The sequence below is a fragment of the Lentibacillus halophilus genome, from assembly GCF_039522485.1.
Taxonomy (GTDB): domain Bacteria; phylum Bacillota; class Bacilli; order Bacillales; family Amphibacillaceae; genus Lentibacillus; species Lentibacillus halophilus.
In genome coordinates, this window is the sequence record NZ_BAAADM010000054.1 from 1 (window position 1) to 115343 (window position 115343).

The following is a 115343-nucleotide window of genomic DNA, read 5'->3' on the forward strand; positions in this document are numbered from 1 at the left end:
TATAGACTATATTCGACATAAAGCAATGAAATTCCTAGTACAATTTGACTTTTTCACCGGACTTCTAAATATCCCCATCCTAATTTATCAAAGGCATAGACGATATCGGAAACAGACTGAAATACGAATTTTCTAGCTATGTTTTTTCCCATAAAGTAGAGCAATGTATTTGCTTGATGACCGAATACATCGGGCAGTCCGATATAGCGGACGATATCATAACCAGCCCCAACTGTATGAAATTCCTCGAGCGTTGTAATCGGCAGTGGAGTTTCATGATTTTTTGACATGGGTGTCATCCTTTCCAAAGTGAGCATGAATCTTTGTCGTATGTTTTCATCATTATTATCAATGGAAATCAACGTGCGTGCAACTGCTTTTTTCTCGGAAGGATATATTTATCACATCGTTTTCTTGACGGGTCTCATAGATAGAAGTACAATAAATATGTCATAAATGATACATTTTTTGGGCAATGACTAATAGAAGGCTTTGTCGAAAGGGTGTACCGTATCCAATTAACATATCATTTTTGAGGGGGGTAACGCATGGTCGAGCACCGCGAGTTTTTTTACCGCAGGCTCCATTCTTTGTTGGGAGTTATTCCAATTGGAATCTTTCTCATTCAGCATTTGGTTGTGAACCATTTTGCTGTTTATGGTGAAGAAAGCTTTAACAAAGCGGCATCATTTATGCACGATTTGCCGTTTAGGTTGGCATTGGAAATAATTGTTATCTTTTTGCCGATTTTATTTCATGCCATTCTCGGGGTTTACATTGTCTTTGTGACTAAAAGTAACACAAAACGTTATGGTTATTTCCGTAATTGGATGTTTGTACTTCAACGGATAACCGGTATCATCACCTTCGTATTTATTGCATGGCATATTTGGGAAACACGTGTGCAGATCGGCTTAGGAACGGAGGACCTGAATTATAATCTGATGGAAGATATTCTATCCAACACATTTATGTTCTGGTTTTATATTGTCGGTGTTATTTCAACAACGTTCCACTTTGCGAATGGACTTTGGAGCTTCATGGTAACATGGGGCATTACACAGTCACCGAAGTCGCAAAAAGTTGCTACATACGCCACACTGATTGTTTTCTTGGCCCTTAGCTATATCGGTGTACGGGCACTAATACAATTTGCTTACGGAGTTTAATATAACAATAAGGAGTGAGCATTTCATATGAGTAATCGAAAAATCATTGTTGTCGGCGGCGGGTTAGCCGGTTTGATGGCAACAATAAAGGCTGCAGAAGCAGGCGTGGAAGTTGACCTGTTTTCCATTGTACCGGTAAAACGTTCTCACTCTGTTTGCGCTCAAGGTGGTATTAATGGTGCGGTCGATACTAAGGGCGAAGGAGACTCACCATGGATTCATTTTGACGACACGATTTATGGCGGAGATTTTCTTGCCAACCAGCCACCGGTAAAGGCTATGTGTGAGGCTGCGCCAAAGATTATTCATCTATTGGACCGGATGGGAGTCATGTTCAACCGGACACCGGAAGGACTGCTCGATTTCCGACGTTTTGGCGGGACACAGCATCACCGTACAGCATATGCTGGCTCCACAACAGGCCAACAAATGCTGTATGCACTGGATGAGCAAGTTCGTCGCCATGAAGTCGAGGGTCTTGTTAATAAATATGAGAATTGGGAATTTATTGGTGCTATTACCGATGAGGATCAGGTTGGACGCGGGATTGTCGCTCAGGATATTCGGTCCCATGATATTAAATCTTTCCCGGCCGATGCTGTTATCCTGGCTACCGGCGGACCGGGAATTATTTTTGGAAAATCAACCAATTCGATGATTAACACCGGCTCAGCATCAAGTATTCTCTATAATCAAGGTGCTAAGTATGCGAATGGCGAATTTATTCAAATTCATCCCACAGCAATACCGGGCGATGACAAACTACGCTTGATGAGTGAGTCCGCGCGTGGCGAAGGCGGTCGTGTTTGGACTTATAAAGATGGTGAACCATGGTATTTTCTTGAAGAAAAATATCCGGCATACGGAAATTTGGTGCCGCGTGATGTGGCAACACGCGAAATTTTTGATGTTTGTGTTAATCAAAAACTCGGTATCGATGGAAAAAACCAGGTTTATCTTGATTTGTCCCATAAAGATCCAAAAGAACTTAACGTTAAACTGGGCGGCATTATGGAAATTTATGAAAAGTTCGTTGGTGATGATCCACGCAAAGTACCAATGAAGATTTTCCCTGCTGTTCACTATTCAATGGGTGGCATCTGGGTTGATTATGATCAGATGACAAGCATCCCGGGAATCTTTGCTGCCGGCGAATGCGACTATACACAACACGGTGCAAACCGCCTTGGGGCCAATTCACTGCTTTCATCGATTTATGGTGGATCCGTTGCCGGACCAAGTGCTATCAATTATATTGAAGGATTGGACAAACATGTGGATGACATGCCGTCCAAATTATTTGATGACCGCGAGAAAGAAGAGCAGGAACGTTTTGAAAACCTGATGAAAATGGATGGAGACGAAAACGCCTATCAAATTCATAAAGAATTAGGCGAATGGATGACTGATAACGTAACCGTTGTACGTCACAACGATAAGTTGAAACAAACAGATGAAAAAATTAAAGAATTGATGGAGCGATGGAATAATATTAATATCAATGACACGTCCCGGTGGAATAATCAAGGTGTCATGTTCACACGTCAGTTGGAAAGTATGCTTCATCTGGCACGGGTTATAACGAATGGCGCCCTTAATCGAAATGAAACGCGCGGTGCTCATTACAAGCCCGAATTTCCGGAACGTGATGACGAGAATTTCTTAAAAACAACCATTGCTCAACTGGATAAATCGAATGAACCGCATATTACGTATGACGATGTGGATGTTTCTCACATTCAGCCACGCAAACGTGATTACAGCAAAAACAAGTGAAGGGAGTAAGTGATGATGGCTGAACAAAGCACTGTTACATTTATTATCACCCGTCAGGACAGTCCGGAATCTTCTCCTTATCAAGAGACATTTAACATTCCGTATAAAAGAAATATGAACGTTATTTCCGGATTGATGGAAATACGTCAAAACCCTGTCAATGCAAATGGAGAAAAGACCTCACCCGTCCAGTGGGATATGAACTGTTTGGAGGAAGTTTGCGGAGCCTGTTCCATGGTCATCAATGGAACAGCGCGGCAATCTTGTGCGGCGCTTATTGATGAACTTGAGCAACCCGTTCGACTTAAGCCAATGAATACATTCCCGGTTGTCCGGGACTTATTCGTTGACCGTGAGCAAATGTTTGATTCGTTGAAGCAAATTAAGGCCTGGATTCCGATTGATGGAACGTATGATCTTGGTGAAGGACCACGGATGCCAGAGAAAAAACGGCAATGGGCATATGAATTGTCAAAATGCATGTCATGCGGTGTTTGTCTGGAAGCTTGTCCAAACGTCAATGACAAGTCAGACTTTATTGGACCGGCCGCTTTGTCACAGGCCCGTCTGTTTAATGCTCATCCCACAGGTGAAATGAATAAGAGTGAACGATTGGAAGGACTCATGGAAGATGGAGGAATCTCCGGCTGCGGTAATGCACAAAACTGCGTACAAGTTTGTCCTAAGGGTATCCCGTTGACGACATCTATTGCTGCTATGAATCGTGCAACTAACATTCAATCATTTAAGAATTTCTTTGGTAGTGATCATGCGCATTAAACTAGCAATCTATGAAAGAAAGGCCCTTGCCCCATGGTAAGGGTCTTTCTTATTTTGGGTGTCAATGGTGATAATAAATTATGCTTGACGGGTGGGGGACTAATGGTGAATCTGGATGCGGATTTCGGAAAACCTGTGCCATTATCGGAACAGGCAAAAAACAATCTTCTTTACTATTAAACGTAAATAAATAGTGTGGGAAGACTCCCACACTATTTGGAAGCTGTACCTCACCTAGAGTTGTAACTCCCCCATGCGAAGCAATTCCACTACAGCTTGTGAGCGCCCCTTAACACCTAACTTCTGCATTGAGTTGGAAATATGGTTTCGAACAGTTTTTTCAGATATAAACAGTTCCTGGGCAATTTCTTTTGTTGTTTTATCTTGTACTAGAAGATCAAATACTTCTTTTTCACGTTTTGTGAGCAGTTGCTTTGGTTTGTAGTTGCTGTCCTTCAAATGATAACCCCTCCTTGCTATCAAAGAGCTGCATATGAAGGGTGAATTATTTAGTCACTATAGTTTATGACATCACATGTAAACGGTGAGCACATTTTTCGATCATTATTAATAATATAACAATGCCACCAATTACGTGTTTAGGATCTGAAATTTATGTATACCTCTACAAACCAATAGTTATTAAATTATGATAAAGTGTTACTGTACAGAAAAAATGGGTCGAGCGTCCATAAAAATGATGATGCGACAAAGATCAAGAACAAACAGCGGGGAAGAGGCGATAGATTTGAACAAAGCAATTGGGGTTATTGATTCTGGTGTTGGCGGTCTTACAGTGGCTTATGAACTGATGCGGCAGCTTCCAAAGGAACAATTGATTTACTTGGGGGATACCGCACGATGCCCGTATGGACCAAGGGTCAATGATGAAGTGAGAACATTCACCTGGGAAATGGTTGACTTTTTAATGAAAAAAGATATAAAAATGCTTATCGTTGCGTGTAATACAGCTACGGCTTTTACATTAAATGAACTGAAGTCGAATATGTCTATTCCGGTGATCGGCGTTATTAAGCCGGGGGCACGTGCAGCGATCAACGAGACAAAAACGAATCATATAGGTGTTATTGGGACAGAAGGAACCATCAGGAGTAATGCTTATACAAAAGCATTGAACGACATTCATGCCGGCCTCCAAGTTCAATCCCTTGCTTGTCCATCATTTGTTCCTATGGTCGAGCAGGGAATGCTCAATGGTGAGCAAGCGGAAGCAATGGTTACACGCTCGCTTTATTCATTGACACAGCAGGAGGAATTGGACACGTTGATTCTCGGATGCACCCACTATCCTCTTATCAAACATACGATTCAGCACGTTATGGGAAGAGACGTTGCCATTATATCATCAAGTGAGGAGACTGCCCGAGAGGCAAGTACTATTCTGGAATTTCGCAATCTCTTATATAAAGGCCATAACACCCCATTTCATCAATTTTACTCGACGGGTCAGATGGAGGTATTTGCGACGATTACAGAAGAGATTTTCAAAGAATTTATTGATCATTTTCACTCGGTAACCATTGAAAAAGCTATTCTCTAATTGAAATCGAATCAGATTGCAATTTTTTTAGAAAGGTTGGTCTAAATCTTTGCTGCGCTCGTATATATAATAGTACAAACCATCGTAGGAGGGAAAATCATGCGAAAGCGCAGTCTATTGATTATTAGCCTGGCAATAACGCTTGCTGTTATGTTAACCGGGTGTTTTCAGGGCGGACAATCCCTGAATAATGAAGAAGAAATTGATCCGCCGAAAGATGCTGAAGCGGTCCACCATAACGATTCTACCGGTGAACAAAATAGTGACGAGGGTGAAGAAAAAGCAGATATATCCTCCGATACAGTGGAAAGACAATTGTATTTAATGGATGCGGATGGCATGATAGCACCACAAACATTGGAATTGCCACAACCGGAATCAAAAGAGGTGGCTTCCCAGGCATTGGAGTATCTTGTTAAGGATGGTCCGGTCACGTCGCTTTTGCCGAATGGGTTCCAGGCGGTGCTGCCTGTCGGGACAGAAATACTTGGTTTGAACCCAACGGATAATGGGCAAATGGTTGTCAATGTGTCTGACGAGTTTACAAATTATCAGAAAGAAAATGAATTAAAAATATTGCAGGCGATGACACACACGTTGACACAATTTAAACAGGTGGACGGCATGAAGCTGCAAATTGATGGACAACCTCAGGATACGATGCCTGTCAATGGCACACCAATTGGAAAAGGTGTTTCGCGGACAGATGGTATTAACCTTTTACAGCCGGACAGTGTGGATTTGATGAAGAGTGAACCGGTTACTTTGTATTATCCTTCTGTCCAGGGCGATAACCAGTACTTTGTTCCGGTTACGCAATACGTAGATGTAAGCGATCAAAATATTTATGGTTCGATGATTAACGCTTTATTGGATGGCCCCGATTTCAAAACCAATCTACAGCATGTCTTCAATAGCCAGACTAAGCTGGCGAACAATCCTAGCCTGCGAGATGGTGTTCTGGAAGTGATGTTCAGCCAGGATGTGCTTCAAGACAGTAAAAAACAGGATGGAAATAAACCTGTTATTTCCGACAAAGTGATGGAATCAGTTGTCCGGACATTAACACAGGACGAAGCAGTGGAAGCTGTAGAAGTGAAAGTGGAAAATATTGAAACACTTTTTAATGAGAATGGAAAACCATACAACGAACCGGTGACAAAGCAGAAATTCATGGAAACAGAGAAGCTTTAGATAAAAGAACAAATTGATTTAAATATGAGAACACGTTTGTTTTACTAAAATATCGGTATTATGTTAAATGGTGAATGCTGCCAGAACTGCTGTATTCTCGTACGAGACTGTTCCATACAGTCTTTTTTGTGTCAGATGATAAAACATGTGTCACTGGTTAAAATATGTTAAGATGAGCTTGGATGTATTGTGGGCTGTCATACCTTCCCGACTGTGCATGATGATAAGGGGGTGAACAGCCCTTTATTTCTTAATTTATTTCACTAAGTGGGAGGAAGCCCCTTCATTAAATAATGCTCACCTTATCATAAGGAGGTTTAAAGTCATTGCGAAAGGACAATCGAAAAACGAACGAATTACGGTCCATTTTAATGACATTGGATTACATAAAATACCCTGAGGGTTCGGTACTGATTGAATTTGGGGATACAAAGGTGATATGCAATGCCAGTATTGAAGATCGTGTTCCGCCATTTATGCGGGGACAGGGAAAAGGCTGGATAGCAGCTGAGTATGCAATGCTTCCACGGGCGACAGAAAAACGGAATATACGCGAGTCCTCCAAAGGTAAAGTGGGCGGCCGAACAATGGAAATACAGCGGTTAATCGGGCGAGCACTGCGCTCTGTGGTTGATTTGAACCGAATCGGAGAACGGACCGTTTGGGTCGACTGTGACGTTCTTCAGGCGGATGGCGGGACACGAACGGCTTCCATAACAGGGGCATTTGTAGCCGTCGTGCTGGCATTTGATCAATTAATAAAAGCAGGAAAGATAAAAAAGATGCCTGTCACCGATTTTTTGGCAGCGATTTCGGTTGGTATTTCCTCAAATGGCACCGAACTACTTGATTTAAACTATGGCGAAGACTCTGAGGCCTATGTTGATATGAATATTGTTATGACAGGTGAAGGTGAATTCGTTGAAATACAGGGAACAGGGGAAGAAGCAACATTTACCACCAATCAGCTGCAGGCTATGCTTGGACTCGCTTCTGACGGGCTGAAACGAATTAATGATATACAAAAAGATGCTCTTGGTCAGGCTGCCGGTAGCATCGGTGAGACGAAAAAAACAAAGGAAGACACACCATGAAAGAAATGATTATTGCTACGAAAAATGCCGGCAAAGCCAATGAATTTAAGACGTTTTTAGCTGACTATCAAATAGGCGCGATATCACTACTTGATTTGGATAGAGACGTGGATGATATCGACGAAACAGGGATTACCTTTGAAGAAAATGCGGCTATAAAAGTTGAACACATAGCAAACATGATGCAACGGCCGGTTTTGGCGGATGACTCCGGGATCGAGATTGATGCATTGCACGGCAGACCCGGTGTTTTTTCGGCACGCTATGCTGGTGAACCGAAAGATGATCAGGCGAACGTAGAAAAGGTATTACAGGAATTGGAAGGGTTGGAAGCATCGGAACGAACAGCACGGTTTGTCTGTGTATTAGCGGTGGCTATTCCAGGCGAAGAGACCATATTTAAGCGAGGCACTTGCGAAGGAGTTATTGCTTTTTTACAAGCAGGTGCGAATGGATTTGGTTACGACCCTATTTTTGTGCCAAGCGGTTACGACAGAACTATGGCCCAGCTTTCGTCGGATGAAAAAAATGGAATCAGTCACCGAAAAGATGCGATCATTCAGTTGGGTGAATGGTTGAAAAATTGGAAACAAATGGGGGGGGCGTATGCCGGAAGTACTGATTATAAGTGACAGTCATGGTTCGACGAAAGAGCTTAACGCGATTAAAGAGCGTCATTCACCGGAATTGATGATTCACTGCGGTGATTCCGAATTAGATATGGATGCTCCGGAATTGGACGGATTTATTAAAGTGGCAGGCAATTGTGATATGGATACAAGATTCCCTGAAGAACAAACAAGCACTGTCAACAGTCTCAATTTTTTTATTGCGCACGGTCATTTGCATCAAGTTAAAACCAATCCGATGGTGATTGCATACCGGGCAGAAGAGGTGGGAGCTAACGTCGTATGCTTTGGGCATACTCACACAGCAGGGGCCGAAAAATTGGGTCAACAATTATTGATTAACCCCGGCAGTGTCCTTCTGCCGCGCGGTCGCACTGAAAAAACATATGCCATTATGACATGGGATACGTTAGATGCCATTTGTGTCAACTTTTTCACTGTTGATGGTAATCACATAGAGAAATTGTCACGGCAAATATCTTTATCGTAAAATGAGTAGGCAGGGAAATCGGAATCACAGCCGATTTCCTGATCCCTTAGAAAAATATCTAAAGGTTGACAAATGATGATAAAGTAGATATAATTATTTTTGTCCGTCTATTAACATAGAAAAATGCGGGTGTAGTTTAGTGGTAAAACCTCAGCCTTCCAAGCTGATGTCGTGGGTTCGATTCCCATCACCCGCTCCATACATACCTATGTCCCAGTAGCTCAGTAGGATAGAGCAACAGCCTTCTAAGCTGTAGGTCGCAGGTTCGAATCCTGCCTGGGACACTCAGTTGAGAAACCTGTTTGACAGTAAATAGGTTTCTTTTTTCTTATTAAATGTAAAACGGAAGGGAAAAACGGGTTATATTCCCCTTGTCCCGGGAATTATGATAAGTAAACTGACGTTCAACTATAAAATGTAGTTTTTATCCTCGCCTTCATGTTGATGCCTGCGGTGGGGGTATGATAGCTCATTAATGTGTTTAAAAGGAGTGAGCAAATGGCCGAGAATTCCGAAAACGTCATTCTCTTTCCAAAGTGGCGGGCAACGCTAGAGGAAGAAAGTCTTCAAGCATTAAAAGAAACGCGATTCGACGAAGCACTTGTAAAACTGAATCAATTGCTTGATTACGGTGTACGCGATCATGAAATTATGATAGGCCGGCTCATATGCCTTATGGAACTGAATCGGTATCATGAAGCCCAGGATTTTTGTGAAGAGTTGCTTCTCGCTCCCGACGAGCATTATTATCAATATGTACATATGTATTTAACGGTTTTATTTCATACCAGTCAGTATCAACTGTTGATGGAACAAATTGAAAAGGAACTCGCCTCACATACGATTCCAAAAGAGATGGAAGACCCATTCACGCAGCTTTATGATATGAGTCGGAATCTACAAAAACAATTACGAGTGGAAAAGTCATCCGAATACATCGATGAATTGTTAAGATCTGTAAATGAACAGGATCACCGGAAACAGTACAGGTTGATTGAATACATGCGTACTATAAAAACCAATCCAACCCAGGATCTGCTTTCGCTATTACGTGACGACCAGGTTCATCCAGTGGTTAAAACGGCGCTATTGATATGGTATGAGGAACAGGAAATAAATGATAAAATGATGATCCATAAGTTAGGGGTGCAAATGGAGGTGAATCCATCAGAGCTGACACCGCTTGATTCGCATCCGGTGCTCAAACAGACCCGTCTTATCATTGGTGATCTGGAACAGGAAAACCCATCGTTGCACACATTAATCGATGAACTTATGTATCACTACTTTTATGTGAGGTATCCGATCATTCCGGGGGTTGCGCATGTTGAACACATAGCCCAGGCATTGATTAATATCGGTGAGGATTGTTTGAATATACATATGCGAAAGACAACAGAAGGTAATCAGTTAATAACAACTTATATGGAAGACATCAACATGTGCAAGGCATTATACGCAACCATAATGGATGCATAACCATAAGACGGGAGTGCCCGAAATGCTTGAAAGGCACAGTATATATGTTATAATGAGTTGGTTGCAAATTTGATCTTTATATGTATAAATTATTGTAGAAATTTCAAAACGAATTATAGATTTTGGAGGGTGTTTTATGTCTGCACAATGGGAAAAACAAGAGGGCAACCAAGGGATTCTGACAATACAAGTTGATGCTGAAGAATTTGATCGTGCTTTGGACCAAGCTTTTAAAAAAGTTGTAAAGGATGTTCAGATTCCAGGATTCCGCAAAGGGAAAGTTCCGCGTAAAATCTTTGAAAACCGTTTCGGTGTGGAGTCACTGTATCAGGATGCTGTTGATATCGTGCTGCCGGATGCTTATTCCAAGGCTGTCCAGGAAACAGGGATAGAGCCGATTGAACAGCCGGACGTTGACATTGAGGAGATTGAGAAAGGAAAAGATCTCATTTTTAAAGCAACCGTCAATGTTAAGCCTGAGGTTGACCTTGGTGATTACAAAGGTTTGGAAGTGGAAGAGCAGTCCGTTGAGGTAACGAATGAAGATGTTGACCAAGAACTTGAAAATCTGCGCGAACAGCATGCGGAATTGGTTGTAAAAGAAAGTGGTACAGTCGAAGAAGGCGACACCATTGTATTGGACTTTGAAGGATTTATTAACGGAGAAGCATTTGAAGGCGGTAAAGCGGAAGATCATTCGCTTGAAATTGGATCCGGCCAGTTTATCCCGGGTTTTGAAGAAAAATTGATCGGCATGTCAGCAGGAGAAGAAGCTGAAATTGAAATCACGTTCCCTGAAGATTATCATGCAGAGCATTTATCCGGACAACAGGCTGTTTTTGAAGTGACAATTCATGATATTAAAACAAAAGAAATGCCTGAATGGGACGATGAATTTGCCAAAGACGCTGATGAAGAAGTCGAAACCCTTCAGGAATTAAAAGAAAAGAAAAAAGATGAATTGCAAAAGCAACAGGAACAGGATGCGGAAAATCAAAAGCGGGAAACATTGATTGAAAAAGCATCGGAAAATGCAGAGGTTACGATTCCGGATGCCATGGTAGAGAGTGAACTTGATCGTATGCTGCAAGAATTCGAACAGCAACTGCAAATGCAGGGAATGACCTTGGATATGTATTATCAATTCTCCGGTCAGGACAAGGATGCGCTAAAGGATCAAATGCGGCAGGATGCAGAAAAACGCGTTAAAACGAACTTGACGCTGGAGGCCATTTATTATGCTGAGAATCTGGAAGTGACAGATGAAGATGTGGATCATGAACTCAGCAATATGGCGTCCATGTATGGTGTGGATGTCGATCAACTGAAACAAATGCTCGGCGGGAACACCGATGCCTTGAAAGAAGAGCTGAAAACGCGTAAGTCCATTGAATTTCTGGAGGAACACAGCACAGCTGTTGAATCCGAATCTGCATAACCGAACCATTGTCAACGGGAATGGTTTTAACCATGAAGAAACGAACGTCAAACAAGGTGCCAAATTAGCACCTTGTTTTGCATTATCCCATCCTTTACTTTAATACCACACCCTGTGCCCATCATTAATTTTAAGTTATGTATCCAGTTCAACTGTCATAAACTGATTGAAGAAACATCTGTCTGCTATTACATGATACATAACGTTAAGAAGCTGTTGCGTTAAAAGCAGCCACAATAAATCAAATGGATAACAAGAGTTATTGTTTTGTTTTCTCGATTTGATTTGATATGATGACGTTAAGTTGAAAAGTGTAGGGGAACTACTGGCAAGCAGATTTGACCTTTTAGGAGTGAATATCATGTTTAAATTTAGTGAGGAAAAGGGACAGCTGAAATGCTCATTTTGCGGCAAAAGTCAGGATCAAGTCCGCAAATTGGTTGCCGGGCCGGGCGTATATATATGTGATGAATGTATCGAACTTTGTACAGAAATCGTGGAAGAAGAGCTTGGTACGGAAGAGGAAACAGAATTCACAGAACTTCCGAAACCGAAAGAAATCAATGAAACGTTGAATGATTATGTCATTGGCCAAGATACAGCCAAGAAGAATCTTTCAGTAGCCGTTTATAATCATTATAAACGCATAAATGCACCGAAGAAAAATTCCGACGATGTTGAATTGGCTAAAAGTAACATTGCCATGCTTGGACCAACAGGATCCGGTAAAACGCTTCTTGCTCAAACACTGGCCAGAATACTGAATGTTCCATTTACCATGGCGGATGCAACGTCATTGACCGAAGCCGGTTATGTCGGCGAAGATGTGGAAAACATTTTGTTGAAACTGATTCAAGCCGCTGATTATGATGTGGAAAAAGCGGAAAAGGGTATTATTTACATTGATGAAATCGATAAAGTTGCCCGTAAGTCAGAAAATACGTCAATCACTCGCGATGTGTCAGGTGAAGGTGTACAACAGGCATTATTGAAAATCCTTGAGGGAACTGTTGCGAGTGTGCCTCCACAGGGAGGACGCAAACATCCGCACCAGGAATTCATTCAAATTGATACAACAAACGTATTGTTTATTGTCGGCGGCGCATTCGATGGTATCGATCAGATTGTGAAGCGCCGGTTGGGCAAAAAAGTTATTGGATTTGGTTCCGAGGACAAACAAGAGGATTTGGATGAAAGCGACTTGCTTGAAAAAGTGCTTCCCGAAGATCTTCTTCGCTATGGGCTGATTCCTGAATTCATTGGAAGGATCCCGGTCATTGGCAGTTTGACACCGCTGGATGAGGATGCACTTGTTGATATCTTAACTCGACCGAAAAACGCATTGGTGAAACAGTATGAAAAACTGTTTGACATTGATGAGGTCGAACTCGAATTTGAGGAAGGAGCACTTCGGGCAATTGCTCATGAAGCCATTGAACGAAAAACCGGAGCGCGCGGTCTGCGGTCCATTATTGAAAGTACCATGTTAGATGTCATGTTTGATCTTCCTTCCCGCGAGGACATTGATAAGTGCATTATTACCAATGAGACAGTCGAAAATGAAAATGGAAAGCCGAAACTGGTGTTCCAGGACGGCACTGTTCAGGATGAAAATGAAAAAATACCCAAAGAAAGTGCTTAACGAATTAGATTGAAATAAGTGTTCCGGGACTGACATTACATTTGACTCCTTATTTACCGTGAACGTAGATGGAGCTGTCCAAATGTTGATGTCAGTCTCTTTCTGTATTATCTGCAAAATCAGTCAGCAAACCTTCACAGAATACGTTTTACTTTATCTTCTGTGAGTAGTATTGTTATATGAGGCAATACTAAAAAAGCTATTGATATTTACAAGCATATCTTTTTTCTATAAACTTTACAGAATGAACACCTGCTGTACAGAAATTCCAGTAACAATGGAGGTACATATCGTTATGGCAACAGAATCTACCCAATTTCCTCTCCTTCCATTGCGCGGATTACTTGTTTTTCCATCGATGGTTCTGCATTTAGATGTGGGCCGGGATAAATCCGTAGCTGCCTTGGAAAAAGCCATGATGGATGAAGAGACCATATTCCTTGTCTCTCAAAAAGAAGTGAGCATGGAAAACCCTGAACCCTCAGACATTTACAGGGTGGGAACCGTGGCCAATGTCAAACAGATGCTCAATCTTCCGAATGGCACCATGCGTGTTTTGGTTGAAGGACTTTATCGGGGAGAAATCACCGAATTTATTGATGAAAACGAAGCATTTACAGTTGAAATTAAGCAGCTGGAAGAGGAACACGCTGAACAGGATGAAGAAGAAGCACTAATGCGTTCATTGCTCAAACAATTTGAACAGTACATAAATGTCTCAAGTAAAATTAATCAGGAGACACTATCAACCGTTTCTGATATTGAAGAACCAAGTAGGTTTGCGGATATCGTTGCATCCCACTTGTCCCTTAAAATTAAGGATAAGCAAGACCTATTGGAAATTGCCAATGTCAAAGACCGTCTGCAACATTTGCTCCATCTCATGTCCAATGAGAAAAAAGTGTTAGATTTGGAGCAAAAGATTGGTCAACGTGTCAAAAATTCCATGGAAAAAACACAAAAAGAATATTATCTACGGGAGCAATTGAAAGCTATCCAGAAAGAATTGGGAGAAAAAGACGGAACATCCGGTGAAGCGCAGCAACTGCGTCAAAAAGTACAGGCCTCCACTATGCCCGAGAATGTCGCTGAGACGGCTAAAAAGGAACTGGATCGGTTTGAGAAAGTGCCGCAAAGTTCTGCTGAGAGTTCCGTCATCCGCAATTACATTGAGTGGCTTCTCGCACTTCCATGGACTGAAGAAACACAGGACAGAATAGAAATTAACAAAGCCGAAGACATTTTGGAAGAAGACCATTATGGCCTTGAAAAAGTAAAGGAACGTATCATTGAGTATTTAGCGGTTCAAAAACTAACCGAATCCATTAAAGGCCCCATTCTTTGTCTTGTCGGGCCGCCTGGTGTTGGAAAGACGTCATTGGCAAAGTCTATTGCCCGTTCTGTTAATCGTCATTTTGTCCGTATCTCTCTTGGTGGTGTTCGTGACGAAGCTGAAATTCGTGGTCATCGTCGCACATATATCGGAGCTATGCCTGGTCGAATTATACAGGGAATGAAAAAAGCAGAAACAGTCAATCCGGTGTTTCTTCTGGATGAAGTGGATAAAATGGCCAGCGATCTCCGCGGTGATCCATCAGCAGCTATGTTGGAAGTGCTGGATCCTGAACAGAACAGTCAATTCAGTGATCACTACATTGAAGAGACATACGACCTGTCGAACGTGCTGTTCATTGCCACAGCTAATTACGTTCAAAACATCCCCGGACCATTGCTTGACCGTATGGAACTTTTAACAATTGCAGGTTATACCGAAGTAGAAAAGCAGCATATTGCTAAAGAACATTTAATCCCAAAGCAATTGAGGGAGAATGGTTTGAAAAAAGCCAATCTGCAAATTCGTGACGATGCCTTAATGAAACTGATCCGAACGTATACACGGGAAGCTGGCGTGCGCAATTTGGAACGACAATTGGCAACGTTGTGCAGGAAAGCAGCTAAGAAGATTATTTCCGGTGAGAAAAAACGGGTCATTGTAACAGAAAAAAGCTTGGAAGAACTGCTCGGAAAGCCGCTTTACCGTTACGGGCAAATGGAAGATGAAAATCAGGTTGGTGCTGCAACCGGTCTTGCTTACACAGCTGCCGGAGGCGATACATTGTCAATAGAGGTTTCTCATTATCCGGGTAAAGGAAAACTGACGCTTACTGGCAAACTCGGTGATGTCATGCAGGAATCGGCTCAGGCTGCCTTCAGCTATATTCGCTCAAGGGCAGAGGAGTTAAAGGTGAATCCAGACTTCCATGAAACCTATGATATTCATATTCATATCCCGGAAGGCGCTACACCGAAGGATGGCCCTTCAGCAGGCATAACAATGGCGACGGCTCTTGTTTCCGCATTAACCGGAAGAGCAGTTCGAAACGATGTCGGCATGACCGGCGAAATGACACTGCGGGGCCGTGTGCTTCCTATCGGCGGACTGAAAGAAAAATCGCTCAGTGCGCACCGGGCAGGAATTACAACGATTATTATACCGCAAGAAAATGAAAAAGATATAGAAGATATTCCAGAAAGTGTTCGGGACGGTTTGACGTTTATAAAAGTGACTCATTTGGATCAAGTGCTCGAACACGCATTAACGGAGGAGAAACATGAAAGTAACGGAAGCTGAACTGGTTATAAGTGCCGTCGGTCAAGATCAATATCCGAATGACGATTTGCCGGAGATCGCGCTTGCCGGTCGTTCCAATGTTGGAAAATCATCTTTTATTAATCAGCTTATCCAACGGAAGAGTCTGGCCAGAACATCATCCAAGCCAGGAAAGACACAGACAATCAATTTTTATAAAATAAATAACATGTTTTATTTTGTTGATGTACCAGGCTATGGGTATGCTCAAGTGTCCAAAACGGAACGGGAAAAATGGGGTGTCATGATGGAAGAATACTTTGACACACGACAATCCTTGAAAGCATGCGCGATGATTACCGACCTACGTCATCCACCAACAAAAGACGATGTTCAGATGTATGCCTTTTTGAAACATTATGAACTTCCGGTCGTTGTGATAGGGACGAAAATGGATAAAATCGCCAAGGGCAAGCGGGCCAGCCATTTGCAGCAAACCATCCGGACGCTGCAAGTGGGGACGGATGATACGGTTATTCCTTTTTCCGCTGAAACCGGAGAAGGAAAAAAAGAAGCCTGGCGGATGCTTAGCCAATATATGAACCATTAATAATATCCCCTTCCCGTCGTAGGGAGGGGTATTTATTGATATACTATAACTATGTATAAAACATACATTGCAATAATAACAAGGACATTTTCTGACTGAAACAACGATAAAGGGCAATCTGATTCCGCAGTCAAAAAGAAATACTGGTGCCAATCCGATTCACGAGGCTGGATGATTGAACTCAGTCTGAGGCATGTGATACGTTGCCAACAGTTTAAATGCGATCGTTACGAAGATCATTATCCGGACAGATGTTAAATGATGTTCACAAATCGATGCAAATCTGTTGGCAATCTGTGTTACACTAGAGGCAATTGACGTTTCATAGCGTTTTGGGGGTAATAACTGTGCATATTCTTAAAGTTGGCTTTCATTATCAGTCAGCCCCTTTGGAATTGAGGGAACAATTTACTTTTTCCGAAAATACGGCCGATCAGGCAATGGTGACATTGAAAGAGCAAAAGAGCGTTCTTGAAAATGTTATTGTATCGACGTGCAATCGTACAGAAGTTTATGCTGTTGTCGATCAGCTTCACACAGGACGACATTATATCAAACAATTTCTTGCTGATTGGTTTCAAGTGGATAAAGGGGCCTTCTCACCATATTTGCAAATCAGTGAAGGGGATAGTGCCGTTGAACATTTGCTGCGTGTATCCGCCGGAATTGATTCCATGATTCTTGGAGAGACACAAATACTCGGCCAGGTGAAACAAGCGTTTACGACAGCGCAGGAAAAGGAGACAACCGGCACAATTTTTAACGAATTGTTTAAACAGGCGATTACGTTTGCAAAGAAATCACATAAAGAAACATCCATTGGTGAGCATGCCGTATCGGTCAGTTATGCAGCTGTACAACTTGCTGAAAAAATCTTTGGGCAATTGCGGAGTAAAAAAGTGCTTGTTCTAGGTGCCGGAAAAATGGGCGAGTTGGCAGCGCAAAATATTGTGGACGCAGGTGCTTCTGATATAACGGTGATGAATCGTACATTGGAGAAAGCACAGACAATGGCTGAAAAATTTTATGCACGGGCCGAGTCCATTAGCCAATTGAATGCTCAGCTTCAGGACGCGGATATTTTGTTCAGCTCAACCGGTTCGCAGACAGCTGTATTAACAAAAGAAGATGTTGCGTCCATACAGAAGAAACGAAAAGGCAGACCGATTTTCCTGGTTGACATCGCTGTTCCCAGGGACTTGGACGCATCCATTGGCGATTTGGATAATGTGTTCTTATATGATATTGATGATTTGCAGCATATTGTTGATGAAAATTTAGCTGCTCGAAAAACAGCAGCAGAAAAGATCGAAATAATGATTGAGTCAGAAATTGTCGCTTTTGACGAATGGGTACAGACATTGGGTGTTGTTCCGGTTATATCTGCGTTACGCAAGAAGGCACTTGGCATACAATCGGAAACCATGAAAAGCATTGAGCGGAAAATGCCTGATTTAACCGCCCGTGAAAAGAAAGTGCTCAATAAACACACCAAAAGTATTGTTAATCAACTTCTCAAAGAGCCTATAACTCAAGCTAAAGAACTTGCTGCCCTTGATCGTAAAGAAGAAGCGTTGGAATTGTTTGTTGATATTTTCGGAATTGAAGATGAGGTACGTGAGGAATTGAGTAAACAGGTGAAACAAAATAATGAAACAGGAAAAACAGATGAAACGTTATCTTTTCCCTTTGTGAATAATAATCCATCCACCACTCAATAAGAAGAAAGGGTCACCACTATGGATGAAGCAAAATGGTTTTATGAATTGATTCTTATTACGTATGGGCTGAGTCTGGTGGGGTATTTCCTTGATTTTATACAACATAACCGGAGGGCAAACCGAGTCGCCTTCTGGTTACTTTGTATGGTTTGGCTTATGCAAACCACTTTTTTATTAAAACAGTGGCTCATTACCGAGAGCTTTCCTGTTATAACATTGTATGACGGCCTGTCATTTTATGCTTGGGTGCTCATGACGTTTTCGTTAATCCTCAGTAAATGGTTCCGAATACAATCTATGTTATTTTTTATGAACTTATTGGGATTTTTTATTTTATTACTTTATATTTCAGGCAAAGCCAAAGAAGACATGCACATACAGGGTGTGGAGTTCGTTCATGAAATGCTGATCGCACACATATCACTGGCTTTGATATCATATGGTTTTTTCACTGTTTCTTTCCTTCTTTCCCTTATGTATCTCGTACAATATAAGTTTCTAAAGGAAAAAAAGGGATTCCACTGGATATGGAGGCTCGGGGATTTAAACCTCCTGGATGCGATTTCATTCAGGGCTGTCACACTTGGTGTCCCTTTATTGACCATGTCTATTATACTGGGGGTAGTTTGGGCGTATGTGGCCAACGCCGAATTTTACTGGTTTGATTTGAAAACAATCGGCTCGATCCTTATGCTGATTGTCTATATCATTTACTTACTGCTTCGTTTAGGAAAAGGATATCTCGGAAAATCCATCTCCATTTATAATTCAGCGGCGTTTTTATTGTTGCTGATTAATTTCTTTTTGTTCAGCATGCTATCCAATTTTCATTTACAATAGAATTATTGAGGAGGACGCTTGAATGCGCAAAATTGTTGTTGGTTCCAGAAGGAGCAACCTTGCTCTGACACAGACCGATTGGGTGATTGACCGATTAAAGAAGGCTGGGGCAAGCAATGAATTTGAAGTAAAAAAAATTGTTACAACAGGGGATCAAATTCTGAACGTAACCTTGTCCAAAGTTGGCGGAAAACGATTGTTTGTTAAAGAAATTGAAAAGGCCATGTATGAAAAAGAAATTGATCTTGCTGTACACAGCATGAAGGATATGCCTTCAGAAATGCCGGAAGGTCTTGCCATTACGACTATTCCTGTCAGGGAAGATCATCGGGATGCCTATATCGCGAAAAATAATATTCTATTGAAGGATTTGCCCGCCGGAGCTGTTGTTGGCACAAGCAGTCTTAGGCGTAAGTCGCAAATTTTGGCGACGCGGCCCGACCTTGAGATACAATGGATTCGTGGAAATATTGAATCACGCATCCGAAAACTGCATGAAGAGAATTATGATGCCATTATTTTGGCTGTATCTGGTTTGAAACGTGTTGGCTTAAGTGAAGAGCTTATTACCGAGTACTTGGAATCTGATGTGTGTGTACCATCGGCCGGACAGGGTGCTCTAGCCATTGAGTGCCGTGACGATGATAATGACTTGCACGCATTGTTGCAACAGATTAATGATCCCGATACAGAAAAAACGGTGACGGCTGAACGGACGTTTCTTCAACTTCTGGAAGGAAGTTGTTCGGTACCCATCGGTGCGTATGCGCATCTCGAACATAACGCTATTATCATTACTGCCTTTGTTGGAACACCTGATGGTCAAACCATCCTAAAGGAAACTGTCAGAGGAACTGATCCAGAGGCCGTTGGGTCGGAAGTAGCTGAAAAGCTGATCAGCCAGGGTGCCAAAGACATTATTGAAAACGTGAAACAGGAGCTTGATCTTTGATGCCTCCCAAGCTGTATGGAAGAAACATTCTCATTACCCGGGAAAAACAACAGGCGCAGATCTTTTCCGATAAGGTGCTCGAGCGTGGTGGTAACCCCAGCGTTGTACCTCTGTTAACCATTTCATGCAAAAACCATCAGGACGTTATGAAACCTCTTCAGGAGAATACGTATTTTAGCTGGCTGTTTTTCACAAGTGTCAATGGTGTTCACTGTTTTTTTCAGCTTCTAAATTTTTACAACATAGATAAAGCGGTGCTAGCAGAAAGCAAGCTTGCTGCTGTTGGCCAAAAAACGGCCAAAGCATTGGATGAATACGGTTATCAGGTTGATTTTATCCCGTCTGTTTACAATGCGGAAACAATGCGAAATGAATTCAACTATTCGAATACACACACTGATGAACACATTCTTCTTATTAAAGGCAACCGGTCGCGTCGTGTTCTGCCGGATTGGTTCAAAGAGCAAGGGATTCCATTCGAACAAATGGAAGTGTACGAAACAGCCCGCAATGACGCCTCGAAAGACGAACTGAACAGACAATTGCGGTACAATCATCCGGATATTATTACATTTACCAGCCCATCATCAGTTGACGCATTTATGACCTTGAAAGAGACGGCGATATCGGTGAATGCCACTATTGCCTGTATCGGGACAACAACAGGGGAACGGGCACTTGATTTCGGTTTTCGTTGTCCCGTGGTCCCCAATGAATTTACGATTGATGGAATGCTGGACCAAATAGGCCAATATATTGAACAGAAAGGATGGATGGATGATGAGTGAATCATTTAAACGGCATCGCCGACTTCGTTCGTCAGCAGCCATGCGTTCGATTGTACGTGAGAATGAATTAAAGATGGACGATTTTATTTATCCGCTTTTCGTCATGGAAGGAAACGATATAAAAAATGAAGTGCCATCTATGCCAGGCGTTTATCAACTGTCACTTGACAACCTAAAAGAAGAGGCGGATGAATTGCTGTCACTTGGCATCAAAGCTATCATGCTGTTTGGAATTCCCAGTGAAAAAGATGAACAAGGGACAGGCGCTTTCAAGGAAAACGGCATTGTACAACAAGCAACCCGTCTTATGAAAAAAGAGGCTCCGGAATTGCTTATTGTTGCTGACACGTGTTTGTGTGAATACACATCACACGGCCATTGCGGTGTCATTCACCATGAAGATGTGGACAATGATGAATCGCTGAAACTGTTGGCAAAAACAGCTGTGTCACAAGCTGAAGCCGGTGCGGATATCATTGCGCCGTCAAACATGATGGACGGATTTGTTGCTGTCATTCGCGAGGCACTGGATGAAGCAGGATATAACAATATTCCCATTATGTCCTATGCCGTTAAATATGCATCAGCTTTTTACGGCCCATTTCGTGATGCGGCTGACAGCTCACCACAGTTTGGTGACCGCAAGACGTATCAGATGGATCCATCCAATCGACTGGAGGCACTGCGGGAAACAGAATCCGATATTGAGGAAGGTGCGGACTTCCTGATCGTTAAACCGGCCATGTCATTTTTGGATATTGTCCGAGATGTGCGGAATCATTCGAACACCCCGGTCGTTGCGTATAATGTAAGCGGTGAATATTCGATGGTGAAAGCCGCTGCGTTGAATGGATGGATTGACGAGAAAGAACTAGTGCTTGAAAAGTTGACGGCTATGAAACGGGCTGGTGCGGATTTAATTATTTCCTATTTTGCTAAAGATGTTGCAAAGTGGTTATAACCGATTAACACATTTTTCATTGAGGTGATAAACGATGGGAAACATTGATAAGTCCAAACAGGAATATGAAAAAGCAGTCGATCTGATGCCCGGTGGTGTCAATTCCCCTGTACGCGCGTTTAAATCGGTCGGTATGTCCCCGATTTTTATGGATCACGGGAAAGGCTCAAAGATTACGGATATTGATGGCAACGAGTACATTGATTATGTGATGAGCTGGGGGCCGTTAATCCTTGGTCACGCCGATGAACGAGTCGTTTCCAAACTGAAAGAAGCAGCTGAAGGCGGGACCAGCCTTGGTACATCCACTGTTCAGGAAAATAAAGTGGCACAAATGATCATTGACCGTGTTCCGTCCATTGAAATGGTCCGCATGGTCAACTCCGGCACAGAAGCAGGCATGAGTGCATTGCGTGTTGCCCGCGGCTATACCGGACGAAACAAGATCCTGAAGTTTGAAGGTAATTTTCATGGTCATAGTGATTCACTGCTTATCAAAGCCGGTTCCGGTGTTGCAACTCTTGGCTTACCTGATAGCCCGGGTGTTCCGTCGTCCATTGTGGAAAACACCATAACCGTTCCGTATAATGATTCGGAAAGTGTTCGGTATGCCTTTGAAGAATATGGTGATGACATCGCTGCAGTCATTGTTGAACCTGTATCCGGGAATATGGGAGTCGTTCCATCCACAGAAGATTTTCTGCAGGAATTGCGGAGGGTAACGAATGATTATGGCTCCCTTTTGATATTTGACGAAGTGATGACAGGATTTCGAGTCGGTTATAACTGTGCGCAAGGCTATTTTGGTGTCACCCCTGATATAACTTGTCTTGGAAAAGTCATTGGAGGTGGCCTGCCGGTCGGAGCGTATGGTGGTAAACGGGAGATCATTGAACAGGTTGCACCGACGGGTCCTGTTTATCAAGCCGGTACGTTATCCGGCAATCCATTGGCTATGACGGCCGGATACGAAACATTGAATGCTTTGGATGAATCAACCTATGAGGAATTAATCCGGAAAGTGGATCGATTAGTGGAAGGGTATAAACAAGCTTCCATAGATTATGACATTCCGTTGCAGATTAATCGGGCAGGAGCCATGTTTGGTTTCTTTTTCACCAATGAGCCCGTCTTTAATTTTGAAACAGCTCAAAATGCAGATCTCGACTACTTTGCTCAGTATTATCGAGCCATGATTGACGAAGGCATTTTTCTGGCGCCATCACAATTTGAAGCTGTATTCATGTCAACAGCTCATACGGATGAGGATATTGACAAAACCATTCAAGCCGTACGTACGGCCTTTTCCAAAATCGAAACAAAATAGGTTTTCAGTAAAAAAGCTGTTCTGCAAAAGCCAGGGCAGCTTTTTTATAGCTTCGCCGAGAAAAATAGCAGCATGTTTTGTTTCCGTAGGCATATACCATAGGCACCAGACATATAGTTGCAATGAGACATATAAGCATAAGGATTATCGATTGAGGGGAGGAAGACCGTTGGAAAATGATCGTAATGTTTTTCGTTTTGAATTAAACGAATCCCTCTTTTTTGCCAGAGGACAGGAAGTCAGTGACATGATGGGGGTCTCATTGGACCCGGAAATTTCCATAGATTCATTTAGTGATTACATTTCCATCCGGGGTGTGATCGAGCTCAACGGTACGTATCAAAAAGAAACGATAGATGTTGACGAAACAGAAGATCCTTATGATGTAGATGATGATCACGCCCGTAAATACATGGAAAGAGTGAATGATATTGATGATAACCAGGCTGAATTCACACACCGTTTTCCAGTCGAAATTTCGGTGCCTGCCAACCGTGTAACAGATTTGGACGACGTAACCGTTGGTATTGAATCGTTGGATTATGAAATACCGGATGAACAGCAGCTAAAGTTAAATGCAGTTATCGGGATACATGGTATTGCTGATGAGGTCGACGTTACAGATGGAGCATCTTCAGAGGTGGATTCATCGTCACCTCCGAGGGATGATGAAACATTTGCATTTGATATAAAAATGGAAAACGAAGAGGAGAACACCTCAGAAACGCTTCATGATTCGGAAACGGCGCCGATATGGCCTGAGGGATCTGTTGAAGAAAGTAATCAGGAATCAGTCGTGGAAGATATCGGAAACGATGTTCAGGGTACCGCAGATGACGTTCAGGATAACGAGGACAACGCCCAAGATACCGGAGACGACACAGTTAAGAAAGACGATGACACACCAAATGAGAAAGATCGTTGGAAAGGGAAAAAAACACAAACACTGGCTGAATTTTTTGGAACAGAAAACAAGAAAACGTCCGGAGATGACAGTGTGGAAGCTGATGAAACGGATGGACAGGATGATAATCAGGAAAATGTGGATGAATCACCATCCTTAGCAACGATTTCCGAGACAGCTGATGTGGACGAACAAGGCGAAAGCACGGATGCAATCGTGTCTGATGCAGAAGATGTTCGCTATTTGGCGGATATGTTCCGACGTGACGAGGAAGAATCATTCGCTAAAATGCGGCTGTGCATCGTTCAGGAAACCGATACCGTCGAATCGATTGCCGAACGTTACGGTATATCCGCCCTGCAACTGCTGAGACAAAATCATCTGGGAGAGGAAAGTTTGGAAGAAGGACAATTATTATATATCCCGTCGTAAACAGAAACATAAGGCAAAACGTCAAACAGTGGATGTTTTAATCGTTCGCAAATTGGTTGTGGAAATTGACCACTGTTTATTTCCCGCCCACACATGGATTGCTCCACGTTTAGAGTAGGTATAACGTCCTTTTATGCATGAAAGAAACCTTTCTCTGCTCATTCACTGGAGCCATCCGTTATGTGTCTAACTGCGTGGGCATCGTTCTATCTGATCGGCAAGGTGGTGACCTTACTGGTGACAATGATTGAAAAAGTAGCCAACATGTATGGTATCTATCCCCGTTATATGGAGCAAATATCACCTCGTTTATTCAAGGTGAACGACGGGCGCTATGATTACGCATTGAAAAAAAGCAAGCTGACCGAGGAAACGATTCCATTGTGGGAGCATGTATTCCATCAAGCGTATAAGTTGTCATTGAGAGGTGTTTTGCCTGTTTATTTAACGAAGGAATCCAATCTGTATGCATCGGTCGATGGCGTTTGTTATTATATGATGCCGTGGATGCAGCGCTCCGATTTGAATCATGAGCAGCATCTACGCGAATCTTTTAATATGATTGGGGAAATTCATGCTGAAACGAGACAGGCACAGTCACCGAATGCCACCTTGGTCGATGAGAGATTTCGAGATTATCGCAGCCAATGTCAAAACCAGCAGCAAACATTGCTTGACTTTGTACAGCAATTTGAGCAGAACCGATTCATGTCTCCGTTTGAATTGCAAGTGTGCACGGATTATCATGTACTAACCCATGCACTGACAGAGTTGGATAGGCAGATCGACCGTTTCCTGGATGCCTGGGAAGAGGATCATCATTGGAATGTCAATTTGTGTCACGGGCATTTGCAATCTGACCATATTCTTGGTCGGGAGCGTCTCTGCATCGTCAATTGGGAAGATGCTCACTATGATCATGCTGTTACTGATTTAGTCCCATTGTTACAGGAACAGGTTCGTTACTACGATCAGTCGACCGAGAAATTAGCGCAATTATTTTCTTCGTATGAGCAGAAAAACCCATTAACAACTAAGGAATGGCATTTTTTGATGATTCATTTGCTGGATGTTTCCCGATACATACAGCTTGTTACAGACTATCGTTCCGCGCAGTCCAGACACTCTATGATTATGCAGCAACAAAAGCTTTTGCACACCCGACGTCAATTGCAACTTGGTTTGGATTGGTCTCTTTCTGCAAATAACGATAGTGCGGATGATCAAGAATATCCCGATGAATCTTAAATCCATTCGAAATAAAAAGCAAAGAAAAGACCGGCGAAAAACCCTGTCAAAAATACATCCAGTGATGTTGGGAATAATAATGTACGAATCAATTGAAAAACCAATATGGGCAGAGTTATTTTTTCAATAACAATGATGCAGCGTCTTGCCCACGGTGGTAGTCGGTAGCGGTAAAAACGTGCCATATTTTCTTCACCTCTTCCATTTTGTATCATTGTATGCATAACTGGATGGCTTTTGTGCTTATGTGCAATGAGTGACATAACAGTTGATTTTACCGATTATAAACGGTAAAATGTAATAACATAAACGACATAGCACAAATGCAGCAATAAGGAATAGTAGGCAATGACTGCCCAGAAGAGAGGGAATGCTGGTGGGATTTTCCCGGGAATGGTCATTTCTGAAGTCGCCCTTTAAGCAGCTTCTCTGAAAGAAAGTAGGAGAATGCCGGTATCACCGTTAACGATCAACGAGTGCATAAATAATGATTGTTTATGAACAAAGGTGGAACCACGGAAAGCAAATCCTTTTCGTCCTTATAACAGGACGGAGAGGATTTTTTATTGGTGAAACAGTTTAATGGAGGAGGCATATGCCATGGAAGAAGAGAACAAAACCGTTATGTCATCCAAATATGACTCAGCTAAGGTGGAACGGGACCGTTACCGATTTTGGGTGGACGGGAATTTTTTTGAAGCGGATTGCGATAAAGAAAAAGAACCATTTACCATTGTGATTCCCCCGCCTAATGTCACCGGCAAGCTGCACTTGGGTCATGCGTGGGATACGACGATGCAGGACACCATTGCCAGAATGAAACGCATGCAGGGGTATGATGTGCTGTGGCTGCCGGGTATGGACCATGCGGGCATTGCTACACAAGCGAAAATCGAGGCGAGGCTGAAAGAACAGGGGCAAAGCCGACATGAACTTGGACGTGAAAAGTTTCTCGAAGCTGCCTGGGACTGGAAAGAGGAATATGCTGATTTCATACGATCCCAGTGGGAAAAACTCGGTCTTGGCTTGGATTATTCCCGGGAACGCTTCACTATGGATGACGGATTATCAGCGGCGGTCCGGGAAGTTTTCGTCACAATGTATGAGAAAGGGCTGATTTACCGCGGACAATATATCATCAACTGGGATCCTGTGACACAGACAGCTCTTTCTGATATTGAAGTTGAGTACGAGGAAGTCGAAGGTAAATTTTACCATATGCGCTACCCCATAAAAGGCAGCAATGAGACGATTGATATTGCCACAACGCGTCCGGAAACGATGCTTGGTGATACAGCGGTGGCTGTTCATCCTGACGATGTTCGGTATAAACATTTGATTGGTCAAACGGTTATTTTGCCGCTTGTCGGTCGGGAACTCACGATTGTTGCGGATTGGTATGTCGATATGGAAATGGGATCAGGGGCTGTGAAAATAACGCCCGCTCATGATCCGAATGACTTTGAAATCGGCAATCGACACAATCTTGAGCGAATCCTTGTCATGCATGAAGACGGGAGTATGAATGAAAACGCGCTGGATTATCAAGGGCTTGACCGGTTTGATTGCCGAAAACAACTTGTGCAGGACCTTCAGGAACAAGGATTTTTGTTAAAAATTGAAGATCACGTGCATCAGGTTGGGCATTCGGAACGCAGTGGCGCGGTGGTGGAACCCTATTTGTCCACGCAATGGTTTGTCTATATGAAGCCACTTGCAGATGATGCCATTGCCTTGCAGCAGCAGGATGACGAAAAGGTTCATTTTGTTCCGGACCGATTTGAGCGCACGTATCTGCACTGGATGGAAAATATTAGAGACTGGTGCGTTTCTCGCCAGCTTTGGTGGGGACACCGTATTCCGGCATGGTATCACAAAAAAACAGGTGACATGTATGTAGGAAGAGAAGCTCCCGATGACCTTGAAAACTGGGAACAGGATGACGATGTGCTGGATACCTGGTTTTCATCGGCATTATGGCCATTTTCAACGATGGGTTGGCCTGATGACGATGCAGAAGACTTGAACCGTTATTTCCCGACTGACGTCCTTGTCACCGGCTATGATATTATCTTCTTTTGGGTAGCACGGATGATATTCCAGTCGAAACAGTTCACCGGCAAACGGCCCTTTAGAGATGTCCTGATACATGGGCTGATCAGAGATGCGGAAGGACAGAAAATGAGCAAATCACTCGGCAATGGCGTTGATCCGATGGATGTTATTGATCAGTATGGTGCCGATTCATTGCGTTACTTTCTCCTGACAGGGTCAACCCCTGGACAAGATTTACGTTTTCATTGGGAAAAAGTGGAGGCTACTTGGAATTTCGCCAATAAGGTTTGGAACGCATCCCGATTTTCTTTAATGAATATGGACAACTTTAGATATGAAGACATTGATTTGAGTGGGGACAAATCACTGGCGGATAAATGGATATTGACACGACTGAATGAAACAATTGAACATGTCACCAGGAATACGGATAAATATGAATTTGGTGAAGCAGGACGCCATTTATACAATTTCATATGGGATGAGTTGTGTGATTGGTATATTGAAATGGCCAAGTTGCCGTTATATGGAGATGATGAACACGCCAAAAAGACAACCCGATCGGTACTGGCGTATGTGCTTGACCGAACAATGCGCATGCTGCATCCTTATATGCCGTTCATTACCGAGGAGATTTGGCAACAGCTTCCGCACAAAGGAGACTCCATAACGGTTGCTAAATGGCCGGAGCCCATAGCGTCTTTCCATGATGAGGCAGCGGCAGATGAAATGAAGCGGCTTGTCGCTATCATCAAATCGGTGCGCAATAGTCGCGCAGAAGTGGACACGCCTATTTCCAAACCGGTTCAATTATATATTAAGGCTGAATCCGAAGCTATCGTTCAGGAGCTTGAATATAACCGCGGCTATTTGGAACGCTTCTGCAATCCAAGTGAATTAGTCATAGATACCGACTTAAAAGCACCGGAAAAAGCCATGTCTGCGGTTGTCACAGGAGCAGAATTGTTTCTGCCGCTGGAAGGGCTGATTGACGTCGATAAAGAAATCAACCGGCTGGAAAAAGAATTGGCTAAATGGACAGATGAAGTGGATCGTGTCCAGAAAAAGCTGGCTAATGAAGGGTTCACCAGCAAAGCACCGCAGAAAGTTGTTGATGAGGAACGGCAAAAAGAAGCCGATTATCTGGAAAAGCAAGCCAAAGTGAAAGCACGACTGGACGAACTCCAATCATCCTAAACAGCCATCCGATGAGCGGAAACACCTATCAATAGGCGTTTCCGCTTTTAATATAGGCCAGGAAGTCTCGGACGATATTCTTATCCGATACGGCGCTAAGTGTACGGGAACCGACGACGTCCTCGATTTCGTTGAACAGCAAACCGCCTTCTGTATCGAGAAGAAAATCGATTCCAGCCATGCCAAACCGGAAATAGTCAGTCATTTGATTGATCCGTTTTTTATCTTTCTCCCGCAGCACATACCAGGAAGCCGAGCCTCCAAGCTTATAATTAGCTCGGAAGTCTGTTTCGTTTTCCCGAAGCACGGCACCAATAATGTGTTTCCCTATGACAAACACTCGTACATCTTTTCCAAGTTGTACGTTTTTGGCGGACTGAAAAATAAAGTCACTTCCGGTCGGCCATTGCTCCTGTAATTGGTTCCATGATGAACTATCTTTCACCAATTTGACCTGCTTTCCACCCCGTCCGCCAGTATCTTTTATAACGAAGGGGAATGTCAGAGGGGGCTCATCCGGCAAACTGTCTGTATTGGCTGCAAAAATGGTATCCGCTGTCGGTATCCCTAATTTGCTCACATGAAAATGGGTTTGTGCTTTGTTATTGCAAATTGCCGCTGTTTCAGACGGGTTATAAACGGTAACACCCAGGGACTCTAGTTGCATACTTAGCATCGGATCAATCGTTCGTACAACAGCAAAATCAGGCCATTCAGCCGGTTTATTCTGAAAAAGAATCGTTCGTTTGTTCTTGAAAACACCTACTGTCATGTCTTCTCTGCGAATGAAATGCAGGTTGATACGCTGCAACCGTGCTTCTTTCAAAAACCATTCGATAAATGATTTGTTCTGTTTTGCATCAGCGTCATTGTAGATTAGCCACCCTTGCAAAGCAGCACCTCATTTCATTTTTTTGCGGATGTCATCAATCATGAAATCAGCAATATTAATTCCCGTACAGTCGTACATACTCCGAATATGAGCGTTGGAATTGACTTCGCAAATAATCGGCCGGTCTTGCTCGCCAAACAACAAATCCACCCCGGCAAAATCGGCACCTATCGCTTTCGTTGCTGCAATGGCGAGCTGTTGTTCGTTTTCGGATGGATGATATGGCTGCATCGTCCCCCCGGCGGTGACGTTTGCTCGGAAGTGATTGAATGCCTGTCGTTTCATGGCTGCAGCAACATGATCACCGACAACATGCAACCGCATATCCTTGCCATAACTGGACGCGACAAATTCCTGCAGCATAAACGGTTTTCCCTGCATGTCATGTATTTTGGCAAAAAGTTCTGCTTCGGTGGATACCATATGAACTTGTTCCCCGAATGATCCGAATGCTTCCTTTACAATCATAGGTAGTCCCAGCTGTTCAATTGCCGCCTTATAGTCCGTTGCGCTTATATCTGTTGTACGATGAAACGCCTTTGGTGCAGCAATCGTTTTAGGAATGGATAATCCGTTGACAGCAAACCTTTGGTACGAGGCGATTTTATCGTCGCTGCGGGCGATCGCCTCTGCACTGTTAAAAAGCCGGACTCCCAACCACTCGAGCTGCCTTGCCAAATAAATATCTTTATCCGCAAACACTGCGAAATGCGGTAATTCAGCTTGTTTGATGTGGAGCAATCCTATGGAATCGGTCTCCATAACGCTAAGCAATTCATCATTGCGGTATATGTCTATGGAAATGTGTTGTTCAGCGGCAGCCTGCTGTATTGTTTCAGCAAAATCTAGAAACTTATTTCCTTCCAGGTACCCGTTATAAATGACCCAGCCATGCAGATTCAATTGCTTTCGTCCTTTCTTTAATTTAATCATTGCTGCTATAATAAACACATTGCCAACACAATTGCGGCTAGTAAGGTAATACATCAATTTAGAAAAAGCGGTGTCAATATGTTCAGTTATTATTATCAAGTGGAGACCTTTTTCCATGATCGTAAACAACTTGGAATGAAACCCGGCCTGGACCGAACTCAGCAATTGCTTCAATATCTCGGCAACCCGCAAAAGCAGGTCGAAGCGGTTCACGTTGCAGGAACAAATGGCAAAGGGTCAACGGTACAGTATATCAAAAGCGGATTAATGGCAAACAACGTCCGTGTTGGGGTGTTTCAGTCGCCAAGCATGGATGGGATCAAAGGTCATATTTCGTTGGGTCATCATTATATTCCGGAAGAAACCATCATATCATTAATGAATCAGTTATATCCATGTATTAAGCAGATGGATCAGAAGCACCATGCACCAACGATGTTTGAAATTATAACCGCAATCGCTTTTGTTTATTTTAAAGATCATGCCGATATTGCGATCATCGAGGCTGGCATGGGCGGCCGCTATGATACAACGAATTGTTTTCAACCACTTATAGCCATTATAACAAATGTTGAAAAAGATCATACGGCATTTTTAGGAGATACGATAGAAAAGATAGCGTGGCATAAGGCAGGAATCATCCAGGAAAACAAACCGATTATTACCGGGGAAATAACGGAAGAAGCATATAACAGCATCGTTGCAGAGGCGCAACAGAAGAATGCCCCTATGCTGTCGGCCGGACAAGCATTTCAGACGGAAACAATATATGCTGATAAGCATAACTGGACCTTTCGGTGGAAGGCCGCGCATGAAGGTGTGCTGAATGTCTCTATTAAAGCAAGCGGCAGTCATCAGATCAATAATGCATCTCTTGCCATGATGACACTGTCCATTATGAGACGACGTGGTTTTCAGCTTAATTGGGGTAAAACGTTGCAAGGGTTGGCCACCGCTGTCATCCCAGGGCGGTTTGAATATGTTTGTCAAGACCCCGTTGTTATTGTCGACAGTGCTCATAATCCGGCAGGCGCTCAAGCATTAACAAACACCCTCGCCGTTCAATGTGCCGGTATGAATTGCCACCTTATTTTTGCTGCGTTCAGAGATAAAGACATAAAAGAAATGCTTCGCAGACTGGAGAATCAGTTTGCCACGGTTACACTGACAACCTTTGTTCATCCCCGTGCCGCAAGCACCACAGAGCTGTGTCAATACAGTCAGCGCTCGGACGTTCGACTGATAGATGATTGGAAACAAGCTGTCGACAATGTATATCAATTACAACAAAACAGTTGCTATGTTATAACCGGATCGCTACATTTTATTGCCAGTGTAAGGAAATATTTTGAAGGATGAGCTGATAGGAGATTAATGTAGTTTAAAAGGAATGGTTGTGTGATTTCCGCTTATCATCCAGGATAGCCGGTATTTTTCGTGAATGGAAATAGCACTGTTATATTATGTTGAAAGATTTTTTGAGAGTTTGACAATAATCGCCTTACTTTTTGTTTTGCCTGTGCTAGGCTTGACCAAACTGATGCATAGGAGGAAATCGGTTTGGTCAAAAAGAACCTATTTGTTTGGATGGATGGTCAAAAAGCTAGACTGAAGAACAAACATGCCAGTCCGGATAAAAAATATACCATTAAAGAATTTAACAGGGAACAAGCAGCATCGATTGACGACTCCGATATCCCCGAGTTGGTAAAACGAAAAGGTGTTGATGGGAACGATAGTTATTATTCTAGCCGCAAATCCAAGCTGAAGCCATTCAAGCCTCTATTGCTTGCGTCCATATCAGCTATTATCATCGGGTCATTCCTCGGTATTGTTATGCTGCAATTGTTCGTGGACATTGATAAAAGAATGAGTCAGCAAAACGCCTCCATACCAATGGCTGATGATAATGATAAGAAAAATGAAACAGAACAGATGGAAACAGCAACAATAGAATCGCAAACCGCATTTGTATTGCAGGCAGGGAAATTCACTGAAAAACCAAATGCGGATAAAATGGCAAAAGCGTTTCAGCAGGCAGGATTTGCAGCTATGATCTGGAAAAAAAACGACTCCTTTTTTGTGCTCTCAGGCATCGCTGAAACGGAAGAGCATGCTTCTCATCTGGCTGATACGATGACCGATAAAGGTTTGAAAGTATATGTGAAACCATGGAAGACATCCGAAAAAGAAACGCGCCTGCAGCAAGCTGAAAAGAAATGGTTGCAGACGTATCGCACGCAATGGAACAAGGCGCTGGAAACCGTCAGCAAAGGAAATAATGTAGCCGCTGAAGGATGGAAAGGCGTCGTTGGAGCCATCCCCGAAAAACAGGAACATATTAAAGATCTCACATCTTCAGTAAAAAAAGCATATGAAAACATGAAAAAGACGGATAAATGGAAGGATCATGCGCAGGTGCTGCGATTATGGAAACAGTTTCATCAAACCGTTACAAACTAATTATACGGAAGGCGGAAAAACAAACATTAAGGTATTTTTCAAAATAGATGGTTGCTTAAAATGCATTATCAGCTGGGTGAAAAATAACTTTTTGTTTGTTTCAATTGGTCAAAACGATTTTTTTGCCATTTGTTCCCCCGAAGCGAAATGGGTACGATGGACGTATCATAGCTAAGGGAGGACCGTGTATGGAACCTACGTCTATTATGATCAAAGATGTTCCAAAAGAAGATAGGCCGCGTGAACGATTGGTGTCAGTTGGCCCTGGTCATTTATCTAATCAAGAACTTCTGGCAATACTAATTGCAAGTGGTACGAAAGATGAGTCAGTTATGGTGTTGGCTAACCGGGTATTAATGCATTTTGAAGGAATTAATTTGCTTAAAGATGCAACCATTGAAGAATTGACAGCGATCAAAGGCATAGGCGGAGCAAAAGCTGTTTTGCTTCTTGCTGCCATGGAATTGGGACGCCGTATGAATCGATTGCAACCGAATGAACGATATGTTGTTCATTCCCCGGAAGATGGGGCGGATTATATCATGGAGGAAATGCGCGGATTGAATCAGGAACATTTTGTTGTACTGTTTCTCAATACAAAAAATCAAATTATCCATAGACAGACAATGTTTATTGGAAGTCTGAATGCTTCAATCGTACATCCACGTGAGATATTCCGGGAGGCTGTTAAACGATCGGCTGCTTCCATCATTTGTGCGCATAACCATCCTTCAGGCGACCCCGCTCCTTCCCAGGAAGATGTTCATGTGACAAGACGGCTGGTTGAGTCCGGGAAAATGATCGGCATTGATCTTTTAGACCATTTGGTTATTGGAGATAGAAAATTTGTCTCATTGAAAGAAAAGGGGTATCTATAACACTATCTATGGATGCGATAACTCTTAATAAGATAAAAACATCAAAATATGATACTTCAATCACTATCCAATTTTGGATTTTTACCGTATAATTAAATAGACATTGTCCATAAGCGCCAGTTTTCAGCCTGTGATTGAAATTGGCGCTTTCTACTTTGGTATACATACCATTATTTACTTTGCTGTGGAAGATGGTAAAATAGCTGACGACATAGAGACTGCTTCAGCGAATGGTGGAAAGCCATTGCCATAAATGAATTGCTGCTTGGAAAGGAAGATTGTTTTGGGAAAAATCAGCTTGTCGCAAGATTTAGGAATCGATTTAGGAACCGCAAACACCCTTGTTTTTGTTAATGGTAAGGGAGTCGTTGTGCGGGAGCCGACAGTTGTGGCGAAAAATATCCAAACAGATGACGTGGAGGCTGTGGGCAGTTCAGCACATAATATGATCGGACGAACACCGGGGAATATTTCCGTGGTGCGTCCATTAAAAGATGGCGTTATTGCCGATTACGACACCACCGCCATTATGATGAAATATTTTATTAAAAAAGCCATGCGCATCAGGTCCTTTTTAGCCAGAAAACCGAATGTGATGATTTGCGTCCCATCCGGAATTACTATGGTAGAAGAACGGGCAGTTGTGGATGCGACGAAACAAGCTGGCGCGAAAGAAGCCTTTCCAATTGCGGAACCGTTCTCAGCGGCTATCGGTGCCGGACTTCCAGTATGGGAACCAACAGGCAGTATGATTGTTGATATTGGCGGGGGAACAACAGAGGTGGCAGTTATTTCCCTGGGCGGCGTTGTGACAAGCAAATCGGTTCGTACAGCCGGTGATGAAATGGATGACTCCATTACAAATTATATTCGAAGACACTATAATCTGATGATTGGTGAACGTTCCGCGGAATCCATTAAAATGGATATCGGTGTTGCTGGCGAAGTTGTGGAAAATGTCGAAATAGATATTAGAGGTCGTGATTTGTTGACAGGACTGCCGAAAACCATCACCATTACATCCGGAGAGATTGCAGTTTCATTGCGAGATACGGTTGAATCGATTGTTGAAGCTGTCAAAGACACTTTGGAAAAAACACCACCGGAGTTGGCTGCTGACATCATGGATCGCGGAATTGTCTTATCCGGCGGAGGGGCCTTGTTGCAAAATTTGGACAAGGTCATTAGTGAGGAAACAGAAATGCCCGTATTTGTAACGGATGATCCACTCGAAAGTGTTGCAAACGGAACAGGTAAATCATTGGAATATATCCAACATTTTCGGTCCCATCCGAATGTTTCCTCCCAGTCGATGTTCGAATAAGTAGGTGTACCTATGCCATTTTTTCATAAAAAAAGATTGTTTATATTTTTAATAGGATTTATTATTCTCGTTGCCTTGATTGGATTTTCTCTGCGTGATAGAGAAAATCCGACTAGTGTCGAACAATTTGTAAAAGACGCTGTTGGATGGACTCAAGGTCTTGTGCATGCCCCGATTGATTATGTTACAACTGTTTTTGACAATATAGACGATCTTCAGGACACTTTTCACGAAAACCAGGTGCTGAGAGAAAAGATAGCGGAATACAAAGGATTGTTTTATGACGTGCAGAAGCTGGAAGAGGAAAATGCTGAACTTCGTGACTTATTGGAAAAAGCCAATTCCATTCGATCTTACATACCAATTCAAGCCTCGGTTATTTCCAGATCACCGGAGCAGTGGATGGAAAAAGTAACGATTAATAAAGGAAATCAGGATGGTATTAAAAAAAACATGGCTGTTATTACAGCGAAGGGTATGATTGGTAAAATAGAAACACGTTCGAAATTCACGTCGACAGTGAAGTTACTGACGGGATTTGATCAATTCAATAGAATTTCTGCAACAATCGCCCGCGAAGATGACAGTGATATACACGGCATGATTGAAGGGTATAATCAAACATCAGAAAAACTTGTGTTTAAAATTATAGAGTCATCTGATTCAGACTTGAAAAAAGGTGAATTGGTGTCTTCCTCCGGTATGGGCGGATTATTTCCTTCAGGGCTGCCCATAGGAAAAGTGACAGACGTGAAACCGGATCAGTATGGACTGACACGAACCGCGTTTGTGGAGCCTGTAGCGGATATGTACGAAATTGATCATGTCATTGTTGTAGACCGTGAGCATGATACAGGTAACCAAAGCGGCTCCGGAAAGGATGTAACATCATGAGAAGAATCGTGATTCCAATCTTGCTTTTCCTCTTACTTGTATTGGAAGGCGTGGCACTTGATCTTCTCCCCGCATCGCTTGTCCGTCACGAATGGCAGCTTGTTCCACATTGGGTGTTGATTTTTTTAACCCTGAAAATCATGTTGTTCGACAAGGAAGACACCAATATATCTGTCATCCACGGGCTTATCTTCGGTCTTCTAATTGATGTCGTTTATACGGGGATACTGGGTGTTTATATGTTCAGCTACGGGATCGTTGTTTATTTGCTTTACGGACTGTCACGACTATTGCATGCCAACGTTTATACAACCATTCTGCTCAGTGTCATCGGAGTGGCTGTTGCTGATATGGTGATTAATATTCTATTTTCAGCTTCAGGGATAACGGATTTAATCTGGGGCCAATATTTGCTGTACCGTATGCTACCGACAGTTTTAGCCAACGTATTCTTTTTGTTAGTGTTGTACCCATTATTAGCCAAATGGCTGGAAAAATGGAAAGCGGAACGTTTCTCCAAAAGTTCCGCCTATTTTTAATGGTAATGTCAATGGAATGATTGGGGGAAACATCGTGCTTGATTCGAAACAGATGATTACAATTAAAGGAACAAAGGAAGGATTGACATTATTTATTGATGATCACAGTTCATTTGAGGATGTACTGAGCGAACTCAGTGATAAACTCTCGGAATACAGGCCCAAAAAAGATGAGCCTGTTGTTCCCGTTACCGTTAAACTGGGCGATCGCTATTTGAGTGATGATCAAAAAAGACAAATAAGTGAACAGTTAAGTTCCAAAAACAGCTTTGTTATCCAATCATTTGATTCTAATGTTGTCCACCGCGACGAAGCCTTAACATGGAAAAAGGAAAGTGATATCAAAGTTGTCAATCGAATTGTGCGTTCCGGTCAAGTGTTTGAATATGTCGGTGATTTATTATTGGTGGGCGATATTAATCCTGGGGGCAAGGTTATTGCAACAGGAAATGTTTTTATTATGGGGAGTTTGCATGGTATTGCCCACGCCGGATCGAACGGTGATCGTGATGCGGTGATTGCTGCATCATTTATGAAACCGAATCAACTCCGAATTGCCGACTATATCAGCCGCGCTCCGGACTATGATGCAGAAGGCATTTATATGGAATGCGGACTTATTGACGAAAAAGAGGATAAAATCGTGATTGACCGGTTGCAAGTTCTTTCACATAAACGGAAGGATATAAACGGGTTCGAAAGGAGAATGCTTAATGGGTGAAGCCATTGTGATCACTTCTGGTAAAGGAGGCGTAGGCAAAACGACGACAACTGCAAATATTGGTACTGCTCTCGCCTTGATGGAGAAAAAGGTTTGCCTGATCGATACAGATATAGGCCTCCGAAATCTTGATGTCATTATGGGGCTTGAAAATCGGATTATTTACGATATCGTCGACGTTATGGAACAACGTTGCAAACTCAAACAAGCATTGATCAAGGATAAACGATTTGATGACTTGGCGCTTCTGCCCGCTGCACAGACGAGTGAAAAGACGTCTATCACTATGGATGGAATGATGGCCATCATCAGTGAATTGAAACAAGACTATGACTATATTATTATTGATTGTCCCGCCGGTATCGAACAAGGGTTCCAAAATGCTGTGGCAGGGGCCGACAAAGCGATGGTTATAACAACACCGGAAAAGTCGAGTGTCCGGGATGCCGATCGTATTGTCGGATTATTGGAAAATGAATCGATTGACCCGCCAAAACTGGTTATCAACCGGATCCGGAATCATATGATGAAAAATGGGGACATGATGGATATAGATGATATTATTCAAATTCTCTCCATTGATCTTATTGGCATTGTCATGGATGACGATGAAGTGATCAAGGCTTCGAACAATGGTGAACCTATTGCACTTGAAGGAAATTTAAAAGTATCTATTGCCTATAGAAACATAGCCCGGCGAATATTGGGGGAGACAGTACCATTACAATCCTTGGAAGAAGACAAAGGAATGTTGAAAAAGGTTAAGCATTTTCTGGGCATACGGTCTTGAGCGACAAGTAAAAAGTACAGCAGAGTTCGGTTGAATGCTAATGAATCATTCGCTCGTCCATCATAGTTCGCAAACTTATCTCATATACTCGTACAAACGTGTGATAAGGGTTGTGAGATAAATGAGTAAAGGGATCAACAAAGTCAGAAAATCTATTAACCGCCGTAAAAGATTGCGGGGACCAACGTCTGATGAACGGGCGGATAAACAGTTATTATCGACGTCCTTTCCACAAGAAGAGGAAAAACACGGTTATTTTCCTGTGTTCACAGATCGTTCATCATTATCTCCGAAAAACAAAGACCGCAATATTTCCGGCATTGTCCTGAAAGGCATGCTGTCGGTGATGCTTTTCTTTGCTGCGGCTTTATTATTCGGAACAGACCATCCTATGCTGTCTAAACCGAAACAATGGACGGAAAATGCATTGACGGAAGAATTTCCATTTGCACGCGTGAATCAATGGTACCAGGAAACATTCGGTGCACCGTTGGCATTAACACCTGACGGTAACCAGACAAAGGATCAAGAACAAGCACTCGCATTTCCGGTTAACGGAAGTGTTTCTGAAACGTTCCAGGCGAATGGCACAGGCGTTATGCTGTCACCTGAGACGACATCTAAAGTTTCCGCATTACAGGGCGGTGTCGTTATATTCGCTGGAAATGATAAACAAAAAGGGAAAAAAGTTATCGTTCAGCATGCTGACAACAGTCAAACAGTTTACGGTCATTTAAATGCTATCGATGTTCATTTGTACCAATTTATTAAGGACGGACAAGCCCTGGGGACTTTTAATCCCAATAACGGCAGCAAAAATGTTTATTTTGCCATTGAAAAAGAAGACGCATATGTGGATCCTGTTCAGGTGATTAAAGTTGACGACGCTTCGTAAACTGCTGCCGTCCATTCATATACATCCTGTGCTGCTCGTGTTTATTATCATTTCTTTTTTAACAGGAACATTTGTGGAATTAATGACAATATTAAGCATTGTTGTTGTTCATGAATTCGGTCATTTTATCATGGCAAGCATCTTTCGCTGGCGGATACGAGGTATTATTTTGTGGATATTCGGTGGAGTGATGGATACAGACGAACATGGAACAAGACCGCTTCATGAGGAAGTGTTGGTTACCATTGCAGGCCCAATGCAGCACGTATGGATTTATATCATTCTGTTTCTGCTCTCCGGTAATCAGTTCGTTCCTGCTGGAATGATAGATATCGCTTTCTTTTACAATACGGTTATATTGCTGTTTAATTTGTTACCAATATGGCCACTCGATGGAGGGAAACTGGTCTTTCTGATTATGTCGGCGTTTTTCCCTTATCGCCAGGCGTATTATTCCATTATTTTATTTTCGTTGTGTTTGAATGTTTTGCTTATCGTTTTGCTATTGTCGGCTGTTCCGTTTACATTGAGTGCATTTTTGTTGTTTTCCTTTCTGACCATGGATAACCGAAAAAACTGGAAGGAACGATCGTATGTGTTTATGCGATTCCTTCTGCGCAGGTATCAAGGTGACATAAATGTAACACACACCGGTTTTATAGAAGTCTCTTGCTACGGCTTATTGATGGATGTGTTCCATAAGTTTTACCGGGATAAACAGCATACGATTCATGTCATATTTCCTGGGGGTATCCGTCAATCCATTAATGAAATGGATTGTTTACACAACTATTTCTATAAACGTCAGTACGATAAGCCAATGGGGGAAATCATGCGCCATATATCATGATGATTTATGTGCCGTTTATTGACACAGCCACCCGATCATGATATTATCTACACGTTATTTATCGTAGCACCAATGCTACAACCGCTCAGCAACAGGCTCATAAATCCTTGTCTGTACGGGGATGCCTGTGATGGCGAGTCTTGGTCATTAGGGAGGTGCAAGTATGTACGCAATCATTGAAACAGGCGGTAAACAAGTAAAGGTTACCGAGGGACAAGAAGTTTATATCGAAAAAATGAACGCAGACGCTGACGAATCTGTTACATTTGATAACGTCCTTCTTATCGGTGGGGACGATGTGAAAGTCGGTTCTCCATATGTTGATGGCGCTTCGGTTACAGCGAAAGTGGAAAAACATGGACGTCAAAAGAAGATTAATGTATTCAAGTACAAGCCGAAGAAAAACTATCAGCGTAAACAAGGACATCGCCAGCCGTATACCAAAGTAGTCATTGATCAAATCAATGGATAAGCAGGTATCGGTATGATTTATGTCGATATATATCGTCAACATAGTCAAATAAAACAGTTTACAGTAACCGGTCATGCCAAAAGCGGACCATATGGCTATGATTTAGTCTGTGCTGGAGTTTCAGCCGTAACATTTGGTTCTGTGAACGCGATAATGGAGTTGGGTGAAATGGACTTGCCAATCGAGCAGGGTGGTGAAGGTGGCTTTCTTCGCGTTACCGTTCCACAGAAAGTAACCGTTGATGCGATGAAAAAAGCCCAAACTTTGTTGGAAGGAATGGTTATTTCACTCAAGACAATTGAAAAAGAATACGGCGAGAATATTTATATTCACGACTAAAAAGGAGGTGCAATAGGATGCTACGTCTCGATTTGCAGTTTTTTGCTCAGAAAAAAGGTACTGGAAGCACGAAAAACGGCCGTGACTCAGAATCAAAACGCTTGGGTGCCAAGCTTGCAGATGGTCAGTTTGCAACTGGTGGATCGATTATTTTTCGTCAACGCGGTACGAAAATATATCCAGGAATGAACGTGGGTCGCGGAGGCGATGATACGTTATTCTCCAAAATTGACGGAGTTGTTAAATTCGAACGCATGGGCCGCCATCGTAAAAAAGTAAGTGTTTATCCGGTTGCTAAAGAAGCATAAGCTTAATAAGCGGAAAGAACAGACTCCAGTCATGTTTGGCTGGGGTTTTTGTATGATATTGGGACGGTTTTGGTATCATTTTTTCGTTGGTGGTTTTGTTTGCAAACAACTGGACCCATGAGTATGAGTCATGAGTCGAAGGGGGAAACCATGGAGGAACAGGATGTCATACAGTTGCTGCGACGGTATCGGCATGATGTATTGAATCAGCTCCAGGTTGTGGATGGCTATTTGAGTATGGAGAAATTGGAAAAAGCGAGAGCGAAACTAAAGGATTACACCCAACAATTACAGGAAGAAAGCAAACTGGTAAACTTGAATGCTCCTTTTTTTGCCTTATATGTTTTTCAATGGGATACATTTCATCCCAACTTTCGTTTAACCTATTCGATACATACGAAAAACAGGGATTTACAGTATATGGATTCGTTGCTGGTGAAATGGTGTAACGCTATCATGCACTCGGCAGAAAGCAAGGCTGATGTTTCGAAACTGTATGACATACATGTGCTTATTGATGACAACGATGAAGATATGCTGCAATTGAGATGGCTGATAACCGGCACATTTGCGGATTTACCGGCATTAAAGGATATGTTAAATAATATCGGACAAACGGTAAAAGCCATTGAACACGACAATGGCTTATTATGCACCGCAGACATTCCGTGTAAATGAGGTGACAAAATGTTTGTAGATCAGGTTAGTGTTTACGTAAAAGCGGGAGATGGCGGTGACGGACTTGCCGCTTACAGACGGGAGATATATGTTCCTAAGGGTGGTCCGGCCGGTGGAGATGGTGGTCATGGCGGTGATGTTATTTTTAAAGTTGATGAAGGCTTGAATACGCTGATGGATTTTCGTTATAACCGTCATTTCAAAGCCAAGCGTGGAGAAAATGGCATGAGCAAAAATAAGCATGGAAAAAATTCAGATCCACTTGTCGTCGCCGTTCCCCCTGGTACGACTGTAATGGATTCTGAAACAGATGACGTGCTGGCTGATCTGACGACGCATCAGCAAGAAGCGGTCATTGCCAAAGGCGGTCGGGGCGGACGTGGGAATACACGGTTCGCAACACCCAGAAATCCTGCTCCAGAATTGTCTGAAAACGGAGAGCCCGGTCAAGAACGGACAATTAAAGTGGAATTGAAAGTAATAGCAGATGTTGGCTTGGTTGGTTTTCCAAGTGTCGGCAAGTCCACCCTTTTATCCACTATAAGTGCAGCAAAACCTAAAATCGCTGATTACCATTTTACAACGTTGGCGCCCAATCTCGGGGTCATTGATACACAAGATCAGCGAAGTTTTGTTATTGCTGATTTACCCGGCTTGATGGAAGGTGCGCATGAAGGCGTCGGTCTTGGTTATCAATTTTTGCGTCATATTGAACGGACAAGAGTTATTTTGCATGTTGTGGACATGGCCGGTACTGAAGAACGTGACCCGTATGCTGATTGGGTGAAAATAAATCAGGAACTGGAAGCATATGATCCTAAGCTGATGGAACGGCCGCAAATTATCGCTGCCAATAAAATGGATATGCCCGGTGCTGAGGAGAACCTTCAAAAATTTAAGGCGACATTACGAAACAATGATTCGGTATATCCGATCTCTGCCGTGACAAAACAAGGACTGCAGGACATGCTGTATGCCATTGCTGATACGCTTGATGATATGCCGGCGCATGCATCCGAACCGGAGGAAGATGCAGATAAGGAGGTTGTCTACCGTTATCATAAGGAGGAAACTCCGTTCACGGTTACAAAGGATCCGGATGGTGCATTTGTTTTATCAGGTCCGCGAGTCGAGAAATTATATAAAATGACCGATTTTACACAGGATGAAGCTGTACAGCGTTTTGCACGACAACTGCGGAAGATAGGTGTGGATGATGAGCTGCGCCAGCGTGGTGCCCAGGACGGGGATATTATACGATTGCTCGAGACAGAGTTTGAATTTATGGATTAACCACAACAGGATTGATCGCAGAGGAGGACGAATTGATGGTGAAAATTGGCTACTTAGGTCCGCGTGGGACATTTACCAAATTGGCCGTTGATACAGCTTTTAATGGGGAAAATAAACAGAGCTTCGGAGCGATTCCGGAGTGCATTGACGCCGTAAATGACCGTCAAATCGATATTGGTGTGGTACCGCTTGAGAATGCCATTGAGGGAACGGTGCAATTAACTGTGGACTATCTGGTTCACCAGGTACGGCTTCCGATTGTTGCCGAGATTGTTGTCCCCATCGAGCAACATCTGCTTGTTACATCCGGTTTCAATGGGGACTTGTCATCTGTTGGTCATGTTTATTCCCATAGCCATGCTATTGCACAATGTCATCAATTTTTGCATGCACACATGCCGGATGCGGAGCTGCATTTCACATCTTCAACCGGGAAAGCAGCCGAAATGGTCAGTCACAGCGATGGTGGTATTGCTGCCATTGGCAACAAACTTGCTGCCAGTGAATACGGGTTGACTATCTATCAGGAAAACATTCATGATTACACAAATAACCATACTAGGTTTGCCGTACTAGCCAGTGATCAAGAAAAGGTTTTCATTGACCATGAGGTGCAGACAGAGAAGACAAGCCTACTGATCACACTTCCGAGTGACTATGCAGGAGCATTATATCAGGTGTTGGCTGCTTTTGCATGGCGAAATATGAATCTTTCCAAAATTGAATCGCGCCCCATGAAAACAGGCCTCGGCAATTATTTTTTCATTGTTGATGTCAATGAATCCTATGACGATGTATTGTTTCCGGGTGTGATCGCTGAGTTGGAAGCACTTGGATGTAATGTCACCATACTTGGTACATATCCGGTTTATCATATGGACATTTAGGCATTTCGTAAATGAAGCATCCATATTAACGGGTGCTTCTTTTTTATGTTTTATTACAGTTCAACTTTTGCCGCTTTGCTGCATATGCTGATAACGTGTGATTAGCCCAAATAGAAATGACAGGGAAAGGAGCCGGAATGGATTTGAAAATTCACATTGTCCAAAAAGGTGACACGTTATGGGAAATAGCGAAGGAGTATGATGTAGATTTTGAACAGGTGAAGAATATGAACCCGCAGCTTTCAAGTCCAGATATGATTATGCCGGGCATGAAGATTAAAATACCCGGTTCATCAAAGCCGGTTAAGACGCATGATACGGACCAGAAACACAAACAAAAACCAACGGAGAAACCATATAAAGATACATCTCCAAAGCCAACGCCTATCATGAAGGAAGATGATGATAAAAAACCAAGCTCCGTCCAACCTCAAGTGCCGAAGCAACAGACAGTGCAAGTGCCTATCATGGAACAAAGCACGGAGCAAGAACAAGACATGGATCAGGAAATAAATCATTACACAACCATTAATCTTCCACAGGTGCCAGCTTATAAAACACCGGAGAAAGCACCGGGGTCACCATCTAAAAAACAAGAAACCATGCCGTATCATCACCCATCACAGCCAGTGCCACAAATGCCGCCACAGCCACAACCGTTTCATGGTCAACCGTTTCCAGGTCCCCCCGCAACCGGAATGGGACCATATACTGGCCAACCCGACTGTGGATGCGGCGGCGCCAAACCAATGTATCACCACCCAGTGTATAAACCGATGCAGCAACCAATGCCGCATAAACCCGTCCATCAGCCTCAACCGAATTATCCCGGTATGCATCATCCCCAACCATATCAACCGATGATGGCCCCGTCAGCAAGCATGGGAATGCCGGCAAAACCAATGCATCATCCGATGACGGCCTATCAAACACATCAACCGCCATGTCCGCCAGCGCAACCAGGTATGAATTTTGGTATTCATGAACCCAAGCCACAGCTCACTTATCCATGTGCGCCGGATACGCATTATCAGCAACCGATGCCGCCAGGTTATAGAGACCCCCAATATGCTGCCTATGGCGATGATGGTGAATCACAGGGGCATGCGTAACTAAAACACAAAGGTACCATTAGTCGGCTTATAATGATTTAATCATCCGGAAAAAATATACGTCTTCAGTGTGAAAAAGCGGGTAAGACGTCACCATTCTTTTTAAATAATACAGTAAACATGATATGATTAACACAGAAACGAACCAAACAAGGGTGATGATTGTGGAAAAAATGATTGATGATATCGTGCAATGGCTGCGATCGGCTGTATATGATGCCGGTGTCAACGGTTTGGTGATCGGTGTGAGCGGCGGACTCGACTCAGCTGTTATTGCTCATCTTATCCAACGGGCTTTTCCGGATGATTCATTAGCTATTATAATGCCGCTTAACAATCATTCCGAGGATGTACAACATGCGGAAAGAGTGATCGAAACAAGTGGCATCAACCATTTGACTGTTGATCTGACGGAGACACACCAGATAATGTATGGTCACATACAGGAAAAATTGCAACAAAAAGAGGCTTTCCGATCTGAGCGTGACCAGATGTCCGATGCGAATTTGCGTGCGCGCCTGCGGATGAGCACCCTTTATACGGTTGCCTCCCATTACGGATATTTGGTTACAGGTACTGACAACGCTGCGGAATGGTATACAGGTTATTTCACCAAATATGGGGATGGCGGTGTGGATATATTGCCCCTTGTTGAATTTTTGAAGCGTGAAGTAAAAGAAATGGGGCAGTATTTGGGCGTGCCGCAGGAAATTCTGGCAAAACAGCCGAGCGCTGACCTTTGGGAAGGGCAAACGGATGAAAAGGAAATGGGGACAACGTATGCAACCATTGATGCTTATCTGAACGGGGAAGCCATCCCGGATAAGGATAAGCACATCATCGAGCGCATGCATCGCCGGACAGCGCATAAACGGAATCCGGCGAAACAGTTCCATCGTACGTTCTAAATTCCTTTAATTAACGGTTGTAAAAATATCTCCTTTATCCAAGCTAAGGATAAGGGAGGAATTCCATGCGAGGAATGAATTGGGTGGTAATACCACTAATGTCGTTCGTTTTGATTGGCTGCGGTACGGACGATGATCGTCAACAAACTCAGGATAACAATGATACACAGCCAATCAATTATGAAACAGAACAGGAACGAAAAGATCGGCAGGGCGTGGAAGATGAAAATATCGGTGAACGTGGCGGATATCCTCAGACGGAACAAAAGAGGCTGAATGATGGCGATGAAAATGCACAAAGCGATTCGTTCACCAATGAAATGTCCATGTCGATTGCTGATCAATTAAAACAAAAGCGTAAAGTGAAACAAGCGCAAGTGGCTGTCGCTGATGACCGTATCGTTGTCGGCGTTATGATCAATGCCTCTGCTCCACCGGATATGCGAGAACGTTTGGAAAAAGAAGTACAGAATATGGTCCCTGAGAAAGAGGTTTATGTCTATACGGATGATATCTTTTGGGATCGTATGCGCAATAAAGATTCCAAGCCGGATCAGTTGAATGGCGATATGGAAGAATTTATGCGAGAGTTTTTCAATCGGGACAGGAAAGAAGAAGATTTTTAACAACCGGAAAAATACCCATATGATTAAAGTGTCATGCGTATGGCACTTTTTTTGTACTGTCCTTTGCAGGAATTTCTTTATCCACAAGGCTATATTTGATATAGTGAAAAAGGAAATTCCGGAGAGAGGAGATTGTCCAATGGCTGGTCATTCCAAATGGAACAATATAAAAAAGCGCAAAAATGCACAGGATGCAAAAAAAGGGAAAATTTTTATGCGTCATGCCAAAGAAATCTATACGGCAGCCAAAGAAGGCGATGGGAATCCTGATACCAATGCATCACTGAGACTTGCTGTCGATAAAGCTCGTGCAGATAATATGCCGAATGACAATATTGATCGTGCCATTAAGAAAGCAACCGGTGGCTTGGACGGTGTTCATTATGAGGAAATTACCTATGAAGGATACGGCCCCGGCGGTGTTGCCATTATCGTCCATGTGTTGACCGACAGTAAAAATCGCACTGCGGGGGAAATCCGGCATGCTTTCAAGAAAAATGGCGGCAACCTTGGGGAAAATGGCAGTGTGTCATTTATGTTTGATCGGAAGGGCTACATCGTTGTTGAAGATACGAATGGCACAATTAATGAGGAAGAGATGACGCTTGAAGCCATTGAAGCAGGCGCAGAAGATATCGCTCTGGTGGAAGAGGCTTATGAAATTTATACAGCTCCTGAAGATTTTCAAGATGTGCGCGATTATTTGCGGGAGCATCAATATGAGCTTGCTGAGGCTGAAGTGACCATGTTTCCGCAAACATACGCAAATCCTAATGAAGAAGATATGGAAAAAATGATTCATCTGATTGATATGCTTGAGGACAACGAAGATACACAGGATATCCATCATAACATGGCAACGACAGAGTGACGCTATATACAACGGTTAAAGCATGTGAAACTTCTATTTCCGGCTGAAACAGGAAATGGAAGTTTCTTTCTTTCGTCGAACGGCAATTGTGTTAAAATAGGTAAAAGGGGAAGGTCGAATGATAGCGTATATTCATGGGATGCTTATCAGCGTTCAAACGGAAACGGTGATTGTGGATGTTCAAGGGATAGGTTACGAAATTGTCTGCACGAATCCATTCGCTTTTCAGGCTCACATTAACCAGCCGGTAACGATCAGTACATATCATTATGTTCGCGAAGATACACAAATTCTCTATGGTTTTCAAAACAATGAAGAAAAACAGTTATTCACAAAGCTGATAACCGTCTCGGGTATTGGTCCAAAGGGGGCATTGGCCATCCTTGGAAGCACAGATGCCGGTGGACTTGTGAATGCCATTGAGCGGGAAGATGACTCTTTTTTGGTACGCTTGCCCGGTGTTGGCAAAAAATCAGCCAGGCAAATCATCCTTGACTTGAAAGGGAAAATGCCTGTCATTACAGCGAGTGCCGACAATCATTCGAAGGCAGCGGAAGATGAACATGCTGCGCCGGAGACACTTCAGGAAACGGAAGAAGTCCTGCAATCGCTTGGTTATACGGACAGGGAGATCAGAGCGGTTGCGCCTAGGTTGCGTGAAGAAAACATCACCAATACGGATGAACTGGTGCGCAAAGCATTGGCATTACTAATGGAATAGTGATAAGGTGGGATAATGATGGAAGAACGGATGGTGACAGGGGAGCTGCAGCATGACGAAGACTCGGATGAACGGAGTCTCCGTCCCGCCAATTTGAGCCAGTATATTGGTCAACAAAAGGTGAAAGAAAATCTGAGCATCTTCATTCAAGCGGCCAGAATGCGAGAAGAGGCGCTGGACCATGTGCTCTTATACGGACCTCCGGGACTGGGAAAGACCACCTTGGCATCGATCATTGCCAATGAAATGGGTGTACAGTTCCGTTCGACGTCAGGTCCGGCCATTGAACGCTCCGGTGATCTGGCTGCGATTTTGTCCTCATTGGAACCTGGTGATGTTCTTTTTATTGATGAAATTCATCGGCTACCGAGGTCTGTTGAAGAAATTTTGTATCCGGCCATGGAGGATTTCTTTTTGGATATAGTCATTGGAACCGGTCCGAGTGCACGTTCCGTCCGGATTGATCTGCCGCCGTTCACGCTTGTTGGAGCAACAACAAGAGCCGGTTTGCTATCAGCGCCGCTAAGAGATCGTTTTGGGGTTATGAGCCGCTTGGACTTCTATGATCCGGATGCTTTGTGTGAAATTGTGGGACGCACTGCTGCTATTTTTGAAACAGCCATTACGAATGACGCCTCCGCTGAAATCGCTCGGCGCTCACGTGGGACCCCCCGTATTGCCAACAGGCTTCTGAAACGGGTTCGCGATATTTCCCAAGTAAAAGGTGAGCATCAAGTCAGCCTGTCGACGACAACGCATGCACTGGGAATGCTCCAGGTTGATGAGCAAGGTTTGGATCATATCGATCACATGCTGTTAACAGGCATCATTGATGGTTTTCAAGGAGGCCCGGTTGGGTTGGATACGATTGCTGCAACCATCGGGGAAGAGTCACAGACAATCGAGGACGTTTACGAACCCTATTTGCTGCAGATTGGCTTTATTCAGCGCACACCCAGAGGACGACTGGCAACATCGAAAGCGTACCAGCATCTTGGGTTAAAAAAGGATGACGGCTGAAATGGGAAAAATGTTTATCGTTATTGGCGTTATTTTCATCGCCATTGGCTTGATTTGGTCCCTCGTCGGGAAGCTTCCGGGAGATATTGTTATAAAAAAAGAAAATGTCTCCTTTCATTTTCCTATCATGACATCGATTGTTGTCAGCATTATTTTGTCCCTTATCTTTTATATTGTGGGGAAATTTCGTTAAAATAGTTAGGAGAACATCATGAACACAGAAGACTTCGATTTTGATTTGCCAGAAGAACTGATTGCCCAAACACCGCTGAAAAACCGGGATGCTTCCCGTCTGCTCGTGCTTGATCGAAATAAAAACGAACTGGAGCATAAACCATTTACTGCTATCACAGACTATTTGCAAAAGGGCGACTGTCTTGTTTTAAATGACACCCGTGTGCTTCCTGCCAGACTTTTAGGCATAAAGGATGATACCGGTGCGAACGTGGAAATGCTTCTGCTTCACCAGCAGGAAGCGGATCAATGGGAAGTGTTGGTTAAACCGGCGAAAAAAATAAAAATCGGGACTGTTTTATCGTTCGGCGATGGACAACTCCGTGCCAGGTGCACAGGCATGAAGGACCATGGCGGCCGTGTGATGCAGTTAGAGTATGAGGGGATACTTTATGAAATATTGGATGAGCTTGGTGAAATGCCGCTTCCTCCGTATATAAAAGAGCAATTATCAGAAAGAGAACGTTATCAGACGGTGTATGCCAAAGAAGAAGGGTCGGCGGCAGCACCGACCGCTGGATTGCATTTTACCACTGGGCTGCTTGATGAGATCCGGGCAAAGGGCGTCACCATTGCATTCATTACTCTCCATGTTGGTCTTGGTACGTTCAGACCGGTGAGTGTGGAGTCCGTTGATGATCATACCATGCACGCTGAATTTTATCACATGTCGAGGGAAACAGCAGCGATCCTATCCAATACAAGAGCAGCCAATGGTCGGATTATTGCCGTTGGGACAACGTCAACCAGAACACTGGAAACAATTGTCCGGGATAATGATGGCGAGTTCAAAGAGTCCAGTGGCTGGACAGATATATTCATTTATCCGCCATATCAGTTTCGTGCCATTGATGGATTGATCACTAATTTTCATTTGCCTAAATCGACGCTTATTATGATGGTGAGTGCGTTTGCGGGAAGAGAGCGGATTTTAAGCGCCTATCGGGAAGCAGTTGACAAACGTTACCGGTTTTTTAGCTTTGGAGATGCCATGCTGCTTCTGTAAGATATGACGAGCGGTCACCGAATATGGGACAGCCAGCAAGATTTAAAGACATCGTCAGCAAATGGGTTTGGTGGGTGTCTTAATAGATAGTGAAGGATCGGGTGACTATGACAGCTATTACGTACGAACATATAAAAACATGCAACCAGACAGGAGCCAGACTGGGACGGGTTCATACCCCGCATGGTTCGTTTGACACACCGGCATTTATGCCTGTTGGGACATTGGCCACTGTTAAAACAATGAGTCCGGAAGAGTTAGACGAGATGAACGCAGGTATTATCCTATCCAACACCTACCATTTATGGCTTCGACCGGGTGAAGATATCATCCGGGAAGCCGGTGGTCTGCACCGGTTTATGAACTGGGATAGTGCCATATTGACGGATTCAGGCGGATTCCAGGTTTTCAGCCTGAGTGATCGGCGTGATATCAAAGAGGAAGGTGTTCATTTCCGCAATCATCTGAACGGAGAGAAACTGTTCTTGTCACCGGAAAAAGCCATGACTATTCAAAATGCGCTTGGATCCGACGTCATGATGGCATTTGATGAATGTCCACCATACCCAGCTTCGCATGCGTATATGAAGGCTTCTGTGGAACGGACATCACGATGGGCGGAACGTTGTTTACAAGCGCATAAACATCCGGATGACCAAGGACTGTTTGGCATCATCCAAGGTGGTGAGCATGAAGACTTAAGAAAACAGAGCGCCCGGGACTTGGTTTCCCTTGATTTTCCGGGTTATGCCATTGGCGGTTTATCCGTTGGGGAACCGAAAAATGTCATGAACCGGATGCTAGAATTTACAACACCGCTAATGCCCTTCCATAAACCGCGCTATTTAATGGGAGTCGGGTCGCCGGATTCTTTAATTGACGGAGCTATACGCGGCATAGATATGTTTGACTGTGTGCTGCCGACGCGGATTGCCCGCAACGGTACCTGCATGACATCCTTCGGCAGACTGGTTGTCCGCAATGCTAAGTACGCCCGTGATTTTGGTCCGCTGGATGACCATTGTGATTGTTATGTATGCCGGAATTATTCAAGAGCTTACATTCGCCATTTAGTCAAATGCAATGAAACATTCGGATTTAGACTTACTACTTACCATAATCTTTATTTTCTGTTAGAATTAATGAAACAAGTGCGAACTGCGATAAGCGGGGATCGACTTGAAGATTTTAAGGAAGCATTCTTTGAACAATACGGTTTTCATGAAAAGGATGCAAAGAATTTCTAATAAAGGAGGGAATGGAAAATGGAGTCGTCATTATTAACGTTCTTGCCGCTCATTTTGATATTTGTGATCTTTTATTTCCTGCTCATTCGTCCGCAGCAAAAACGGCAAAAGCAGGTCAAACAGATGCAGGCGGATTTACAAAAAGGAGATAAAGTGGTAACTATTGGCGGGTTGCATGGATCGATTCATGCGCTTGATGAAAATACGGTTGTGTTGCAGGAAGAAAATGGTCCGAAGCTGACATTTGACCGTTCTGCCATTCGTGAAGTTAAAAACAGTGATCAATAATACTTTATGCATGTGTACATAAAGCCAATAAAAAAGCCGTCCCATCTGGATCGGCTTTTTTATTTGGTATTAGGATTGTTCGCCTTTGACCATATTGACACCGATAACGCCTCCAACAAGAGCAGCCAGGATAAATCCGGCATGGTTGATCGACTGTGCAGTGGAAAACGTCTGCTGATAGCCAAGAAATTGGATTAGAAATATGAACAATGTAAATCCAAGGCCCGTTGCGGCACCAATCGCCCAGCCTTTTTCTTTTCCTTTGACACCTGCTGTTATTCCTCCAATAAATAAAATAATCAATCCGGCGGTGAGTGTCACCCACGACAGCACATTTTGATCCATGGCTGTCAACTGAAAAAGCAAAGCAATAACGATGCTCGTTACGAACATTAATCCTAGGACTGCAATCCACCCGTACAGCAACGCGGTGAATGATTGTTTATGCATGCCATCCGTTCCCCCTTCTTCCTGATCATTTGTAGTACTACCATCCTATTCAGACAACCTCTGAAATAGACGGAAAATAATTATTGTTTTTGCATCATATAGTGTTACAAGGACGATTTTTAACAAAGGAAGAGGATGACGTATGGATGTCTTGTTGGCAGCAGTCATTTTCGTTGTCAGTTATCTGTTTATTATGATGGAAAAAATAAACCGTGCCATTGTCGCCCTTGCTGGTGGAATGCTTCTGCTATTGACGGGTGTGTATGATGTGAATGACGTGTTTTTTCAATATATTGACTGGAACACCATCGCATTATTATTTTCAATGATGGTACTTATTTCCATTACAGAGAGGACGGGCTTATTTTCATTTATTGCGGTTCGCTTAGCCCAGCAGGTCGGAGGGTCCCCCATTCCGTTAATGGCAGGTGTGTGTGGGTTGACTGCGCTGGGATCGGCATTACTGGATAATGTCACAACGGTTCTTATACTGGTACCGATTGTGCTGAAAATTACCAAGCAACTCCAACTTCCTGTATTCCCGTATTTGCTGGCTGTCATTTTCAGTTCCAATATTGGCGGTACTGCTACTCTTATCGGAGACCCGCCCAATATTATGATCGGACAAGCTGTAGAGCATTTTACATTTTTATCATTTGTTATTCATTTGGCTCCCGTTGCGGTCATTATGTTTATGATTATGATCCTTATGCTCGTGCCGATGTTTCGAAAAAAATTGCAGACGAAGGAAGCAAATAAGAAGCAACTGATGGAGATGGATGCATCACTCTATCTCGTTCATAGTCCGATGCTGTACCAGTCCATTACCGTCCTTTTGATGACATTGACAGGTTTTGTCCTTCATGCATTTCTTCACATTGATTTGACGGTTGTGGCACTCTGTGGAGCTATTCTTTTGCTATTACTGACCGAAAAAGAAATACCGACGGAACAAGTCTTTTCGCGTGTGGAATGGGTGACCCTGTTTTTCTTTGTCGGCTTGTTCGCATTGGTTGGCGGTTTGCAGGAAGCAGGCATTATTGATGAGCTGGCCAGAGGAATCGTACGATGGACGGACGGGGATTACGTCGGTACAGCCATTCTCATTTTATGGATGTCCGGATTGTTTTCCGGTATTGTGGACAACATTCCGTTTGTTGCGGCAATGATCCCCATTATTGAAGAATTTGAAAGCTATGGGATGGTCTATCTCGATCCGATATGGTGGGCACTGGCACTTGGTGCTTGTTTGGGAGGAAATGCAACCTTAATCGGTGCTTCAGCCAATGTCGTCGTTGCCGGTTTAGCAGAAGGAAATGGTGAAAAACTATCGTTTCTGCGATTCATGCTCTACGGTGTTCCCTTTGTTTTGCTGTCTCTTGGTGTCGCTACCCTTTATTTGTATGTCCGTTATTTAATTCCATATATGGGATAGAGATAAGTTTTCAATAAAAAACATAACGCCGAATCATGGCGTTATGTTTTTTAATGTATCCATTTTTGTAAAAACGGTATTTGTCTTAATTCTTCTTTGGTTATGAACCGTAATGCCAGCAACAATACAACATAGATGCAGGATAGAAAAAAGATGATAAGAATGAGAGCAAACAAATTTGATTCAAAACCTGTAAAGATATTTTTTAAATAGTGACCACATAACCATGTTGCGATCACTAGTACCATCATTTTTAAGAGATCATTCCATGGTATAAAGAACTTAATTTCCTTGTAAAGGCTTGCCAAGTGAAGTAAGGTGACGAGAATGACTCCGGCGGACATAGCGATGGCAACCCCATTGATTCCGAACGCCGGATTGGATGCAAGCAGGAAAAGCACTGATAGTTTCATAGCTGCCCCAATCAGGCTGTTCCACATGGCAGGCCGGGCTAAGTCCATTGCTTGCAGGGCCGCCTGCAGCGGAGACTGGATGTATAAAAGAAGAAAAAACGGCGCCATTAACACTAAAAAATGGCTTGCATCAGCGGTTCCATACATGAATGTCAAGATAGGGCTAGCAAACAATGTAAGAACAACCGTTGCTAATCCACCGGAGGCAAAGGAAATACGAATGGCCTGGCGAATACGATAATGGATAGTGTGTGTATGTTTATGGGCATCTGCTTCGGAAATGGTTGGAACAAGAGCAATTGATAATGAATTGGTAATAAACGTAGGCAAAAACAGCAATGGCAAAACATATCCGGTCAATTCCCCGTATTGTTTTGTTGCCATCGAACTGGAAATGCCTGCAAGTGCCAGACTTTGTGCTACAAGAATGGGTTCGAGAAAATGCGATATGTTTCCAATTAATCGGCTTCCCGTACTTGGCAGGGCAATCGAAAAAAGCTCCTTTATCGTTTGTTTGCTAGACGTGATATATTGGAAAAAACGATGTCTGATTCGTACGATTTTTTTTCGTTTAAACAACCAGATCAGAAACATCAGTGACGCAAACTCACCGAGGATTACACTAAACATAGCTCCTGCCGCCGCAAATTCCACCCCATAAGGAAGAAGTAAATGAATAAAAAACGCCACAAACGTAATTCGAACAGCTTGTTCAATAACGAGTGAATAACTCTGTGGTGTCATGTTTCGCCGACCCTGAAAATACCCCTTCAGAATCGATGATAGGGCAATAATAGGAACAATGGGACTAATGGCAATTAACGGATAGACTGTTCGTTCATCGGTGAGAAGGGTTGTCGCAATCAATGGTGCAGCGAGGATCATACCTGCCGTAAAAATAACACTCGCTATACTAGTCAAAACAAGGGATATGACTAGTATCTGCTTCACTTTGGCATGATTGTATCTAGCTTCCGCCTCGGCCACCCGTTTGGATATGGCGACAGGGAGTCCCAGCTGTGTCAAGGTAATGACAAGGAATAATGTTGGCAGTGCCATCATATAAAGGCCAACGCCTTCTTCTCCCATAACCCTGGCCACAACAAGTCGATTAATAAAGCCAAGTAATCTGGTTATCATACCTGCGATAATCAGGATTAATGTTCCCTGCAGAAATGTTTGTTTGGTCAATGTGGTCGACCTACCTTCTCAAAAAATAAAATTTCAGATACAATAATGTATATGCATTTGAGTGGGCCAAGCATGACAAGCATTCCAAAAGCGGATAAGGTCATAAAAAGGGAGAGAATTTTTGTGGGAACAATTAAAACGGTTCACGAATGGAAAACGGACGTAATGCCCGCACTGGAAAGCAAAGCAAATGAACTGCGGCTTTTGGGGTATCATCACGTAACGTCGGGCGATGTGTGGGAATGTTTAAACGAAAAGGTTTGGAAAAATAATCCAACTAAACGACTGTATGAAATTGTACAGGATATTTTTCAGTTGTCATCCAATACGTATATGAGTTACTTGACAATAAATGCCCATCAGGATGATAATTTAATGGCTTCCATTGCTGCACTGACCGAAAGCAATGCACATGAAACAGAATGATTATACATAATTGAATTGACGCAATTAAGGGAGGCTACCATTGGATGAAAAACAGAGGCAGAATTGTTGCCTTTTTTCTGATTGTATTACTGCTTGCAGGCACGATCGGAACAACGGTGACAGGAATTACAAAGAATGTTAACTTAGGGCTTAGTTTGCAGGGCGGCTTTGAGATTTTATATAAAGTGGAACCTGTGGAAAATAGTGGGGAAATTGACAGAGAATCACTTGAATCAACGGTCCGGATACTGAACGAACGCGTGAACCGTCTGGGAATCAGTGAATCGAATATTAACATAGAAGGGGACGACCGGATTCGCGTTCAGCTTGCCGGTATCGATAACCCGGAAGAAGCGCGGGAAATTTTATCGACGTCGGCACGAGTCTCGTTCCGAAATGTCAACGATAAAAAACTGATGGATGGAAGCAATTTGGTTAAGAATGGAGCGCAGCAGGACTTCAATTCTAAAACGAATCAGCCGATTGTTACATTAACGTTGAAAGACGCTTCGAAGTTCCGGGATATTACCAGTAAGCTGGCGAAGAAATATAAACCTGGTATCCCATTCCCGCAGCGCAAGGATCTCCTCGTCATTTGGATGGATTATCAAAAAGGCGATTCCTTCCAGGAAGAAGTGAAGAAAGAAGATCCAAAATATGTTTCCGCAGCCGGTGTTGATGAACCGTTGAATACAACGGATGTCATGATTACAGGCGATTTCACCGTTGAATCGGCACAGCGGTTGGCTGACATCATAAATGCCGGTTCACTGCCGGTTAATATGGAAGAGTTATATTCCAATACCGTAGGAGCACAGTTCGGCGAACAAGCACTCGATAAAACAGTGTTTGCAGGAATCATTGGTATCAGCCTCATCTTTTTATTCATTATGGCGGTGTATCGTTTTCCAGGTGTTATTGCTGCCATCAACTTAAGTGTATACATCTACTTGATTTTACTGGTCTTTAATCTGATGAATGGTGTGCTGACACTCCAGGGGATAGCCGCACTGATTCTTGGTGTTGGTATGGCTGTTGACGCCAACGTTATCACCTTTGAGCGGATCAAAGAGGAGCTTCGGGAAGGCAAATCCATTTTTGCATCGTTTAAGGCTGGTTCGAAAAACTCCTTAAGAGCCATTGTTGATGCCAACATTACGACGTTGTTGGCTGCTGTGGTATTGTTTACCTTTGGTACCAGCTCTGTTAAAGGATTTGCAACAATGCTTATTCTAAGTATTGTTATCAGTTTCGTGACCGCAGTATATGGTACTCGTTTACTGATGGGTCTGTGGGTCAGGAGCAAGTTTTTGCGGAATCGTCCGGGCTGGTTTGCTGTAAAACAGAGGGATATAAAGGATATATCCGACACTGCCGAATACGAACCGAAAATATTTAATAGAAAGCCGGATGTTGTTCCGCACCGAAAGAAATTTTTCATAGCTTCAGCAATTATGGTTGTTCTTGGCGGTGTTTCACTCGGTATCTTTCAGCTGAATCCGGGTATCGATTTCACTCACGGATCACGCATCCAGCTGGCAGCAGAGGACAGTCTCAGTACAGAGGAAATAAAAAATGGACTCGAAGAACTTGAGCTGCAGGCCAATTCCGTTGTCCTGACCGGCAATAATCAAGAAGGTGCTGTCCTCCGCTACGACCGAGTGATTGATGAGGACAGAATCGCTGATGTACAAGCGTATTTCAAGAAAAATTTTGATGCAGACACCAGTGTCAGTGTTGTCTCTCCAATCGTTGCAGAAGAATTGGTTAAAAATGCGCTTTATGCTGTGGCCATTGCATCGATTGGTATTGTTCTATACGTCACACTGCGATTTGAGCTGTTTTTTGCAATGACAGCCATTATCGCACTGGTCCACGATGCCTTTTTCATACTGGCTATTTTCAGTTTGACTCAGATTGAGTTTGATGTAACGATTGTTGCGGCCATACTCACCATCATCGGGTACTCGATTAACGATACGATTGTTACGTTTGATCGAATACGGGAGAATTTGCGATTAAAACAGCGGGTCAGATCGTTTAAAGAACTTGCCGGTGTTGTCAACAAAAGTCTGGTGCAGACGATGACCAGGAGTATCAATACAACCATTACAACCATGATTGCCGTTTTGGCTTTTCTGTTCCTTGGTGCACAGTCCATTACCGGTTTTGCTATTGCATTGTTCGTCGGGATGCTGGCAGGTACGTATTCCTCTCTGTTTTTGGCATCCCAACTGTGGCTCGTCTGGCGGGGCAGAAACATTAAAGACAAACCGGTTGACTTCAGTGAAAAGAAACGTACGGAAGGTCCCCAAGTATAATGGAACGAGGATGGACACAACCCCTGAAACAATTGTTTTGGGGGTTTCTTCAAGGTTGTACGATAACCAAGATGGAAAAATTCTGAAAATAACAACCTTATGATCAGGAGGAAAATCGATGAAGGGACAAAGCTATATCATTCTTTCCATTTTATTTGTCATTATCGTTTCAGCATTTTCAGTGGCCAACGTCGATTTAGTGGAAATCAATTATCTGTTTGGAACTGGAGAAGTACCACTGATTTTCGTTATTTTGTTTTCAGTATTAATGGGAGGATTAATTACCGTCTCAGCAGGTGCTGTGAAGCTATTTCAGCTGCAACGAAAATTGAAATCATTGCAGGCGGAACGGGATCAAATGGAGACGACGTTGTCAGAACATGGCCTCGAAGATATTGCGGCAGCCGGGACAGATGATCATCGTTCGACGGAAGAATAATGTACCAGGAAACGTCATTGATCCCGGTCATTATCTCTTGTATACTGTATTGGTCAGGAGTGACGACATGTTACAAAGCAAAATGAAATGGATGTTTCCGGATTCAAAAACAAAGACGGCACATTTGGATGCCGATAAATTCTCACCCCTTACCAGGGAATTATTAATACAACGGGGCATCACATCAACCGAAGAAGCTGATAAATTTTTATCGCCTGATCGGGCGGGTTTGTATCGTGCTGAACGGTTATCTGATATGAACAAAGCCGTTGATCGTGTACATAAAGCCATTGCAGACGGTGAAAAAATTCTTGTATACGGGGATTATGATGCAGATGGCGTCTGCTCAACAGCTGTTCTGATGGAAACTCTTCAGGAACTTGAGGCTGATTGTGACTATTATATCCCCAACCGTTTTACTGAAGGATATGGCCCAAATGAAGCAGCTTTCCGTACCGCTTATGACAACGATGTTCGGGTGATTTTAACGGTGGATACAGGCATTGCTTCTGTTCATGAAGCAATGATTGCCAAGCAACTCAATATGGACTTGATTGTTACCGATCACCATGAAGTGCAGACAGATGTGCCGGATGCGTTTGCCATCATTCATCCCAAACGATCACCGGATTATCCATTCAAAGAACTGGCAGGGGTCGGCGTAGCGCTTAAACTGTCGGAAGGTCTTCTGGGCCGTTTTCCCGAGCATCTGCTTGATTTAGCAGCTATTGGAACAATTGCTGACATGGTTCCATTAATCGACGAAAACCGAATCATTGCTCATGATGGATTAGAGCAGCTATCCAACACATCCAGACCCGGTTTGGAAGCTCTTAAGTACGTGTGTGGCTTGGACGCCCGTATTAATGAAGAAGATGTCGGTTTCTCGATAGGTCCCAGACTTAACGCAGTAGGCAGACTGCAGGATGCTACGCTGGCTGTTCAATTGTTGCTCTGTAAGCTGTCGGATGAAGCAGCTGAAAAAGCCCAATATATGGAAACCATTAACCAACAACGCAAAAAAATCGTCAATGACATAGTGAAAGAAGCCGAGGAGATGGCACATCCGGTTGACCGTCAAGGTGTCATTGTAGTTGCTAAAGAAGGCTGGAATGAAGGTGTGCTCGGCATTGTAGCGTCCAACCTGGTCCGGAAATACGATCGCCCGGCCATCGTCTTATCCCTTTTTCCGGAAAAAGGGGAAGTAAAAGGATCAGCCAGAAGTATCCCCGCTTTTGATTTGTTTGCAAACTGTATGAAAATAAGAGATGTTTTCACGCATTTTGGTGGACATGCTCAGGCAGCCGGCATGACACTGGCTTATGAAAACATCGAGCGTTTGAAACAGGAACTGGACTCTATGATCTTTCAGCAGCTTTCAGACGAAGACTTTATACAGGAATTGGAAGTATCGAAAACCATCACTGTCCCTGAGATAGATGACGAACTGGTGGCGGAAATTAATCAATTGGCGCCATTTGGCATCGCTAATCCAAAGCCGATATTCCATGTTAAAGATATGCCATCTGCCAAACGTCAGATTGGCAATGGAAAGAATCATTTAAAGATGCAATTTCAGAAAAACGATCGAGAACTGGATGGAATCGGATTTGGACTGGGTTACCTCTATCATCAGTTGTCACCGCAAACCCCCGTTTCAGTCGCTGGTGAGCTTGGTATCAACGAATGGAATGGTTTCCGAAAAGTTCAAATGATCATTCGCGATATGCAAATCGATGAATGGCAGTTGTTTGATCATCGAGGAGCAAACAGATTGGATATGTTGTGTTCGACACATAATACGATAGGAAAAGCAGCTGTTTTTCAACAGCTTCCCGATGAAGAACAAATTCCCGATCATGTTGTATGTTTGACCTACGACACCGACGTCAGCAGTTTGGAAGGGGTTCATACGTTGTACTTGTACGATATGCCTTCCAGCTTGCAACGACTGGAAGCCTTGGTGAAAGAACTCCATCCTGATACGATTCATGCGTGCTTTTATCTAAGGGATAGCGCGTTTTTGAAGGTTTTTCCGGCAAGGGAAGATTTTAAATGGTTGTATGCCTTGTTGAGCAAACGGCAAACAATTGACTTGCAAGATGACTTGCCGTTGATTGTGGATGCTAAGGGTTGGACAAATGATATGGTGATGTTTATGGTTAACGTGTTTTTTGAACTGAATTTTGTTAAAATAGAAGATAACATCATGCAATTGAACAGCAATCCATCACAAAAGGATTTACATGAATCATCTCTGTATCAGGAACGTCTGAACAGAACAGACATCGAAAAAACGCTTTACTATTCGCCCTATCACGAATTAAAAGCATGGTTTTCCCGCTGTCTGGAACAAAGGATGGAGCCCGAGGAGGAAATGATTGATGGATTATAAACAATATATAAAAATCGTTGAGGACTGGCCGCAAGAAGGTATTCAGTTTAAAGATATTACCCCATTAATGGATGATGGGAACGTTTTTAAATCAGCTGTTGATGACATCGTAACCTATGCACATAAGAAGAACATTGATCTTGTTGTTGGACCGGAAGCACGAGGCTTTATTATTGGTTGTCCGGTTTCCTATGCATTATCAGTTGGCTTTGCACCTGTGCGGAAGGAAGGTAAACTTCCGCGCGATGTGGTGAAGGTTGATTACGGATCGGAATATAGCGAAAATGTTCTAACTATCCATAAAGATGCTATCAAACCTGGACAACGCATACTGATCACCGATGACTTACTGGCCACCGGTGGTACGATTGAAGCAACGATTCAATTAGTAGAAGGATTGGGTGGCATTGTGGCCGGTTGTGCATTTTTGGTTGAACTGTCTTATCTGAACGGAGCGGATAAACTGAAAGGTTATGACATTTTAACGCTCACAAGTTTTGAATAATGATTCAAAGGGTCTGATCGATTGGTAGATCAGTCTTGTTGTTATTAAAGGAATCCGGCGAACACAACAGCTTAATGTTTGAGTTTATCTTTTTCAAATGTTTTTTAATACGATAGGGAAAAGATTGATGACGATTTTCCGAACGAACCACGGCTATGCAGTATAAGAATAGACAGCTTAGTATCCCGGGAAACCATCTTTTCCAACTGAATTCAGGTGATTGTTTATGGCAAAAGAAGAAATACTGACAAGTGAAGAAGTAATTGATCGGGCTCGTCAGTATTTGACAGAAGAAGATGCTGATTTCCTTCGGCAGGTATATGCATTCGCCAGGGACGCACACGATGAACAGTATCGGAAATCCGGCGAGCCTTATATTGTACATCCCGTCCAGGTTGCTGGAATACTTGTTGAACTCGGAATGGATCCGGTGACTATCGCGGGCGGCTTTCTGCACGATGTTGTGGAAGATACCGATGTGACACTGGAAGATCTGGAAGCGTATTTTGACCGGGACGTGGCGATGCTTGTCGATGGCGTCACCAAGCTCGGAAAAATTAAATATAAATCAAAAGAAGCTATTCAGGCTGAAAACCATCGGAAAATGTTTGTTGCAATGGCCAGGGATATCCGGGTTATCCTGATTAAACTTGCTGATCGATTACACAACATGCGAACGTTAAAACATTTGCCGCCGGATAAACAACGTCGTATATCGAATGAAACCTTGGAAATATTTGCACCGCTTGCCCATCGTTTGGGGATTTCCACAATAAAATGGGAGCTGGAGGATACAGCCCTGCGTTATTTAAATCCGCAACAATACTACCGAATTGTCCAATTAATGAGACAAAAGCGGAATCAGCGGGAATCCTATATTGATGAAGTTATCCAGGGAGTGGAAAAACAACTGGACGATGTAAATATTGAAGCGGATATTTCAGGACGACCAAAGCACTTATATAGCATATATCGAAAAATGGTTAAACAGAACAAACAATTTAATGAAATTTACGATTTGCTGGCCGTCCGTATTATCGTCAACAGTATTAAAGATTGTTACGCTGTTCTTGGGATTATTCATACATGTTGGAAGCCGATGCCCGGCCGATTTAAAGATTATATTGCCATGCCAAAACCAAATCTGTACCAATCCTTGCATACAACGGTTATCGGTCCAAAAGGGGATCCGCTTGAAGTGCAAATCCGGACCAAAGATATGCATGACATCGCAGAATACGGCATTGCAGCACACTGGGCTTATAAGGAAGGAAAGCGCACGTCGAAAGATAATCAATCATTTGAAGAAAAATTGACATGGTTCCGGGAAATACTCGATTGGCAAAGTGAGACGCATGACGCGGAAGAATTCATGGAAACGCTGAAAGTGGATCTGTTTTCGGATATGGTATATGTTTTCACGCCTAAAGGCGATGTTATTGAATTGCCTTCCGGATCGGTGCCCATCGATTTTGCTTACCGGATTCATACGGAAGTCGGGAATAAGACGATCGGTTCCAAAGTGAATGGAAAGATGGAACCACTTGATTATAAACTTAAAAATGGTGATATTGTAGAAGTCATGACGTCCCAACATTCATACGGTCCGTCTCAGGATTGGCTGTCCATCAGTCAGACATCTCAGGCGAAAAGCAAGATCAAGCAATTTTTCAAAAGACAGCGTCGCGAAGAGAACATCAGCAAAGGGAAAGAAGCCGTTGAAAAAGAAATTCGGACAATGGGTATTGAACCGAAAGACGCACTGACACAAACAAATATGAAACGTGTTTTTGAGAAATTTAATTTTGCCAATGAAGATGATATGTATGCCGCTGTTGGGTATCAAGGAATAACCGCCGCCTTGATTGCGACTCGTCTGACGGAAAAAATTCGTCAAACAAAGGAAAAAGAACAGAATCTTGAAGACACACTGGAAACAGTAAAAAGCGAGACAGCACCGAAAAAAGTTCAAAAGCGTGATTCCGGTGTCAAAGTGGAAGGCGTTGACAATTTACTGGTTCGTCTGTCCAAATGCTGTAATCCTGTTCCGGGTGATCCCATTACTGGTTATATAACAAAAGGCCGGGGTGTATCCGTACATAGGAAGGATTGTCCCAATGTTCAGTCAGATGGAGCTGAGAATCGGTTCCTGCATGTGGAGTGGGAAGAGAATCAAACGGAAAAAAAGCAATTCCATGTAGATCTCGAAATAACCGGATATGACCGGCGCGGCTTCCTGAATGAAATTTTGCAGGCGGTCAATGAAACGAAAACAAATATTACGCATGTCAATGGCCGATCTGACCGAAATAAAATGGCTGTTATTAATATTACCATTCTGATTCATAATACAGGTCATTTAAAGAAGGTGGTCGGACGTATTAAACAGATAAAAGATGTCTATTCCGTTCAACGGACGATTCAATAATGTATAGTTGAAGGAGCCATGAGACCATGAAAGCAGTCACCCAACGAGTGGAGAATGCCAATGTAACCATCAACGCCACAGAGTTCGGCGCCATCGAACAAGGTATGATGGTTCTGGTCGGGGTAACCCATGAGGACACAGAAGAGGATGCGGACTATTTGGCTAATAAATTGGTTCATTTGCGTATATTTGACGATGAAAATGGAAAAATGAATGATTCTTTAAAGGATATTGATGGTCACGTTTTGTCTATTTCCCAATTCACCCTTTACGCTGATACACGAAAGGGGAGGAGACCCAGCTATATGCAAGCGGCCAGCCCCGAACAGGCTAAAAGCCTATACCGTTATTTTAACCATCGTCTCGAACAGCAAAATATCAAAGTGGAAACGGGTCAGTTCGGTGAAATGATGAACGTTCAGCTTGTCAATTCAGGGCCTGTTACCATTATAATTGACAGCAAGGATCGATAAACATACGCATTGGCTTGAAAAGATGTTGCTTTCATCTTACCCCCCTTTTTATAAAATTTCTCCTTCACGGAAAAACTGAAAAGGAGTGAAGGAGGGATAGGGATGCGTGTGAACGAAAAACAATGGAACGCTGTTGTTTCTAAGAGTATATATGGTGCTGACTTTCATCGTTTCATGGAGATGGAAGACCAATCTCATCATATGGACATCGCCGAAGAACTTGGCATTAACCTTGGTGAGGTGAAACGACTGAAGAAAAAAATCACCCGCTCTTGACAACAGACGTAGGAAACATTAAGATAAGAATTATTCCAAGCGACGACGTTCATCACCAATGAGGGAAACAGTAGTCAGATCGCACATGCACAGAGAAAAATGTCAACGGCTGAAAACATTTGGCATGTTGCTCTGATGAATAACATTCCTTAGGTTCTATATCGAATTAACAAACGTAGATATAGACGTTCACAGGCGTTAACTGTGCAGAGTGGATGTTATCAAATGACATCAACCAGGGTGGCAACGCGGGCAGACTCCCGTCCCTTTTATCAAGGGATGGGAGTCTTTTTTATTTGTAGATTGATCCAAGGGGGTATACAGGATGAGCAGTATGAAAGCGCCACGCGGTACTGTTGACTTATTGCCGGAAGAAACGGCTAAGTGGCAATATGTAGAGAAAATGCTGAAAGATATTTGCAATAACTATCATTTTTATGAAATACGAACACCTTTATTTGAACATACAGAAGTTTTTCAGCGAGGGGTCGGTGATTCAACGGATATTGTCCAGAAAGAAATGTATACATTTGAGGATCGCGGCGGAAGGAGTTTGACACTCCGGCCGGAAGGAACAGCATCTGTTGTGCGTTCGTTTGTCGAACATAAGATGCATGGCTATGCTGATCAGCCGGTGAAACTTTATTACTTTGCACCGATGTTCCGGTATGAGCGCCCACAAAAAGGAAGAATGCGGCAATTGAATCAGTTCGGTGTCGAAGTTCTGGGCAGTTCTGACCCGGCCGTGGACGCGGAAGTGATTGATCTGGCGATGTCTTGTTATCAGGAGCTCGGCTTGAACTCACTGAAATTGATTATCAATTCACTTGGTGATCAAGAAAGTCGTGAAAGTCATCGCCAAGCATTGGTGGATCATTTTATGCCATATAAGGATGAATTATGCAGTGATTGTCGGGTGCGTTTGGAACAAAATCCAATGCGCATCCTGGATTGCAAAACAGACAAAGATCATGCAGCAATGGATACCGCTCCATCAGTTCTTGATCATTTAAATGCTTATTCCGAAGACTATTTCGAAAAAGTAAAAAACTATCTTACGTTAATGGGGATCGACTTTGAAGTGGATGCCAATCTTGTCCGAGGCCTTGACTATTATAACCACACTGCTTTTGAAATTATGAGTGAAGCGGAAGGTTTTGGTGCCATTACAACCCTTACCGGCGGTGGAAGATACAATGGTTTGACTGAAGAACTTGGAGGTCCTGCGACACCGGGAATTGGCTTTGGCATGGGCATGGAACGTCTGGTTATGGCATTGGAGGCGGAGCACGTAGCCATCCCTTCAGAAAACGAATTGGATTGTTTTCTTGTGGCAGTGGGTGATGAAGCAGATAAGGCATCTGTCCGGCTTATTCACGATTTACGAAAAAATGGCATTCAAATTGACAGAGACTATCAGGGACGGAAGATGAAAGCTCAGCTAAAAGCGGCTGACCGCTATCGTGCCAAATATGTTCTCATTTTGGGCGAGAATGAAGTGGACCAGCAATTGGTCAATGTGAAAGAAATGAAAACCGGCAATCAAGAAGAAGTGCCATTGAACCAAGCAGTGGCGTATATGCAGGAAAAACTGTCTGGAGGAAATAGCAATGAATGAACGAATAATGGCTGGAACGCTGAGTAAGAAAAATGTTGATCAGGAAATACAGTTGAAAGGTTGGGTACAGCGACGCCGGGATTTGGGTGGTCTAATTTTTATTGATTTGCGTGACAAGTCAGGTTTGGTGCAAATTGTTTTTAATCCAGATCATTCATCAAATGCGCTCAAAGTGGCGGAAACAGTACGAAATGAATACGTCATCGAAGTGCACGGCAAAGTCGTCGAGCGTGATCCGAATACAGTTAATCCGGAAATTGGAACCGGGACCATTGAAGTTCTTGCATCTGACGCCATCATTTGGAACAAAGCCAAAACCCCGCCTTTTATGATTCAGGAAGACACCGATGTGGCTGAGGATTTGCGTCTGAAGTACCGGTATATTGATTTGCGGCGACAAAACCTTCAGGAAACATTTAAGATGCGGCATCACATAACTCAGGCTATAAGAGTTTTTTTAAATGATGATGGGTTTATAGAAATGGAAACGCCCATGTTGACAAAGAGCACACCGGAAGGGGCACGGGACTATCTTGTACCGAGTCGTGTGCATCAAGGGGAATTTTACGCATTGCCACAATCCCCGCAGTTGTTCAAACAACTCATTATGATGAGTGGGTTTGAAAAGTATTATCAAATTGCGCGCTGTTTCCGTGATGAGGATTTAAGGGCTGATCGTCAGCCGGAATTCACTCAAGTGGATATTGAAACCTCTTTTATGACAGGTGAACAGATTATGACGATGACAGAAAAAATGATGAACCATGTCATGAAAAAGGTGAAAGACATCGATTTGCCCCCGTTTCCGAAAATATCCTACGATGAAGCCATGCAACGTTTTGGTTCCGATAAACCGGATACACGATTTGGCATGGAACTGATACACGTTTCAGACGTGGTTACGGATTCCTCGTTTAAGGTATTCAGGGAAGCGATTGAAACCGGTGGAAAAGTCGCTCTTCTTAATGTAAAAAATGAAGCGCAGACCTATTCACGCAAAGATATCGATCAGTTGACTGAATTTGTGAAGATTTACGGTGCAAAAGGAATGCCGTGGCTGAAAGTTCAGGACGGCGATCTCAGCGGCCCAATTGTTAAATTTCTGACTGATGAGGAAAAAGACGGTATCATGAAACGTGCAGAGGCGGAAAATGGTGATTTGTTATTGTTTGCCGCTGATAAATCATCTGTTGTTTTTGACAGCCTAGGTGCCCTGCGGCTGAAACTCGGGAAAGAATTAGGTCTAATTGATTCGGATAAGTTTCATTTCTTATGGGTGACGGATTGGCCATTGTTGGAATACGATGACGATCTCGAACGATATGTTGCAGCACACCATCCGTTCACAAGTCCGGTTGACGAAGACCTGGAAAAATTGGATACAAATCCGGGTGACGTACGTGCCAACGCATATGATTTGGTTTTAAATGGTTACGAGTTGGGCGGTGGATCCCTGCGTAACTATAAAAAAGAACAACAGGACAAAATGTTTGACGTACTCGGTTTTTCAAAAGAAGCAGCCGAAGAACAATTCGGATTTCTCTTGGAAGCATTGGAATATGGAACACCTCCGCATGGCGGAATTGCCTTAGGGCTTGATCGTATTGTCATGCTTTTTACCGGTCGGTCGAACTTAAGAGATACGATTCTATTTCCGAAAACCGCTTCAGCTTCCGACTTGTTGACGAATGCACCAAGCCATGTAAGCGGCGAACAATTAGATGAACTTTCCATTAACGTCGAAGAAAAAGAAACATGAGCAACCCAATCATTCAATAGGGATTCCTTTCCTCTATTAATGGTGTCATGCATTAACGTTTTGTGCGTGTGTTGACGCTACTGTTGATGAACGATTTATTTTTTTAAATTATATATTGCCTAGCCCCTAGGTGTATGTTATATTGAATACACAATAAAAGATTATGAGCCATGGCAATCCTGATGTGTACGTCTGGAGCATTCGTTTTGACCGAACAATTTTTATGAAAGGGAGTCCGCATAGGTTTTCATGTTGCGTGCATGCCTATATCTAGGAAGTGCAATAAACATGGAACAGGACACCCACCTGCCAAGAGCGGGATCAAAACTGAAAGCAGACGGCACTATTGGGATTGTTTATTGCATAAGGTAGAAAAAATCGGCTATTCGCCGATTTTTTTGCTATCTCTTATTGATGGGAAGACCCATCTGAAACCTGCTGAAGATTCCCGTTCTTATCCATTCGGAATGATGGAGCCTGTAAGGAATGTTGGTCTTCAAAAACAGTCATTTTACGGGCTCTGTCCATAATCTGCATAAAAACGTGATAGTCTTCCCGCAGCGATTCTAGTTGTTGTTCGGTTTTGGATAACTGTTCTTTCAGGTAGCCTACATCTTGTTTAAGTGTCTGATTCTCTCCTTCCAATTGCTCAACCGATGCTTTTGATTGATTAGAAGCATGATAGTCTGTTTCCACTTGTTTCAAAAACCGAATGACGTCATCCATCGTAAGTGTTGATGCCTTGTCTGTATTCGCCACTGGTTCAGTATTCGCGGTTGTCTTTTCTTTTTCAGGCATTTCAGGCATTTCAGGCATTTGTTCAACTGTTTCAGGTGTTGATTCTTTTTCAACAGGATTTTCATCCGGGGTCATTTGCGGCATGTTTACGATTGGTTGTTTCGCATTGACCGCATTTGCACGTTTCTTTTCTTTGCGTTGGCGTTTGGCCAATTCGATCGCATCCGTATATGTGTTTCTTACTTCGGCATTCCATCGAAAACCACAAGCGGCAGATGTCCGGTTCAGTTTGTCACCAACTTCCTCAAAAGCATTTAATTGGGTACTGCCCTCCCGGATATGCCGCAGAACAGTCTCCGCCAATAACAGATCATCTTCATGTGACCAAGCATCTTGTCTTATTTTAGCCAATTTGTTCAACTCCTTTTTCCATAACGGTAACGGCGATTGGTATAACAGTTTTAAAGGTTACAACGATCACGCAACTCTTTCCGTGTGAACACGTTTATTCATAGATTTTATCGTTATTGATTAGTGTGGCCGTTTGGAAAAGGGTTTATACGTCTATCATCTAGTATTATTTTTTTCAGTCTTTATATTATCGTGTACCTGTTTCAGAGCTTGCTCAAATTTACCGGTGTTTTTTGGCTCATAATAGTGACTGTTTTTTAAAGCGTCCGGTAAGTATTGCTGGTTCACCCATCCTTCTGTATAGTGATGAGGGTATTGATAGGTGATCCCTCGGCCCATTTCTTTGGCTCCCTGGTAGTGTGTATCTTTTAAATGTGCCGGCACATCACCACTTTTTCCGCTGCGTATATCGGAAAGTGCACCATCAAGCGCTTTATATGCTGAATTCGATTTAGGGGAAAGGGCAAGCTCGACAATAGCATTAGCCAGTGGTATGCGGGCTTCAGGAAATCCGAGACGATGAGCAGCATCAGCAGCGGCTACGGCACGTGGTCCTGCCTGCGGGTTTGCCAGGCCGATATCTTCATAGGCACAGACAATCATACGTCGCTCGATGCTGTCCAAATCACCGGCTTCAATCAATCTTCCTAAATAGTGAAGGGCTGCATCAACGTCACTACCTCTGATGGATTTTTGAAACGCAGAAAGAACATCATAGTGCGCATCCCCATCTTTATCATGTGTAAAACTTTTTTTCTGCATACATTCTTCAGCAGCATCCAATGTTATCGTAATAATGCCGCTTTCATCGGCTGGTGTCGATGAAACGGCCAGTTCCAATCCATTCAGTGCCGAACGCATGTCGCCGTTGGAAGCTAGAGCAAAGTGATCCAGTGCGTCATCCGTCAACCTTATTTTCTGGTCACCAAGTCCTTTTTCGTCATCCTGGGCCGCCCTATGCACAGCGGTTTTCATATGTTCTTCCGTCAGGCGGTGCAGTTCAAATAAATGGCATCTGCTGCGGATCGCGGGATTGATAGAATGATAAGGGTTGCTTGTCGTGGAGCCGATCAATATCACACGGTTGCTTTCAATGTGTGGCAACAAAAAATCCTGTTTTGACTTATCAAGCCTGTGCACTTCATCAAGCACGAGCACCACCTGACCGCTCATTTTAGCTTCTTCGGCAACAACTTCCATGTCTTTTTTCTTATCAACAACAGCGTTCAATTTTTTTACTGGAATGTCGAGACTTCTTGCCAAAGCAAATGCCAAAGATGTCTTGCCTGTTCCGGGTGGACCGAATAAAATCATGGATACAAGTCTTTTTGCCTGAATCATGCGATTGAGTATTTTCCCTTCATTTACCAGATGTTCTTGGCCAATAATATCGTCAATATGTTGTGGGCGCATGCGAAATGCAAGTGGTTGTTGGTCCATTGTGATCGTCCTTTATATAAGAATAGGTTATGTATAAAGCGTAATGGCGATTATGTTAAAATGCAAGAAACAGGCGATTCATGCTATAATGAGCTGTATTGTTATTTTAAGGAATGATGAACTGTTTATAGAGGTGTTGGGAATGAAAATATCGACAAAAGGACGATACGGGCTGACCATCATGCTGGCGCTTGCCAGAAAGCATGGGGAAGGTCCATTATCATTAAAAGCGATAGCACGGGAAAACGATTTATCCGATCATTATTTGGAGCAACTGGCGTCACCGTTGCGTAATGCCGGTTTGATTAAAAGCATTAGGGGAGCATACGGAGGCTATGTTTTGGCTAAGGATCCCGATGAGATCAAAGCCGGGGATATCATTCGTGTTTTGGAAGGACCTATTTCTCCTGTGGAAGGAATGGAAAATGAAGAACCGGCTAAACAAGCATTGTGGATTCGTATCCGGGATGCTGTAAAAGATGTCCTTGATACGACAACGCTTGAAGATTTACGACGTCATGAACATGATGGGTATCAGGATGCCTACATGTTTTATATATAGAACAACAGAAAATAGAAAGGATTGTAACCATGGAACGTATTTATATGGATCATGCCGCAACCACTCCAATGGACAAGCGTGTTGCTGAAGCGATGACTCCCATATTCACTGAAGTTTTTGGGAATCCGTCCAGTGTCCATGCGTTTGGACGATTGGCACGTCAGTATCTTGATTCGGCCAGACGTACCTTGGCCAGGAGTATCCAAGCACGTGAAAAAGAAATGATTTTCACAAGTGGTGGAACGGAAGCGGATAATCTGGCTATTATTGGAACAGCCATGGCGAACAGAGATAAAGGAAATCATATTATTACGACAATGCAGGAACATCATGCTGTTTTGGATGCGGTACAATATCTTGAGGAGCAGGGTTTTCATGTGACATATTTGCCGGTTAATGAAACCGGGATTGTTTCCGTGGATAAACTGAAAGAAGCATTGACCGATGAAACGATTGTTGTGTCCGTTATGTATGTCAATAATGAAACAGGTGTTATTCAGCCGATCGAGGCCATAGGTTCATTATTAAAAGATCATCAGGCTATGTTTCATACGGACGCTGTGCAAGCATTTGGATTATTGGATATTGACGTGAACCGAGAGGGCATTGATATGCTAAGTGCTTCTGCCCACAAAATCAACGGCCCCAATGGCATTGGTGTTTTGTATGCCGGTGATGACATAGCCATGGCATCGATGCAATTTGGTGGGGAACAGGAACGAAAACGCCGACCGGGTACGGAAAATATTCCGGCTGCCGTTGGATTTAAAAGGGCCTTGGAATTGGCCATGGAATATAAATTAGTAAGAAATGATGTGTACGAACAGTACAAACAAACGTTCTTAGAAGCACTTGCCAACCATAACATTCGTTATTACGTGAATGGTGACGCGGAACAAACGGTCCCATCGATTGTTAATATCAGTTTTCCCGGAACGAATGTGGAAACACTCTTAACAAACTTTGATCTGGATGGTGTTGCAGCATCCAGCGGCAGTGCATGCACTGCAGGCTCGGTGGAACCATCCCATGTTCTTGCTGCCATGTTCGGGCGAGGGGATGAACGGATCACGAATTCAATCCGGTTCAGTTTTGGTGCGTTTAATACGATTGACAATGTGTCTGAGGCTGCGGACAGAGTGGCTGAAATTATCAAGCGGCTGACCAATGAAAGGAGGCAGGAAACATGAAACGAAATGAAGATACACGCGTCGTTGTTGGCATGAGCGGCGGTGTCGATTCGTCTGTGGCCGCCTTGCTATTAAAAGAACAAGGCTATGATGTCGTTGGCATTTTCATGAAAAACTGGGATGATACGGATGACAACGGTGTCTGTACGGCAACAGAGGATTTTGATGATGTTGTACGGGTGTGCAATCAACTGGATATTCCGTATTTCGCTGTCAATTTTGAAAAGGAATATTGGGACAACGTATTCACGTACTTTTTGAATGAGTATCAATCTGGACGAACGCCAAATCCGGATGTTATGTGTAATAAGGAAATTAAATTCAAAGCATTTTTGAACCATGCCCTATCCCTTGGTGCCGATTATTTAGCTACCGGCCATTATGCACAAGTCCGGAATACAGGGTCATCTTTTGAGATGCTGCGCGGAGCAGACAACAACAAGGACCAGACGTATTTCCTGAATCAGCTGACATCGGATGTATTGGCCGAAGTCATGTTTCCTCTGGGCCATATGACAAAACAGGATGTGCGTGCCATTGCCAAAGAACGGGATCTAGTGACAGCATCTAAAAAAGACAGTACCGGCATTTGTTTTATCGGTGAAAAGAACTTCAAATCCTTTCTCCGTGAATATCTTCCGGCACAGCCCGGTTTGATGAAAACAATGGATGGTACGGAAAAAGGATGGCATGAAGGCTTGATGTACTATACGATCGGTCAGCGTCAAGGACTTGGAATCGGTGGATCCGGAGAACCATGGTTTGTGCTTGGCAAAAATTTGAAAGATAACATCTTATACGTTGGTCAAGGGTTTGATAATGATAAGTTGTACTCAGATGGATTAATCGCATCGGATGTTAATTGGATTAATAACATGACAGAAAAAACATTCACCTGTACGGCTAAGTTCCGTTACCGGCAAAAAGACAGTGGCGTCACTGTCACACAGATGGAGGACGGATGTGTCCGTGTGGCATTTCATGAAAAGCAGCGGGCCATAACTCCGGGCCAGGCCGTCGTGTTTTATGATGGACAGGTCTGTTTGGGCGGCGCCACTATTGATACGGTGCTAAAAGAAGGGGAAACGCTCGCTTATGTCGGATGATTCATCGGAAAGGAGCAAAACAATGGATAAGAATCAGCAGGCGATTGAACGGATGAAAGAACAGAAGTACGACGAAGCAGCGTCGTTGTTTAATGAGATTATCGAAGAAAACCCAAGTGATCCGGTTGGTTATATTAACTTTGGCAATCTGCTTTTGCATGTCCATGATGCAGAGCGGGCAGAACGGTTTTTCCAACGCGCATTGGAACTCGATGAAAAAGCTGCAACAGCCTATTATGGACTCGGAAGCCTTTGTTATGAAAAGGAGGACTACGCGAAGGCACAAGAACATTTTCAAAAAGCTATTGATATCGGTCTTGACGAAGCGGATGTGTATTTTTTGCTCGGGATGACATTCATTCATCAGGAGCATTATAAGCTTGCATTGCCATATCTCATGCGTGCATCGGAAGTGGCCCCCGATGATTCGGAGTATATGTTCCAGTATGGGCTGGCTCTGGCCCAGAGCGACTATACAACCGAAGCAAAGCCTATTTTTCAGCAGGTACTGGCTATTGATGAGCAGCATAGTGACGCCTACTACAATCTTGGTGTTATTGCGTTGTATAACGATGACCTTTCCACTGCCATGGGCCATTTTGACCAAGCGTTGACCATACAGCCAGAGCATGTTCTGGCAGCCAATGCCAAAAAACAGATCACGGATGCCATGAATTCGGACAATAGCTGAATGAGATAAGCGAGGTTGGTTGCAATGACGTCGGATAAACCATCCAACAACGACTGGACTTTTATAAAAGGCGAGCTTCTGTACACGATTTTTCGGAACGAGCAGGAGTATTTCACGATCGCTAAAATTAAGATACACGAAACAGACGAAGACTATCACGAGAATGAGATTGTGATCAAAGGCTATTTGGCGGATTTGCAGGAGTCCACTATTTATTCGTTTTATGGGACAATGGAATACCATGCGAAATTCGGGATGCAATATAAAGTCCATTCCTATCAGACATTTATCCCTGACACCAAAGACGGTCTCGTAAGCTACTTATCCAGTGATTTGTTTCACGGCGTTGGCAAAAAAACAGCCGAAAAAATTGTCACTCATCTCGGCACAAGCGCCATTACAAAAATCGCAAACGATCCGGATGTTTTGAATGAGGTGCCCGGTTTGAAAAAAGATAAAAAGGACCTCATTTCCAAAGCGGTGATGGAAAATCAAGGGTTTGAGCAAGTAGCCATCCATTTATCCAAATACGGCATTGGGTTGAAACTGGCCCAAACCATTTACCGCGAGTATAAAGAAGAAGCAATGGACGTGCTTCAAGATGACCCTTATCGGTTCGTATTTGATATTAACGGTTTCGGGTTTCAGACAGCCGATCAAATAGCCCGGCAAAATGGGCTCTCCCCTACGCACCCTAACCGGCTTGGGGCCGGATGTATTTATGTTTTGCAAAAAAATATACAGAACGGACACGTTTACTTGCCTGTTGATATGTGCATAAGCGAAGCAATGGCCATTTTGTCTGAACCGGATGGTATATTGACTAAGGATGTTTTAAATGAACGGTTGGAAGCGTTGAACAAGGAAAAACAGCTGATTATGATCGATGACAAGGTTTATCTGCCATCGCTGTATTATGCGGAAGATGGATTTGCTGCCCATGTCAACCGGCTTATAGCGAAACCTGTTGAGTATGAGATTCCCATTGCAGAGCTTATGAAAATTATTGGTGATATGGAAGAGCAAGAAACGATCAGCTATGGAAAAGAGCAATTTGAATCAATTAAGCAGGCATTGAATTCCAGACTTATGGTGGTGACCGGCGGGCCGGGAACCGGGAAGACAACCGTCATTAAAGGTATCCTCCACGCCTATGCAGCGGTGAACGCTATCAAAGCAAGTCCTGATGCTTATGATTCAGAAGCAGATTATCCGTTTATTTTGGCTGCACCGACAGGGAGAGCTGCGAAACGATTGAGTGAATCGACCGGTCTTCCGGCAGTGACGATTCATCGCTTATTAGGATGGGATGGGAAGACAGGTTTTGACAAAGACGATCAGGAACCGCTATCAGGTAAATATTTGATTGTTGATGAATTCTCCATGGTTGACATCTGGCTTGCTAACAGTCTATTTAAAGCAATTCCCGGAGACATGCAAGTACTCTTGGTTGGGGATGAGGATCAGTTGCCGTCGGTGGGGCCGGGACAAGTGCTGGCCGATTTGCTTGGAAGCGGACGTATTCCGTTTGTAAGCCTTCACGATGTCTACCGGCAGAAGGAAGGCTCCAAAATTATTGAATTGGCCCATTTGATAAAAAGGGATCGATGTGGACCGGATGCGCTTACAAATGATCAGGATTTCAGTTTTATCCCTTGTCATGAATCGCAGCTTCTGGATGCTCTGATGACTGTATTCCATAAAGCAGAAGCAAAAGGCATCGATCGGAAAGATATTCAGGTACTTGCACCCATGTACCGATCACAAACAGGAATACACACTATCAATAAACAATTGCAAAAACTCGTTAACCCCGAATCTCCCTCCAAACGAGAAGTGTTGACCAATGATGCCATCCATCGGGTGGGAGATAAAGTACTGCAGCTTGTTAATCAGCCCGAAGATGGCATTTATAATGGGGACATAGGGGAAATCGTCGCTATCTTTCGGTCCAATGAGACGGTTGATAAAACAGAACAGCTTGTCGTTTCCTTTGAAGGAAGGGAAGTTGTTTATGAAAGAAACGATTATATCAATATTATGCATGCATATTGTATTTCCATTCATAAATCTCAGGGGAGTGAATTTCCGATTGTTATTATGCCGGTTCTCCCTGCATACCGGCGGATGCTCAAAAAAAATTTGCTGTATACCGCTATTACGCGCAGCAAACAATCCTTGCTTATTTGTGGTGATCAGGACGCATTTTTACGCGGGGTACAGACACATGATTCCAATCAGCGTTACACCACCCTGCAGGAACATCTTCTCGATCGAGACCACGATACCAATCCAGAAGTTTCAACACATTCGGACGACAGTGGCATAACCCCTTATGACTTTTTATAACCAAGACGTATATTTTTATGCATTTGGGCAATCATAAATAAATAAAAAGGAGTATACGGGGTATGCTGATTTGTCCGAATTGCAATGAGAAAGACATAGGAAAAATAGGCACACATCAATTTTATTGTTGGAATTGCTTAATTGAGTTGGCCATATGGGAAGATACATTGACGATTCATGAAGTGGAAGCGGATGGATCATTGAGTTCATTGGATGATTTATTCACAGAAGAAGAACGGAAAATTCAATGGTAATGCATTGGTCATCTATTATCTTTCCCTCGAATTTCCCTCGAAGAAAGGATGCGGGACATGTTTCAAAACAGTAAGCCGTTAAACTTTCTTTTTTGGACGGCAGCAGGGATTCTTGTCTTTTTATTTTTCTATCTTCTCGTTAAGTTATTTCCGATGTATGATGCTGTCGTTTCGTTTCTATGGCATTTGCTCCTTCCTTTTTTAATTGCTGCTTTTATTGCTTATCTACTATACCCAGTCGTTGAAAAGATGCATCAGTGGAACATTCCGAAAAGCTTGGCCATTCTCCTCATCTATCTTATTTTCTTCGGCGGGGGCATCTATTTGCTTTATCGGGTTTATCCAACCGTTTTGCACCAATTAAGTGATCTTCGTGAGCAGTTGCCGCAACTTATAGAAATGTATCGCAATTTAATTTACAGCCTTTATGAGTATACATCGTTTTTACCGGAAACCGTCCACGATAATATGGATGATCTCATATCTGAATTTGAGGCATATATGGAAAATTTGCTGTCCGATATCGTCCGAGGATTTACTAAGATCGTCGATATGATTATCATTATCACCGTTATCCCGGTGCTTGTTTTTTATTTTTTAAAGGATTTCCGTGTGATAAAAACGTATGTTAAGAAATGGATTCCTCATAAGTATCACGAACGTGCAAGTGCTTTGTGCCACGCTATCAATGAAGGACTTGGCAATTATATCAGGGGGCAGTTGGTTGTTTGTCTGTTTGTCAGTCTTGCTGCTCTGATTGTGTTTCGCACTTTGGACATTCCTTATGGTCTGTTGCTGGCGATAATTATGGGGGTGACCAATATCATACCTTACTTTGGTCCGATTTTGGGTGCGGTTCCGGCAATAGCGATTACCGCGACAACTTCCGGCAAATTGGTGTTGATGGTCGTTATCAGTATTTTTATCATTCAAGTGATTGACGGCAATTTGTTATCGCCGTATATTGTTGGCAAAAGTGTTAAAATACATCCCATCGCTATTATATTTGCTTTATTACTGGGTGGGCAGTTAGTCGGCATTGCTGGTATGATTCTGGCGGTTCCGATTTTGGCCGTTTTGAATGTAGCCGTTCCACATATTTTAGCACTCAGACAACACAATTGACATTTTAAATAAGGTTGTCTATAATAATTTCATATATCAATCGCACCGTACTGGAAGGCTATATGTAAAAACAATGAAGGTTCCGAGTACATGTATCTCGATCATGCAGAGAGGGATTTCCACAGGCTGGAAGAAATCCCGGATGTTGAGCCATGGAATGCTAAGCTGGAGTATGGGTTAATACCTGTCGGTTTCAAACCGTTATCATGTGAAGCGATGAATGGACATCCATTCATAATTAGGGTGGTACCGCGGAGTGATCCCGTCTCTAACAATCATATGGAGAGGGGATTTTTTAATTGGTGTAATACATATTGGAATAGGATAATCGTCATGGAGGTAAAACATGGAACAGTTTACATCCGCACAAATACGTCAAATGTTTCTCAACTTTTTTAAGGATAAAGAGCATCGAGTGGAACCTGGTGCATCGCTTATACCACGCGAAGATCCAACACTTCTCTGGATTAACAGCGGTGTCGCAACGTTAAAAAAATACTTTGATGGCCGGGTGATTCCAGACAACCCGCGAATCGTCAATGTTCAAAAATCAATCAGGACGAATGATATTGAAAATGTCGGGTTTACGGCACGACATCATACGTTTTTTGAAATGCTCGGGAATTTTTCTATTGGTGATTATTTCAAAAAAGAGGCTATTGCATGGGCATGGGAGTTTCTGACAGATGATCGTTGGATTGGATTTGACCCGGATCGGCTTGCCGTTACTGTCCACCCGGAGGACGATGAAGCTTATCATATTTGGTTGAATGATATACAGCTTCCGAAAGAGCGAATAATCCGCTTGGAGGAAAACTTTTGGGATATTGGAGAAGGACCAAGTGGGCCGAATACCGAAATATTTTACGATCGGGGAGAGGACTACGGCAACAACGAGAATGATCCTGAACTCTATCCCGGTGGTGAAAATGAACGCTATTTGGAAATTTGGAATCTGGTGTTTTCCCAGTTTAATCATAATCCTGATGACACCTATACACCACTGCCAAAGAAAAACATCGATACCGGTATGGGACTCGAACGAATCGTTTCCGTCATTCAGGACGTGCCGACCAATTTTGAAACGGATTTATTCATGCCGATCATTCGGGAAACCGAAGCCATATCGGGAAAAACCTATGGTGAGACGCAAAACGATGATACCGCATTTAAAGTGATTGCCGATCACATCCGAACGGTGACCTTTGCTGTCGGTGACAAAGCTCTGCCTTCCAATGAAGGGAGAGGGTATGTTCTTCGCAGGCTCTTGCGCCGTTCCATACGGTTTTCCAAACAGCTTGGTATTGATGAACCGTTCATGTATAAGCTGGTACCGGTTGTTGGTGACATCATGCAAGAATTCTATCCGGAGGTTGTGAAGAGCCATGACCATATCAGTCAAGTTATACGATCAGAGGAAGAACGTTTCCATGAAACATTGAATGATGGATTGGAAATTCTCAGTAAAATCATTGACAAAGAAAAGCGTTCGGGAAGAGACGTTTTTCCAGGCCAAGAGGTATTCCGACTCTACGATACGTACGGTTTTCCAAAAGAACTGACGGAAGAGTACGTTCAGGAGCATGGATTCTCAATAGATGAACAAGGTTTTAATGAAGAAATGGAGAAGCAGAGACAACGAGCACGGAATGCTCAGCAACAGTCTGATTCCATGCAGGTGCAGGAAGGTGTGCTTAGGGATTTCACCTTGGAAAGCACCTTCGTCGGTTATGATAAACTTCAAACGGAAACCGTAGTGCAAGCCATTGTGGATGGAAAAGAATGGACAAATATTGCCCAGGCAGGTCAGGACGTGTTTGTCTTCTTAGAGGAGACACCATTTTATGCCGAAAGCGGGGGACAGATAGCAGATAAAGGCTGGTTGTACACGGAGACAGCCTCAGCATATGTTGGTGATGTGCAGTTGGCTCCACATAGTCAGCATGTGCACAAAATACATGTTCATGAAGGGGAAATCCGGACAGGTGATTCAATAAAGACATTGGTGGAAACGGACTTCCGCACTCACATCGTCAAGAATCACACAGCTACTCACCTGTTGCACCAAGCATTAAAAGATGTGCTGGGCGAGCATGTGAACCAAGCTGGTTCGCTTGTTGAACCCGAGAGACTCCGTTTTGATTTCACCCACTTCGGGTCAGTGAGTGAAACTGAACTGGAGCGGATTGAACAGCTCGTTAATGAAAAAATTTGGGCATCCATTCCGGTAACTGTTAACTATAAAACAATGGATGAGGCCAAAGAAATCGGAGCCACGGCATTATTCGGCGATAAATACGGTGATATTGTCAGGGTGGTTGAAATCAATGATTACAGTATTGAATTATGTGGTGGTTGTCATGTCCGGAATACGGCCGAAATTGGCATGTTCAAAATTGTGTCTGAGTCCGGTATCGGAGCCGGATCCCGTCGGATTGAAGCTGTCTCAAGCAAACAGGCGTATATGCATGTCAACGAAAAATTGCACATGTTGCAATCAGTTGCTCACATGTTGAAAACAAGCGATGATCAAGTGCCGGAACGAGTTGAGCACCTGTTTCAGGAAATAAAAGATTTGCAGAAAACAAATGAATCGTTGAGTGCTAAATTAACCAATGCAGAAGCTTCATCGATGACGGAACAAACAGAGACCATTAATGGTGTGCCCGTTATTACACAAAATGTTCATGTTAAAGATATGAATCAGCTTCGTCATATGGTGGATGAGTTAAAACAGAAATTGGGGTCTGGCGTTATTTTATTGGCTGCGGAAATAAATGAAAAGGTTCAGTTTGCAGCTGGCATGACACAGGATTGGACAGAAAGTGGTCTGCACGCGGGCCATCTCGTCAAACAAGCTGCTGAACGCTGCGGCGGTAGTGGAGGCGGTCGGCCGGATATGGCACAGGCCGGCGGCAAAAATCCCAGCAATATTAACGACGCACTTCTCGCGGCTAAGGAATACATTGAAACAGTAACAAGGAAATAAATGCGATTTTATCATTAAAAGAAAAACATGCACGAAGCAAGACAAGCATGTTAAAATGATAGATAAAGGCAATATATGGAATGGGGTGTCACGATGAGTTCTGATAAAACAATGAAATTTAACTTTTCAGAGGACCCTTTTGATCAAAATATTAAAGAAATTCTGTTGACCGTTCACAAAGCCTTGAAGGAAAAAGGGTATAATCCGAACAATCAGATTGTCGGTTATTTATTGTCTGGTGACCCTGCTTATATTCCTCGGTATAATGATGCACGGAGTTTGATGCGCAAAGTGGAACGGGATGAGGTTATCGAAGAACTTGTCAAATTCTACCTCAACGAACAGCAAGAAGGGAATTAGATGAAAATAATTGGTTTAGACGTCGGTTCAAAAACGATTGGAGTGGCTGTCAGTGACGCGTTTGGCTGGACGGCCCAAGGCATTAAAACGATTAAATGGGATGAAAACGACATTTTTTCGGCAGACAAGGAGCTGCAGGAAATAATAGATGACCATGAAATTGGGAAGGCTGTAATAGGATTCCCGAAAAACATGAATGGAACAGTCGGCGAACGTGGAAAGGCTTCGGAAACATACGCTAAGCATGTGGAAGACGTTTTTGGCATACCGACCGCTTTGTGGGATGAACGATTATCGACTGTCGCTGCTGAACGTGTATTGCTTGAGGCGGATGTAAGCAGAAAAAAAAGAAAAAAAGTGATCGATAAAATGGCAGCTGTAATGATTTTACAGGGTTATCTCGATCAGGAAAATCAAAAAGGAGTGTAGGCATGGCACTTGAAGAAAAAGAACGGATTATTATCCCCGATGAAAACGGAGAGGAACATCTCTTCGAAGTATTATTTACGTTTGATGTTGATAAAACAGGTTATTCCTATATTGCGGTAATGCCGGTTGATCAGCAAGAAAATGAAGAAGTGGAAGTGTATGCATTCCGGTATGAGGAACAGGAAAAAGATGATGATCTTTCTTTGTTCCCAATTGAATCGGATGAAGAATGGGAAATGGTGGAAGAAATGCTTAACACTTTGATTGATGAGGACCACGATGATCAGTAGCGTGCTTTGATTGGGGAAGCTGGTATCTCGGTGGGATACCAGCTTATTCCTTGATTGAGTGCAACGTGACACTGGGCATTGGGAAATCAGTTGTATCGGTTAATTATCATTTGACTTATCTTTACGGTGTTTGTCTTTAACGATTGGATTTATGTGGCTAATCCCGTTCTTTTTTAGTATAATATTCGTCGTGAAGGAGGGAAGCTGCATGTCCGATAAGAAAACACCGAATAATGATAAGGACAATCCGGTAACTAAACGTGACGATGCCGGAATCGTACGGCGGATTGCAGCGTTCATTATAATTGCATTCATACTTATTTTTATCATCTGTGGCATATCAGGGTTATGGTATATAAAATCGGCGCTTGAGCCGGTTGATCCTGAAAGCGATAAGGATGTATCAGTGGATATTCCGTTGGGTTCCTCTACATCAGACATAGCCTCACTTCTTGAAGAGAAAGGAATTATAAAGAACAGTACCATTTTTCGCTTTTATTTAAAGTTTAAAAATGAATCAGAATTTCAAGCCGGTGACTATACCCTTTCACCGTCTATGGAAATAGATGAATTAGTGAAAGTACTGAAAAAGGGGAAAGTACTGAAAGAACCCATGTACTCTGTTACGATCCCTGAAGGGAAAACCATCAAGGAAATGGCCTCGATTTATGCTGCTGCTTTGCCGTTCAGTAAAGAGGCATTTTTAAATAAGGTGAATGATCCACATTATATGGATAATCTTATCAATACGCACCCTGACATTTTATCCAATGCGATTTTAGATCCACAAATAAGAACACCATTGGAAGGTTATCTGTTTGCAGCGACATATAATTTTTACAGCAAAGAGCCGGGTGTTGAGAAGGTTGTCTCTAAAATGCTTGAAAAAACAGCCAAGGTTGTCAAGCCACGGCTGGACGACATAGCCTCACGGGACTTAACAGTGCACAAAGCGCTTACGATGGCTTCGATTGTGCAGAAAGAAGCACGTTCCAAAAAGCAACGACGAAAAATTGCGGGAGTATTTTATAACCGGTTGGAAAAAGATATGCCGCTGCAGACTGATCCAACCGTTTTGTATGCGCTGGGCGAACATAAAGAAAAAGTGTTACTGGAAGATCTGGAAGTAGAATCCCCCTACAATACGTATCATGTGGACACACTTCCTGCAGGTCCCATAGCTAACTTTTCTAAAACATCTTTTAATGCAGCGATCAATCCGGAAAATACAGACTATATATATTTCTTGCATGATGATAAAGGCAATATTCATTATGCAAAAACCCGAAAGAAACACAAACAGTTAAAGGCACAATATATTGATTAACGTTACTTTCGCAGGGATTAATCCGTTGTCATTTCTGTATTTGGTAAGACACGTCTACTGCATAACTTTTTAAATGAGGCTGATACGTATGTCTGATACCTTGACCCATTATTTAATGGCGTCGCTTGACGAACGAACAGATGAAATCAAAACGTTAGAGAGGCAAGCAAAAAATGACGGAATTCCTATTATGGATCCATTGGGAATGAACTTTGTCGTACAAATGATCCGGCTGACGAAACCAGAGCGTATATTGGAAATCGGTACTGCTATTGGTTACTCGGCTTTGCGTATGGCTCAGGCTCGCCCTGAAGCTTCGATTGTAACGATTGAACAAGATGGCGAGCGATACAGGTGTGCGTTGGAAAATATTCGCCATATGGGAAAACAGCATGCCATTGATGTGATTCCGGGTGATGCTGCAGAAGAACTGCCCAGGATGGCTGATAACACATTTGATATGGTACTTATTGACGCCTCAAAAGGGATGTATAAGGAATTTTTTCAGCAAGCAGAGCCGCTGTTATCATCCGGTGGCATCGTGCTGACCGATAATGTATTATTTAAAGGATATGTTGCCGATGCCAGCAAATCGCATCCAAGATATCAAAAGATTGCCGGAAAGATTAGAGAATATAACGACTGGCTTTTACAACGTCCGGACTTCACAACAACTATTATACCAATCGGGGACGGCATCGCCATCAGTCACAGAATGTAGGGAGAAGGCGAGTCGTCGAATGAGAAAAATTGCTGGGAAAAGTATTGAAAATTTAAACGCAATCTGCCATAGTGGTTTCTAAGTTATTTGAATTAAAAAGCATAAATATTTGTTATGAGTATGTTATCGTCATTTAATGAGGATAAAAGGAGTGTGTGTGAAGAATGGCAACAGAGAAAAGTTTTTATATGACACAAGAGGGAAAAGAGAAACTCGAAGAGGAGTTGCACTATTTAAAAACGGAGCGTAGGCAGGAAGTCGTGGAACGGATTAAAGTAGCGCGAAGTTTTGGAGACCTTTCCGAAAACTCCGAGTATGATGCTGCCAAAGAGGAACAGGCTTTTGTTGAATCGCGTATATCGCAAGTGGAACAAATGATCCGGAATGCCGTTATTATTGAAGACGATAACCAGAACCCGGACGTTGTGTCGCTCGGCAGGACTGTCACTTTTAAGGAAATGCCTGACGGCGATACGGAATCGTATACAATTGTCGGCAGTGCCGAAGCGGACCCATTCGAAGGGAAAATATCAAATGATTCTCCTATGGCCAGGAGTCTGCTCGGTAAGGAAATCGGGGCGGAAGTATCTGTAACAACTCCGGGTGGCGATTTGTTTGTACGTATTGAAAATGTCGAATGACTATACCATATTTTCCATTTGAAATCACATATATGCGCATCAAAAGGGGAGAGGCTGATGGGCTTCTCTTTTTTTGTAATCAAGATCTATTTGCCATAAATGTGCTTCTAATGGCATATAACGTTGATGAAAAAATATGATATTATCATAGAGAGATACGATTGGAGGGGTGAATCAGTGTCTGACGATGATCATTTATCAAGAATCAATAAATATGAAAAACGGCGAAAAAATACTAGATCGCTGTCTGTATTCATCGTGCTGGGAAGTATACTTCTAATCGCATTGGTGTTGGTTCTTATCTTCAGTGGAGGTGATGAATCGAACACCGGGACAGATGAATCATCAACATCGTCAAACAACGATACGGAGCAAAAGGAAGCGGAGCAACATGATGAAACCGGTCAGTCTCAGTCATCCAATGATCGTGTTGATTCCGAAAACAGTATGGATAAGCCTGCGAATAACAACAGCACGAACGACCAAACGGATGGAGATGACAGCGGCGATAACAACGACAATAATGATTCTATGGACAGTGTCGATACCGAGCAAGTGTCCCCATCCGATGACAATGTCATTAAGGCCTATACCGGAGATTGGAAACCGGTCGGTACTGACCAGTCGGGGCCGCACACTACTGACTATAATGAAGGATCGCAGGATAGAGAGGAAATGCGCGAAGCAGTTGCAGCTGCTACAGGCTTAAATGTGGATACATTTACTATGTGGTATGTTTCCAGAAATGGTGACCAGCAAGTTCTGACAACTGTTTCCAGTAACGATGAATCGACTGTTTATCGAGTTTATTTGTCTTGGATCAAACATAAAGGGTGGAAACCGACCAAAGTGGAACGATTAAAAGAAAACGATCAGAAATGGCGCTACGAATAATGGATATTGATCAGGAGGAAAAATGATGACGGTTGGTATCATTGGAGCAATGGATGAAGAAATAAATGCAGTAAGAGAAAACATGACAAACACTACTGAGGAAACAGTTGCAGGCTGCCTATTGATACATGGCAAACTTTTTGGACATGATGCCGTATTATTAAAGTCAGGGATCGGAAAAGTGAATGCAGCCATGGCAGCAACGGTCATGTTTGAACGGTTTCGCCCTTCACGGGTCATTAACACCGGTTCGGCCGGTGGATTCACGAAAGAACTGGATGTTGGGGATGTCGTTATTTCAACCAGCATTGTTCACCATGATGTGGATGCAACAGCATTTGCTTATACGTATGGACAAGTCCCTGGAATGCCATCCATGTATACAGCAAATTATGAACTGGTTGAGAAAGCGGAACAGGCTATACAACAGTTGGGGTTGACCTGGAAAAAAGGACTGATTGCAACTGGTGATTCGTTCATGGACAACGCCGATCGAATTGCGTTTGTCCGTGAACGATTTCCTGACCTGCTAGCTGCAGAAATGGAGGCAGCAGCGATTGCACAAGTGAGTTACCAGTATCAGACACCATTTGTAGTGATTCGAGCGTTATCGGATGTTGCCGGAAAACAGTCATCCGTATCTTTCGACGCATTCCTTGAAACAGCAGCTGAAAATGCAGCATCTTTAATTATGGCGATGACCGAATCGTTGCATTAGTAAACAACCACGATTTACCTCCGACCGCGAGTCGTTTTATATGTTATGATACGTCGTGGAAGGGGGAAAATGTATATGAAGCACCATAAGGAGAAACTGGCGCTTAAACTGCAGGATTTTCGTCGTTTTACGGCCACGCTGTTTATTCTAGCGATCTATTTATATATGGGAACGATTATCAACACGTATATCGATTACTCTCCTAACGGAAAAGGACTTGCATTATTGACGATGGCTGTCACTGTTGCTGCCGGCCTGTTTATAATACAGTCTCACCGTTTAAAGATTAAAATGTCTGAGGATGAGGGCTCAGAATAAAAATGAGCGCCTTCATTCTCTGCCTCTTTCTTTCCGATAGTATTCATGAAATACCTTCATTAACGCTCTTTTTTCAATTCTTGATACGTAACTCCTTGAAATATCCAGCATTTTCGCAATTTCCCGCTGTGTCATTTCCTTGTAATTATTCAGTCCGTAACGATACATCACCACTTCTTTTTCTCTGCTGTCCAGAACAGCTAAATACTCATTCATTTTTTCAATTTCCATATTCAGTTGAATGTATTCAATAATATTTTGGTTTTCAGCCTCCATAATATCCATCAAACTAATTTCGTTCCCTTCTTTGTCCTGACCAATTGGATCTTGAAGGGAAACGTCTTTCTTTACTTTTTTCAGAGATCGCAAGTGCATTAAGATCTCGTTTTCAATACAACGAGCTGCATACGTAGCCAATTTTGTCCCCTTATCTGAAGAATAACTTTCTATTCCTTTAATCAGTCCAATGGTCCCGATGGAGATGAGGTCCTCCATATCTTCTCCGGTGTTTTCAAATTTTTTTACAATATGTGCTACCAGTCGCAAATTGTGTTCAATAAGCTTATTTCTGGCGTCTTGGTCACCTTCCTGCATTTGTTGGATGTATCTCGCTTCTTCTTCAGGTGGAAGCGGTTGGGGGAATGCATGATTTTTCACATAGGAGACAAAAAAGAGTGTTTCTTTAATAAGTAAAGCCAAAAAACTTAAAATACTTGACACACAAATGCACCTCCTTCTTGTGGCCCGGGCTATTGCCTATATCATCATGTGTATGAAGAAGATGACGTTTTTGTGTCTGTCCCGATTGAAAAAGAAAATGGTGATTTTCATTTTCCGAGCGAAGAAAGGCAAAAATAGGGAGTAAAGGAAAAAGGTGCAAGTGCACAGTAAAAAAAGTGACCCGCTTGTGCAGCTGGCGTCACTTTTGTTTTTGCATATGTTGGTTTATCGTTCGTTCGTATTCATCGGATCGGTTCTTGACAACAGGCTTCACACCATTACGGTGCGCGGCGCGTGAAATCATATGTCCGGATACGGGTGCGGTTAGCAACGTGAAAATAATAGCGAGAAGCAATTTTCCACTGGCGATTCCGTGGGAGACATACATAAATAGAAAGGCACCGATCAATAAGCCGGCAATACCGAGTGTGGCAGCTTTTGTGGCTGCATGGAGCCGGGTATAAACATCTGGAAAGCGGACAATGCCAATGGAACTGGACAGAATGAAAAATGTGCCTGATAGCAAAAAAAACGCAACAACAATGTTCAGGATGATTTCAATCCATGTTTCGATCAATAATAACACCCCTTTCCAGATATTTGGCGACCGCTATTGTTCCAATAAATAAAAGGATTCCAATCAGTAGGATAATGTCATTGAATTTTGTTGTAACTATCAATATGGCCATCAGAGCGGCTAGTCCCATCAGATTCATACCAATGGAATCAAGTGCCACCGCACGATCGGCGTTGGTAGGTCCTATGATAATACGGTACACAAGCAGGAGTAAGGATACCGAAATCCCTGCAAGACTGACGAGCGTTGCAACATACAGAATCGTTTCAGTAAGAGAAAGAAAACTGTTCATTGTGTCACCTCTAAAATGGCTTTTTCAAATGTATTTTTAATGGAATGAATCGACCCATCGATATCATCAATATCCATTGCATGAATATAAATATAGGCATTATCGTGTGAAATGGCGACAGATAATGTTCCAGGTGTAAGAGAGATTAAATTTGCTAGAAGCGTCATTTCCCAGTCGGTCGTTAGATCAGTCGGCATTGCAAAAATACCGGGTTCAAATGTCGTATCTCGCTTATAAACCAACCGGACGATATCGATGTTCGATTGCACAAGCTCTTTAATAAACAAAAAGATCAATTTCATTATCTTCCAAACACGGCGCAAATAAAACGTCCCCGGTATGAATCGATTCAACAAAAGCAGCAACAGGATACCCAGTATGTAGCCGGAGAGAAAACTGGCAAGGGTATAGGTTTCACTTAAAAACATCCACATGACCGCTATGATCAAGTTAATAACAATTTGAAAGGTCATCATATATTACTCCTTCAAGATAGCATCGATATAGATTTCCGGCTGAAGCAAATCAGCGGATACGGATTCAATAAATGGGTAGATAAACTCCGCGCCTATTCCGAGGAAGACGGACAGCGCCAAGAGAATAACAATAGGAGCTATCCGCCCCTTTAACGAAATCGGTTGAATGGATTCGTCTTTTTCGCCCCAAAAGCTGTTGATGAAAATCTTCATAATGGAATAAAGAATTAAAAGACTCGCAAGCAGTCCAATAATAACAATGGCTATTTCTCTACTTGCCAAAGCACCTTTTAGCAACAGTAGTTTACCAATAAATCCACTGAATGGCGGGATACCCGCAAGGATAAACCCTGATAGGAATAACAGCCAGCCGAGAACCGGATAATAATGAATCAGCCCACTAACCTTTCGCAAATCGGACGTGCCGGCGGCATAAACGACCGTTCCCGCAAGCAAGAATAAACTGGATTTTATAAACATGTCATGAATCAAATAGTAGATGGACCCACTTAGCGCAAATTGATTAAAAACACCAATCCCCATTAAAATGAAGCCGATAGCAGGAATAATATTGTAAGCAATAATTAATTTAATATTATTTGTCGACAAAGCACCAATAATACCGAAAATCATGGAGAGTCCTGCGATCCAGATAAACATGTCATGTGTCAGTTCAACGTTATGTACGAAAATTAAAGAAAATACACGGATGATGGAATAGATGCCCACCTTGGTTAACAGGGCTCCAAATAATGCTGAAATAACCGGATTGGGTACGGCATAAGAGTTGGGCATCCAATAATACAAAGGAAATAGCGCAGCCTTGACGGCAAAGACAAAAAACATGAGGATGCCAATGGTTGTCAGAATCCCCTGTTGATCGACCTCATGTACACGCTGGGCAATCTGAGCCATATTAACAGTGCCGACGGTGCCGTAAACGAAGGCGACCGCTGTTACAAACAGCATAGACGAAAATAGGTTAATGAATACATATTTAATGGATTCGCGCAACTGTACCTTATCCCCGCCAAGAACGATCAGGGCATAAGACGCCATTAACAACACTTCATAGAAAACAAACATGTTGAATAAATCGCCGGTCAGAAAGGCGCCGGAAACACCGGATATTAAAAAGAAAAAGAACGAATAAAAATAGTACGTTTCTTTTCTATCTGTTAATGAGTGGGGGGCGTAGAACGAACAGGCTGCTGCAACAATATTTGTTGTAAAAACAAGAAGTGCAGCCAGTTTATCGGCAACCAGAACAATGCCGTATGGCGCCTTCCAGTCTCCGGTTTCCAAAATAGTGGTACCATTGGTGAAGACAACCCATACTAAGGCACCGGCTAAGATTAAATTGAAAAGGATAAAAAGCTTGGACAGCGGACGGACCCATTGCAATTTCTTTGGAAAAAACGCCAGGATAATGCCCGCAATCAGTGGTGTAATGATAGGCAAAACAACAAGATTATTCATTTTCGTTACCCCTTAATTGTTCCATATTATCTGTATCGTTTTCGTTTGCTGTCCGGTATGCAAGCACGAGGAGCAGGCTGGTAATCCCAAAACTGATCACAATTGATGTCAGTATGAGCGCCTGTGGCAACGGATCGGTATAGGGGCCGCCTTCTTCTGTTAATATTGGTGGCGCTCCCCGTTTTAATTTTCCCATGGTCAGGATGAATAAGTGGGCACCATGACTCAGCAGGACCGTTCCAATGATGACCCGCAACAGCTGTTTTTGTAACAAATTATAAATGGCTGTGCTAAATAAAACACCAGCCAAAATGGATATGATAAACTCCATTTATTTTGCCCCCCTATTGTTTTTCAGTTTGATGAGGCTGTAGATGGCAAGTGCTGCAATACCGAGAACCGTTATTTCAAATAGGGTGTCAAGGCCACGCATATCCACAAGAATAACGTTGACAACATTATCGCCGCCACCGAGAGAGTGTGATGTTTCCAAAAAGTAATCGGAAATAGAACTGAACCAGTCGCTGCTGTGGGCGGAGATGCCGATCAGTGTCATCAGAGCACCGAAACCGATGGACACAGTGCCGTTGATCCATCGTGTACGCACCTGTGGCTTTTCGTTACGCAGTTTCGGCAAATGATAAAAGCACAATAAAAAAAGTGCTACGGAAATGGTCTCAACCACAAGCTGAGTCAACGCCAAATCAGGTGCCCGGTAGATAACAAATAAGAGGGAAACTCCATACCCGACAACACCGGCAACCAATATAGCCCCTAGGTTATGTTTTGTAAAAATGGTTCCAACGGCAGCAGCAATAATGACAAGAACGACAGCTATTTCAGTGATGGTGACATCGGCGAGGTTGCTGAAATCGATGGTGAATCCACCTGTTGCCAGCATGAACCCAAACGTGATTAAAAATACAGTGCCCAGAATAATAGCCATATAACGACGCAGTGACCCTGTCATAATAAACGTATTAATATGTCGCGATCCGTTGTCCAATTGGGCGATGGCAGCGTCGTAAATATGGTTGGCACTTGCCCGGCCGGGAACAAAACTATAAATCATGCTCCACTTCCGTCTGGTTGAAACGAGAAGAATACCAGCGGCCACAACCACAAGCGACATTTGAAAGGCAGTGGAACCAAAGCCATGCCAAAAGGTGATTTCTTTGATAACCTCCGTTCCGGCGACGGATTCTGCTGCATGGGCAATAAATGCTCCATTGAATGCGTTGGGAAACAGCCCAATGATAATAACGCCCAGTACCAGAACAAGGGGTGCTATCAGCATTCCGACAGGGGCCTCATGCGGACGTTTAGGCAGTTTGTCCAGCTGCTTTTGGCCCCCAAACGTGCCAAACAGAAAATAGAGCGAATAGACAAACGTAAAGATACTGCCAAACACGGCCAGATACGGAATAACTTCCACAAGAAAGGTCGTTATAACATGCGTCCCTTCTGGAAGTTTCAGTGTAGATTTGAAAAACAGTTCTTTACTGTAAAAACCGTTAAGAAATGGCAGAGGAATACCTGCCATGGAAAACGTTCCAAAAAGGGCTAGTGCCGCGGACATTGGCATAAGCGTCATAAGTCCGCCAAGATTGCGTATATCACGTGTTCCTGCTTCATGATCGACTATACCTGCCACCATAAACAGACTGCCCTTAAACGTGGCATGGCAGAGGATATGAAACACAGCAGCAAAAATGGCCAACTTTGTACCGAAGCCGAGCATAGCCATGATCATACCCAGTTGGCTGATGGTTGAAAAGGCCAAAATAGCTTTCAAGTCTGTCTGATGGACGGCCATGTATGACCCCCAACATAATGTGACAATCCCTGCGATACTGACGATAATAAAAAACCATTCGAAACCGGCAAAAATGGGTGAAAACCGCGCCACCAAAAAAAGTCCCGCCTTCACCATGGTGGCCGAATGCAGGTAGGCGCTTACAGGCGTCGGTGCTTCCATCGCGTCTGGGAGCCAAATATGAAACGGGAATTGAGCTGATTTGGTAAATGCGCCCAGCAATATAAAGCCTAGGGCAAGCGGCATGTAAGGACTGTTCATAATAACTTCTGCATTTTGAATCATGATTTGAATACTCGATGTTCCTGTCATGACCGAGAGCAGAATAAATCCGCCAAACATGCTTAGTCCGCCCAAAACTGTTATAAGTAGGGATTTCAACGCACCGTATCTAGATTTTTCGTTAAAATGCCAATAACCGATCAGTAGAAATGATGAAATGGATGTCAATTCCCAAAACGTGTACAGCACAAAGATATTATCGGATAACACGATTCCAAGCATTGCTGACATAAACATCAACAAATAAACATAAAAATGACCGAGCCGCTCCTGACTATCCAGATAGTAAATGGAATATAAAACCACTAGGGCGCCGATTCCGCTGATAAGCAGTGCAAATAAAAGACTCAAACCATCAAGGTAAAAGTCAAAATTGATGCCGAGAGACGGTATCCAGTTGTACGATTGTCGCATAGGCTCAAAATTTGTACCAACAAAGCGGATAAAGTAAATAAAGATAGCTGATGGGATAAGGAGTACGGGAATACCTGTATGTATGTTATGTTTCATTTTGCTGATGAAAGGTATAAGACAGGCTAATAAAAGTGGTATAAGTACGACGTATAGCATTCGGTAAAAATCCTCCTCAAGAATAAAGGCAGTTTGTCTATTGTATATGTAGTTTAAGCCAGTGTTTTTGTCAGCATCATGGTCAGCTTATCATACTCCTGTCATGGAGAAAACAAAAAACTCCTGTCGATTTGATGACAAGGGAATTGGCGTCGATGTTGGTCAGTTGTACAATTTCATTTTATGCGTCAAATTCCTTCTGCTGATTTCTCTCTCAATAAGGTATATAAAGTCGGGGCTTAAGTTTAATTCGTTCGCTTTGTAATAGGCTTCCAAAAGCAGTTCATCTGACAAGTATTCCATGAACAGACCCCTCCTAATGAGTTGAACGGTTGCTGTAAGTCGTGATGATAGTTAACAATTTATCACGAAATAATAAACAGAACAAGCATTCTGTTATCCACATATGGATGTAGATAACTTGTGAACAAACATGAGAGGTGGGCGAAAAATGTTGATATATCAATGTGGATAATGTGTATGCAACTATCCACAACGCGAAACATGCGCGAAATTGTCGAACGTTTTTAAGCATAGGAGCTACTTGGTATAAAAATTGAAGGATAAAAAAGAGTTCTCTATATGGAAAGGTACCATTAATATACGTTATAATAGGCAAATGTTGTATGTTTTATTACAATTAAATGAAGAATGAACGTTTTTCAAAAAGGAAACATACCATTTGAAATAGAATCCATAAGAGGTGTGAATGGGTTGTTTAAATTACTATTGCCGAATCAGCACGTCAACAGTATTTTTGATATTCATCCGGCTGAACTGCAAAAAAACGGAATTAAAGGGATTATTACGGATTTGGACAATACGCTTGTCGCATGGGACGTTAAAGATGCAACACCGGAAATAACAGAATGGTTCAGACGGATGGATGACCATAATATAAAGGTGACAATTATATCTAATAATAAAATGGAACGGGTGAAGATATTTTCTGAACCGCTTGGAACACCATTTGTATTCAGTGCAAGAAAGCCGCTCAGCCACGCATACAAACGTACAACCCAAGAAATGGAATTATCGAAAGACGCGGTTGTCGTTATTGGAGATCAGATTCTAACGGATATTCTCGGCGGTAACCTTGCCGGATTTTATACCATCCTTGTAACACCTATTGTACAGACGGATGGGAAGGTTACCCGGTTTAACCGGAAAATTGAGCGTAAAATTTTAAGTTATATGCGCAGGAAGGGTAAAATAACCTGGGAGGAGTAACTATGGAAAAAAAGACTTGTCAGGGCTGTGGCGTTTCGATTCAGACAACCGACCCGGATCAGGACGGCTACACACCGGAAAGTGCACTCGAAAGGGATACGGTTTTATGCCAGCGTTGTTTTCGGCTGAAGCATTATAATGATATACAGAATGTGTCCCTGTCTGACGATGATTTTTTGGGAATGATCCATGAAATGAAGAAACAGGAAGGACTTGTCGTTCATTTGATCGATATTTTTGACGTGCAAGGGACAATTATAAAGAATTTGCCACAGATGATTGGTGACAAGCCGATTATATTGGCGGGGAATAAAATGGATTTACTCCCGAAATCGACCAATCGTCGAAAATTAACCCAATGGCTGAGGTCAGAAGCCAAAAAAGCGGGTGTACCGGTTAAAGATGTTTTTTTAATCTCATCTGTCAAAGGGCATGGTCTGGCTGATTTAACAGAGGCTATTGAGAATCGCCGCAACCGGAAAGATGTATACATTGTAGGAACGACGAATGTGGGAAAATCGACGTTTATTAATAAACTGATTGAGAAAACAACCGGTACAGATAATGCGATTACAACGTCTTATTTTCCTGGAACAACACTGGGTTTTATTGAAATTCCGCTTGATGAGACGTCATCGTTTATCGATACACCGGGTGTTGTCAATAAAGAACAAATGGCTCATTATGTTTCCGGCAATGATCTAAAAGTGATCACACCAAAAAAAGAAGTCAAACCCAGAGTTTATCAGTTAAACAGCCAACAAACTCTTTTCATTGGGGGATTGGCACGGCTTGATTTTCTTCAGGGCGAACGCCAGTCATTTGTTTGTTATTTCTCCAATGAACTGGCCATCCATCGAACAAAACTGCAAAAGGCGGATGATATTTATCAAAAGCACCTTGGGGAGCTTCTATCGCCACCTGACCATGAGACACTGGCTTCTCTTCCGGATATGCATGAACAATCATTCCGCCTGGATAATGAAAAGAATGATATTGTATTTCCCGGGCTCGGATGGATTACAGTGCCAGGAGACAATGTGATGGTATCTGCACACAGCCCGGAAGGCGTGCGGGTGTCCGTAAGAAAATCATTTACGTAGGAGGTTGCTAAATGCAATTACAACTCGGTCTCATCGGTTATCCTGTTCAACATTCCCTCTCACCCTGGATTCATAACCAATTTCTTGAAAAAGCAGGGACAAGCGGAACTTATTCGTTGTTTGAAATTAATCCTGATTCATTTGAAGAAGAAATAAAGACGTTGAAAACGAGAGAACTGAACGGGTTTAACGTAACGGTTCCGTTTAAGCAGCAGATTATTCCCTATCTTGATGAATTGGACCGAAAGGCGGAAATGACAGGTGCGGTCAACACGGTTGTCAAACGTGGCGGCAGATGGATAGGATACAACACGGATGGAGCGGGTTATGTATTTGGACTGACAGAAACGTATCCAACTGTTTCCAAACACACCGTGGACAGCATATTAATTATTGGAGCAGGCGGTGCTGCACGTGGCATATATCAAGCGTTGGCTGATGAGGGATTTGCTCATATAGACATAGCCAACCGGACGCGGTCCAGTGCGGAGGCAATTGCTGCATCAGGCCCTGACAGTGTTCGTACAACCGTCTTGGATTTGACAAAAGCCGAGGAAAACGTTGCTGATTATGACCTGATTATTCAAACAACCGCTGTTGGTATGAAGCCAAATACGCACGATCAGATTATGTCACTGGAGCGTTTGCGCGCAGACAGCATTGTCAGTGACATTATTTATCAGCCGATCACTACCCGATTTCTGCAGGAAGCACAGGAAAAGGGGGCATCGATTCAACAAGGGCACACGATGCTTTTATATCAAGCGCAATACGCATTTCAATTATGGACCTCGGAAAATGTTCCGATCGATGATATGGAAAATCAATTAAAAGAGAAATTGGAAGGAAGATAATATGCTGACCGGAAAACAAAGACGATACTTGCGTTCCTTGGCACACCACGAAAAGCCTATTTTTCAAGTGGGCAAATCAGGTGTGAATGATCATATGACAACTCAAATTAGCGAAGCTCTTGAAAAACGGGAACTTTTAAAGGTGGGTCTTCTGCAGAATTGTATGGAGGATAAGCATACTGTTGCCCACAAACTTTCCAATGGTACCGGAAGTGACATTGTCCAGATTATTGGACATAATATTATCCTTTACAAGGAGTCACAGGACAACAAGCACATTCATCTGCCATCAAGGAGCCAGCCATGAAGTATGTTGGACTATTGGGCGGTACATTCGATCCCCCGCACATTGGCCATTTGATCGTCGCTCAGGAAGTTCGGGAAACGTTGGGGCTTGACGAGGTATGGTTTATGCCGTCACAGCAGCCTCCTCATAAACAGCGTGCGGCTGCTAAAGCCCCGGATCGTGCAGAGATGGTCAGACGAGCCATTGCTGGCAATGGTTATTTTCACATAAGTACCGTTGAAATGGACCGTACAGGCAAATCATTCACATATGATACAATTATATTGCTGATGGAAAAACATCCTAATGTTTGTTTTTATTTTGTTATCGGAGCCGATATGGTGGAATATTTGCCGAATTGGAAACATATTGACAAGCTGATGGAAATGGTACAATTTGTAGGCGTGAAACGAAACGGATTTAATATAAAAAGCACTTATACGGTGACGGAGGTGGACACGCCGTTGATCAATATTTCGTCAACGGATATAAAAATGCGTATTGGCCGCGGGCAATCCATCCGATATTTGGTTCCGGAAGGTGTAAAGAACTATATAAAGGAGAACCATTTATATGAAGAAAGATGAAGCCATTGATATTGTAAGACCTCACCTTAAACAGGAACGCTTGGAACATACATTGCGCGTGACTGACACGGCTGTACAATTGGCGGAGAAATACGATGAGGATTCGGAAAAGATAGAATTGGCAGCCATTCTGCATGATTACGCCAAATATTTTCCACTTGAGGATATGAAACAGCTCATTAAAGAAAATGATCCAGCCAATGATTTGTTGGACTATCATCATGAATTATGGCATGGACCGGCAGCATCGGTTTTAGTCGAACAGCGACATGGTATAACCGATAAGGATATACGAAATGCCATATATTATCATACAACTGGAAGAGCCGACATGAGTCAGATGGAGACCATTCTGTTTGTGGCTGACTACATTGAACCAGGGCGGTCTTTTCCAGGGGTTGATGATGTAAGGGAAACGGCGCAGACAAACTTATACCGAGCAGCCTGGATGGCACTCAGAAATACCATTCAATTTTTGGTTGGTAAACATAATACCGTTTATCCCGATACATTCTATGCATACAATGATTTAACAAAACGTCTAAATGCTGGAGGTAGCGACATTTCATGAACAGTAAAGAAGTTATTCACCAATTGGCACAAACGTGCGATGATAAACAAGCAAAGAATATAACAGCGTTGGATATGCGCGATGTTTCCCTCGTAGCTGATTATTTTCTCATCTGTCATGGCAATAACGAGCGACAGGTTCAGGCCATTGCCAGATCGATTAAGGATGTAAGAGACGACATGGATTTGCCATTGAAACGAATGGAAGGGTTTGAACAGGGACGCTGGATTCTAGTCGATCTGGACGATGTCGTTTGTCACATTTTCCATAAAGATGATCGGTTGCATTATAATTTGGAACGATTATGGGGGGATGCGGAACGGATTGAGCTTTCCGTCAACAATGCAGGCGATAGCTATGACCTATGAGCAGATGGCGTATTATTATGATCTTTTAATGACGGAAGCCCCATACGATCAATGGAAATCATTCACTGAAGCCATGATCGAACAGACGAAAACATCGGTTTCTTCGATTATTGACTTAGGATGCGGGACCGGGCAGATTACGACTCGTCTAGCCGAATCGGGTTATCATATGACAGGTGTGGATTATTCCAGTGATATGCTTACGGTAGCCAAACAGCGCGCGGACAGCGAGCGGGTGCCAATACAGTTTATTCAGCAGGATTTACGAATGCTGGAAGGATTCCCCCTATATGATGCGGCCGTCAGTTATTGCGACGTCTTAAATTACATAACCGATGAAGAAGAGCTTCGTACCGTCTTTCAACGTGTGGCCGGTTTACTGCGCACAGGGGGGTTATTCATTTTTGATGTCCATTCGCTTCAACACGTACATAATTATTACAAGAACCAAACGTTTGCGGATGTTGATGATGACGTCGCGTATATATGGTTTTGTACACCTGGTGAAAGGGAAGGCGAAATGCATCATGACGTAACTTTTTTTGCCTGGGACCATAGCAGCGGCCATTACATTCGATTTGATGAATACCATCATCAACGAACATATTCCATTCATTTTTACAGGCAATTGTTGGATGAAGCGGGTTTTACAATACGTCATGTATCCAGCGATTTTTTAGAAGAAAATAATGCCATTGACGCGGAATCCGAGAGACTATTTATCACTGCTGCGAAACGGCCGGATGATTAACAACGTCCGGTCGTTTTAAAACGTTCACAAAAAATCAAAATAAAAAAGGATTTTGGCGGGTGATGTCGAATAGGATGAGTATACCTCTTTTTTGACTATCCTCAAACTCTTCAAAGGACGTGATGCCTCTTGTTCCATCCGCTAAAAAAATATCTATTTCCCATCATTCTTGTGTTGGCTGTTGCCGTCTTTTTATTCTGGAACATGGATAAGACCGGCGACGTAGATGTGGAAAAGCATACGGATGCTACTGAAAACGACACGGATATGACTGTGGACGGTAAAAAAGATGATCAACCTACTGCGATCATCGTGGACATAAAGGGTGAAGTCGTTGATCCCGGTGTTTACGACGTTAAGCCGGATTCCCGTGTTCATGATGTGATTCAAATGGCCGGCGGTTTCACCAAACAAGCTGACCGGACCACTGTCAATCTTGCCCAAAAAGTCCAGGACGAGATGGTTATTATGGTTTCAAGTAAGGCAAACAACAATCAAGTATCCCCATCGTCCCCTGAATCCGCCTCTGATAAAGTTCGCATCAATAATGCAGACCAAGCAACTATGGAAACGTTAAATGGAATCGGCCCCTCAAAAGCACAGGCTATCATTCAGTATCGTGACGACAATGGATTATTTAAAAAAGCTGATGATCTCCTAGACGTATCAGGCATTGGTGAAAAAACGTTGGAAGCATTAAAAGATGATATTCAAGTTCCTTAGTCAACCGTTTGCAACTGCTGTTTTACCTGCAACGAGCGTTATTGACGAATGGAAAAAAGCAGTTGTAAACTGACGATATAGTGAAAAGGTGGTAAACAATATGAAACGAATTTCATGGGATCAATATTTCATGGCACAAAGCCACTTGTTGGCTATGCGCAGTACCTGTACCAGGCTGATGGTCGGCGCTACCATTGTCAGGGATAAACGAATCATTGCCGGAGGATATAATGGCAGTGTCTCCGGTGGTGTCCATTGTATTGATGAAGGGTGTTATATTATTGATGGTCATTGTGTCCGGACCGTTCATGCCGAGGCAAATGCCCTGTTGCAATGTGCCAAATTTGGAGTACCGACGGACGGTGCAGAGATATATGTGACTCATTTTCCGTGTCTTCAGTGTTGCAAACAAATTATTCAAAGTGGTATCAAGGCCGTTTACTATGCCAACGATTATAAAAATCACCCATATGCGCTTGAATTGTTCGATGATGCTGGCATACATACAAAAAAAGTGGCGTTGACAGAGTTGTCAATCGATGAAAATTATCGAGAGAAAGAAACCTATATACAGAAGCTCTTAAAGGAATTGGAGAGGCAGACAGATGATCAGGAAAATTTGCAGACCTTGAAAGCCGAGGCTGACGCTCTTTTCCGATTATAGGTGCCCCTTATGCGAGGTTATTGGTATATTCCCGCATTGGGCATAATCAGCAGTTTATTGTCTATTTTATTCCAACATGTATGGATTATTGGGATATTCACCCTTTGGATCATCTGGCTCTATGCCCGCAAAAAGCTGGGGAAATGGCTCCTTATTATTTCTCTGGCCGCCTCCCTGCTCGCCTTTTTCTATCTTCCTGATCTTAATGACCCGCCACCGGACCTACCGTACAGCCAACAGCAGCCTATTACAGGACAGATAACAAGTCCAGTGAATAAAACAGAGACGACGGTTGACTTTACTTTGACTGATAATGGCACTGGAAAGGATTTTTTAATTACTTATTTCGGTGATGAGCTTGTGGATGAATCTGTGAAATTCGGAGCTTCATGCACCATTGAAGGTACACCGGAGCTTCCCGAAACAGGCAGGAATCCCGGACAGTTCGATTATCGTAATTACTTAGCTTCCCAAGGAGTATATTATCAGGTGATGCTTGATTCACCGGATGCTGTTACATGCAGTGGAGGGTCGATCATAGAGCCTATTTACCAGCTGCGGTCCGACTTAACGGAATATATCCATCAAAAGGTAAGTCCGAAGACAGCCATATGGCTCAATGCTCTTGTGTTGGGTGATGACAGTGGAATCAGCGATGAAACAAAAGAACGTTTCCAGCGCTGGAACTTAACTCATCTCTTAGCTATTTCCGGTTTGCATGTTGGACTGATTGTCGGTTTTCTTTATCTTTTGCTGGTGACCTATGCAGGTATGACAAAGGAAAAAGCACAATGGACGGTCATGATGTTTTTGCCGATTTACGCATTTCTCGCTGGCGGTGAACCATCCGTCTGGCGTGCCAGTACGATGGTGCTTTTATTCATACTGGCGCGCAAGCTTCATTGGCGAAGCAGTACATTGGATGTGCTGAGTATTGTTTTTATTGCGCTCATTTGCCTTGATAAATACATCGTGTACCAAATAGGTTTTCAATTATCATTCTGCGTTACGTTTGGACTGCTTTTATCAAAGGATTGGATAGCTGCGACGACGAATTCCTTTTTCTCTATTCTTAAAATAAGCTTTATTTCACAAATGATGATTCTTCCACTTCAAGCAGCGTATTTCTTCACCTTCCAACCTTTATCCATTCTAGTGAATACGGTTATCGTTCCTTATTTTACCCTGTTTGTTATCCCGTTAATGTTTGCTGTTTTGTTGCTTGCTCCCGTTGCAGGATTCCTTCTTCCGTTATTGGATGGTCTATTCGTTCAGATTCATGATTGGTTCCTTCTGTTTATGCAGTTGGTTGACCAGGTGGCGTATAAACCTCTGATTATTGGGTCGATTCCGCTCGCAGGTACCGTGTTATACTACATTATTTTCGTCTCGTTTATGATGAAAGCAGAAGCGGCCCGTCACAAAGCAGCGTTTGCGTGGGGATGCAGCTTGACACTTCTGCTCATCATCATTGTCAGTAAACCATATGTATCCCCTGATGGGAAGGTGACCATGCTTGATATTGGTCAAGGGGATGCCATCGTTGTTGAGCTCCCTTATCGGAAAAGTGTTGTTCTTATCGATGCTGGAGCAACAACCGATTATGATACAGGAGAGCCCTCTGAAAATGTTTACAAACAAAGGATTAAGCCCTATTTGCTGTCACAAGGCATTGGTAAATTGGATGCAATTTTTGTTTCGCATGGGGATATGGATCATGTAGGAAGTTTGCCGTATATAACTGCTGACTTCCCAGTCCAATACATTATTACTAGCCATTATGATTCGCTGGACGATTCGGTGCATGAAACGGTAAGAGGTACTGAGACAGACATCGTCCGAGTTGAATCCGGGGACGTTTTGACCATTAGTGGTCATGAGTTTAAAGTTTTGTCGCCGGATGAGGACAATGGATCTCCTAATGAAAATTCGCTTGTTCTATATTCGGAATTGGGTGGAAAGACATGGCTTTTTACGGGGGATATAGGAACAGAAACGGAAAGTGGCATCATCCGTGACTATCCAGGTTTACAGTCTGACGTTTTGAAGGTGGCTCATCACGGAAGCGGAACATCGACAGATTCAGCTTTTCTCAAAGAAATTCAACCCGCTTACGGGCTTCTATCCGTGGGCGAAAATAATATGTACGGTCATCCGGATGCTGACGTCATTCGTTTATTGAAGAAGGAAAACGTACAAAAGCTCAGAACGGATGAAGACGGAGCGATACAGTATCACTTCAGGGGGAAGGAAGGAACATTTTCCACGTTTTTGCCATAGGCTATAAGTGGCTGATGAAAAAAAGACTGCCGGCAGCAGTCTCTTTTCATCGGATAATACAGTCAACCTAGGGTGATCATGTGTGTCGTGTCGCATTCCGGAGATGGTACCAATGGCCAATCATGACCCTAAAACATTGAATATAACACCGATAGCAAAAATCAGTACAAAGAAAATAAATGAAAATCCAAACCCTTTAATGGAATCAACGACATCATTATTTTTTGATTGCACGTCCTGCTCAAATTCGTTCATATCCATCCCTCCTATACAGTTAACAGTTTAAATTAAATACATAAAAAAATCCACTTGTAATCAATAATGTCACAAAAATAAATGGCTTCATTAGAAAGACTTAACAACCATATTTTTAGTAAAAACGGTCAACCTAAAAGTACAAATCCCGTTTAGTATTCAGTTCCTAGGGCTGAACGCTAAACGTTTATATAGATTCAAGGGGGGGATGAAGGGCTTATGTCCCCCTTTGCCTGTATTGAAAATGATCCTGCCATGTCCTTTTTATGGCAGGATATGTCCATATAAAAATGCTTGCGACTTAGATGAATCCATTTTACCATATACCATACGGGGTGAAAAGTATGACATATATGGATGTTTTGCAGCAAGTAAAGAAAAAACAATTGGAATCGGTGTATTTATTATATGGTACCGAATCGTATTTCATACAAAAAATAACAACAGCGATTAAAACGGCCGTGCTATCCAATGATGCCAATTCGGATGAACACTTTACTATTTATGATCTGGAAGAAACGCCCGTGCAGGACGTAATCGCAGACGCAGAAACGTATCCATTGTTCGGTGGAATGAAATTAATTATCGCTACTAACCCAAGTTTTTTAAAAACAAAACCGGATAAATTACCATTTGAACATGACCTTGATAGGCTTACCTGGTATCTTCAAGAGCCTGTTGATTATTCCATCATCATATTTACTGCACCATATGAAAAAATCGATGAACGAAAAAAAGTGGCCAAGCTTTTGAAACAAAATGGTACTACTGCCGAATGCAATCCCATCAAAGAATATGATTTGCGCAGCTGGATTTCGAATTTCGCCAGCAGTATGGGGCTGTCCATACAAGATGATGTCTATGAATTACTCGAATCAGAATTGACGGCTGATTTGCATTTGCTGCGCAATGAATTGTACAAACTCAAACTGTATGTTGGTGAAAATGGTACAGTCACCAGGGAAATAGCGGAAAAGCTCGTTGCTTATACGGGAAACAGCACCTCGTTACGTCTCGTTGATGCCGTTATTGACCGGGACTTGCACCGGGCCATTTTGATCTATAAAGATTTGGAAAAAATAAACGAAGAACCAGTAGGTCTGGTAGCTCTTCTTGCATTCCAATTCCGTGCCATTCTTCGTGTGAAATTGTTGAACAGGAAAGGGTACAGTCAATCACAGATGCAAAAACAGCTAGGAACACATCCCTATGTCATCAAAATGGCCTTGCAGCGGGAAAAGAAATTCACTGCCACCCGTTTACAGGATATAATGGATAAGCTGGCGGAAACCGATCATGCCATGAAAGACGGGAGCATGGAGAAAGAGCTCGCTTTCGAATTATTACTGTATCATCTCGTTCAATAACGTATCATTTTCTCACTGTTGGTTACATATGAGCCATTAAAAAACGATCCTTGCACAAGGATCGTTTTTATTATAGGAATGGCTTATTTAAGCGCTCAAATTATTGACTTCTTCAGCCAGACGGGATTTTTCCCGGTTGCCATTGTTCTTGTGGACGCCGCCTTTTTGAACAGCTTTGTCGATCTTTTTGAATGTAACTGGCAAAGCCGCCTTTGCTTCCTCAGCGTCATTGGCTGCGATCATTTTTTCTAAACGCTTAATATGTGTGCGCATTTCGGTTTTGAAGTCTATATTTTCAGCGCGTTTCTTTTGGTTTACGCCCACACGTTTTTTTGCTGATTTAATATTTGGCATGTGTTTCACCTCCGTTGTCATCAATGCTATAGATTATTGGTAAGTTGCCTGATGTAGTTCAGCAAACTTCATTTTACCAAACGTTCATCTCCTTTTCAACAACTGGGCCCGCATTCTGTATGATTCGGGATGAAAACGTACAGTCTAGAGAATAAATGCATTGATCAATAAGGAGGATCAGAATGAACGACGAGGACCAGCGCTATCATGTACGGACTGATCTTGCTGTCGAAGCAAAGGATATGGTTGTGGAAAAGAATGAAAACAAGACAAAAAACGATATAGAGGGTGTGACTGTTCAAGAAAAACAAGAAGGAGATATTGCCATAACGTATGTGGATATTGATGGAAAGGGTGAAAAACAGATCGGCAAAAAACAAGGGTCGTATATCACGATCTATGCCGATGGTGTCAAAAATCAGGATACAGTCAGTCAAAAAGAGGCGGCGAAGGTTTTTAGCAAGGAATTGAAGGTACTTATGCAAAAAAATGGAATTTCACCGAGTGGCACCGGCTTGATCGTGGGTCTTGGAAATTGGAATGTAACCCCCGATGCACTTGGTCCTATGGCTATTGAAAAAACACTTGTGACCAGCCATTTATTTGCACTGGAACATGAATCTGTTTCCGAGGGGTATCGTTCGGTTGCTGCTGTTACACCGGGCGTTATGGGAGTGACTGGTATAGAAACGAGCAACATTATTTTTGGTATCACTGAAAAATTCAATCCTGATTTTGTCATTGCCATTGATGCACTTGCATCGCGGTCCGTTGAACGGGTCAATGAAACCATTCAAATGTCGGATGCTGGCATTCATCCCGGTTCAGGTGTCGGTAATAAACGGAAAGAGTTAAGTAAGGAAACACTTGGGGTGCCGGTTCTGGCTATCGGTTGTCCCACGGTCGTTGACGCGGTTACTATCACAAGCGATACGATTGATTTTATGCTGAAACACTTGGGAAAAGAGTGGCGTGAAAAAGATAGCCCTTCCAAATCGCTGACGCCAGCTGGATTATCGTTCGGCAGCAAAGAATTAAAAGATGAGGATTTGCCGAATGACGAGCAGCGCAAAACCTTTTTCGGAATGGTTGGAGGCCTGTCCGAGGAGGAGAAAAAGTCATTGATTAAAGAGGTTCTTACACCGCTTGGACACAATCTGATGGTCACGCCAAAAGAGGTGGATGGATTAATGAATGATATGGCTTTTCTGATCTCAACCGGTTTGAATGCTGCGCTGCATGAACGGGTGACAGTGGACAATGCTGCTTCTTATACACGGTAATACTATTTCTTCTCTATTACGGCGCCTGTAGAATCATGGATGGTTCTATTTTACCGCTTCCATTCATAGATTAAACAGAAAGCACATATAGAGGAGGAGGGAAAACGATGCGTTCCCTTATTGTTCTTTTACTGCTAATTTTGTTTTTTTTAACCGGTCTGATCGCAGGAATGGATCGTGGCAGTCATGATGCAGACACGGGTGAAGACGGTACTGTTGAAGGGACTGCAACGAAAGAAACCATCGAAATAACTACGGATAAACATAAGGATAAGACACATCATGAAGCCATAAAACCGGATGCGTCGGATCATTTTATTCAAAAAGCAGCTTCTTTTCTGGAAGCTTGTGTAACCGGGGTTTATGAAGGGATCGTCCGTATAGCATACCAGTTGGCAAACGTTTTTTTCTGATGTCGCTAGTCATGATCAGCACGTTCTTACTTGAAATGTTTGCTGTTCAATTGCTATAATCCACACTGGTGACAAATGTTGAAAATTGGCCTTTTACTGGTTGAATATCGGTAGGCATGTCAGGAGTGGACATCTTTTATGATAAGGAACCAAGCAAACGTACGTAATTTCTCCATTATAGCGCATATAGATCACGGTAAATCCACACTTGCCGATCGCATTTTGGAGAAGACACAAGCGTTGTCGCAACGTGAAATGAAAGAACAATTTCTGGATGGGATGGAACTGGAACGTGAACGTGGCATTACAATCAAGCTTAATGCGGTACGGTTGAGCTATACGGATAAACACAATGACGATTATTTGTTTCACTTGATTGACACACCTGGTCACGTCGATTTTACATATGAAGTTTCGAGAAGCCTTGCAGCCTGCGAAGGTGCTATTCTCATTGTGGATGCTGCGCAAGGAATTGAAGCGCAGACACTGGCCAATGTTTATTTAGCTCTGGATAATGATTTGGAGCTCATACCGGTTATTAATAAAATAGATTTGCCTAATGCTGATACCGATCGAGTGGCTCGGGAATTAGAAGATGTGATTGGTATTGATAGGGATGATGTGATTCTGGCGTCGGCAAAAGATGACATCGGCGTTGATGAGACGCTTGAGCGGATAGTATCGGATATCCCTTCTCCGGCCGGCAGTTCCGAAAACCCACTTCAAGCGCTTATATTCGATTCGCTGTATGACCCGTATCGTGGTGCTATTGCGTATATTTGTGTTCGCGAAGGCTCCGTCAAACTTGGTGACAAAATCAGATTGATGGCGAATGGAAAGGAATTTGAAATTAATGAAATTGGTGTATTTGCTCCAAATCCGGAAAAACGAGACGAATTGACTGTTGGGGATGTTGGTTATTTGACGGCATCCATAAAAAACGTCGGCGATACCCGTGTTGGTGATACGATAACCCATGCTAAAAACCCTGCTGAAAATCCGCTTCCGGGTTATAAACAATTGAATCCGATGGTGTTCTGCGGACTATTTCCGGTTAATTCCGGTCAATATAATGATTTGCGCGAGGCGTTGGAACGGCTTGAGCTGAACGATTCGTCTCTTCAGTATGAAGCGGAGAGCTCGCAAGCCCTTGGATTCGGATTTCGTTGCGGTTTTCTGGGATTACTGCACATGGAAATCATTCAGGAACGATTAGAGCGGGAGTTTAATATCAGTCTGATAACGACAGCGCCATCTGTCATTTATGAAGTGGAAAAAACGGATGATGAAACGATTGAAGTTGAGAATCCATCGGCTATGCCGGATGCGCAGCTCATTAAGGACGTTCGTGAGCCTTTTGTAAAAGCGACTATAATGGTACCGAATGACTATGTCGGATCAGTTATGGAAATTGCCCAGAAAAAACGTGGCGAATTTATCACTATGGAGTATCTTGATGAAGTCCGGGTGAATATTACGTATTATATTCCGCTTTCGGAAATAGTATTTGACTTTTTTAATCAGTTAAAATCTCGGACAAAGGGGTACGCCTCATTTGATTATGATATCTCCGGGTATCGTTCATCCAATCTTGTCAAGATGGATATATTACTGAATGGGGAAACGATTGATGCTCTGTCATTTATTGTTCACCGTGATTTTGCTTATGAACGGGGGAAGCATATAGTCGACAAATTGAAAGATCTGATACCGAGACAGCAATTTGAGGTTCCAGTTCAAGCGGCGATTGGAAATAAAGTTATTGCCAGATCAACAATTAAAGCCATGAAAAAGAACGTGCTTTCCAAGTGTTACGGTGGCGATATTTCACGAAAACGTAAATTACTGGAAAAGCAAAAAGAAGGTAAAAAACGAATGAAAATGGTCGGGTCTGTGGAAGTACCGCAAGAAGCGTTTATGGCCATACTTGAGATGGATGATGATTAATTAATTGTTGAAATGGGAAACATTTGCCAGACGCTTAAGTTATCCCTTTTCTTCGTATAGGAGCGAACATAATGAAAGCACAATCCGTTTATATCCACATTCCGTTCTGTCAGCAGATTTGTCATTATTGTGATTTTACCAAGTTTTTTTATGATGAGCAGTCTGCAGATGAATATATAGAAGCCTTGAAACATGAGGTGAATACTGCTATAGATGGTGAAAAGAACAGCGTGGAAACGATTTTTATTGGTGGTGGAACACCAACGGCTTTAACATTTCAACAGCTGAAATCCCTAATGCAGCTAATTGATACAAAATTTGATATTGCTGGGACTGTGGAATTTTCCATAGAGGCGAATCCTGGTGACTTTGACGGAGAAAAAGCAAAGTTGTTAAACAGTTATGGCGTGAATCGAGTCTCGCTTGGTGTGCAGGTATTTGATAATGCGATGCTCGAACAGTTGGGTAGGATCCATGAAGTGAAAGATGTTTATCATACCGTTGAATTGCTGAAAAAAAATCATTTTTATAATATCAGTCTCGATCTCATTTATGCCTTGCCGAACCAAACGTTGGACCATTTCCGCCAAACACTTAATGAGGCTGTTGCTTTTGATCTTCCGCATTACTCAGCCTACGCACTGCAGATTGAACCTAAAACCATTTTTTATCAGCGGTATAAGAAAGGCACATTACATAGACCTCCTGAAGAAGAGGAGGTATCCATGTATGAGCTGTTAAAGGATACTATGCGAAAAAATGGTTTGAATCACTATGAAATAAGCAATTTTGCCAAACACGGTTTCGAAAGCAGACACAACCTCACGTACTGGAATAATCAGCATTATTATGGTTTTGGAGCTGGCGCTCATGGATATTTGTCCGGGGTTCGCATGGGAAATATCCGACCTCTTCCACAATATGTGCAACAGGCAAAGGAAACTGGCAAACCGGTTTTGCATACAGAAGAAATTAGTAAGCGTGAAATGATCGAAGAAGAAATGTTTTTGGGACTTAGAAAGATGGAAGGAATTAATAAAGAGCAGTTTAAGGCAAAATATGGATTCCCTTATGACGATTTGTATGGGGATGTCATTAACGCACTTACGCAAAAGGGATGGATTGAGGATAGTGGAAAACAGCTCCGTCTGACTGATGAAGGTATGTTGTTTGGAAACGAGGTTTTTGCACAATTCTTATTGGAAGAGCATGACTTGAATCTTGTGCGTTGACAATAAATCACCAATCTGATAATTTAACAATAGCATTAGCACTCATTAGCTAAGAGTGCTAACAGAGGTGGTCATCATGTTAACGGAAAGACAATTATTGATTCTGCAAGTGATTATTGATGATTTCATCGAAACGGCGCAACCGGTTGGGTCACGTTCCATTGCAAAAAAAGAAACCATTAGGTACAGTCCAGCCACTGTGCGCAATGATATGGCCGATTTGGAAGACATGGGGTTTCTTGAAAAAACCCATTCATCATCCGGCCGCATCCCATCTGAGAAAGGTTATCGCTATTACGTCGATCATCTGGTGTCACTCAAAGAAACAATGAACAACATTAAAATTGTTGAAAACGTGATGCAGGAAGGTTTATTCGAATTTGAACAAATTGTTCAACACTCTGCGGAGATACTATCCGAGATCACAAACTATACATCGATCATCCTCGGTCCGGAAGTGTTTGAAACGCAATTGAAACAACTGCAGATGGTAACACTGTCACCATATACCGCTGTAGCCATATTAATTACCAATACTGGTCATGTTGAACACCGGTCATTTTCGGTTCCGGAGGAGATTGACACCTCAGATTTGGAGAAAATAGTGAATATCTTGAATGATCGCCTTTATGGCGTTCCGCTTATTCATTTGCATGAGAAACTCAACACGGAAGTTATCAATCTTATGGGATCGTATGTCAATGATTTTGAGAAGTCGTTTCAATACTTGAAGGCGGCGTTTTTTTCGGATAATCCCGTTAAGCTTTACTTTGGTGGCAAAACGAATATATTGATGCAACCAGAATTCAATGACATTGAAAAAGTGCGCTCATTTTACTCCATGATCGAAAACGAAGATCGATTAGCGGACTTGCTGAAAAACAATGCTGGCGGCATCAATGTTAGAATTGGGCACGAAAATCAAGCGGATGCCATAAAGGAATGTACGCTGATATCAGCAACGTATGAGTGGGATGAGGAACAGATGGGTACGATTGCATTGCTCGGGCCTACCAGGATGGAATATCGGAAAGTTATTGCTTTATTAAACGGCTTATCCAATGAGATGTCGAATGTGTTATATAAATGGCATAAAAATAGCTGACGGGGTCACTCCACAGCTTTTATGTATATTCATTTATTTACTGCAGAAATCATGTTATAGTCTTTCGTGACAATTTGATATTGGAGGTGGCAGGAGTGGCAGATCAAAAAGAAGAACATAACGTTGATGAAGAACAAAATCAACAGCAGAAGGATGCGGACGTTCATGAAGAAACAATAACAGAAGTCATGGATGCCGACGATCAGGTCGAAACTGAAGAAGGGGATACGGAAACAAAAGCAGAGAATTCGTCTTCGTTGCAGGCACAACTGGATAAGGAAAAGCAGGAAAAAGAGGAAATGCACCAACAAGTGCTTCGTGTCCAAGCAGAATTTGACAATTTTAAAAAACGGACGCAAAAAGAAAAAGAAGCGAATCAAAAATATAAAGCTGAAGAAATGGTGCAAGATTTGCTACCTGTAATGGATAACTTTGAACGTGCCTTACAGGTTGACGTTAATGAGGAGACTAAAAGCTTTGCAGATGGGATAACAATGGTCTATCGCCAACTGAAAGAAGCCTTGGCAAAACATGGTGTGGAGGAAATGGAGACAGTTGGAAAATCGTTTGATCCGAATATTCATCATGCCGTGATGCAGGTGGAAGATGATGAAGCGGAATCAGAAACAGTCGTTGAAGAAATGCAGAAAGGCTATTATCTAAAAGACCGCGTAATTAGACCAGCAATGGTCAAAGTAAATAAATAATCAATTGGATCAGCAGTGAAGGAGGAATTTGATTATGGGTAAAACAATTGGAATCGACTTAGGGACAACAAACTCTTGCGTAGCAGTGATGGAAGGTGGCGAATCGGTTGTTATACCAACACCGGAAGGCAACCGCACGACACCATCTGTGGTCGCGTTTAAAAACGGTGAGCGTCAAGTCGGTGAAGTAGCTAAGCGCCAGGCTATCACGAACCCGGATACCATTCAGTCCATCAAACGTCACATGGGCACGGAATACAAAGTAACAATCGGTGAGAAAGAATATACACCACAAGAAATCTCAGCGATTATTCTGCAGCATATCAAATCTTATTCCGAAGAATACCTTGAGGATACAGTGGATAAAGCTGTTATTACGGTTCCTGCTTACTTTAATGATGCGGAACGTCAAGCTACCAAGGACGCGGGCAAAATAGCCGGGCTGGAAGTTGAACGTATCATTAATGAACCAACAGCAGCATCGCTGGCCTATGGCATTGATAAAGAAGACCAGGATCAAACCATTCTTGTTTATGACCTTGGTGGGGGAACATTTGACGTTTCCATCCTGGATATTGGCGATGGTACGTTCGAAGTTATCGCAACAGCCGGTGACAACCGTCTTGGCGGTGATGATTTCGACGAAGTTATCATCGACCATATGGTTAAGGAATTCAAAAAAGAAAATGGCATTGATCTTTCCCAAGACAAAATGGCAAAACAGCGCTTGAAAGACGCTGCGGAGAAAGCTAAAAAAGAACTTTCCGGTGTTAGCCAGACTCAAATCTCATTGCCGTTTATTACAGCTGGGGAAAATGGTCCAATGCACTTGGAAATGAATCTCACACGTGCCAAGTTTGAGGAACTTTCATCCGACCTGGTGGAACGCACGATGGGGCCAACTCGCAAAGCCCTTCAAGATGCGGGTATGGCTGCTAAGGATATTAACAGAGTTATTCTGGTCGGCGGTTCAACACGAATTCCTGCCGTACAGGATGCGATTAAGAATAATATCGGCAAAGACCCGTCAAAAGGCGTTAATCCGGATGAAGTGGTAGCTGTTGGTGCAGCCATCCAGGCTGGTGTCCTTCAGGGCGATGTAAAAGATGTTGTTCTGCTTGATGTTACACCATTGTCACTGGGAATTGAAACGATGGGCAGTGTCACAACTAAGCTGATTGAACGTAACACAACCATTCCAACAAGCGAATCGCAAGTATTTTCCACTGCGGCTGACAATCAGACGGCTGTCGATATTCATGTCCTGCAGGGTGAGCGTGAAATGGCTTCCGACAACAAAACACTTGGCCGTTTCCAATTGACGGATATTCCGCCGGCACCGCGCGGAGTTCCACAAATTGAAGTGACTTTTGATATTGACGCCAACGGTATTGTCAACGTAAGCGCAAAAGATAAAGGCACAAACAAAGAGCAATCGATTACGATTAAATCCTCTTCAGGCCTGTCAGAGGACGAAGTGGAACAAATGGTTAAAGAAGCGGAAGAGAACGCTGAGGAAGACAAAAAACGCCGTGAAGAAGCTGACTTGCGCAATGAAGCCGATCAACTTGTTTTCACAACGGATAAAACTATTAATGACCTTGGTGACAACATCACCGAGGAAGAAAAGCAAAAAGCTGAAGAAGCAAAAGATGCATTGCAGCAAGCCATTGATGCGGATGATTTGGAACAGATCCGGGAGAAGAAAGATGCACTGCAAGAACAAGTGCAGCAGCTTTCCGTGAAAATGTATGAGCAAATGGCGCAAGAGCAGCAGGGTTCAGAAGACCAGCAGGGCGGATCTCAAGGTTCTGATGAAGACGTCGTCGATGCGGATTATAAAGAAGTTGATGACGAAGAAGATAAGGAAGATAAAAAGCAATAAACCGGTAGGACATGAAGGAAAAGTCAAAGTCAGGACTCTCTTGACTTTGACTTTTTTTCACTGAAAAAATAGCGTCTAAATCATGCTTGGTTGCTAGTAGAACACAACTAATGGTATGATAAAATGAATGCAATAGTGTCGGGAGAGTGATGCGAACGTGAGTAAACGCGATTATTATGACGTACTTGGTGTTGATCAAGATGCTTCCAAAGATGATATAAAAAAAGCTTACCGGAAACTGGCACGGAAATATCATCCCGATGTCAGTGAAGAAGAGAACGCATCTGACAAGTTTAAGGAAGCCAAAGAAGCGTATGAAGTGTTAAGCGACGAACAAAAACGTGCCCAATATGATCAGTTTGGTCATGCCGGAGCGCAAAGTCAAGGGTTTGGCGGTGCGCAGGATTTTGGTGATTTCGGTGGCTTCGGTGATATATTTGATATGTTTTTCGGAGGTGGCAGAAGACGGGATCCGAATGCACCGCAGCAGGGTGCTGATTTACAATATACGATGACATTGGACTTTGAGGAAGCCATTTTCGGCAAAGAAACCGATGTCAATATACCGACTGATGAAGAATGTGATACATGTCATGGGTCCGGTGCCAAACCCGGAACGAAAACTGAAACATGTTCTTATTGTAAAGGATCCGGCCAATTGAACATGGAACAGAACACGCCATTTGGACGTGTTGTGAACCGGCGAGTGTGCCACCATTGTGATGGAAGCGGAAAAATTATTCCGGAGAAGTGCCGTACATGCGGTGGAGCCGGTAAGGTGAAACAGAACAAATCCATTCATATTTCTATTCCTAAAGGGATTGATGAAGGTCATCAGATCCGTGTATCCGGAAAAGGTGAAGCGGGTGTCAATGGTGGCCCTCCTGGAGACTTATTTGTCGTTATTAAAGTCAGACCGCACGAATTCTTTGAACGGGATGGCGATCAAATATACTGCGAATTGCCTATAACGTTTGCTCAAGCCGCTCTTGGCGACGAAGTGGAAGTGCCGACGGTTCATGGTAAAGTCATGCTGACAATACCTGCTGGAACACAAGCAGGAAAAACCTTCAGACTTAAAGGAAAAGGGGCACCCAATGTACGCGGATACGGACATGGGGACCAGCAAGTGCAGACGAAAGTAATTACTCCAAACAATTTGACTGAACGACAAAAAGAATTGCTGCGCGAATTCAATGAAATCGGAGGCAATGAATCAACGGATGAACAAGGGTCATTGTTCCAACGTTTCAAAAACGCCTTTAAAAGCTAACGAAACGGACGACTGTGGTAACTTCTGCATGGCCCACTAAACGTGGGTTTTAGCAGAAGTTCTTTCATAGTATCTATTTAGTTATGATGAGCTCCACCATTCAAATCCCAAGCCACTATTTTTGAAGAAACGGGTGAACAACGTGATATGGTCTGAAATTTGTATTCAAACAACAAATGAAGCTATCGACCCAATCTCTAATATTTTGCATGAACATGGAACCAACGGTATTGCCATCGAGGATCCTGCTGATTTGAGTAAAGAACGGGAAACATTTTTTGGTGAGGTTTATGACTTGGATCCGGCAGATTATCCGGCTGATGGGGTTTATATCAAAGCCTATCTTTCAGAGAACACTTATCTGGATAAAACCGTGGATGCCATAAAGCGGGCGATTAACCAACTGCAGCAATACGGTATTGACCTGGGACGAAATCAAGTGACGATTAGTGACATCAATGAAGAGGATTGGGCTACGGCATGGAAAAAGTATTATAAGCCTGTTAAAATTTCCGATAAGATAACCATTATTCCGACATGGGAATCGTATCAACCTACTTCAGGGGATGAAGTAATTATCGAGTTGGATCCCGGCATGGCTTTCGGAACGGGGACCCATGCTACGACGGTCCAGAGTATACAGGCGATTGAACAATACATACGGAAACAGGATGTTGTTCTGGATGTCGGATGCGGTTCTGGCGTGCTGAGTATTGCAGCAGGACTGCTTGGAGCAGGAGACGTACATGCTTTTGACTTGGATGATGTCGCTGTGAAAAGCACAAAAATCAATGCAGAATTAAACCAAATAAATAACAAGATAACCGCGTCACAAAACCATTTGCTGCATGACGTAGCGTTACGAGCCGATATGGTTGTTGCAAATATTTTGGCGGATATCATTGTACGGTTAGCCGGTGATGCTTGGAATGTTCTGAAATCGGATGGGATTTTCATTGCGTCGGGCATTATTAAAGACAAGCAACAACTGGTGCAGGATACATTGCAAGATACAGGTTTTCGTATTCTTGAGGTGAATAAGATGGAAGACTGGATTTCCATTGTGGCTAAAAAGACTCCGAATGAAAGTGGTGCCTGATTTGCAGCGTTATTTCGTACCATCCGAAAACTGGGATGACCACAAC

The 115343-nt window shown here is 42.9% G+C and carries 117 protein-coding genes, 2 tRNA genes, 1 other RNA gene and 3 other annotated features (1 of these 123 running past the window's edge); of the genes, 101 read left to right on the top strand and 19 right to left on the bottom strand.

What is annotated here, in order from left to right; genetic code table 11:
• Positions 1-53: 53 nt before the first annotated feature.
• Complete coding sequence (locus ABDZ72_RS09680; protein WP_343752614.1) at positions 54-290, bottom strand: DUF2507 domain-containing protein; 237 nt, start codon at positions 288-290, stop codon at positions 54-56.
• A 258-nt stretch (positions 291-548) separates the two neighbouring features.
• Here ABDZ72_RS09680 and ABDZ72_RS09685 point away from each other — a divergent pair, with 258 nt between their 5' ends.
• The 3 genes from ABDZ72_RS09685 to sdhB are packed head-to-tail and all read left to right on the top strand — an operon-like array spanning position 549 to position 3725.
• A complete protein-coding gene (locus tag ABDZ72_RS09685; RefSeq protein WP_343752616.1) occupies positions 549-1169 on the top strand; it encodes a succinate dehydrogenase cytochrome b558 subunit in 621 nt (206 codons plus the stop codon).
• A gap of 27 nt (positions 1170-1196) precedes the next feature.
• A complete protein-coding gene (gene sdhA / locus ABDZ72_RS09690) occupies positions 1197-2945 on the top strand; it encodes a succinate dehydrogenase flavoprotein subunit (RefSeq protein WP_343752618.1) in 1749 nt (582 codons plus the stop codon).
• Between the two features lie 15 nt (positions 2946-2960).
• Positions 2961-3725 carry a succinate dehydrogenase iron-sulfur subunit gene (gene sdhB, locus ABDZ72_RS09695; RefSeq protein ID WP_343752620.1) on the top strand — a complete coding sequence of 255 codons (765 nt, stop codon included), beginning with the start codon at positions 2961-2963 and terminating at the stop codon, positions 3723-3725.
• A gap of 234 nt (positions 3726-3959) precedes the next feature.
• Here the strand turns inward: sdhB and ABDZ72_RS09700 are convergent, their stop codons facing one another.
• Positions 3960-4184: a helix-turn-helix domain-containing protein gene (locus tag ABDZ72_RS09700; RefSeq protein ID WP_343752621.1), complete on the bottom strand. Its 225-nt coding sequence runs from the start codon at positions 4182-4184 to the stop codon at positions 3960-3962.
• A gap of 289 nt (positions 4185-4473) precedes the next feature.
• Between ABDZ72_RS09700 and racE the strand changes: the two genes are divergently transcribed.
• The 20 genes from racE (at position 4474) to ABDZ72_RS09800 (ending at position 25625) form a co-directional block, all read left to right on the top strand.
• Complete coding sequence (gene racE / locus ABDZ72_RS09705) at positions 4474-5286, top strand: glutamate racemase (protein ID WP_343752622.1); 813 nt, start codon at positions 4474-4476, stop codon at positions 5284-5286.
• A 99-nt stretch (positions 5287-5385) separates the two neighbouring features.
• Positions 5386-6480, top strand: coding sequence for a GerMN domain-containing protein (locus ABDZ72_RS09710; protein ID WP_343752623.1), 1095 nt, complete (start codon positions 5386-5388; stop codon positions 6478-6480).
• A 326-nt stretch (positions 6481-6806) separates the two neighbouring features.
• Entirely contained in the window at positions 6807-7574 is a 768-nt protein-coding gene (gene rph, locus ABDZ72_RS09715; protein ID WP_343752624.1) for a ribonuclease PH, read from the top strand.
• Positions 7571-8206 (top strand): XTP/dITP diphosphatase, encoded by a 636-nt coding sequence (locus ABDZ72_RS09720; RefSeq protein ID WP_343752625.1) that lies wholly within the window; start codon positions 7571-7573, stop codon positions 8204-8206. The genes rph and ABDZ72_RS09720 overlap by 4 nt, the downstream gene beginning before the upstream one ends.
• Positions 8181-8693 (top strand): YfcE family phosphodiesterase, encoded by a 513-nt coding sequence (locus tag ABDZ72_RS09725; RefSeq protein ID WP_343752626.1) that lies wholly within the window; start codon positions 8181-8183, stop codon positions 8691-8693. The genes ABDZ72_RS09720 and ABDZ72_RS09725 overlap by 26 nt, the downstream gene beginning before the upstream one ends.
• 125 nt (positions 8694-8818) lie before the next feature.
• A tRNA-Gly gene (locus ABDZ72_RS09730) sits at positions 8819-8892 on the top strand.
• An 11-nt stretch (positions 8893-8903) separates the two neighbouring features.
• Positions 8904-8977: transfer RNA gene (locus tag ABDZ72_RS09735), tRNA-Arg, on the top strand.
• 214 nt (positions 8978-9191) lie between these two features.
• Positions 9192-10172 (top strand): DUF3196 family protein, encoded by a 981-nt coding sequence (locus tag ABDZ72_RS09740; RefSeq protein WP_343752627.1) that lies wholly within the window; start codon positions 9192-9194, stop codon positions 10170-10172.
• A 136-nt stretch (positions 10173-10308) separates the two neighbouring features.
• Entirely contained in the window at positions 10309-11610 is a 1302-nt protein-coding gene (gene tig / locus ABDZ72_RS09745; RefSeq protein ID WP_343752628.1) for a trigger factor, read from the top strand.
• A 361-nt stretch (positions 11611-11971) separates the two neighbouring features.
• Positions 11972-13252: an ATP-dependent protease ATP-binding subunit ClpX gene (clpX, locus tag ABDZ72_RS09750; RefSeq protein WP_343752629.1), complete on the top strand. Its 1281-nt coding sequence runs from the start codon at positions 11972-11974 to the stop codon at positions 13250-13252.
• Positions 13253-13547: 295 nt separating this feature from the next.
• The gene (gene lon / locus ABDZ72_RS09755; protein WP_343752630.1) at positions 13548-15884 is read left to right on the top strand and encodes an endopeptidase La; all 2337 of its coding nucleotides are present in this window, start codon (positions 13548-13550) and stop codon (positions 15882-15884) included.
• Positions 15865-16452 carry a ribosome biogenesis GTP-binding protein YihA/YsxC gene (gene yihA / locus ABDZ72_RS09760; protein WP_343752631.1) on the top strand — a complete coding sequence of 196 codons (588 nt, stop codon included), beginning with the start codon at positions 15865-15867 and terminating at the stop codon, positions 16450-16452. The genes lon and yihA overlap by 20 nt, the downstream gene beginning before the upstream one ends.
• Positions 16453-16799: 347 nt before the next feature.
• Positions 16800-18173, top strand: coding sequence for a glutamyl-tRNA reductase (gene hemA, locus ABDZ72_RS09765; protein ID WP_343752632.1), 1374 nt, complete (start codon positions 16800-16802; stop codon positions 18171-18173).
• Between the two features lie 18 nt (positions 18174-18191).
• Complete coding sequence (locus ABDZ72_RS09770) at positions 18192-19013, top strand: cytochrome C assembly family protein (RefSeq protein ID WP_343752633.1); 822 nt, start codon at positions 18192-18194, stop codon at positions 19011-19013.
• Positions 19014-19035: 22 nt separating this feature from the next.
• Entirely contained in the window at positions 19036-19965 is a 930-nt protein-coding gene (gene hemC, locus ABDZ72_RS09775; RefSeq protein ID WP_343752634.1) for a hydroxymethylbilane synthase, read from the top strand.
• The gene (locus ABDZ72_RS09780; protein WP_343753710.1) at positions 19965-20753 is read left to right on the top strand and encodes a uroporphyrinogen-III synthase; all 789 of its coding nucleotides are present in this window, start codon (positions 19965-19967) and stop codon (positions 20751-20753) included. Before hemC ends, ABDZ72_RS09780 begins: the two co-directional genes overlap by 1 nt.
• Positions 20746-21714, top strand: a complete 969-nt coding sequence (gene hemB, locus ABDZ72_RS09785) for a porphobilinogen synthase (protein WP_343752635.1) — start codon at positions 20746-20748, stop codon at positions 21712-21714. Before ABDZ72_RS09780 ends, hemB begins: the two co-directional genes overlap by 8 nt.
• 34 nt (positions 21715-21748) lie before the next feature.
• Positions 21749-23041 carry a glutamate-1-semialdehyde 2,1-aminomutase gene (gene hemL / locus ABDZ72_RS09790; protein WP_343752636.1) on the top strand — a complete coding sequence of 431 codons (1293 nt, stop codon included), beginning with the start codon at positions 21749-21751 and terminating at the stop codon, positions 23039-23041.
• Between the two features lie 169 nt (positions 23042-23210).
• A complete protein-coding gene (gene spoVID, locus ABDZ72_RS09795; protein WP_343752637.1) occupies positions 23211-24377 on the top strand; it encodes a stage VI sporulation protein D in 1167 nt (388 codons plus the stop codon).
• 180 nt (positions 24378-24557) lie between these two features.
• Positions 24558-25625, top strand: a complete 1068-nt coding sequence (locus ABDZ72_RS09800; RefSeq protein WP_343752638.1) for a phosphotransferase — start codon at positions 24558-24560, stop codon at positions 25623-25625.
• On the opposite strand, the gene ABDZ72_RS09805 is transcribed toward ABDZ72_RS09800, so the two are convergent.
• Positions 25622-25810 (bottom strand): hypothetical protein, encoded by a 189-nt coding sequence (locus tag ABDZ72_RS09805; protein WP_343752639.1) that lies wholly within the window; start codon positions 25808-25810, stop codon positions 25622-25624. The two genes, ABDZ72_RS09800 and ABDZ72_RS09805, sit on opposite strands and share 4 nt — an antisense overlap.
• 134 nt (positions 25811-25944) lie before the next feature.
• Positions 25945-26169 (top strand) — a binding site (T-box leader).
• A gap of 56 nt (positions 26170-26225) precedes the next feature.
• On the opposite strand from ABDZ72_RS09805, the gene ABDZ72_RS09810 reads away from it, so the two are divergent.
• Entirely contained in the window at positions 26226-28877 is a 2652-nt protein-coding gene (locus tag ABDZ72_RS09810; RefSeq protein WP_343752640.1) for a valine--tRNA ligase, read from the top strand.
• Positions 28878-28905: 28 nt separating this feature from the next.
• On the opposite strand, the gene ABDZ72_RS09815 is transcribed toward ABDZ72_RS09810, so the two are convergent.
• Complete coding sequence (locus ABDZ72_RS09815) at positions 28906-29769, bottom strand: ATP-grasp domain-containing protein (protein WP_343752641.1); 864 nt, start codon at positions 29767-29769, stop codon at positions 28906-28908.
• Positions 29770-29778: 9 nt separating this feature from the next.
• Positions 29779-30801, bottom strand: coding sequence for an ATP-grasp domain-containing protein (locus ABDZ72_RS09820; RefSeq protein WP_343752642.1), 1023 nt, complete (start codon positions 30799-30801; stop codon positions 29779-29781).
• Here ABDZ72_RS09820 and ABDZ72_RS09825 point away from each other — a divergent pair.
• The 26 genes from ABDZ72_RS09825 (at position 30781) to yajC (ending at position 52066) form a co-directional block, all read left to right on the top strand.
• A complete protein-coding gene (locus ABDZ72_RS09825; protein ID WP_343752643.1) occupies positions 30781-32061 on the top strand; it encodes a bifunctional folylpolyglutamate synthase/dihydrofolate synthase in 1281 nt (426 codons plus the stop codon). The genes ABDZ72_RS09820 and ABDZ72_RS09825 overlap by 21 nt on opposite strands.
• Before the next feature lie 201 nt (positions 32062-32262).
• On the top strand, positions 32263-33165 hold the full coding sequence (locus tag ABDZ72_RS09830; protein ID WP_343752644.1) for an SPOR domain-containing protein: 903 nt from the start codon (positions 32263-32265) through the stop codon (positions 33163-33165).
• 188 nt (positions 33166-33353) lie between these two features.
• Entirely contained in the window at positions 33354-34043 is a 690-nt protein-coding gene (gene radC / locus ABDZ72_RS09835) for a RadC family protein (RefSeq protein ID WP_343752645.1), read from the top strand.
• 253 nt (positions 34044-34296) lie between these two features.
• Positions 34297-35367 (top strand): rod shape-determining protein, encoded by a 1071-nt coding sequence (locus ABDZ72_RS09840; RefSeq protein WP_425542374.1) that lies wholly within the window; start codon positions 34297-34299, stop codon positions 35365-35367.
• Between the two features lie 12 nt (positions 35368-35379).
• Entirely contained in the window at positions 35380-36261 is an 882-nt protein-coding gene (mreC, locus tag ABDZ72_RS09845) for a rod shape-determining protein MreC (RefSeq protein ID WP_343752647.1), read from the top strand.
• Positions 36258-36800 carry a rod shape-determining protein MreD gene (gene mreD / locus ABDZ72_RS09850; protein ID WP_343752648.1) on the top strand — a complete coding sequence of 181 codons (543 nt, stop codon included), beginning with the start codon at positions 36258-36260 and terminating at the stop codon, positions 36798-36800. Before mreC ends, mreD begins: the two co-directional genes overlap by 4 nt.
• Before the next feature lie 34 nt (positions 36801-36834).
• A complete protein-coding gene (minC, locus tag ABDZ72_RS09855) occupies positions 36835-37521 on the top strand; it encodes a septum site-determining protein MinC (RefSeq protein WP_343752649.1) in 687 nt (228 codons plus the stop codon).
• Positions 37514-38311: a septum site-determining protein MinD gene (gene minD, locus ABDZ72_RS09860; protein WP_343752650.1), complete on the top strand. Its 798-nt coding sequence runs from the start codon at positions 37514-37516 to the stop codon at positions 38309-38311. Before minC ends, minD begins: the two co-directional genes overlap by 8 nt.
• Before the next feature lie 121 nt (positions 38312-38432).
• Complete coding sequence (locus ABDZ72_RS09865) at positions 38433-39206, top strand: peptidoglycan DD-metalloendopeptidase family protein (RefSeq protein WP_343752651.1); 774 nt, start codon at positions 38433-38435, stop codon at positions 39204-39206.
• The gene (locus ABDZ72_RS09870) at positions 39190-40056 is read left to right on the top strand and encodes a site-2 protease family protein (protein WP_343752652.1); all 867 of its coding nucleotides are present in this window, start codon (positions 39190-39192) and stop codon (positions 40054-40056) included. Before ABDZ72_RS09865 ends, ABDZ72_RS09870 begins: the two co-directional genes overlap by 17 nt.
• A gap of 69 nt (positions 40057-40125) precedes the next feature.
• Positions 40126-40207: a sequence feature (ribosomal protein L21 leader region), on the top strand.
• A gap of 12 nt (positions 40208-40219) precedes the next feature.
• Positions 40220-40528 (top strand): 50S ribosomal protein L21, encoded by a 309-nt coding sequence (rplU, locus tag ABDZ72_RS09875; RefSeq protein ID WP_343752653.1) that lies wholly within the window; start codon positions 40220-40222, stop codon positions 40526-40528.
• A 12-nt stretch (positions 40529-40540) separates the two neighbouring features.
• A complete protein-coding gene (locus ABDZ72_RS09880) occupies positions 40541-40867 on the top strand; it encodes a ribosomal-processing cysteine protease Prp (RefSeq protein ID WP_343752654.1) in 327 nt (108 codons plus the stop codon).
• 17 nt (positions 40868-40884) lie between these two features.
• Positions 40885-41175 (top strand): 50S ribosomal protein L27, encoded by a 291-nt coding sequence (gene rpmA / locus ABDZ72_RS09885; RefSeq protein WP_343752655.1) that lies wholly within the window; start codon positions 40885-40887, stop codon positions 41173-41175.
• Between the two features lie 150 nt (positions 41176-41325).
• Positions 41326-41853: a Spo0B domain-containing protein gene (locus ABDZ72_RS09890; RefSeq protein ID WP_343752656.1), complete on the top strand. Its 528-nt coding sequence runs from the start codon at positions 41326-41328 to the stop codon at positions 41851-41853.
• 9 nt (positions 41854-41862) lie between these two features.
• Positions 41863-43146, top strand: coding sequence for a GTPase ObgE (gene obgE, locus ABDZ72_RS09895; RefSeq protein WP_343752657.1), 1284 nt, complete (start codon positions 41863-41865; stop codon positions 43144-43146).
• 35 nt (positions 43147-43181) lie between these two features.
• Positions 43182-44033 carry a prephenate dehydratase gene (gene pheA / locus ABDZ72_RS09900; RefSeq protein WP_343752658.1) on the top strand — a complete coding sequence of 284 codons (852 nt, stop codon included), beginning with the start codon at positions 43182-43184 and terminating at the stop codon, positions 44031-44033.
• A 137-nt stretch (positions 44034-44170) separates the two neighbouring features.
• Positions 44171-45145, top strand: a complete 975-nt coding sequence (safA, locus tag ABDZ72_RS09905; RefSeq protein WP_425542375.1) for a SafA/ExsA family spore coat assembly protein — start codon at positions 44171-44173, stop codon at positions 45143-45145.
• 173 nt (positions 45146-45318) lie between these two features.
• Entirely contained in the window at positions 45319-46053 is a 735-nt protein-coding gene (nadE, locus tag ABDZ72_RS09910) for an NAD(+) synthase (RefSeq protein WP_425542381.1), read from the top strand.
• 65 nt (positions 46054-46118) lie between these two features.
• Positions 46119-46679: a YhcN/YlaJ family sporulation lipoprotein gene (locus ABDZ72_RS09915; RefSeq protein ID WP_343752660.1), complete on the top strand. Its 561-nt coding sequence runs from the start codon at positions 46119-46121 to the stop codon at positions 46677-46679.
• Between the two features lie 139 nt (positions 46680-46818).
• The gene (locus ABDZ72_RS09920; RefSeq protein WP_343752661.1) at positions 46819-47550 is read left to right on the top strand and encodes a YebC/PmpR family DNA-binding transcriptional regulator; all 732 of its coding nucleotides are present in this window, start codon (positions 46819-46821) and stop codon (positions 47548-47550) included.
• Positions 47551-47668: 118 nt separating this feature from the next.
• Positions 47669-48271 (top strand): Holliday junction branch migration protein RuvA, encoded by a 603-nt coding sequence (gene ruvA / locus ABDZ72_RS09925; RefSeq protein WP_343752662.1) that lies wholly within the window; start codon positions 47669-47671, stop codon positions 48269-48271.
• Positions 48272-48289: 18 nt separating this feature from the next.
• Positions 48290-49291, top strand: coding sequence for a Holliday junction branch migration DNA helicase RuvB (gene ruvB, locus ABDZ72_RS09930; RefSeq protein ID WP_343752663.1), 1002 nt, complete (start codon positions 48290-48292; stop codon positions 49289-49291).
• A gap of 1 nt (position 49292) precedes the next feature.
• A complete protein-coding gene (locus ABDZ72_RS09935) occupies positions 49293-49484 on the top strand; it encodes a DUF2905 domain-containing protein (protein ID WP_343752664.1) in 192 nt (63 codons plus the stop codon).
• A gap of 18 nt (positions 49485-49502) precedes the next feature.
• A complete protein-coding gene (gene queA, locus ABDZ72_RS09940) occupies positions 49503-50531 on the top strand; it encodes a tRNA preQ1(34) S-adenosylmethionine ribosyltransferase-isomerase QueA (RefSeq protein WP_343752665.1) in 1029 nt (342 codons plus the stop codon).
• A gap of 107 nt (positions 50532-50638) precedes the next feature.
• The gene (gene tgt, locus ABDZ72_RS09945) at positions 50639-51778 is read left to right on the top strand and encodes a tRNA guanosine(34) transglycosylase Tgt (protein WP_343752666.1); all 1140 of its coding nucleotides are present in this window, start codon (positions 50639-50641) and stop codon (positions 51776-51778) included.
• A gap of 18 nt (positions 51779-51796) precedes the next feature.
• A complete protein-coding gene (gene yajC, locus ABDZ72_RS09950; RefSeq protein ID WP_343752667.1) occupies positions 51797-52066 on the top strand; it encodes a preprotein translocase subunit YajC in 270 nt (89 codons plus the stop codon).
• A gap of 69 nt (positions 52067-52135) precedes the next feature.
• On the opposite strand, the gene ABDZ72_RS09955 is transcribed toward yajC, so the two are convergent.
• Positions 52136-52516, bottom strand: a complete 381-nt coding sequence (locus ABDZ72_RS09955; protein WP_343752668.1) for a TIGR04086 family membrane protein — start codon at positions 52514-52516, stop codon at positions 52136-52138.
• A 142-nt stretch (positions 52517-52658) separates the two neighbouring features.
• Here ABDZ72_RS09955 and ABDZ72_RS09960 point away from each other — a divergent pair, with 142 nt between their 5' ends.
• Positions 52659-53951 carry an ArsB/NhaD family transporter gene (locus ABDZ72_RS09960; protein ID WP_343752669.1) on the top strand — a complete coding sequence of 431 codons (1293 nt, stop codon included), beginning with the start codon at positions 52659-52661 and terminating at the stop codon, positions 53949-53951.
• A 50-nt stretch (positions 53952-54001) separates the two neighbouring features.
• Here ABDZ72_RS09960 and spoVB read toward each other — a convergent pair whose 3' ends face one another.
• Positions 54002-55555 (bottom strand): stage V sporulation protein B, encoded by a 1554-nt coding sequence (gene spoVB / locus ABDZ72_RS09965; RefSeq protein ID WP_343752670.1) that lies wholly within the window; start codon positions 55553-55555, stop codon positions 54002-54004.
• Positions 55556-55678: 123 nt separating this feature from the next.
• Between spoVB and ABDZ72_RS09970 the strand changes: the two genes are divergently transcribed.
• The 11 genes from ABDZ72_RS09970 to ssrS all read left to right on the top strand — a co-directional run bounded on the left by ABDZ72_RS09970 (position 55679) and on the right by ssrS (position 68552).
• Complete coding sequence (locus tag ABDZ72_RS09970; protein WP_343752671.1) at positions 55679-55981, top strand: post-transcriptional regulator; 303 nt, start codon at positions 55679-55681, stop codon at positions 55979-55981.
• A 44-nt stretch (positions 55982-56025) separates the two neighbouring features.
• Positions 56026-58302: a protein translocase subunit SecDF gene (gene secDF, locus ABDZ72_RS09975; protein WP_343752672.1), complete on the top strand. Its 2277-nt coding sequence runs from the start codon at positions 56026-56028 to the stop codon at positions 58300-58302.
• 118 nt (positions 58303-58420) lie between these two features.
• Positions 58421-58741 (top strand): LapA family protein, encoded by a 321-nt coding sequence (locus tag ABDZ72_RS09980; protein WP_343752673.1) that lies wholly within the window; start codon positions 58421-58423, stop codon positions 58739-58741.
• Positions 58742-58808: 67 nt separating this feature from the next.
• Complete coding sequence (gene recJ, locus ABDZ72_RS09985; RefSeq protein ID WP_343752674.1) at positions 58809-61136, top strand: single-stranded-DNA-specific exonuclease RecJ; 2328 nt, start codon at positions 58809-58811, stop codon at positions 61134-61136.
• Entirely contained in the window at positions 61126-61641 is a 516-nt protein-coding gene (locus tag ABDZ72_RS09990) for an adenine phosphoribosyltransferase (RefSeq protein WP_343752675.1), read from the top strand. The genes recJ and ABDZ72_RS09990 overlap by 11 nt, the downstream gene beginning before the upstream one ends.
• Before the next feature lie 226 nt (positions 61642-61867).
• Positions 61868-64069 (top strand): RelA/SpoT family protein, encoded by a 2202-nt coding sequence (locus ABDZ72_RS09995; protein ID WP_343752676.1) that lies wholly within the window; start codon positions 61868-61870, stop codon positions 64067-64069.
• Positions 64070-64095: 26 nt separating this feature from the next.
• A complete protein-coding gene (dtd, locus tag ABDZ72_RS10000; RefSeq protein ID WP_343752677.1) occupies positions 64096-64542 on the top strand; it encodes a D-aminoacyl-tRNA deacylase in 447 nt (148 codons plus the stop codon).
• A gap of 102 nt (positions 64543-64644) precedes the next feature.
• Entirely contained in the window at positions 64645-64818 is a 174-nt protein-coding gene (locus ABDZ72_RS10005; RefSeq protein WP_343752678.1) for a hypothetical protein, read from the top strand.
• Between the two features lie 49 nt (positions 64819-64867).
• Positions 64868-65089 (top strand) — a binding site (T-box leader).
• Between the two features lie 63 nt (positions 65090-65152).
• On the top strand, positions 65153-66436 hold the full coding sequence (hisS, locus tag ABDZ72_RS10010; RefSeq protein WP_343753714.1) for a histidine--tRNA ligase: 1284 nt from the start codon (positions 65153-65155) through the stop codon (positions 66434-66436).
• The gene (aspS, locus tag ABDZ72_RS10015; RefSeq protein ID WP_343752679.1) at positions 66429-68195 is read left to right on the top strand and encodes an aspartate--tRNA ligase; all 1767 of its coding nucleotides are present in this window, start codon (positions 66429-66431) and stop codon (positions 68193-68195) included. Before hisS ends, aspS begins: the two co-directional genes overlap by 8 nt.
• Before the next feature lie 173 nt (positions 68196-68368).
• A non-coding RNA gene (gene ssrS, locus ABDZ72_RS10020) (6S RNA) lies at positions 68369-68552 on the top strand.
• A 51-nt stretch (positions 68553-68603) separates the two neighbouring features.
• On the opposite strand, the gene ABDZ72_RS10025 is transcribed toward ssrS, so the two are convergent.
• Positions 68604-69344 (bottom strand): RsfA family transcriptional regulator, encoded by a 741-nt coding sequence (locus tag ABDZ72_RS10025; RefSeq protein ID WP_343752680.1) that lies wholly within the window; start codon positions 69342-69344, stop codon positions 68604-68606.
• A 156-nt stretch (positions 69345-69500) separates the two neighbouring features.
• Positions 69501-70784 carry a replication-associated recombination protein A gene (locus ABDZ72_RS10030; RefSeq protein ID WP_343752681.1) on the bottom strand — a complete coding sequence of 428 codons (1284 nt, stop codon included), beginning with the start codon at positions 70782-70784 and terminating at the stop codon, positions 69501-69503.
• Between the two features lie 142 nt (positions 70785-70926).
• Between ABDZ72_RS10030 and cymR the strand changes: the two genes are divergently transcribed.
• The 17 genes from cymR to ABDZ72_RS10115 all read left to right on the top strand — a co-directional run bounded on the left by cymR (position 70927) and on the right by ABDZ72_RS10115 (position 86748).
• On the top strand, positions 70927-71346 hold the full coding sequence (gene cymR, locus ABDZ72_RS10035; protein ID WP_343752682.1) for a cysteine metabolism transcriptional regulator CymR: 420 nt from the start codon (positions 70927-70929) through the stop codon (positions 71344-71346).
• A gap of 29 nt (positions 71347-71375) precedes the next feature.
• The gene (locus ABDZ72_RS10040; protein ID WP_343752683.1) at positions 71376-72536 is read left to right on the top strand and encodes a cysteine desulfurase family protein; all 1161 of its coding nucleotides are present in this window, start codon (positions 71376-71378) and stop codon (positions 72534-72536) included.
• A complete protein-coding gene (mnmA, locus tag ABDZ72_RS10045) occupies positions 72533-73642 on the top strand; it encodes a tRNA 2-thiouridine(34) synthase MnmA (RefSeq protein WP_343752684.1) in 1110 nt (369 codons plus the stop codon). Before ABDZ72_RS10040 ends, mnmA begins: the two co-directional genes overlap by 4 nt.
• Before the next feature lie 22 nt (positions 73643-73664).
• Entirely contained in the window at positions 73665-74333 is a 669-nt protein-coding gene (locus ABDZ72_RS10050; RefSeq protein ID WP_343752685.1) for a tetratricopeptide repeat protein, read from the top strand.
• 24 nt (positions 74334-74357) lie between these two features.
• Complete coding sequence (gene recD2, locus ABDZ72_RS10055; protein WP_343752686.1) at positions 74358-76682, top strand: SF1B family DNA helicase RecD2; 2325 nt, start codon at positions 74358-74360, stop codon at positions 76680-76682.
• Between the two features lie 62 nt (positions 76683-76744).
• Entirely contained in the window at positions 76745-76936 is a 192-nt protein-coding gene (locus tag ABDZ72_RS10060) for a hypothetical protein (RefSeq protein WP_343752687.1), read from the top strand.
• Between the two features lie 57 nt (positions 76937-76993).
• Complete coding sequence (locus ABDZ72_RS10065; RefSeq protein ID WP_343752688.1) at positions 76994-78061, top strand: AI-2E family transporter; 1068 nt, start codon at positions 76994-76996, stop codon at positions 78059-78061.
• 346 nt (positions 78062-78407) lie between these two features.
• Positions 78408-81050, top strand: a complete 2643-nt coding sequence (alaS, locus tag ABDZ72_RS10070; RefSeq protein WP_343752689.1) for an alanine--tRNA ligase — start codon at positions 78408-78410, stop codon at positions 81048-81050.
• Positions 81051-81143: 93 nt separating this feature from the next.
• Positions 81144-81410: an IreB family regulatory phosphoprotein gene (locus ABDZ72_RS10075; protein WP_343752690.1), complete on the top strand. Its 267-nt coding sequence runs from the start codon at positions 81144-81146 to the stop codon at positions 81408-81410.
• Positions 81411-81839 (top strand): Holliday junction resolvase RuvX, encoded by a 429-nt coding sequence (gene ruvX, locus ABDZ72_RS10080; protein WP_343752691.1) that lies wholly within the window; start codon positions 81411-81413, stop codon positions 81837-81839.
• Between the two features lie 2 nt (positions 81840-81841).
• Positions 81842-82129 carry a DUF1292 domain-containing protein gene (locus ABDZ72_RS10085; protein WP_343752692.1) on the top strand — a complete coding sequence of 96 codons (288 nt, stop codon included), beginning with the start codon at positions 81842-81844 and terminating at the stop codon, positions 82127-82129.
• Between the two features lie 208 nt (positions 82130-82337).
• Positions 82338-83456 (top strand): endolytic transglycosylase MltG, encoded by a 1119-nt coding sequence (gene mltG / locus ABDZ72_RS10090; RefSeq protein ID WP_343752693.1) that lies wholly within the window; start codon positions 82338-82340, stop codon positions 83454-83456.
• 88 nt (positions 83457-83544) lie between these two features.
• On the top strand, positions 83545-84177 hold the full coding sequence (locus ABDZ72_RS10095; protein WP_343752694.1) for an O-methyltransferase: 633 nt from the start codon (positions 83545-83547) through the stop codon (positions 84175-84177).
• A 164-nt stretch (positions 84178-84341) separates the two neighbouring features.
• The gene (gene greA, locus ABDZ72_RS10100; RefSeq protein ID WP_343752695.1) at positions 84342-84818 is read left to right on the top strand and encodes a transcription elongation factor GreA; all 477 of its coding nucleotides are present in this window, start codon (positions 84342-84344) and stop codon (positions 84816-84818) included.
• A 177-nt stretch (positions 84819-84995) separates the two neighbouring features.
• A complete protein-coding gene (locus tag ABDZ72_RS10105) occupies positions 84996-85712 on the top strand; it encodes a YrrS family protein (protein WP_343752696.1) in 717 nt (238 codons plus the stop codon).
• A 25-nt stretch (positions 85713-85737) separates the two neighbouring features.
• Positions 85738-86430 (top strand): 5'-methylthioadenosine/S-adenosylhomocysteine nucleosidase, encoded by a 693-nt coding sequence (gene mtnN / locus ABDZ72_RS10110; RefSeq protein ID WP_343752697.1) that lies wholly within the window; start codon positions 85738-85740, stop codon positions 86428-86430.
• 75 nt (positions 86431-86505) lie between these two features.
• The gene (locus ABDZ72_RS10115; protein WP_343752698.1) at positions 86506-86748 is read left to right on the top strand and encodes a YrhC family protein; all 243 of its coding nucleotides are present in this window, start codon (positions 86506-86508) and stop codon (positions 86746-86748) included.
• A 12-nt stretch (positions 86749-86760) separates the two neighbouring features.
• On the opposite strand, the gene sigK is transcribed toward ABDZ72_RS10115, so the two are convergent.
• The 8 genes from sigK to ABDZ72_RS10155 form a co-directional block, all read right to left on the bottom strand.
• Complete coding sequence (gene sigK / locus ABDZ72_RS10120; protein WP_343752699.1) at positions 86761-87468, bottom strand: RNA polymerase sporulation sigma factor SigK; 708 nt, start codon at positions 87466-87468, stop codon at positions 86761-86763.
• Between the two features lie 199 nt (positions 87469-87667).
• Positions 87668-88045 (bottom strand): monovalent cation/H(+) antiporter subunit G, encoded by a 378-nt coding sequence (gene mnhG / locus ABDZ72_RS10125; protein ID WP_343752700.1) that lies wholly within the window; start codon positions 88043-88045, stop codon positions 87668-87670.
• Entirely contained in the window at positions 88026-88337 is a 312-nt protein-coding gene (locus tag ABDZ72_RS10130) for a Na(+)/H(+) antiporter subunit F1 (RefSeq protein ID WP_343752702.1), read from the bottom strand. The genes mnhG and ABDZ72_RS10130 overlap by 20 nt, the downstream gene beginning before the upstream one ends.
• Positions 88334-88810, bottom strand: coding sequence for a Na+/H+ antiporter subunit E (locus ABDZ72_RS10135; RefSeq protein ID WP_343752704.1), 477 nt, complete (start codon positions 88808-88810; stop codon positions 88334-88336). The genes ABDZ72_RS10130 and ABDZ72_RS10135 overlap by 4 nt, the downstream gene beginning before the upstream one ends.
• 6 nt (positions 88811-88816) lie before the next feature.
• Positions 88817-90292 (bottom strand): Na+/H+ antiporter subunit D, encoded by a 1476-nt coding sequence (locus ABDZ72_RS10140; RefSeq protein WP_343752706.1) that lies wholly within the window; start codon positions 90290-90292, stop codon positions 88817-88819.
• Complete coding sequence (locus ABDZ72_RS10145) at positions 90285-90623, bottom strand: Na(+)/H(+) antiporter subunit C (RefSeq protein WP_343752708.1); 339 nt, start codon at positions 90621-90623, stop codon at positions 90285-90287. The genes ABDZ72_RS10140 and ABDZ72_RS10145 overlap by 8 nt, the downstream gene beginning before the upstream one ends.
• A complete protein-coding gene (locus ABDZ72_RS10150; RefSeq protein WP_343752710.1) occupies positions 90624-92960 on the bottom strand; it encodes a Na+/H+ antiporter subunit A in 2337 nt (778 codons plus the stop codon).
• 162 nt (positions 92961-93122) lie between these two features.
• Positions 93123-93263: a sporulation histidine kinase inhibitor Sda gene (locus ABDZ72_RS10155; protein WP_343752712.1), complete on the bottom strand. Its 141-nt coding sequence runs from the start codon at positions 93261-93263 to the stop codon at positions 93123-93125.
• Between the two features lie 411 nt (positions 93264-93674).
• On the opposite strand from ABDZ72_RS10155, the gene ABDZ72_RS10160 reads away from it, so the two are divergent.
• From ABDZ72_RS10160 to ABDZ72_RS10210, 11 genes are all read left to right on the top strand, one after another.
• Positions 93675-94190: a YqeG family HAD IIIA-type phosphatase gene (locus ABDZ72_RS10160; protein WP_343752714.1), complete on the top strand. Its 516-nt coding sequence runs from the start codon at positions 93675-93677 to the stop codon at positions 94188-94190.
• 2 nt (positions 94191-94192) lie between these two features.
• Positions 94193-95293: a ribosome biogenesis GTPase YqeH gene (yqeH, locus tag ABDZ72_RS10165; protein WP_343752717.1), complete on the top strand. Its 1101-nt coding sequence runs from the start codon at positions 94193-94195 to the stop codon at positions 95291-95293.
• An 11-nt stretch (positions 95294-95304) separates the two neighbouring features.
• Complete coding sequence (aroE, locus tag ABDZ72_RS10170; protein WP_343752719.1) at positions 95305-96147, top strand: shikimate dehydrogenase; 843 nt, start codon at positions 95305-95307, stop codon at positions 96145-96147.
• Position 96148: 1 nt separating this feature from the next.
• Positions 96149-96454 carry a ribosome assembly RNA-binding protein YhbY gene (gene yhbY / locus ABDZ72_RS10175; protein ID WP_343752721.1) on the top strand — a complete coding sequence of 102 codons (306 nt, stop codon included), beginning with the start codon at positions 96149-96151 and terminating at the stop codon, positions 96452-96454.
• A complete protein-coding gene (locus tag ABDZ72_RS10180; RefSeq protein WP_343752723.1) occupies positions 96451-97020 on the top strand; it encodes a nicotinate-nucleotide adenylyltransferase in 570 nt (189 codons plus the stop codon). The genes yhbY and ABDZ72_RS10180 overlap by 4 nt, the downstream gene beginning before the upstream one ends.
• Positions 97007-97591, top strand: a complete 585-nt coding sequence (gene yqeK / locus ABDZ72_RS10185; protein ID WP_343752725.1) for a bis(5'-nucleosyl)-tetraphosphatase (symmetrical) YqeK — start codon at positions 97007-97009, stop codon at positions 97589-97591. Before ABDZ72_RS10180 ends, yqeK begins: the two co-directional genes overlap by 14 nt.
• Positions 97588-97959 carry a ribosome silencing factor gene (rsfS, locus tag ABDZ72_RS10190; RefSeq protein WP_343752727.1) on the top strand — a complete coding sequence of 124 codons (372 nt, stop codon included), beginning with the start codon at positions 97588-97590 and terminating at the stop codon, positions 97957-97959. The genes yqeK and rsfS overlap by 4 nt, the downstream gene beginning before the upstream one ends.
• Positions 97904-98710 (top strand): class I SAM-dependent DNA methyltransferase, encoded by an 807-nt coding sequence (locus ABDZ72_RS10195; RefSeq protein WP_343752729.1) that lies wholly within the window; start codon positions 97904-97906, stop codon positions 98708-98710. Before rsfS ends, ABDZ72_RS10195 begins: the two co-directional genes overlap by 56 nt.
• Before the next feature lie 129 nt (positions 98711-98839).
• Positions 98840-99433 (top strand): helix-hairpin-helix domain-containing protein, encoded by a 594-nt coding sequence (locus ABDZ72_RS10200; protein ID WP_343752731.1) that lies wholly within the window; start codon positions 98840-98842, stop codon positions 99431-99433.
• A gap of 100 nt (positions 99434-99533) precedes the next feature.
• Entirely contained in the window at positions 99534-100097 is a 564-nt protein-coding gene (locus ABDZ72_RS10205; protein ID WP_343752733.1) for a ComE operon protein 2, read from the top strand.
• A gap of 9 nt (positions 100098-100106) precedes the next feature.
• Positions 100107-102377, top strand: a complete 2271-nt coding sequence (locus ABDZ72_RS10210) for a DNA internalization-related competence protein ComEC/Rec2 (RefSeq protein WP_343752735.1) — start codon at positions 100107-100109, stop codon at positions 102375-102377.
• A 120-nt stretch (positions 102378-102497) separates the two neighbouring features.
• Here the strand turns inward: ABDZ72_RS10210 and ABDZ72_RS10215 are convergent, their stop codons facing one another.
• Positions 102498-102632, bottom strand: a complete 135-nt coding sequence (locus ABDZ72_RS10215; protein WP_343752737.1) for a YqzM family protein — start codon at positions 102630-102632, stop codon at positions 102498-102500.
• A gap of 344 nt (positions 102633-102976) precedes the next feature.
• On the opposite strand from ABDZ72_RS10215, the gene holA reads away from it, so the two are divergent.
• Positions 102977-103999: a DNA polymerase III subunit delta gene (holA, locus tag ABDZ72_RS10220; RefSeq protein ID WP_343752739.1), complete on the top strand. Its 1023-nt coding sequence runs from the start codon at positions 102977-102979 to the stop codon at positions 103997-103999.
• A gap of 87 nt (positions 104000-104086) precedes the next feature.
• Here the strand turns inward: holA and rpsT are convergent, their stop codons facing one another.
• Positions 104087-104353 carry a 30S ribosomal protein S20 gene (gene rpsT / locus ABDZ72_RS10225; RefSeq protein WP_343752741.1) on the bottom strand — a complete coding sequence of 89 codons (267 nt, stop codon included), beginning with the start codon at positions 104351-104353 and terminating at the stop codon, positions 104087-104089.
• Between the two features lie 182 nt (positions 104354-104535).
• On the opposite strand from rpsT, the gene gpr reads away from it, so the two are divergent.
• From gpr to ABDZ72_RS10275, 10 genes are all read left to right on the top strand, one after another.
• Positions 104536-105636 carry a GPR endopeptidase gene (gene gpr / locus ABDZ72_RS10230; RefSeq protein ID WP_343752743.1) on the top strand — a complete coding sequence of 367 codons (1101 nt, stop codon included), beginning with the start codon at positions 104536-104538 and terminating at the stop codon, positions 105634-105636.
• Between the two features lie 107 nt (positions 105637-105743).
• Positions 105744-106049 (top strand): hypothetical protein, encoded by a 306-nt coding sequence (locus tag ABDZ72_RS10235; protein ID WP_343752745.1) that lies wholly within the window; start codon positions 105744-105746, stop codon positions 106047-106049.
• 138 nt (positions 106050-106187) lie between these two features.
• Positions 106188-107996 (top strand): translation elongation factor 4, encoded by a 1809-nt coding sequence (gene lepA / locus ABDZ72_RS10240; RefSeq protein ID WP_343752747.1) that lies wholly within the window; start codon positions 106188-106190, stop codon positions 107994-107996.
• A 71-nt stretch (positions 107997-108067) separates the two neighbouring features.
• A complete protein-coding gene (gene hemW / locus ABDZ72_RS10245) occupies positions 108068-109228 on the top strand; it encodes a radical SAM family heme chaperone HemW (protein ID WP_343752749.1) in 1161 nt (386 codons plus the stop codon).
• Positions 109229-109304: 76 nt separating this feature from the next.
• A complete protein-coding gene (gene hrcA, locus ABDZ72_RS10250; RefSeq protein ID WP_343752751.1) occupies positions 109305-110333 on the top strand; it encodes a heat-inducible transcriptional repressor HrcA in 1029 nt (342 codons plus the stop codon).
• Positions 110334-110428: 95 nt separating this feature from the next.
• Positions 110429-111040, top strand: a complete 612-nt coding sequence (gene grpE, locus ABDZ72_RS10255; RefSeq protein ID WP_343752753.1) for a nucleotide exchange factor GrpE — start codon at positions 110429-110431, stop codon at positions 111038-111040.
• Between the two features lie 34 nt (positions 111041-111074).
• Entirely contained in the window at positions 111075-112925 is a 1851-nt protein-coding gene (gene dnaK / locus ABDZ72_RS10260; protein ID WP_343752755.1) for a molecular chaperone DnaK, read from the top strand.
• 157 nt (positions 112926-113082) lie between these two features.
• Complete coding sequence (dnaJ, locus tag ABDZ72_RS10265; protein WP_343752757.1) at positions 113083-114198, top strand: molecular chaperone DnaJ; 1116 nt, start codon at positions 113083-113085, stop codon at positions 114196-114198.
• A gap of 142 nt (positions 114199-114340) precedes the next feature.
• Positions 114341-115297, top strand: coding sequence for a 50S ribosomal protein L11 methyltransferase (gene prmA, locus ABDZ72_RS10270; protein WP_343752759.1), 957 nt, complete (start codon positions 114341-114343; stop codon positions 115295-115297).
• A protein-coding gene (locus tag ABDZ72_RS10275) for a 16S rRNA (uracil(1498)-N(3))-methyltransferase (protein ID WP_343753716.1) crosses the window boundary here: on the top strand, positions 115290-115343 show its 5' end (the start). 714 nt of this gene lie beyond the right edge of the window; only the first 54 of its 768 coding nucleotides appear in the window; it begins with the start codon at positions 115290-115292; its stop codon lies off the right edge, out of view. Before prmA ends, ABDZ72_RS10275 begins: the two co-directional genes overlap by 8 nt.

Bases quoted from the DNA above. Each gene is read 5' to 3' on its own strand.
- ABDZ72_RS09680 (WP_343752614.1), bottom strand. From the start codon at position 290: ATGTCAAAAAATCATGAAACTCCACTGCCGATTACAACGCTCGAGGAA.
- ABDZ72_RS09685 (WP_343752616.1), top strand. From the start codon at position 549: ATGGTCGAGCACCGCGAGTTTTTTTACCGCAGGCTCCATTCTTTGTTG.
- sdhA (WP_343752618.1), top strand. From the start codon at position 1,197: ATGAGTAATCGAAAAATCATTGTTGTCGGCGGCGGGTTAGCCGGTTTG.
- sdhB (WP_343752620.1), top strand. From the start codon at position 2,961: ATGGCTGAACAAAGCACTGTTACATTTATTATCACCCGTCAGGACAGT.
- ABDZ72_RS09710 (WP_343752623.1), top strand. From the start codon at position 5,386: ATGCGAAAGCGCAGTCTATTGATTATTAGCCTGGCAATAACGCTTGCT.
- ABDZ72_RS09720 (WP_343752625.1), top strand. From the start codon at position 7,571: ATGAAAGAAATGATTATTGCTACGAAAAATGCCGGCAAAGCCAATGAA.
- ABDZ72_RS09725 (WP_343752626.1), top strand. From the start codon at position 8,181: ATGCCGGAAGTACTGATTATAAGTGACAGTCATGGTTCGACGAAAGAG.
- ABDZ72_RS09740 (WP_343752627.1), top strand. From the start codon at position 9,192: ATGGCCGAGAATTCCGAAAACGTCATTCTCTTTCCAAAGTGGCGGGCA.
- tig (WP_343752628.1), top strand. From the start codon at position 10,309: ATGTCTGCACAATGGGAAAAACAAGAGGGCAACCAAGGGATTCTGACA.
- clpX (WP_343752629.1), top strand. From the start codon at position 11,972: ATGTTTAAATTTAGTGAGGAAAAGGGACAGCTGAAATGCTCATTTTGC.
- lon (WP_343752630.1), top strand. From the start codon at position 13,548: ATGGCAACAGAATCTACCCAATTTCCTCTCCTTCCATTGCGCGGATTA.
- yihA (WP_343752631.1), top strand. From the start codon at position 15,865: ATGAAAGTAACGGAAGCTGAACTGGTTATAAGTGCCGTCGGTCAAGAT.
- ABDZ72_RS09770 (WP_343752633.1), top strand. From the start codon at position 18,192: ATGGATGAAGCAAAATGGTTTTATGAATTGATTCTTATTACGTATGGG.
- hemC (WP_343752634.1), top strand. From the start codon at position 19,036: ATGCGCAAAATTGTTGTTGGTTCCAGAAGGAGCAACCTTGCTCTGACA.
- ABDZ72_RS09780 (WP_343753710.1), top strand. From the start codon at position 19,965: ATGCCTCCCAAGCTGTATGGAAGAAACATTCTCATTACCCGGGAAAAA.
- hemB (WP_343752635.1), top strand. From the start codon at position 20,746: ATGAGTGAATCATTTAAACGGCATCGCCGACTTCGTTCGTCAGCAGCC.
- hemL (WP_343752636.1), top strand. From the start codon at position 21,749: ATGGGAAACATTGATAAGTCCAAACAGGAATATGAAAAAGCAGTCGAT.
- ABDZ72_RS09800 (WP_343752638.1), top strand. From the start codon at position 24,558: ATGTGTCTAACTGCGTGGGCATCGTTCTATCTGATCGGCAAGGTGGTG.
- ABDZ72_RS09805 (WP_343752639.1), bottom strand. From the start codon at position 25,810: ATGGCACGTTTTTACCGCTACCGACTACCACCGTGGGCAAGACGCTGC.
- ABDZ72_RS09810 (WP_343752640.1), top strand. From the start codon at position 26,226: ATGGAAGAAGAGAACAAAACCGTTATGTCATCCAAATATGACTCAGCT.
- ABDZ72_RS09825 (WP_343752643.1), top strand. From the start codon at position 30,781: ATGTTCAGTTATTATTATCAAGTGGAGACCTTTTTCCATGATCGTAAA.
- radC (WP_343752645.1), top strand. From the start codon at position 33,354: ATGGAACCTACGTCTATTATGATCAAAGATGTTCCAAAAGAAGATAGG.
- ABDZ72_RS09840 (WP_425542374.1), top strand. From the start codon at position 34,297: ATGAATTGCTGCTTGGAAAGGAAGATTGTTTTGGGAAAAATCAGCTTG.
- mreC (WP_343752647.1), top strand. From the start codon at position 35,380: ATGCCATTTTTTCATAAAAAAAGATTGTTTATATTTTTAATAGGATTT.
- mreD (WP_343752648.1), top strand. From the start codon at position 36,258: ATGAGAAGAATCGTGATTCCAATCTTGCTTTTCCTCTTACTTGTATTG.
- minD (WP_343752650.1), top strand. From the start codon at position 37,514: ATGGGTGAAGCCATTGTGATCACTTCTGGTAAAGGAGGCGTAGGCAAA.
- ABDZ72_RS09865 (WP_343752651.1), top strand. From the start codon at position 38,433: ATGAGTAAAGGGATCAACAAAGTCAGAAAATCTATTAACCGCCGTAAA.
- rplU (WP_343752653.1), top strand. From the start codon at position 40,220: ATGTACGCAATCATTGAAACAGGCGGTAAACAAGTAAAGGTTACCGAG.
- ABDZ72_RS09880 (WP_343752654.1), top strand. From the start codon at position 40,541: ATGATTTATGTCGATATATATCGTCAACATAGTCAAATAAAACAGTTT.
- rpmA (WP_343752655.1), top strand. From the start codon at position 40,885: ATGCTACGTCTCGATTTGCAGTTTTTTGCTCAGAAAAAAGGTACTGGA.
- ABDZ72_RS09890 (WP_343752656.1), top strand. From the start codon at position 41,326: ATGGAGGAACAGGATGTCATACAGTTGCTGCGACGGTATCGGCATGAT.
- obgE (WP_343752657.1), top strand. From the start codon at position 41,863: ATGTTTGTAGATCAGGTTAGTGTTTACGTAAAAGCGGGAGATGGCGGT.
- pheA (WP_343752658.1), top strand. From the start codon at position 43,182: ATGGTGAAAATTGGCTACTTAGGTCCGCGTGGGACATTTACCAAATTG.
- safA (WP_425542375.1), top strand. From the start codon at position 44,171: ATGGATTTGAAAATTCACATTGTCCAAAAAGGTGACACGTTATGGGAA.
- nadE (WP_425542381.1), top strand. From the start codon at position 45,319: ATGATTGATGATATCGTGCAATGGCTGCGATCGGCTGTATATGATGCC.
- ABDZ72_RS09915 (WP_343752660.1), top strand. From the start codon at position 46,119: ATGCGAGGAATGAATTGGGTGGTAATACCACTAATGTCGTTCGTTTTG.
- ABDZ72_RS09920 (WP_343752661.1), top strand. From the start codon at position 46,819: ATGGCTGGTCATTCCAAATGGAACAATATAAAAAAGCGCAAAAATGCA.
- ruvA (WP_343752662.1), top strand. From the start codon at position 47,669: ATGATAGCGTATATTCATGGGATGCTTATCAGCGTTCAAACGGAAACG.
- ruvB (WP_343752663.1), top strand. From the start codon at position 48,290: ATGGAAGAACGGATGGTGACAGGGGAGCTGCAGCATGACGAAGACTCG.
- ABDZ72_RS09935 (WP_343752664.1), top strand. From the start codon at position 49,293: ATGGGAAAAATGTTTATCGTTATTGGCGTTATTTTCATCGCCATTGGC.
- queA (WP_343752665.1), top strand. From the start codon at position 49,503: ATGAACACAGAAGACTTCGATTTTGATTTGCCAGAAGAACTGATTGCC.
- tgt (WP_343752666.1), top strand. From the start codon at position 50,639: ATGACAGCTATTACGTACGAACATATAAAAACATGCAACCAGACAGGA.
- yajC (WP_343752667.1), top strand. From the start codon at position 51,797: ATGGAGTCGTCATTATTAACGTTCTTGCCGCTCATTTTGATATTTGTG.
- ABDZ72_RS09955 (WP_343752668.1), bottom strand. From the start codon at position 52,516: ATGCATAAACAATCATTCACCGCGTTGCTGTACGGGTGGATTGCAGTC.
- ABDZ72_RS09960 (WP_343752669.1), top strand. From the start codon at position 52,659: ATGGATGTCTTGTTGGCAGCAGTCATTTTCGTTGTCAGTTATCTGTTT.
- secDF (WP_343752672.1), top strand. From the start codon at position 56,026: ATGAAAAACAGAGGCAGAATTGTTGCCTTTTTTCTGATTGTATTACTG.
- ABDZ72_RS09980 (WP_343752673.1), top strand. From the start codon at position 58,421: ATGAAGGGACAAAGCTATATCATTCTTTCCATTTTATTTGTCATTATC.
- recJ (WP_343752674.1), top strand. From the start codon at position 58,809: ATGTTACAAAGCAAAATGAAATGGATGTTTCCGGATTCAAAAACAAAG.
- ABDZ72_RS09990 (WP_343752675.1), top strand. From the start codon at position 61,126: ATGGATTATAAACAATATATAAAAATCGTTGAGGACTGGCCGCAAGAA.
- ABDZ72_RS09995 (WP_343752676.1), top strand. From the start codon at position 61,868: ATGGCAAAAGAAGAAATACTGACAAGTGAAGAAGTAATTGATCGGGCT.
- dtd (WP_343752677.1), top strand. From the start codon at position 64,096: ATGAAAGCAGTCACCCAACGAGTGGAGAATGCCAATGTAACCATCAAC.
- ABDZ72_RS10005 (WP_343752678.1), top strand. From the start codon at position 64,645: ATGCGTGTGAACGAAAAACAATGGAACGCTGTTGTTTCTAAGAGTATA.
- hisS (WP_343753714.1), top strand. From the start codon at position 65,153: ATGAAAGCGCCACGCGGTACTGTTGACTTATTGCCGGAAGAAACGGCT.
- aspS (WP_343752679.1), top strand. From the start codon at position 66,429: ATGAATGAACGAATAATGGCTGGAACGCTGAGTAAGAAAAATGTTGAT.
- ABDZ72_RS10030 (WP_343752681.1), bottom strand. From the start codon at position 70,784: ATGGACCAACAACCACTTGCATTTCGCATGCGCCCACAACATATTGAC.
- cymR (WP_343752682.1), top strand. From the start codon at position 70,927: ATGAAAATATCGACAAAAGGACGATACGGGCTGACCATCATGCTGGCG.
- ABDZ72_RS10040 (WP_343752683.1), top strand. From the start codon at position 71,376: ATGGAACGTATTTATATGGATCATGCCGCAACCACTCCAATGGACAAG.
- mnmA (WP_343752684.1), top strand. From the start codon at position 72,533: ATGAAACGAAATGAAGATACACGCGTCGTTGTTGGCATGAGCGGCGGT.
- ABDZ72_RS10050 (WP_343752685.1), top strand. From the start codon at position 73,665: ATGGATAAGAATCAGCAGGCGATTGAACGGATGAAAGAACAGAAGTAC.
- recD2 (WP_343752686.1), top strand. From the start codon at position 74,358: ATGACGTCGGATAAACCATCCAACAACGACTGGACTTTTATAAAAGGC.
- ABDZ72_RS10060 (WP_343752687.1), top strand. From the start codon at position 76,745: ATGCTGATTTGTCCGAATTGCAATGAGAAAGACATAGGAAAAATAGGC.
- ABDZ72_RS10065 (WP_343752688.1), top strand. From the start codon at position 76,994: ATGTTTCAAAACAGTAAGCCGTTAAACTTTCTTTTTTGGACGGCAGCA.
- alaS (WP_343752689.1), top strand. From the start codon at position 78,408: ATGGAACAGTTTACATCCGCACAAATACGTCAAATGTTTCTCAACTTT.
- ABDZ72_RS10075 (WP_343752690.1), top strand. From the start codon at position 81,144: ATGAGTTCTGATAAAACAATGAAATTTAACTTTTCAGAGGACCCTTTT.
- ruvX (WP_343752691.1), top strand. From the start codon at position 81,411: ATGAAAATAATTGGTTTAGACGTCGGTTCAAAAACGATTGGAGTGGCT.
- ABDZ72_RS10085 (WP_343752692.1), top strand. From the start codon at position 81,842: ATGGCACTTGAAGAAAAAGAACGGATTATTATCCCCGATGAAAACGGA.
- mltG (WP_343752693.1), top strand. From the start codon at position 82,338: ATGTCCGATAAGAAAACACCGAATAATGATAAGGACAATCCGGTAACT.
- ABDZ72_RS10095 (WP_343752694.1), top strand. From the start codon at position 83,545: ATGTCTGATACCTTGACCCATTATTTAATGGCGTCGCTTGACGAACGA.
- greA (WP_343752695.1), top strand. From the start codon at position 84,342: ATGGCAACAGAGAAAAGTTTTTATATGACACAAGAGGGAAAAGAGAAA.
- mtnN (WP_343752697.1), top strand. From the start codon at position 85,738: ATGACGGTTGGTATCATTGGAGCAATGGATGAAGAAATAAATGCAGTA.
- ABDZ72_RS10115 (WP_343752698.1), top strand. From the start codon at position 86,506: ATGAAGCACCATAAGGAGAAACTGGCGCTTAAACTGCAGGATTTTCGT.
- ABDZ72_RS10130 (WP_343752702.1), bottom strand. From the start codon at position 88,337: ATGAACAGTTTTCTTTCTCTTACTGAAACGATTCTGTATGTTGCAACG.
- ABDZ72_RS10135 (WP_343752704.1), bottom strand. From the start codon at position 88,810: ATGACCTTTCAAATTGTTATTAACTTGATCATAGCGGTCATGTGGATG.
- ABDZ72_RS10140 (WP_343752706.1), bottom strand. From the start codon at position 90,292: ATGAATAATCTTGTTGTTTTGCCTATCATTACACCACTGATTGCGGGC.
- ABDZ72_RS10145 (WP_343752708.1), bottom strand. From the start codon at position 90,623: ATGGAGTTTATCATATCCATTTTGGCTGGTGTTTTATTTAGCACAGCC.
- ABDZ72_RS10150 (WP_343752710.1), bottom strand. From the start codon at position 92,960: ATGCTATACGTCGTACTTATACCACTTTTATTAGCCTGTCTTATACCT.
- ABDZ72_RS10155 (WP_343752712.1), bottom strand. From the start codon at position 93,263: ATGGAATACTTGTCAGATGAACTGCTTTTGGAAGCCTATTACAAAGCG.
- yqeH (WP_343752717.1), top strand. From the start codon at position 94,193: ATGGAAAAAAAGACTTGTCAGGGCTGTGGCGTTTCGATTCAGACAACC.
- aroE (WP_343752719.1), top strand. From the start codon at position 95,305: ATGCAATTACAACTCGGTCTCATCGGTTATCCTGTTCAACATTCCCTC.
- yhbY (WP_343752721.1), top strand. From the start codon at position 96,149: ATGCTGACCGGAAAACAAAGACGATACTTGCGTTCCTTGGCACACCAC.
- ABDZ72_RS10180 (WP_343752723.1), top strand. From the start codon at position 96,451: ATGAAGTATGTTGGACTATTGGGCGGTACATTCGATCCCCCGCACATT.
- yqeK (WP_343752725.1), top strand. From the start codon at position 97,007: ATGAAGAAAGATGAAGCCATTGATATTGTAAGACCTCACCTTAAACAG.
- rsfS (WP_343752727.1), top strand. From the start codon at position 97,588: ATGAACAGTAAAGAAGTTATTCACCAATTGGCACAAACGTGCGATGAT.
- ABDZ72_RS10195 (WP_343752729.1), top strand. From the start codon at position 97,904: ATGCGGAACGGATTGAGCTTTCCGTCAACAATGCAGGCGATAGCTATG.
- ABDZ72_RS10205 (WP_343752733.1), top strand. From the start codon at position 99,534: ATGAAACGAATTTCATGGGATCAATATTTCATGGCACAAAGCCACTTG.
- ABDZ72_RS10210 (WP_343752735.1), top strand. From the start codon at position 100,107: ATGCGAGGTTATTGGTATATTCCCGCATTGGGCATAATCAGCAGTTTA.
- ABDZ72_RS10215 (WP_343752737.1), bottom strand. From the start codon at position 102,632: ATGAACGAATTTGAGCAGGACGTGCAATCAAAAAATAATGATGTCGTT.
- holA (WP_343752739.1), top strand. From the start codon at position 102,977: ATGACATATATGGATGTTTTGCAGCAAGTAAAGAAAAAACAATTGGAA.
- rpsT (WP_343752741.1), bottom strand. From the start codon at position 104,353: ATGCCAAATATTAAATCAGCAAAAAAACGTGTGGGCGTAAACCAAAAG.
- gpr (WP_343752743.1), top strand. From the start codon at position 104,536: ATGAACGACGAGGACCAGCGCTATCATGTACGGACTGATCTTGCTGTC.
- ABDZ72_RS10235 (WP_343752745.1), top strand. From the start codon at position 105,744: ATGCGTTCCCTTATTGTTCTTTTACTGCTAATTTTGTTTTTTTTAACC.
- lepA (WP_343752747.1), top strand. From the start codon at position 106,188: ATGATAAGGAACCAAGCAAACGTACGTAATTTCTCCATTATAGCGCAT.
- hemW (WP_343752749.1), top strand. From the start codon at position 108,068: ATGAAAGCACAATCCGTTTATATCCACATTCCGTTCTGTCAGCAGATT.
- hrcA (WP_343752751.1), top strand. From the start codon at position 109,305: ATGTTAACGGAAAGACAATTATTGATTCTGCAAGTGATTATTGATGAT.
- dnaK (WP_343752755.1), top strand. From the start codon at position 111,075: ATGGGTAAAACAATTGGAATCGACTTAGGGACAACAAACTCTTGCGTA.